Annotated in this window: 107 protein-coding genes (1 of these 107 only partly in view); 82 read left to right on the top strand and 25 right to left on the bottom strand. The window is 68.6% G+C overall.

Going from position 1 to position 114099, the window contains the following annotated elements; genetic code table 11:
* The first annotated feature begins 38 nt into the window (after positions 1–38).
* Together HWD99_RS16065 and HWD99_RS16060 are read left to right on the top strand one after the other, a co-directional pair.
* Positions 39–1289 carry a multidrug effflux MFS transporter gene (locus tag HWD99_RS16065; protein WP_241797188.1) on the top strand — a complete coding sequence of 417 codons (1251 nt, stop codon included), beginning with the start codon at positions 39–41 and terminating at the stop codon, positions 1287–1289.
* A gap of 66 nt (positions 1290–1355) precedes the next feature.
* Positions 1356–2390, top strand: coding sequence for a zinc-binding dehydrogenase (locus HWD99_RS16060; RefSeq protein WP_241797187.1), 1035 nt, complete (start codon positions 1356–1358; stop codon positions 2388–2390).
* A gap of 66 nt (positions 2391–2456) precedes the next feature.
* On the opposite strand, the gene HWD99_RS16055 is transcribed toward HWD99_RS16060, so the two are convergent.
* A complete protein-coding gene (locus HWD99_RS16055) occupies positions 2457–3278 on the bottom strand; it encodes a hypothetical protein (RefSeq protein WP_241797186.1) in 822 nt (273 codons plus the stop codon).
* A gap of 236 nt (positions 3279–3514) precedes the next feature.
* On the opposite strand from HWD99_RS16055, the gene HWD99_RS16050 reads away from it, so the two are divergent.
* Positions 3515–3691: a hypothetical protein gene (locus HWD99_RS16050; RefSeq protein ID WP_241797185.1), complete on the top strand. Its 177-nt coding sequence runs from the start codon at positions 3515–3517 to the stop codon at positions 3689–3691.
* Positions 3692–3813: 122 nt separating this feature from the next.
* On the opposite strand, the gene HWD99_RS16045 is transcribed toward HWD99_RS16050, so the two are convergent.
* The gene (locus HWD99_RS16045) at positions 3814–5403 is read right to left on the bottom strand and encodes an amidohydrolase (protein ID WP_241797184.1); all 1590 of its coding nucleotides are present in this window, start codon (positions 5401–5403) and stop codon (positions 3814–3816) included.
* Complete coding sequence (locus HWD99_RS16040; protein ID WP_241797183.1) at positions 5400–6638, bottom strand: MFS transporter; 1239 nt, start codon at positions 6636–6638, stop codon at positions 5400–5402. Before HWD99_RS16040 ends, HWD99_RS16045 begins: the two co-directional genes overlap by 4 nt.
* 181 nt (positions 6639–6819) lie before the next feature.
* On the opposite strand from HWD99_RS16040, the gene HWD99_RS16035 reads away from it, so the two are divergent.
* The 6 genes from HWD99_RS16035 to HWD99_RS16010 all read left to right on the top strand — a co-directional run bounded on the left by HWD99_RS16035 (position 6820) and on the right by HWD99_RS16010 (position 11887).
* Entirely contained in the window at positions 6820–7422 is a 603-nt protein-coding gene (locus HWD99_RS16035; protein WP_241797182.1) for a TetR/AcrR family transcriptional regulator C-terminal domain-containing protein, read from the top strand.
* Between the two features lie 186 nt (positions 7423–7608).
* The gene (locus tag HWD99_RS16030) at positions 7609–8751 is read left to right on the top strand and encodes a glycosyltransferase (RefSeq protein ID WP_241797181.1); all 1143 of its coding nucleotides are present in this window, start codon (positions 7609–7611) and stop codon (positions 8749–8751) included.
* Positions 8748–9584, top strand: coding sequence for a glycosyltransferase (locus HWD99_RS16025; protein ID WP_241797180.1), 837 nt, complete (start codon positions 8748–8750; stop codon positions 9582–9584). The genes HWD99_RS16030 and HWD99_RS16025 overlap by 4 nt, the downstream gene beginning before the upstream one ends.
* Before the next feature lie 60 nt (positions 9585–9644).
* Positions 9645–9782, top strand: coding sequence for a hypothetical protein (locus HWD99_RS16020; RefSeq protein WP_241797179.1), 138 nt, complete (start codon positions 9645–9647; stop codon positions 9780–9782).
* Entirely contained in the window at positions 9779–11230 is a 1452-nt protein-coding gene (locus HWD99_RS16015; protein WP_241797178.1) for a glycosylase, read from the top strand. The genes HWD99_RS16020 and HWD99_RS16015 overlap by 4 nt, the downstream gene beginning before the upstream one ends.
* Before the next feature lie 267 nt (positions 11231–11497).
* Positions 11498–11887 (top strand): hypothetical protein, encoded by a 390-nt coding sequence (locus HWD99_RS16010; RefSeq protein WP_241797177.1) that lies wholly within the window; start codon positions 11498–11500, stop codon positions 11885–11887.
* Between the two features lie 7 nt (positions 11888–11894).
* Here the strand turns inward: HWD99_RS16010 and HWD99_RS16005 are convergent, their stop codons facing one another.
* The 3 genes from HWD99_RS16005 to HWD99_RS15995 are packed head-to-tail and all read right to left on the bottom strand — an operon-like array spanning position 11895 to position 17691.
* A complete protein-coding gene (locus HWD99_RS16005; protein ID WP_241797176.1) occupies positions 11895–15359 on the bottom strand; it encodes an error-prone DNA polymerase in 3465 nt (1154 codons plus the stop codon).
* Positions 15359–16897 (bottom strand): DNA polymerase Y family protein, encoded by a 1539-nt coding sequence (locus HWD99_RS16000; protein WP_241797175.1) that lies wholly within the window; start codon positions 16895–16897, stop codon positions 15359–15361. The genes HWD99_RS16005 and HWD99_RS16000 overlap by 1 nt, the downstream gene beginning before the upstream one ends.
* A complete protein-coding gene (locus HWD99_RS15995) occupies positions 16894–17691 on the bottom strand; it encodes a hypothetical protein (protein WP_241797174.1) in 798 nt (265 codons plus the stop codon). The genes HWD99_RS16000 and HWD99_RS15995 overlap by 4 nt, the downstream gene beginning before the upstream one ends.
* 165 nt (positions 17692–17856) lie before the next feature.
* On the opposite strand from HWD99_RS15995, the gene HWD99_RS15990 reads away from it, so the two are divergent.
* From HWD99_RS15990 to HWD99_RS15970, 5 genes are all read left to right on the top strand, one after another.
* The gene (locus HWD99_RS15990) at positions 17857–18327 is read left to right on the top strand and encodes an A24 family peptidase (protein ID WP_241797173.1); all 471 of its coding nucleotides are present in this window, start codon (positions 17857–17859) and stop codon (positions 18325–18327) included.
* Between the two features lie 35 nt (positions 18328–18362).
* Positions 18363–18575, top strand: a complete 213-nt coding sequence (locus tag HWD99_RS15985) for a response regulator (RefSeq protein ID WP_241797172.1) — start codon at positions 18363–18365, stop codon at positions 18573–18575.
* Positions 18568–19200 (top strand): CYTH domain-containing protein, encoded by a 633-nt coding sequence (locus HWD99_RS15980; protein WP_241797171.1) that lies wholly within the window; start codon positions 18568–18570, stop codon positions 19198–19200. The genes HWD99_RS15985 and HWD99_RS15980 overlap by 8 nt, the downstream gene beginning before the upstream one ends.
* Before the next feature lie 75 nt (positions 19201–19275).
* Entirely contained in the window at positions 19276–20430 is a 1155-nt protein-coding gene (locus HWD99_RS15975) for a type III polyketide synthase (RefSeq protein ID WP_241797170.1), read from the top strand.
* Complete coding sequence (locus tag HWD99_RS15970; protein ID WP_241797169.1) at positions 20427–21146, top strand: methyltransferase domain-containing protein; 720 nt, start codon at positions 20427–20429, stop codon at positions 21144–21146. Before HWD99_RS15975 ends, HWD99_RS15970 begins: the two co-directional genes overlap by 4 nt.
* A gap of 82 nt (positions 21147–21228) precedes the next feature.
* On the opposite strand, the gene lpdA is transcribed toward HWD99_RS15970, so the two are convergent.
* Positions 21229–22626: a dihydrolipoyl dehydrogenase gene (gene lpdA, locus HWD99_RS15965; protein WP_241797168.1), complete on the bottom strand. Its 1398-nt coding sequence runs from the start codon at positions 22624–22626 to the stop codon at positions 21229–21231.
* Between the two features lie 9 nt (positions 22627–22635).
* Positions 22636–23325 (bottom strand): copper resistance CopC family protein, encoded by a 690-nt coding sequence (locus HWD99_RS15960; RefSeq protein ID WP_241797167.1) that lies wholly within the window; start codon positions 23323–23325, stop codon positions 22636–22638.
* A gap of 100 nt (positions 23326–23425) precedes the next feature.
* Here HWD99_RS15960 and HWD99_RS15955 point away from each other — a divergent pair, with 100 nt between their 5' ends.
* The 3 genes from HWD99_RS15955 (at position 23426) to HWD99_RS15945 (ending at position 25243) form a co-directional block, all read left to right on the top strand.
* On the top strand, positions 23426–23911 hold the full coding sequence (locus HWD99_RS15955) for an FHA domain-containing protein (RefSeq protein ID WP_241797166.1): 486 nt from the start codon (positions 23426–23428) through the stop codon (positions 23909–23911).
* A complete protein-coding gene (locus HWD99_RS15950; protein ID WP_241797165.1) occupies positions 23911–24597 on the top strand; it encodes a MerR family transcriptional regulator in 687 nt (228 codons plus the stop codon). The genes HWD99_RS15955 and HWD99_RS15950 overlap by 1 nt, the downstream gene beginning before the upstream one ends.
* A gap of 100 nt (positions 24598–24697) precedes the next feature.
* Complete coding sequence (locus HWD99_RS15945; RefSeq protein WP_274618321.1) at positions 24698–25243, top strand: MerR family transcriptional regulator; 546 nt, start codon at positions 24698–24700, stop codon at positions 25241–25243.
* Positions 25244–25324: 81 nt separating this feature from the next.
* Here the strand turns inward: HWD99_RS15945 and HWD99_RS15940 are convergent, their stop codons facing one another.
* Positions 25325–26137 (bottom strand): ParA family protein, encoded by an 813-nt coding sequence (locus HWD99_RS15940; RefSeq protein ID WP_241797164.1) that lies wholly within the window; start codon positions 26135–26137, stop codon positions 25325–25327.
* A 93-nt stretch (positions 26138–26230) separates the two neighbouring features.
* Here HWD99_RS15940 and HWD99_RS15935 point away from each other — a divergent pair, with 93 nt between their 5' ends.
* From HWD99_RS15935 to def, 3 genes are all read left to right on the top strand, one after another.
* A complete protein-coding gene (locus HWD99_RS15935; protein ID WP_241797163.1) occupies positions 26231–29638 on the top strand; it encodes a pyruvate carboxylase in 3408 nt (1135 codons plus the stop codon).
* A 117-nt stretch (positions 29639–29755) separates the two neighbouring features.
* Entirely contained in the window at positions 29756–31507 is a 1752-nt protein-coding gene (locus HWD99_RS15930) for a MinD/ParA family protein (RefSeq protein ID WP_274618346.1), read from the top strand.
* Complete coding sequence (def, locus tag HWD99_RS15925) at positions 31507–31998, top strand: peptide deformylase (protein WP_241797161.1); 492 nt, start codon at positions 31507–31509, stop codon at positions 31996–31998. The genes HWD99_RS15930 and def overlap by 1 nt, the downstream gene beginning before the upstream one ends.
* A 59-nt stretch (positions 31999–32057) precedes the next feature.
* On the opposite strand, the gene HWD99_RS15920 is transcribed toward def, so the two are convergent.
* A complete protein-coding gene (locus tag HWD99_RS15920) occupies positions 32058–33890 on the bottom strand; it encodes a long-chain fatty acid--CoA ligase (protein WP_241797160.1) in 1833 nt (610 codons plus the stop codon).
* A 151-nt stretch (positions 33891–34041) separates the two neighbouring features.
* On the opposite strand from HWD99_RS15920, the gene HWD99_RS15915 reads away from it, so the two are divergent.
* A complete protein-coding gene (locus HWD99_RS15915) occupies positions 34042–34740 on the top strand; it encodes a 1-acyl-sn-glycerol-3-phosphate acyltransferase (RefSeq protein WP_241797224.1) in 699 nt (232 codons plus the stop codon).
* 37 nt (positions 34741–34777) lie between these two features.
* On the top strand, positions 34778–36118 hold the full coding sequence (locus HWD99_RS15910; RefSeq protein WP_241797159.1) for a class II 3-deoxy-7-phosphoheptulonate synthase: 1341 nt from the start codon (positions 34778–34780) through the stop codon (positions 36116–36118).
* A gap of 109 nt (positions 36119–36227) precedes the next feature.
* Here the strand turns inward: HWD99_RS15910 and pknB are convergent, their stop codons facing one another.
* A complete protein-coding gene (gene pknB / locus HWD99_RS15905; RefSeq protein WP_241797158.1) occupies positions 36228–38177 on the bottom strand; it encodes a Stk1 family PASTA domain-containing Ser/Thr kinase in 1950 nt (649 codons plus the stop codon).
* 79 nt (positions 38178–38256) lie between these two features.
* Positions 38257–39474 carry a LysM peptidoglycan-binding domain-containing protein gene (locus HWD99_RS15900; RefSeq protein ID WP_241797157.1) on the bottom strand — a complete coding sequence of 406 codons (1218 nt, stop codon included), beginning with the start codon at positions 39472–39474 and terminating at the stop codon, positions 38257–38259.
* Between the two features lie 188 nt (positions 39475–39662).
* On the opposite strand from HWD99_RS15900, the gene HWD99_RS15895 reads away from it, so the two are divergent.
* Positions 39663–40007: an Rv2175c family DNA-binding protein gene (locus HWD99_RS15895; RefSeq protein ID WP_374205480.1), complete on the top strand. Its 345-nt coding sequence runs from the start codon at positions 39663–39665 to the stop codon at positions 40005–40007.
* A gap of 72 nt (positions 40008–40079) precedes the next feature.
* Here the strand turns inward: HWD99_RS15895 and HWD99_RS15890 are convergent, their stop codons facing one another.
* Positions 40080–41180, bottom strand: coding sequence for a polyprenyl synthetase family protein (locus HWD99_RS15890; protein WP_241797156.1), 1101 nt, complete (start codon positions 41178–41180; stop codon positions 40080–40082).
* A gap of 85 nt (positions 41181–41265) precedes the next feature.
* On the opposite strand from HWD99_RS15890, the gene HWD99_RS15885 reads away from it, so the two are divergent.
* From HWD99_RS15885 to HWD99_RS15765, 25 genes are all read left to right on the top strand, one after another.
* The gene (locus tag HWD99_RS15885; RefSeq protein WP_241797155.1) at positions 41266–41637 is read left to right on the top strand and encodes a DUF3040 domain-containing protein; all 372 of its coding nucleotides are present in this window, start codon (positions 41266–41268) and stop codon (positions 41635–41637) included.
* 295 nt (positions 41638–41932) lie between these two features.
* A complete protein-coding gene (mraZ, locus tag HWD99_RS15880; protein WP_194763448.1) occupies positions 41933–42364 on the top strand; it encodes a division/cell wall cluster transcriptional repressor MraZ in 432 nt (143 codons plus the stop codon).
* 117 nt (positions 42365–42481) lie between these two features.
* The gene (rsmH, locus tag HWD99_RS15875) at positions 42482–43420 is read left to right on the top strand and encodes a 16S rRNA (cytosine(1402)-N(4))-methyltransferase RsmH (protein ID WP_241797154.1); all 939 of its coding nucleotides are present in this window, start codon (positions 42482–42484) and stop codon (positions 43418–43420) included.
* On the top strand, positions 43417–44004 hold the full coding sequence (locus tag HWD99_RS15870; protein ID WP_241797153.1) for a hypothetical protein: 588 nt from the start codon (positions 43417–43419) through the stop codon (positions 44002–44004). The genes rsmH and HWD99_RS15870 overlap by 4 nt, the downstream gene beginning before the upstream one ends.
* Positions 44005–44042: 38 nt before the next feature.
* Positions 44043–45830 (top strand): penicillin-binding protein 2, encoded by a 1788-nt coding sequence (locus HWD99_RS15865; protein ID WP_241797152.1) that lies wholly within the window; start codon positions 44043–44045, stop codon positions 45828–45830.
* A 26-nt stretch (positions 45831–45856) separates the two neighbouring features.
* Positions 45857–47269, top strand: a complete 1413-nt coding sequence (gene murF, locus HWD99_RS15860; protein ID WP_241797151.1) for a UDP-N-acetylmuramoyl-tripeptide--D-alanyl-D-alanine ligase — start codon at positions 45857–45859, stop codon at positions 47267–47269.
* Complete coding sequence (gene mraY, locus HWD99_RS15855; RefSeq protein ID WP_241797150.1) at positions 47266–48378, top strand: phospho-N-acetylmuramoyl-pentapeptide-transferase; 1113 nt, start codon at positions 47266–47268, stop codon at positions 48376–48378. Before murF ends, mraY begins: the two co-directional genes overlap by 4 nt.
* Positions 48368–49906, top strand: coding sequence for a UDP-N-acetylmuramoyl-L-alanine--D-glutamate ligase (gene murD / locus HWD99_RS15850; RefSeq protein WP_241797149.1), 1539 nt, complete (start codon positions 48368–48370; stop codon positions 49904–49906). The genes mraY and murD overlap by 11 nt, the downstream gene beginning before the upstream one ends.
* Entirely contained in the window at positions 49875–51110 is a 1236-nt protein-coding gene (gene ftsW, locus HWD99_RS15845) for a putative lipid II flippase FtsW (protein ID WP_241797148.1), read from the top strand. Before murD ends, ftsW begins: the two co-directional genes overlap by 32 nt.
* A complete protein-coding gene (locus HWD99_RS15840; RefSeq protein WP_241797147.1) occupies positions 51107–52183 on the top strand; it encodes a glycosyltransferase in 1077 nt (358 codons plus the stop codon). The genes ftsW and HWD99_RS15840 overlap by 4 nt, the downstream gene beginning before the upstream one ends.
* Positions 52184–52246: 63 nt before the next feature.
* On the top strand, positions 52247–53644 hold the full coding sequence (murC, locus tag HWD99_RS15835) for a UDP-N-acetylmuramate--L-alanine ligase (protein WP_241797146.1): 1398 nt from the start codon (positions 52247–52249) through the stop codon (positions 53642–53644).
* Between the two features lie 3 nt (positions 53645–53647).
* A complete protein-coding gene (locus tag HWD99_RS15830) occupies positions 53648–54580 on the top strand; it encodes an FtsQ-type POTRA domain-containing protein (protein ID WP_241797145.1) in 933 nt (310 codons plus the stop codon).
* 181 nt (positions 54581–54761) lie between these two features.
* Positions 54762–55910, top strand: a complete 1149-nt coding sequence (gene ftsZ, locus HWD99_RS15825) for a cell division protein FtsZ (protein WP_241797144.1) — start codon at positions 54762–54764, stop codon at positions 55908–55910.
* Positions 55907–56590, top strand: a complete 684-nt coding sequence (locus tag HWD99_RS15820) for a YggS family pyridoxal phosphate-dependent enzyme (RefSeq protein WP_241797143.1) — start codon at positions 55907–55909, stop codon at positions 56588–56590. Before ftsZ ends, HWD99_RS15820 begins: the two co-directional genes overlap by 4 nt.
* 43 nt (positions 56591–56633) lie before the next feature.
* A complete protein-coding gene (locus HWD99_RS15815; RefSeq protein WP_241797142.1) occupies positions 56634–57110 on the top strand; it encodes a cell division protein SepF in 477 nt (158 codons plus the stop codon).
* 3 nt (positions 57111–57113) lie between these two features.
* Positions 57114–57410, top strand: a complete 297-nt coding sequence (locus tag HWD99_RS15810; protein ID WP_241797141.1) for a YggT family protein — start codon at positions 57114–57116, stop codon at positions 57408–57410.
* 154 nt (positions 57411–57564) lie between these two features.
* Positions 57565–58161 (top strand): DivIVA domain-containing protein, encoded by a 597-nt coding sequence (locus HWD99_RS15805; protein ID WP_241797140.1) that lies wholly within the window; start codon positions 57565–57567, stop codon positions 58159–58161.
* 75 nt (positions 58162–58236) lie between these two features.
* A complete protein-coding gene (lspA, locus tag HWD99_RS15800; RefSeq protein WP_374205478.1) occupies positions 58237–58809 on the top strand; it encodes a signal peptidase II in 573 nt (190 codons plus the stop codon).
* 2 nt (positions 58810–58811) lie between these two features.
* Positions 58812–59732, top strand: coding sequence for an RluA family pseudouridine synthase (locus HWD99_RS15795; RefSeq protein WP_241797139.1), 921 nt, complete (start codon positions 58812–58814; stop codon positions 59730–59732).
* A 41-nt stretch (positions 59733–59773) separates the two neighbouring features.
* The gene (locus HWD99_RS15790; RefSeq protein WP_241797138.1) at positions 59774–60349 is read left to right on the top strand and encodes a GNAT family N-acetyltransferase; all 576 of its coding nucleotides are present in this window, start codon (positions 59774–59776) and stop codon (positions 60347–60349) included.
* 74 nt (positions 60350–60423) lie between these two features.
* The gene (gene dnaE, locus HWD99_RS15785; RefSeq protein WP_241797137.1) at positions 60424–63942 is read left to right on the top strand and encodes a DNA polymerase III subunit alpha; all 3519 of its coding nucleotides are present in this window, start codon (positions 60424–60426) and stop codon (positions 63940–63942) included.
* Positions 63943–64058: 116 nt separating this feature from the next.
* Positions 64059–65486 (top strand): hypothetical protein, encoded by a 1428-nt coding sequence (locus HWD99_RS15780; protein ID WP_241797136.1) that lies wholly within the window; start codon positions 64059–64061, stop codon positions 65484–65486.
* On the top strand, positions 65486–66793 hold the full coding sequence (gene hisD, locus HWD99_RS15775) for a histidinol dehydrogenase (RefSeq protein ID WP_241797221.1): 1308 nt from the start codon (positions 65486–65488) through the stop codon (positions 66791–66793). The genes HWD99_RS15780 and hisD overlap by 1 nt, the downstream gene beginning before the upstream one ends.
* A 10-nt stretch (positions 66794–66803) precedes the next feature.
* Positions 66804–67274 (top strand): transcriptional regulator NrdR, encoded by a 471-nt coding sequence (gene nrdR / locus HWD99_RS15770; protein ID WP_241797135.1) that lies wholly within the window; start codon positions 66804–66806, stop codon positions 67272–67274.
* A gap of 10 nt (positions 67275–67284) precedes the next feature.
* Positions 67285–68307 (top strand): quinone-dependent dihydroorotate dehydrogenase, encoded by a 1023-nt coding sequence (locus tag HWD99_RS15765; protein ID WP_241797134.1) that lies wholly within the window; start codon positions 67285–67287, stop codon positions 68305–68307.
* Positions 68308–68380: 73 nt separating this feature from the next.
* On the opposite strand, the gene HWD99_RS15760 is transcribed toward HWD99_RS15765, so the two are convergent.
* Complete coding sequence (locus HWD99_RS15760; protein WP_241797133.1) at positions 68381–68968, bottom strand: DUF3043 domain-containing protein; 588 nt, start codon at positions 68966–68968, stop codon at positions 68381–68383.
* A gap of 47 nt (positions 68969–69015) precedes the next feature.
* Between HWD99_RS15760 and HWD99_RS15755 the strand changes: the two genes are divergently transcribed.
* From HWD99_RS15755 to HWD99_RS15735, 5 genes are all read left to right on the top strand, one after another.
* Positions 69016–70437, top strand: coding sequence for a dipeptidase (locus HWD99_RS15755; RefSeq protein ID WP_241797132.1), 1422 nt, complete (start codon positions 69016–69018; stop codon positions 70435–70437).
* 103 nt (positions 70438–70540) lie between these two features.
* Positions 70541–70906, top strand: a complete 366-nt coding sequence (erpA, locus tag HWD99_RS15750) for an iron-sulfur cluster insertion protein ErpA (protein ID WP_194763425.1) — start codon at positions 70541–70543, stop codon at positions 70904–70906.
* 96 nt (positions 70907–71002) lie between these two features.
* Positions 71003–71905, top strand: coding sequence for a cytochrome c oxidase subunit II (gene coxB / locus HWD99_RS15745; protein ID WP_241797131.1), 903 nt, complete (start codon positions 71003–71005; stop codon positions 71903–71905).
* Positions 71906–71908: 3 nt separating this feature from the next.
* Positions 71909–73642, top strand: coding sequence for a cytochrome c oxidase subunit I (ctaD, locus tag HWD99_RS15740; protein ID WP_194763423.1), 1734 nt, complete (start codon positions 71909–71911; stop codon positions 73640–73642).
* A 3-nt stretch (positions 73643–73645) separates the two neighbouring features.
* A complete protein-coding gene (locus HWD99_RS15735) occupies positions 73646–74080 on the top strand; it encodes a cytochrome c oxidase subunit 4 (RefSeq protein WP_241797130.1) in 435 nt (144 codons plus the stop codon).
* Positions 74081–74145: 65 nt separating this feature from the next.
* Here the strand turns inward: HWD99_RS15735 and HWD99_RS15730 are convergent, their stop codons facing one another.
* From HWD99_RS15730 to HWD99_RS15700, 7 genes are all read right to left on the bottom strand, one after another.
* The gene (locus HWD99_RS15730) at positions 74146–74565 is read right to left on the bottom strand and encodes a rhodanese-like domain-containing protein (protein ID WP_241797129.1); all 420 of its coding nucleotides are present in this window, start codon (positions 74563–74565) and stop codon (positions 74146–74148) included.
* Positions 74566–74651: 86 nt separating this feature from the next.
* Complete coding sequence (locus HWD99_RS15725) at positions 74652–75155, bottom strand: GNAT family N-acetyltransferase (protein ID WP_241797128.1); 504 nt, start codon at positions 75153–75155, stop codon at positions 74652–74654.
* A complete protein-coding gene (locus HWD99_RS15720; RefSeq protein ID WP_241797127.1) occupies positions 75152–75565 on the bottom strand; it encodes a RidA family protein in 414 nt (137 codons plus the stop codon). The genes HWD99_RS15725 and HWD99_RS15720 overlap by 4 nt, the downstream gene beginning before the upstream one ends.
* 94 nt (positions 75566–75659) lie before the next feature.
* Positions 75660–77474: a cytochrome bc complex cytochrome b subunit gene (locus tag HWD99_RS15715; protein ID WP_241797126.1), complete on the bottom strand. Its 1815-nt coding sequence runs from the start codon at positions 77472–77474 to the stop codon at positions 75660–75662.
* On the bottom strand, positions 77471–78547 hold the full coding sequence (locus HWD99_RS15710; protein WP_241797125.1) for a ubiquinol-cytochrome c reductase iron-sulfur subunit: 1077 nt from the start codon (positions 78545–78547) through the stop codon (positions 77471–77473). Before HWD99_RS15710 ends, HWD99_RS15715 begins: the two co-directional genes overlap by 4 nt.
* A gap of 36 nt (positions 78548–78583) precedes the next feature.
* Positions 78584–79387: a c-type cytochrome gene (locus HWD99_RS15705; protein WP_241797124.1), complete on the bottom strand. Its 804-nt coding sequence runs from the start codon at positions 79385–79387 to the stop codon at positions 78584–78586.
* 20 nt (positions 79388–79407) lie between these two features.
* Entirely contained in the window at positions 79408–80061 is a 654-nt protein-coding gene (locus HWD99_RS15700; RefSeq protein ID WP_308220742.1) for a heme-copper oxidase subunit III, read from the bottom strand.
* A 192-nt stretch (positions 80062–80253) separates the two neighbouring features.
* On the opposite strand from HWD99_RS15700, the gene trpD reads away from it, so the two are divergent.
* Both trpD and HWD99_RS15690 read left to right on the top strand, forming a co-directional pair.
* A complete protein-coding gene (gene trpD / locus HWD99_RS15695) occupies positions 80254–81318 on the top strand; it encodes an anthranilate phosphoribosyltransferase (RefSeq protein ID WP_241797123.1) in 1065 nt (354 codons plus the stop codon).
* Between the two features lie 8 nt (positions 81319–81326).
* A complete protein-coding gene (locus HWD99_RS15690; RefSeq protein WP_241797122.1) occupies positions 81327–82313 on the top strand; it encodes a PHP domain-containing protein in 987 nt (328 codons plus the stop codon).
* Positions 82314–82327: 14 nt separating this feature from the next.
* On the opposite strand, the gene HWD99_RS15685 is transcribed toward HWD99_RS15690, so the two are convergent.
* Entirely contained in the window at positions 82328–83263 is a 936-nt protein-coding gene (locus HWD99_RS15685; RefSeq protein ID WP_241797121.1) for a 5'-3' exonuclease, read from the bottom strand.
* Between the two features lie 209 nt (positions 83264–83472).
* Here HWD99_RS15685 and rpsA point away from each other — a divergent pair, with 209 nt between their 5' ends.
* The 9 genes from rpsA (at position 83473) to HWD99_RS15640 (ending at position 93562) form a co-directional block, all read left to right on the top strand.
* Positions 83473–84927, top strand: coding sequence for a 30S ribosomal protein S1 (rpsA, locus tag HWD99_RS15680; RefSeq protein WP_241797120.1), 1455 nt, complete (start codon positions 83473–83475; stop codon positions 84925–84927).
* A 155-nt stretch (positions 84928–85082) separates the two neighbouring features.
* A complete protein-coding gene (locus tag HWD99_RS15675) occupies positions 85083–85937 on the top strand; it encodes an ABC transporter ATP-binding protein (protein ID WP_241797119.1) in 855 nt (284 codons plus the stop codon).
* Positions 85934–86980: an aliphatic sulfonate ABC transporter substrate-binding protein gene (locus HWD99_RS15670; RefSeq protein WP_241797118.1), complete on the top strand. Its 1047-nt coding sequence runs from the start codon at positions 85934–85936 to the stop codon at positions 86978–86980. The genes HWD99_RS15675 and HWD99_RS15670 overlap by 4 nt, the downstream gene beginning before the upstream one ends.
* Positions 86977–87837, top strand: a complete 861-nt coding sequence (locus HWD99_RS15665; protein WP_241797117.1) for an ABC transporter permease — start codon at positions 86977–86979, stop codon at positions 87835–87837. The genes HWD99_RS15670 and HWD99_RS15665 overlap by 4 nt, the downstream gene beginning before the upstream one ends.
* Positions 87828–89840: an acetate--CoA ligase gene (gene acs / locus HWD99_RS15660; RefSeq protein WP_241797116.1), complete on the top strand. Its 2013-nt coding sequence runs from the start codon at positions 87828–87830 to the stop codon at positions 89838–89840. Before HWD99_RS15665 ends, acs begins: the two co-directional genes overlap by 10 nt.
* A complete protein-coding gene (locus tag HWD99_RS15655; protein WP_241797115.1) occupies positions 89837–91141 on the top strand; it encodes an O-acetylhomoserine aminocarboxypropyltransferase/cysteine synthase family protein in 1305 nt (434 codons plus the stop codon). The genes acs and HWD99_RS15655 overlap by 4 nt, the downstream gene beginning before the upstream one ends.
* On the top strand, positions 91138–91722 hold the full coding sequence (locus HWD99_RS15650; protein WP_241797114.1) for a CoA-binding protein: 585 nt from the start codon (positions 91138–91140) through the stop codon (positions 91720–91722). The genes HWD99_RS15655 and HWD99_RS15650 overlap by 4 nt, the downstream gene beginning before the upstream one ends.
* A 32-nt stretch (positions 91723–91754) precedes the next feature.
* Positions 91755–92354, top strand: a complete 600-nt coding sequence (coaE, locus tag HWD99_RS15645; protein ID WP_241797113.1) for a dephospho-CoA kinase — start codon at positions 91755–91757, stop codon at positions 92352–92354.
* A complete protein-coding gene (locus tag HWD99_RS15640; protein WP_241797112.1) occupies positions 92351–93562 on the top strand; it encodes an MFS transporter in 1212 nt (403 codons plus the stop codon). Before coaE ends, HWD99_RS15640 begins: the two co-directional genes overlap by 4 nt.
* Before the next feature lie 30 nt (positions 93563–93592).
* On the opposite strand, the gene HWD99_RS15635 is transcribed toward HWD99_RS15640, so the two are convergent.
* Positions 93593–94201: a DUF4126 domain-containing protein gene (locus HWD99_RS15635; RefSeq protein ID WP_241797111.1), complete on the bottom strand. Its 609-nt coding sequence runs from the start codon at positions 94199–94201 to the stop codon at positions 93593–93595.
* Positions 94202–94266: 65 nt separating this feature from the next.
* Here HWD99_RS15635 and uvrB point away from each other — a divergent pair, with 65 nt between their 5' ends.
* Positions 94267–96339 carry an excinuclease ABC subunit UvrB gene (gene uvrB, locus HWD99_RS15630; protein ID WP_241797110.1) on the top strand — a complete coding sequence of 691 codons (2073 nt, stop codon included), beginning with the start codon at positions 94267–94269 and terminating at the stop codon, positions 96337–96339.
* A gap of 36 nt (positions 96340–96375) precedes the next feature.
* Positions 96376–96708: a TfoX/Sxy family protein gene (locus tag HWD99_RS15625; protein ID WP_241797109.1), complete on the top strand. Its 333-nt coding sequence runs from the start codon at positions 96376–96378 to the stop codon at positions 96706–96708.
* 33 nt (positions 96709–96741) lie between these two features.
* Here HWD99_RS15625 and HWD99_RS15620 read toward each other — a convergent pair whose 3' ends face one another.
* Positions 96742–96984, bottom strand: coding sequence for a hypothetical protein (locus HWD99_RS15620; protein WP_241797108.1), 243 nt, complete (start codon positions 96982–96984; stop codon positions 96742–96744).
* Positions 96985–97029: 45 nt separating this feature from the next.
* Between HWD99_RS15620 and HWD99_RS15615 the strand changes: the two genes are divergently transcribed.
* The 16 genes from HWD99_RS15615 to HWD99_RS15540 all read left to right on the top strand — a co-directional run bounded on the left by HWD99_RS15615 (position 97030) and on the right by HWD99_RS15540 (position 112894).
* Positions 97030–97473, top strand: a complete 444-nt coding sequence (locus tag HWD99_RS15615) for a MarR family winged helix-turn-helix transcriptional regulator (protein ID WP_241797107.1) — start codon at positions 97030–97032, stop codon at positions 97471–97473.
* A gap of 21 nt (positions 97474–97494) precedes the next feature.
* The gene (locus tag HWD99_RS15610; protein WP_241797106.1) at positions 97495–98226 is read left to right on the top strand and encodes a DUF4129 domain-containing protein; all 732 of its coding nucleotides are present in this window, start codon (positions 97495–97497) and stop codon (positions 98224–98226) included.
* Positions 98223–98708, top strand: a complete 486-nt coding sequence (locus HWD99_RS15605; RefSeq protein WP_241797105.1) for a hypothetical protein — start codon at positions 98223–98225, stop codon at positions 98706–98708. Before HWD99_RS15610 ends, HWD99_RS15605 begins: the two co-directional genes overlap by 4 nt.
* A gap of 1 nt (position 98709) precedes the next feature.
* On the top strand, positions 98710–99675 hold the full coding sequence (locus tag HWD99_RS15600) for a MoxR family ATPase (RefSeq protein WP_241797104.1): 966 nt from the start codon (positions 98710–98712) through the stop codon (positions 99673–99675).
* The gene (locus tag HWD99_RS15595; protein ID WP_241797103.1) at positions 99672–100931 is read left to right on the top strand and encodes a DUF58 domain-containing protein; all 1260 of its coding nucleotides are present in this window, start codon (positions 99672–99674) and stop codon (positions 100929–100931) included. Before HWD99_RS15600 ends, HWD99_RS15595 begins: the two co-directional genes overlap by 4 nt.
* A complete protein-coding gene (locus HWD99_RS15590; protein WP_241797102.1) occupies positions 100928–101443 on the top strand; it encodes a hypothetical protein in 516 nt (171 codons plus the stop codon). The genes HWD99_RS15595 and HWD99_RS15590 overlap by 4 nt, the downstream gene beginning before the upstream one ends.
* A 64-nt stretch (positions 101444–101507) precedes the next feature.
* Positions 101508–104396, top strand: coding sequence for an excinuclease ABC subunit UvrA (uvrA, locus tag HWD99_RS15585; RefSeq protein WP_241797101.1), 2889 nt, complete (start codon positions 101508–101510; stop codon positions 104394–104396).
* Positions 104396–106297, top strand: coding sequence for an excinuclease ABC subunit UvrC (gene uvrC, locus HWD99_RS15580; RefSeq protein ID WP_241797100.1), 1902 nt, complete (start codon positions 104396–104398; stop codon positions 106295–106297). Before uvrA ends, uvrC begins: the two co-directional genes overlap by 1 nt.
* A 45-nt stretch (positions 106298–106342) precedes the next feature.
* The gene (gene rapZ, locus HWD99_RS15575; protein ID WP_241797099.1) at positions 106343–107215 is read left to right on the top strand and encodes an RNase adapter RapZ; all 873 of its coding nucleotides are present in this window, start codon (positions 106343–106345) and stop codon (positions 107213–107215) included.
* A 68-nt stretch (positions 107216–107283) separates the two neighbouring features.
* Complete coding sequence (whiA, locus tag HWD99_RS15570) at positions 107284–108261, top strand: DNA-binding protein WhiA (protein ID WP_241797098.1); 978 nt, start codon at positions 107284–107286, stop codon at positions 108259–108261.
* Positions 108262–108447: 186 nt separating this feature from the next.
* The gene (locus HWD99_RS15565; protein WP_194763390.1) at positions 108448–109074 is read left to right on the top strand and encodes a superoxide dismutase; all 627 of its coding nucleotides are present in this window, start codon (positions 108448–108450) and stop codon (positions 109072–109074) included.
* Positions 109075–109189: 115 nt separating this feature from the next.
* The gene (gene gap / locus HWD99_RS15560) at positions 109190–110200 is read left to right on the top strand and encodes a type I glyceraldehyde-3-phosphate dehydrogenase (RefSeq protein ID WP_241797097.1); all 1011 of its coding nucleotides are present in this window, start codon (positions 109190–109192) and stop codon (positions 110198–110200) included.
* Positions 110201–110210: 10 nt separating this feature from the next.
* The gene (gene pgk, locus HWD99_RS15555; RefSeq protein WP_241797096.1) at positions 110211–111425 is read left to right on the top strand and encodes a phosphoglycerate kinase; all 1215 of its coding nucleotides are present in this window, start codon (positions 110211–110213) and stop codon (positions 111423–111425) included.
* Entirely contained in the window at positions 111416–112207 is a 792-nt protein-coding gene (gene tpiA / locus HWD99_RS15550; protein ID WP_241797095.1) for a triose-phosphate isomerase, read from the top strand. Before pgk ends, tpiA begins: the two co-directional genes overlap by 10 nt.
* Before the next feature lie 85 nt (positions 112208–112292).
* A complete protein-coding gene (secG, locus tag HWD99_RS15545; protein WP_194763386.1) occupies positions 112293–112541 on the top strand; it encodes a preprotein translocase subunit SecG in 249 nt (82 codons plus the stop codon).
* A complete protein-coding gene (locus HWD99_RS15540) occupies positions 112541–112894 on the top strand; it encodes an RNA polymerase-binding protein RbpA (protein ID WP_194763385.1) in 354 nt (117 codons plus the stop codon). Before secG ends, HWD99_RS15540 begins: the two co-directional genes overlap by 1 nt.
* 84 nt (positions 112895–112978) lie before the next feature.
* Here HWD99_RS15540 and HWD99_RS15535 read toward each other — a convergent pair whose 3' ends face one another.
* Positions 112979–114099: the 3' portion of a hypothetical protein gene (locus HWD99_RS15535; RefSeq protein ID WP_241797094.1), read on the bottom strand. 85 nt of this gene lie beyond the right edge of the window; only the last 1121 of its 1206 coding nucleotides appear in the window; its start codon lies beyond the right edge, outside the window; it ends in the stop codon at positions 112979–112981.

The raw sequence follows: 114099 nt of genomic DNA, 5'->3' as shown, positions 1-114099 counted from the left end.
ACTCCCACGCGAACCGGCGAGCGCGGAGCATGGAACCCATGCCCTCCACGACTTCACCGAGCGCGACCCGACGCCTGCTGCCTTCCGTGCTCCTGCTGTTGACGGTGTTCGGTCCGATCTCGATGGACCTCTACCTTCCCGCGCTGCCGGCCTTGACCGCGGAGCTCGGAGCCGTCACGTCGGTGGCACAGCTGACGGTGACGGCGTGCCTCATCGGTCTCGCGGCGGGGCAGCTGGTCGCGGGCCCTGTGTCCGACCGGTTCGGACGTCGAGGGATTCTGCTCGGCGGGATTGCGGCATACATTCTCACGTCGATGCTGTGTGCGCTGAGCCCGTCCATCGAGCTGCTGATCCTCGCCCGCCTCGTGCAGGGTCTCGCCGGCGGCGTCGGCATCGTCATCGCCACCGCGGCCGGCCGCGACGTCTTCGAGGGCAAGGCTCTGATCCGCTTCTACGGGCGGCTCACCGTCATCGGAGGGTTCGCTGCCGTCGTCGGACCGCTCCTGGGCGGCCTGCTGAACACCGTCACCGATTGGCGCGGACTGTTCGTCTTCCTCGAAGTCATCGGCGTGCTGATCCTCATCATCACGCTGCTCGTGTTCGACGAGACCCTTCCGGTCGAGCAGCGCGCCCGTGGCGGTTTCGAGCAGACTCTCCAGGCATACCGCACCCTTCTCCGCGACCGTCTGTTCCTCGGCGCGGTGCTGAACCAGGGATTCCTCTACGCGGCGCTGTTCGCCTATCTCGCGGGCTCGACGTTCGTGCTGCAGGACATCTACGGACTCACCCCGCAGTGGTACGCGGCGGCGTTCGGTCTCAACTCCGCCGGTCACATGATCTTCGGATACATCGCCGGCCGCACGGCGGAGCGGTGGAGCATTCCCGGCACCCTCGCGGCCGGCGTGGTCGTCACCGGGCTGGGAGCCGTGGGGCTCCTCGTCGCCGGGATGACGCCGATGCCGCTGTGGACCGTCATCGTCTCCCTGTTCGCGCTGTCGAGCGGCGTCGCGATCACCGCACCCCCGGCGACGACCCTCGCGCTGTCCGACTACCCCCAGATAGCCGGAACCGCGTCGTCCCTGCTCGGCATGGTCCGGTTCGGATTCGGCGGGATCGCCGCGCCGTTCGTCGGTGTCGCCGGCGCGCTCAGCATCCTGCCCCTCGGCATCACCACCGTCGTCACCGTGCTCCTCGCAGCGGCGGCCTGTCTCCTGCTGATGCGGCGGCGCACTCTCGCAGCCTCCTCGCCGCACACGGATGCCGCGCCGCACTCCACCCCCGTCGCATGAACGGACGGACGAGCACCTCTCCGGCATCCCTCACCCGCAGACACCCCCACAGAAAGAAGCATCATCATGCGCGCAACACTCATGTACTCGGCCGGCGACGTCCGCGTCGTCGACGTTCCCGAACCCACCATCGAGGAGGCGACCGACGCGATCATCCGCGTGACGTACGCCTGCGTCTGCGGGTCGGATCTGCACCCGTACCACGATCTCGGTGAGACTCCTGAAGGCCGCCACATGGGACACGAAGCCATCGGCGTGGTCGAGCAGATCGGTGAAGACGTCGCCACTCTCGCCATCGGCGACACTGTCATCGTTCCCTTCGCCTGGTCGGACGGCACCTGCGCCTACTGCCGTGACGGCATCACGACCTCGTGCGTGCACGGCGGGTTCTTCGACGCCGCCCCGTCTGCCACCCAGGCCGAGAAGCTCCGCATCCCGTACGCCGACGGAACCGCCGTCACGATCCCCGCGGGCACCGATGAAGCTCTCATGCCCTCGCTGCTCACCCTGTCGGACGTCTACCTCACCGGGTATCACGCAGCCGTCTGCGGCGGTGTCGAGGCCGGAAAGACCGTCGCCGTCATCGGCGACGGAGCCGTCGGGCTCTCGGCGGTCCTCGCGGCGAAGCAGCTCGGTGCCGAGAAGATCATCCTGATGGGACGCCACACCGCGCGCACTGATCTGGGTCTCGAGTTCGGTGCCACCGATGTCGTCGCCGAGCGCGGCGACGACGGCGTCGCGAAGGTCCTGGCCCTGACGGACGGAGAGGGTGCGCACGTCGTGCTCGAAGCCGTCGGACACATGCCCGCCTACGAACAGGCGTACGGCATCGTCCGCCCCGGCGGAGTGATCTCCCGCGTCGGCGTTCCGCAGTACGAGGACGCCGCCATCGGTTTCGCCTCGCTCTTCGGCAAGAACGCCACGCTCACGGGCGGACCGGCGACCGTCCGCGCGTACCTCGAGGCGGCCATCCCGCAGGTCATCGACGGCACCATCGATCCCGGCAGGGTGTTCGACCGCGAGCTGCCCCTCGAGGACATCGCGGAGGCCTACCGCCTCATGGATTCGCGTGAAGCGCTGAAAGTGCTGATTCGCCCCTGAGCGGCTCCGGGCTCCGAGCGGCCTGCTCGGGCAGATGGTCACGCGCAGGCCGCCCCGAGCCGACGGTCACGTGGTCGCGCCGGTGTTGACCCATTCCAGTGTCGACATCTTCGCCTCGATCGTCGTGAGGCCGACGTTCCCGCAGCCGACGAGGGTGAGCCTGCGCAGTCGGGGGAGGTCGTTGATGGCGGCGATGCCGGTGATCTTCTTGCAGTACTGGATGTCCACGATCTCGAGTCGCTGGAGAGCAGCCAGTTCCGAGATGTCACCCAGGGCGGTGAGGTTCTTCAGCCGCAATGACTCCAACCGGGGGAGCGCACTGATCCCGGCGAGGGTCGGCAGCGTGCGTCCGCCGATCAGGCCGAGTCGGCGGAGCCCGACCGGTTCGAGGAGGCGGAAGATCTCCTCGTCGGTGGGCACGTTCAGCAGGTTCAGTTCTTCGAGCGGCAGTTCGAGCGCCTGCCGCACGTTGTTCAGAGATCTCTGCGGGTAGAGGGAGAGCGTTCGGAGTGCGGGGAAGCTCTCCTTCTCGAATCGGAAGGGTTCGCCGACGTAGAGGGTCTTCAGGTTCGGCACCACCACATCCGGCCACACCAGGGTCCGACCCCCGATGTGCACCGAGAGCTTCTCCACACTCTCGGGGAGGTCGCCCTGCCGCAGGTGGGTGACGACGGTGGGCAGCACCCGGCCCGGCCCGATGCTGAGCGCTTTCAACCCCGTCATCGCGGTGATGATCTCCGGGAGACGATCGATCGGCCCGTCCAGGGGAGACCACAGGTGCACATCGGTGATGTGCGCGAGCTGCTCGGCGTCGTAGGCCTGGTCGTAGAACACGAGATCTCTGTCCGGCGCGTCGAACTGATCCCTGTGCGCACTGTGCAGCACCATCGTCGGCTTATTCGGTGACGCCTTCATCGATTCCCCCGTGACTCCGTCGGCTGTCGTCCACGTCGCGCTTCAGACTAGCCGTGCGTGCTGTCGCCGCTTCTGTCGTACCGCGCCGGTCCGCCGTGCCCGCACCGCCGGTCTCGGCGCGACGTGCGCCGGCATCCGCTCCGCGTCAACCCCCTCCGTCGATGGGCCGCGCACGCGTAGCGTCGCCGGTCCGACCGAAGGAGATGGCTATGAGCGATTTGCAGAACACGCAGGGAACCCCCGGCGCCGACGAGGAGGCGGACACCGCATCCGGCGGCGCCCCGGAGGAATCGTCGACGAGCTCCGACAAGAGCACTGACGAGATCCTCGAGGATGAGACGACGGACGAGAACGGCAAGCCGCTGGAGAACCCCTCCGGCGGCTGATCCGGCTCCGTGCGGGCTCGCGCGATCGCCGCTCACCGGGGAACCGGCGAGCGGTGATCTCCGTCGGCGAGGCGGTCGGCGATCACTCCGCTCCCACCCGCAGGGCGCGCCGCGCGACGGCGTCAGATCTCGTAGGCCGTTCGCCCGGCGATCACGGTCCGAACCACTCTCGTCGTGAGCAGCGACTCCGGTCCTGCGGCGAACGGGTCGGTGTCGAGCACGATGAAGTCGGCCGCCTGCCCTACCGCGATGCGACCCCGCCATTCGCCGTCGCCGATCGATGCGGCCGCATCGCGCGTCGCATGGGCGATCGCCCGGTCGAGCGGCAGGGCGAAGTGCGGATGCACCGCCGGTACGTCGGGGTCGAGGGCGGATGCCCGTGTCGTGGCCACGAACATGTTCGCGAGCGCGGCGTGCGGGGCCGTCGGCGCATCGGTCGAGAAGGCGAGCAGGGTGCCGGCATCCTCGTACTCGGGCCAGGCGAAGGCACGGTCGACCCGATGGTCGCCCAGCTGCGCGGCCCAGTTGGTGAAGATCGCCGGGTCGGCGTGCACGGGCTGCATGGATGCCGTCACTCCGAGACGCTTCATCCGCTCGGCCGTCCCGGGCGCCGCATACTCGAGGTGCTCGATGCGGTGGCGCCGCGGGCGCTCGCCGTTGGCCGCGATCGCCTCTTCCACCGCGTCCAGCGCCAGGGTGCTCGCCTCATCGCCGATGGCGTGCATCGCGACCTGGAGCCCCGCGGCATCCGCCGCCGCCACGACCGCTGCCAGGCGCTCCGCGGGCCAGATGGGGGCGGCGTTCGAGCCGTCCGCATACGGTGCTCGCATCGCCGCCGTGCACGCGTCGATCGTGCCGTCGAGGACGAGCTTGATGCCGATCACCCTGACGCCGTTCGTGTCCGTGCGGGCACGCCGCGCGGCCTCGGCCACCTGCGCCAGGTTCTCCTCGTCGTCGCCCGTGTTCGCCACGAACCAGTGGGCGGCGATCCGCAGCGGAAGAGCTCCGCGATCAGCCGCTCGGCCGAGCGCCGCCAGAGCCAGGTCGTCGAACGCCATGTCGACGGCGCCCGTGACACCGGCGGCGAGATAGGACTCGACCACGCGGGTCACCGCGGCATCCCGCTGCTCGTCCGTCGTCATCGCGTCCCTGTGCGCCCAGGCGTACTGCTGCGCGGCGGTCTCGTACAGCATCCCGGTCGCCTCGCCGTCGGCGTCGCGCTCGATGCGTCCGCCGATCGGATCGGGGGTGTCGCGGGTGATCCCGAGCTCGGTGAGCGCCGCGGAGTTCACCCAGCAGGAGTGATAGTCGTTCGCGTCGAGATAGACCGGGATGTCGGACACGACGGCGTCGATCATGTCCGCCGTGGGCGCACCGCCCGGGATCGCATCGAAGAGCCAGCCGCGCCCGCGCAGCACGGCTGCGGCGGTCGCACGCGCTCGCCGCAGCCGTTCCTGGATCTCGTCGAGCGACCGGGCGTCGGTGAGTCCCACCTGGCCGAGCGCCTCGCCCATCATGAGCAGATGGGTGTGCGCATCCGTGAACCCGGGGAGCACCGCGCGCCCGCCGAGATCCACCACGGCATCGGTCGCGGGAGCGTCGCCCTCGGCACCGACGAAGGCGAAGGAGTCGCCGTCGACGATCACGGCGTCCGCCCACCCGCCCTCATCCGCGGTGAAGAAGCGGGCGTTGCGGTACAGCGTGCGGGTCATCGGGGCATCTCCTGAGTGGTGGTCGCGCGTTCGAGGCGCGTCGAGAGCAGCGCGATCGCGCTCGCGGGCACGGCGAGCACGAAGCTCGCGATGCCCAGTGCGACCGCGAAGCCCTGGAAGCCGAGCGCGCCGACGAGGGCCGCTCCGATCACGGGCGTGAGGGCCGAGCCGACCAGGTAGACGGCGAGCAGCGGTCCTGACCAGCGCCCGTCGGAGTCGAGGGCCGCCGAGGTCGAGACGAAGTACATGAACGCGATCGCGTACACGGTGTTCCAGGCGACGAACACGACGATGAACGCGGTCGGATCCGTCGTGAACCCCTCGACGATCTTGAGTGCCCCTCCGGCGATCAGGAGCACGGCCAGCGGGACGGCGCGTCCGAGGCGGGATCCGACGATCATCAGCAGCACGGACCCGATCAGGCCGCCCGCCGTCGCGCCGCTGAGCGCGATGCCGAGGCCTTCGGGCGTCAGGCCCGTCTGCTCCGCACCCATGACCCCGGCCATGGCCCACAGCGAGTCCTCGCTCACGGCCCACAGGGCGAACACGACGAGGAGGCCGAAGCCGGCGACGGTGACGGCGCGTGATCGTGCGGGAGAGACGCGGACAGCTCCGGTCGGCGGGATCTCGATCGGCATCGCCTCGGCCACTGCTGCGGCGGCCTGCGGATCGACCACGGGCGCGGCGGGAAGCCAGGCAGAGACGACGAGTCCGAGGATGCTGAACAGGGCGAGGGCGCCGAAGACGTCGATGGGTGCGAGTCCGATGAGGGGGATCACTGCCAGCACGATCGTGATGACGCCGCGGTTCGCGAGTCCGTTGAACCCGGCGACGCGGTCGGGATTGCGGAACGCGGCGAGCGCTGCACCGGATGCGGCGACAGCGCCTCCGGCTCCGACACCACCGACCAGGAGGGCGGGGATCATGAGCGACGGCAGGAGCGCCGCGGTCAGGAAGCCGAGCGTCGCGATCCCCAGGCCCGTCCTGGCGACGGTGCGGCGATGCGCTCCTGCGCACAGCGGGGCGATGGTGAGGCCGGTCACCGCGGTGAGCAGCAGGGTAGCGGTGACGAGCCAGCTCGCGGCGAGCACGTCGATGCCGAGACCGGTCTGGGCCGCGGTGATCATGTACGGCGACAGGTTGACGCCGAGGTAGCCCGCGATGCCTATCGCGAAGGTGGCGGTGGCGGTGGGTGGTCGGAGGGGGACTCGGGTGGTGAGGTCTGTGGCGGTCATGGGGCTCCCACGGAGAGGGCACGGCGATGTGCGCGGAGGTGATGCCGGCGTGCGTCTGATGGGGCACGGTTCCGTAAACGAATGGTGTTCGTCAACGAATGGTGTTCACTATTATGCACAGGAGGGGTGCCGCGGGGAAGACTTTTTCTCGCCCGTCCCGCCGACCGAGAGTGAGTGTGCGATGCCCAGGCCCTCGAGCCCCCTGCTGTCACCGGAGATCATCGGCGCCGCAGGCCTCGAGCTGTCGCGCGCGGGCGAGCCGTTCGGGGTGAACGCCATCGCCCGTCGGCTGGGGGTGCGGCCCTCATCGCTGTACAACCACGTGGACGGCATGGACGGGATCATCGAGCTCATGCGCGGAAGGCTCATCGAGGAGTACCGGGTGGAGCCCCGCGGCGAACCCTGGGACCGGTTCCTGCTCGAGCTGCTCCGGCGTCAGCGTCGCATGTACGCCGATCACCCGCAGCTCGTGCCGCATCTGATCGGCAAGACCATCACGCACCCGGCGGTGATCACCGCGTACGACGACCTCGCGACCGTACTCATCGAGGGCGGTTTCCCCGAAGACGAGGTGCTCACGGTGATCGCGATCATCGACGCGTTCGCGATCGGATTCGGGCTCGATCTGGCCTCGCCTGACGAGGTGTGGGAGCCGGGGGAGGGCACGCGCACCCTCGGCCGGATCCTCGATGGGGCCGAACGCGGCACGGCGCGGGCCGATCGCACGTTCGAACTCGGGGTCGGGCTCCTTCTCGACTCCCTGCGCGCGCGTCTGGCCCGCTGAACCGACGACCGGCCCCGGCAGAGGGGAGAGGGCGTACGCTGGGCACAACAGCGTCGGTCGTCCGCAGTGCGGATCGACCGACGATGACCGGACCTCCCTCGGGCGGTTCCGCGGGAGGTGCCGATCGGCAGACGTCTCGTCGTCGGATCGGGCCCGTGCCCGATCCATCGCGGATGGATGCGCATCATGACGCTTTTCGGATTCCTCAGTACCTATCCGCCCACGCGCTGCGGTCTCGCGACGTTCACGGCCGCTCTCGCGTCGGCGATCGCCACGGACGACCGTGATCGGTGCATCGTGGTCCGCGTCGACGACGGCGTCCCCGCAGACGTGGCCGTATCGTCGGAGCGCCTGCGGGTCGTCGACCGGATGCTGCAACCGGGGTCCCCGGCGGGTCGGGAGGCCGCGGCGGAGGCGCTCGCCGACTGCGACGTCGTGATCGTCCAGCACGAGTACGGCATCTACGGCGGGGCCGACGGCGACGAGATCGTCGACCTGCTGCAGCGGCTGCGCGTACCGCGTGTGGTCGTGATGCACACGGTCCTGCCGACGCCGACCGCGCATCAGAGGAGTGTGACGGAGCAGATCATCGAGAACTCCGAGATCGTCGTCGCGATGACCTCCACCGCGGCGGACCTCCTCGCGGAGCAGTACGGAGTCCCCGACGAGCGACTGCGTCTCATCCCGCACGGGGTCGACGAGTGGACGACCCACATCGATGTCGTGCAGTCCGAACGTCCGGTGCTCCTCACCTGGGGGCTCCTCGGACCCGGCAAGGGCATCGAGTGGGTCATCAGGGCGCTCGCGGCGATGAAGGACCTGGATCCGCAGCCGGTGTACCGTGTGCTCGGCCAGACGCATCCGAAGGTGCTCCTCGAGAGCGGGGAGCAGTATCGGCGTTCTCTCTGGGCGCTCGCCGACGACCTGGGCGTCAGTGCGTCCGTCGAGATCGAGGCGCGCTACCAGCAGCCCGATGAGCTCGCCCGGGAGGTGGCCGGCGCGGACATCGTGATGCTGCCGTACGACTCTCATGACCAGGCGACATCGGGTGTCCTCGTCGAGGCGGTCGCCGCGGGCAGGCCGGTCATCGCGACGCGGTTCCCCCACGCCACCGAGCTCCTCGCGGACGGCGGCGGAGCGCTCGTCGCGCACCGGAGCCCCGGCGAGATCGCAGCCGCGGTGCGGATGCTGCTGGCCGACCCCGCGCACGTGCTGGCGGATGTGGAGCTCGCTCGCGCGCTCGGCTCCGTGACCAGCTGGGGCGGCGTCGCCGAGCGGTACCGTGACCTCGCGATCGAGCTGGCCATGGTCGGCGGGGCGCGCCCATGAGCGCCGTCGAGGCACCGGCGATCGCTCCGCTGTCGGTCGAGCACCTCGCGGCGCTGACGACGTCGAACGGCGTGCACGAGCACGCGCTCCTGCGCGAGCCGCGCCTCGAACACGGCTACTGCACCGACGATGCGGCGCGAGCGCTCACCGCCGTCGTGCGCGAGCCGGTGCACTCGCCCGGTCTCGCACTCCTGGCGTCGGCGTACCTCGACCTGCTGGAGTCCGCGGTCTCGGCGAGCGGCGCGGTGCGCAACCGGCGCACGGAGGCGGGCGAGTGGACGGACGAGCCGTCGACCGGAGACTGGTGGGGTCGCGCGATCGGAGGGCTCGGGGCGACGGCGAGATACTCACCCGATCCGGGTCACCGGTCGCGAGCGCTGCGTGCGTTCCTCCGCGCAGCGGCGCGGTCGTCGGCCGATGTCCGGGCCAGCGCCTTCGCGGCCGTCGGTGCGGCCGACGTCCTTGTGGCGCTGCCCGACGCGACGGCTGCCCGCATGCTGTTGATCGACTGCCTGGCACGGATCCCTCGCGTCGCCGACGGCGGATCCGGCTGGCCCGAGACGACCCTGCGATACGCCAACGGCGCTCTCTGCGAGGCGCTGATCGCGGGAGGGGATGCGCTCGGTCGCCACGAGACCCGGGATGAAGGGCTCCGCATGCTCGCGGGCCTCATCGCCGTGGAGACCTCTCCGCACGGGCACCTCTCGGTGACCGGTTCGTCAGGACGGTCGGCGGGCGAGGCCGGGCCCCTCTGGGACCAGCAGCCGATCGAGCCGGCGGCGATCGCGGATGCCTGCGCGCGTGCGCTCGACGTCACCGGGGACAGGCGGTGAGCGCACGAGGCGCTGCGGGCCTGGGCGTGGTTCGAGGGCGACAACGACAACGGCATCCGCATGTTCGATGAGGCGACCGGAGCAGGCTTCGACGGACTCGTGCCCGGTGGACGCAACGAGAACTGCGGAGCGGAATCGACGATCGCGGCGCTCAGGACGAATCAGAACGCCCGCGTCGCGGCCCGGTGGGTGTCGTGAGCGCCCTCGCCGTCGACGCGGGCGTCGAGATCGCGGCCCAGGGAGAGCGCGTCGTGCTCCGACTGTTCCTGCCGGGGGAGAGCACTCCGGGTGGCGACACCAGGACCGAGGCCGTGCTGCGGCGCGTGACCGCGCTGCCGCCGGACGACATCGCCGCCGAGGCGAAGGTGATCCTGGAGCGGTTCGGCCCTCGTCATCCCGATCTGCTCGCGATGCTGCGCGCGAACGCCGAGGTCGTCCTGCCCGTCGACGCCCCGACGCTCGACGACGACAGTGCCGTCGTGATCGGCGCGGTCTTCTCGGCGGAGTATGCCGTCGAGGGAGCCGCGCTCTGCAATCCCAGCGTCGTCGAGCACCCCGATCAGACAGCCCTGGCTCCCGGAGAGCTCCGTGTGCTCCTGAGCGTGCGGTCGATCGGCGAAGGGCACATCTCGTCGATCCAGTTCTGCGAGGCGATCATCGGTCCGGAGCGCACCTGGCGCTTCCTGCCGCGGGACGGGTGGCTCCATACCGCGACGCTCGGTGAGGCGACCTGGACGAGAGCGCACCTCGTGCGGGCGATGGTGCACAGCGGCGGGTCGGGCGAGACCGCCCGAGCCGTCGTCCAGTCCCTGCCGCCGCGGTTCTCCGCCGCGACGTTCGAGGCGGCGGTGAACGGCCTCCGACCGGCGCTGCTGCAGCAGGAGGGTGCACGGGATGAGCTGAATCGCATGCGGATCGCGGTCGACTCGGCATACAGCGCGGAGTTCTCGCCCACTGAGCCGCTGAGCACGCGCGTGCTCCTCCCGGTCGCGGACGAGGAGCGCAAGGGCATGGAAGACGTCCGTCTCGTGAAGATCGACGACTCCGACGGTCCGCGGTATCGCGGCACGTTCACCGCGTACGACGGGCATTCCATCGCGTCGCGCGTGTTCACGACCGACGACTTCCGGCTGTTCGAGATCCACCGGCTGACGGGCGAGCCGGCCCGCACCAAGGGCATGGCGCTGTTCCCGCGGCGATTCGACGGCGAATGGCTGGCGCTGAGCCGTGCAGACGGAGAGTCGACAGGGGTGGCGCGTTCTGCGAACGGACTCGACTGGTCGCGGGAGACGGCGATCCACACTCCTTCAGGGCTGTGGGAGGTGGTGCAGTCCGGGAACTGCGGATCCCCTCTGGAGACCCCGGCGGGCTGGCTGGTGCTCACGCACGGAGTCGGGCCGATGCGGTCGTACGGCATCGGCGCGATCCTGCTCGATCTCGATGATCCGACACGCGTCATCGGGGTGCTGGATCGGCCGCTCATCGAGCCACCCGACGCGATCGGCGGGTATGTGCCGAATGTGGTCTACACCTGTGGCGGGATCATCCACGAAGGCGTCCTCTGGATACCGCACGGCGTCGCGGACCAGAGGATCCGGGTCGCGTCGGTGATGCTCGCGCCCCTGCTCGCCGAGATGACCGGATAGTCGTTCGGGATTGGTTGCCCTCCCGAGACCCCCACCCCAGATGGATCGCTCGAGAGGGCTCACCGTCCATCCCGGACGGTAGGGGAGGCGGCGAAAAACTCGCTGCTCTCATCGGCTGATTCCCCATTCCCCAGCCGGTAGCCCCCGCTACTGAATGCAGAATATCGCTAAATCGTCTTGTCCGCCATTTGGGGGACAAAGAAATCTACGAATGTTTCTTCCAGATTCTGGGGTTGTCCTGAGAGCGCCGACTCATAGAGTGGGGGCATGGACAGAAAGCTCGTGCTGGATGCGCAGCTCGCCATCGCGATCGGTCACCGCATCGAGGTGACCGAGCACATCGTCGAGGCGACGGGTGAGCCGGCGGTGCTCCTGGTCGTCGACCTCGAGACCGGCATCCGGTATCGCCGCGAGGGAGCCCCACGAGGAGAACTCGTGCGCTGGTTCGGGCGGGTCGTCGACTGCACCGTGACGATCGGCGGGCGCACCACCTACACTGCGCTCGCGGTCGACACCGACGGTGACGGCAGTGGAGCGGCCGGTGCCGAGGCGGCGCTGCTGGGCGCGGATGCCGCGGTCGAGTCCGCCAAGGCGCAGGCTGCACGCTGGGGTGGCAGCGACCGCGTACCGGCTCCGGAGCCCGAGCGCTTCTGGTGACGTCCGGTCACCGGAAGTCGCGCGAACGGTGCGTGACCCCGGTGCGGAGGTCTTCGAAAGCGTCGGCCAGCACGTTCACGACGCCCTCTGCCGAACGCTCAAGGATGCCGCGGATGATGAGCGCCGGCGAATCGCGGGCGACCCGACGATAGCGCGCCCACACCCCGGTCGAGCAGATCACATTGACCAGACCGCTCTCGTCTTCGAGGTTGAGGAATGTGACGCCCGCTGCCGTCGCCGGACGCTGCCGATGCGTGACGAGCCCCGCCACCTCCACCCGTCGACCGACCTCATGGTTCTGCAGGTCGGCCGAGGACAGGACTCCGCGCTCGCGCAGCGGACCGCGGAAGTGGGACATCGGGTGGTCATCGGTCGAGACCCCGGTCGACCAGAGATCGGCGGAGAGGCGCTCGTAGCTGGACTGGTCGCTGAACAACGGAGGCTGCACGGCCACGGTCGTCCCCGGGAGGTACTGCGCGCGGTCTTCTGCTGCCGCGCCGGACAGCCAGATCGCCTCTCGGCGCTGGAGCCCGAGACAGTCGAAGGCGCCGGCCGTCGCCAGAGCCTCCAGCTGTGCGGCGGTCGCGTCGGTCCTTCGCACCAGGTCGTGCAGGTCGCGGTACGGACCCTCGGCTTCGCGCTCGGACACGATTCTCCTCGCCAGCGGCATGCCGATCCCGCGCACGCCGCTGAGGCCGAGACGCACCGCGTAGGCGCCGTCTCTGCGGTGCTGCGCCGACTCGTCGGGGCGGGAGCGATCGAATCGCAGGACGGGCGGCTGCGCCGGATCGGCACAGGAGTCGAGCCCCGTCGGCATCCGCAGCGGAGCCCCGCCGTCGAGAGGCTCGAGGGTCTCCGTCGCACCCGAGGCGTGCAGGTCGGGTCGCCGCACCTCGACACCGTGCCGTCGAGCATCCGCGGTCAGGGTCGAGGCGGAGTAGAAGCCCATGGGCTGCGAGCGCAGGAGACCGGCGAGGAAGGCTGCGGGATAGTGCAGCTTGAGCCAGGAGCTCGCATAGACGAGCAGGGCGAAGGACAGCGAGTGCGATTCGGCGAAACCGAAGTTCGAGAACGCCTGGATCTGCGCGTAGATGCGGTCGGACTGCTCGGCGGTCAGGCCGCGCCGTGACATGCCCGCGTAGAGCTTGTCACGCACCTTCTCGATCTTCTCGAGCCCGCGCTTGGAGCCCATGGCGCGTCGCAGCAGATCGGCCTCATCGGCGGTGCAGTCGCCGATGGCCGTCGCCATTTGGATCAGCTGCTCCTGGAAGATCGGGATGCCCAGGGTCCGCTTCAGGATCGGCTCGAGGTCGCTGTGGGGATAGGGGATCTCGAGCACCACCGGCTCTTCGCCGCGTGCGGCTCGCGCACGGTTCTCCTCGTCCAGAGCATCCTTCGCGATCTTGCGGCGGACGAACGGATGCACGGCTCCGCCCTGGATGGGACCCGGTCTGATCAGGGCGATCTGGATCGCGAGGTCGTAGAACGCGCGGGGCTGCAGTCGGGGGAGCAGGCCGATCTGTGCACGGGACTCGACCTGGAACACCCCGATCGAGTCGGCCCTGCAGAGCATGTCGTAGACGGCGGGCTCTTCCTTCGGAAGGGTCTCCAGCGTCCACTCCTCGCCTGTGGCCTCGTGGATGAGATCGAAGCAGTGCTGCAGCGCCGCCAGCATCCCGAGTCCGAGGAGGTCGAACTTCACCAGACCCATCCAGGCCGCGTCGTCCTTGTCCCACTGGATCACCGTGCGGTTCTCCATGCGGGCATGCTCGACGGGTACGACCTCGCCGACGGGTCGCGCCGTGAGGACCATGCCGCCCGAGTGGATGCCGAGGTGCCGAGGGGCCTTCAGCAGCTCGCCCGCATACTCGATCACGTTCTGCGGGATGTCGTGCTCCTCGGCCATCTCCAGACCCGAGCTCCAGCCGTCGACCTGCCGCGACCAGGCGTCCTGCTGCCCCGGCGAGTAGCCGAGGGCCCGTGCCATGTCGCGCACGGCGTTCTTCGGGCGGTACTGGATGACGTTCGCGACCTGCGCCGCGCGCTCTCGCCCGTACTCGCGATACACCCACTGGATGATCTCCTCGCGACGGTCGGAATCGAAGTCGACATCGATGTCGGGCTCCTCCTGCCGGGTGGTGGCGAGGAACCGCTCGAACGGCAGCCGGTACAGGATGGGATCGACCGCGGTGATCCCGAGCAGGTAGCAGACCGCGCTCGCCGCAGCCGATCCCCGTCCCTGGCAGAGGATGCGACGGCGCTTCGCCTCGGCGACGATGCCGTGCACGATGAGGAAATAGCCGGGGAAGTCCTTCTCCTCGATCACGTCGAGCTCGCGCTCGATCCGACGATGGCCGTCGGCATCCAGGTCCGGGTACTTCGTGGGGACGGCCTGCCACACGAGCTGCCGCAGCCAGCTCATCGGAGTGTGCCCCTCGGGGACCTCCTGCTTCGGCAGCGCGGGACGTGCGCGGCGAAGGGGGAAGGCGGATGCCGCCGCGAGGTCGAGTCCGTGGGAGATCGCCCCGGGATACCGGCGGAAGCGCGCCGCCATCTCCGCTCCGCTGCGCAGATGCGCGCCGCCGTGTGAAGGGAGCCAGCCGTCGAGATCGTCCATGCTCCGCACGGCTCGAACCGCGGACACCGCTTCGGCCAGCGATGCGCGCTCGGGGGTCGCGTAGTGCACGTTGTTGGTCGCCACCACGGGAAGCCGCAGCCGTCGAGCGAGATCCGCCAGCGCGTCATTGCGCCGGGTGTCCAGGGGATCGCCGTGGTCGAACAGCTCGACGGCGACATGGTCCTGACCGAACAGGTCGACGAGCCGGCGCAGGGGCGTGAGGGCGTCCCCCGACTCGAGGCCGCGACGGACGCCGCCCTTGCGGCAGCCCGTGAGGACCGTCCACTGTCCGTCGGCCGTCGCCGCCAGCTCATCGAGGTCGTAGACGGGGCGACCCTTCTCTCCTCCCCGCAGGTGCGCGGCGGTCATGGCGCCCGAGAGCCGGTGATAGCCCTCCAGTCCATCGGCGATCACGAGCAGATGATCTCCGATCGGGTCGGCGGACCCGCGCTGGGGGGCATCGAGTCCGAGGGACAGCTCGGCGCCGTACACCGTCTGCACCTCGACCTCCATGAGCTCGGCGACCTCGGCGAAGCGCGCCGCCCCATAGAAGCCGTCGTGGTCGGTGAGCGCCAGGGCGGTGAGCCCCAGCCGTTCGGCCTCGGCCAGCAGATCCTCGGGAGAGGAGGCGCCGTCGAGGAAGGAGTAGGAGGAGTGGGCGTGCAGCTCGGCATAGGGCACGGCGTCATCGGGCCGCGTCGCCGCGGTCGGCGGTCTGCGCGTGCGGCGGGTACTGATCGGCCCGGGATCAGGGCGGATGGTCGGAGGCTCCCCGCCGATCGGGTGGGGTGATTCCTCGCCGCTCAGAGCGCGTTCCAGCTCGTTCCACGTCATCGGAGGGTTGTGCCAGCCCATCAGCGGTACCTCCCTTCCGCCCACCAGCGGCCTCCGGCGCAGAAGACCAGCCAGGCGCGATCGTGACCGTCGACGATCTGAAGGCGATGCCCCTTCTTGCCGCCCGACGACTCCCAGCGTCGCTCATGGATCGGCCAGGGGCCTGCCCAGGCCCGCACCTCATCGCCGTCGATGTGCGCCGGGGCCGCGGACAGTGCCCCCCGTTCGTCGACACCCACCGTCTCGCCTCCCTCTGATCGGACTCCGATCGGTCGAGGAGGCAGGAACACCTCTGCGGGCAGCGGGTCGGGGAGGCTGCCCGGCCAGGGCTGCGCCGGATCGCGGGGAGCGACAGCGCGTTCTCCCCACGGGGTGAGGACCTGGCGATCGGCGAGCCAGCGACCGCCCGAGACGGCTGCGGTGACCACGCCCTGGTGGCCGAGCATGGTCTGCACACGGGACACGGCATGGTGCAGACGCTCGTCGGTGCCCGAGCCGAAGAGCCCCGGCTGATGGTGGGCCGCATCGTCCACCGCCACGGGGACGATGCGCACCAGGGTGATGCCTCCGAACGCCCTCGCCTCGTCGACCGGGCCCTTCGCGGACTCGGCGGCCAGCGCCTCCAGCTGCCAGCGGACCCTGTCGACGAGGTCGGCGGCGTCGAAGCAGGTGGGGTGCAGCCAGGGGCGGGAGAACACCGTGCCATTGTCGTCGGTCAGGTCGATGCGCACCTCGGTGCACACGACGGAGGCCTCGCCGAGAGCGAGCATCACCGAATCGGCTGTCTGACGCACCGCGAACGCGACCTGATCGGCTCCCGCGAGTGGAGACTCGAACTCGATCGAGCGCACCAGCTCAGGGTCGGGTGGGCGCGGAACCACTCCTCGGGAGTCGGCGCCGGCGGCGAGGGAGTGCAGGCGAGCACCGCGTTCGCCGAAGCGATCGCGCACCTCGATCTCGTCGAGTGCTGCGAACTCGCCGAGTGTGCGGACGCCGAGACGCACCAGCAGGCCGGCGAGCTGTTCGTCGCGCAGCACCCGCACGGGAAGGGGGCGCAGGAAGTCGTCGGCGCGGCCTGCCGGCACCACGGTGCAGGCCGTGGGCCCCCTGGCGGCGAGTTCGGCGGTGAACGGTCCGTCGGCGATGCCGACGCGCACCTCGGGGAAGCCTGCCTCGGTCAGCATCCGGATGAGGCTCTCGCCGGCGGCGCTCTCGCCGTCGTGATATCGGGAGATGCCGCGGGCGCGCACGGCGGCGAGTCCCGGCCGCAGCAGCGCCGCACCGGGTGCGTGCTTCTCGATGAGCTGGAGCACCGGCAGGAACGCCCTCTCGTCACGGGCCGGGTCATGGGGTAGCACCCGCAGCGACGAGAGGTGCCCCTGGGCCACTCTGCGACGCTGCCCCGCACGCACCCCCTGCTCACGGGCCGAGGCCGTGCAGGCAACGACGGTGTTCGCGTGCATCAGGGCGGTCGGCGCATGGGGTGGGGGTCCTCCCAGGGCGGCGCGCAACGGCCAATCCGGGAACCACAGCACGAGGACGCGCAGGGGAGCGGTCATCCTGCCACCGCCAGAGGTCGATGGTCTCGGGCGGTGCCCCCCTGATCGCGCAGACCGGGCAGCGCGGTCAGCTCGGCCATCTTCTCGGCGGCCGGGCTCTCTGCCGGCAGCTCTTCGATCGCGCCCAGAGGGCCGGGCAGGCGCACGCGCACACTCGCAGGCAGAGGGCTGTGCCGCGTCGTCGCGGTCACCGTGGCCGTGGAGCCCTCGATCAGCCCCCATCCTTCGCCGATGCCCTCCCAGCGCTGGTCGTGGAGGCGGATCGTCCCCTCGCTCTGCGGCCAGACCCCCGCTGAGGCCGACTCGGTGACGAGAAGCGTGCCGCCACGATCCCGCAGGCGGGCGCTCAGACGGGACACATCCGCATCGCGTGCCCGGCTGCCCGGCTGCACGGCGATGAGTGGGACCACCTCGGCCAGTGCGGAGGTCGCGGCGAGCCAGCGGTCTCCCGGTTCGGGCACGAGGATCAGCCGGGGCAGTGCGATGCCGAACGCCGCGGCCGCTTCGACGCCCAGCGTGGGCATGCCGACCACCGCGCACCACAGTCCTCGGCGAGAGGCGGCGCTGAGGAGCGCGAGAACGAGACTCGGCGAGGGGGAGACGGTGTACGAGGTGCCGGTCTGGAGCCCCTGCTCGGGGAGCAGGGAGGAGAACGCGGGGTCGAGGGGGAGCATCGGAAGCTCGCTGCGACGTCGCTGCATGCGGCTGATCTCCCGGCGCAGCCGCAGAACCTCTCCGGCGCGGGAGTCGCCGACCGGAGAGAGCGCGGTCACCGCTTCGAGCCCGATCCCCATGCATCCATCCTCGAATATATGTACGAATAAATCAACTGGAGATGATGACTCTATTTCGAACGTCCGACATCCGCGGAACGGTGCGGATGTCGGACGCTCGCTCTCGGATCCGTCGTTATCCACACCGCTCTCCGCGAGCGACCCCGCATCTTCTACCCTTCCCGCATGGATCCCCGCGCCCTGGCACTGATCGTCGTCCACCTCGCCCTGTTCGCGGTGGGCTGCGCGCTCCTGGTCATCGACATCCGCACACATCGACTGCCCGACCGCATCGTGCTGCCCACCCTCGCGACGCTCCTCGTGCTCGTGATCCTCGACGCTCTTCTGTCCGGCGACGGCGTCCGGTCGGCGAGAGCCGGCGCAGGGCTGCTGATCCTGGGCGGGTTCTATGCGCTGCTGCGTCTGATCAGTCGTGAGGGCATGGGCGGAGGAGATGTGAAACTCGCCGCCGTGGTCGGACTCGTGCTCGGCTGGCACGGGTGGCAGGCGCTCGCGGTGGGGGCCGCCTCGGCGTTCGTGCTCGGGGCGCTGCACGCCACGGTGCTCCTGTCGCTGCGCAGGGCGGATCCGTCGACGCGCATCGCCTTCGGACCGTGGATGATCATCGGGGCGATGCTCGGCATCCTCGTGGCATGAGCCCCGTTCAGCCGGACGGGGCTAGGGTGAAGCACATGGCACTCGCACGACTCCACGGAGGCCCGCTGGACGGGCAGATCATTCCCCTCGACGACGCGGACGACAAGCTGATCGTCCCCTACAGCGAGACGCAGGTGGTGTACAACCGCCGCGGCGACGAGCAGAACACCGGTGACGACGACGGTCCCACCGAGATCGACTACTGGTTCGACGAGTCCCTCGAGGATCTCACCTCGTCGGATGACTGAGGCCCCGCACGGATCCGAGCCCTCGCGGGTCGTCGAGGTCGAGCGCAAGTACGACGTCGACGACTCCACCCCCCTGCCCGATTGGAGGGGTGTGCCCGGCGTGGACGCCGTCTCCGAGGGAGAGCTGCGTGAACTCGACGCTCGCTATCTCGACACGTCCGACGCGACCCTGTCTCAGGCAGGCGTCGCGCTGCGCCGCCGCACCGGCGGCCCCGACGCTGGCTGGCACATCAAGGGCCCGCGAGAGGGCGATGGCCGACTGGAGATCGGATGGCCGCTCGATGACGGTGACGGCGTCCCCGCCGCGATCGTCGAGACCCTGTCCCGCTGGACGACGGATGAGCTCACGCCGCTTGCGCGCATCGAGAACACCCGTGTCGCGTACCTGCTCAGCGGGTCCGACGGCGTGATCGCCGAGTTCGTCGACGATCGGGTCCGTGCGACGGATCTGCGTCAGGGCGTGGAACGGGAGTGGCGGGAGTGGGAGTTCGAACTCGGCCCGGCTGCACCCGCCGATGCCGAGGGTCGGGATGCTCTCTTCGCAGCCGCCGAGCTCGCGATCTTCGCGGCCGGCGGCCGCGAGGCGGCTTCCGGGTCGAAGCTCGCCCGTGCTCTCGGCTTCTGACACCGTGTTCTCGGTTTCCCACACCGTGCGCAAGCCCCTTCCGCGCGGATGCGCGCTCATGCTTGAGTGACAGACATGAGCCGCTCCGTCGTCCTCCGCTCGTTGCGGACGATCGTTCCCGACACAGTTCTCGCGCAGGCGGAGGTACGCGACCTCTTCGCCGCGCAGCCCGACGTCGGCAGGCTCGGGCAGCGGATCATCGGCGCCTCGTTCAACGGCTCGGGCATCGACACCCGCCACACGGTCATCGAGGAGCTGTCGTCCACGGCCCGCACCGATGAGCCGGTCTTCTACGATCGCGAGACCGGGCTTCTCCGATCGCCGGGGACGAAGGTCAGGAACGACCTCTACACGAGCGAGGCCTCTCGCCTCTTCGTGGACGTGGCACGACGCGCCCTCGACGCCGACCCCGATCTCGATGCCGCCGACGTCACGCACGTCATCACGGTGTCGTGCACCGGTTTCCATGCCCCGGGTCCTGACTACGAGATCGTGCGGGCGCTGGGCCTCTCGGATTCCGTGCAGCGCTACCACCTCGGTTTCATGGGGTGCTACGCCTCGATGCCCGCGCTCCGTGCCGCGAGTCAGTTCTGCGCGGCCGATCCCGACGCCGTGGTCCTGGTCGTCAGCGTCGAGCTGTGCACACTCCATCTGAGATCGTCGGAGGATCCTGATCTCATCGTCGCCAACTCGCTCTTCGCCGATGGGGCCGCTGCCGGCGTCGTCACCGCCCGCGATCTTCCGACCACGACCCCCTCCGTCCGCCTCGACGGGTTCCACACCGCGATCGCCGCCGAGGGTGAGAAGGACATGGCGTGGACGATCGGAGACAACGGGTTCGAGATGATCCTCTCGACGGCCGTGCCTCAGATCATCGGCGAGACGATCATCGGCGCCCTCCGTCCGCTCTACGCCGGCGAGGGCGAACTCGCGGCGGCCTTCGACGAAGGCCGCGTGGGGGAGGCGGTGGAGCACTGGGCGATCCATCCCGGTGGTCGCAGCATCCTCGACCGGATCCAGGAGCGCCTGCACCTCACCGACGCCCAGCTCCGTCCCGCACGGGAGACGCTGCGCGAGAACGGCAACATGTCGAGTGCGACGATCCTCTTCGTCATCAAGCGGATCCTCGATGAGGGGGCCGCTGCGGGGTCACGCGTCGCCGCCATGGCCTTCGGTCCCGGGCTGACGGCCGAGAGTGCGCTGATGACCGTCGTCTCCGGCGTCGAATGAGGCACGATCTCTCTGTCCGCGCGGTCGATGCGCGCGAGCTCATGGACGATCCGGATGCGGACATCGCGATGCTCGAGCGCACCTACGAGCGCTTCCGACTCGTGAACGCGCTCGTCTCACGTCCGGGTCTGCTCTATCGTCGCGAGATCCGCCCGCGCGCCCGCCTCGGCCACATCCGCATCCTCGATGTCGGAGCCGGAGGGGGCGATGTCTGTCGGATGCTCGCGGCGAGGCTGCGGCGCGACGGGCTCTCCGCCGAGATCACGGCGCTCGACGCCGACGAACGCGCCATCGGCTGGGCGACGCGGCACGACGGCGGATCCGGCGTGCGGTACCGCTGCGCGTTCGCGGAGGAGCTCCTCGCGGAGGGCGAGCAGTACGACGTGGTGTACTCCAACCACGTCCTGCATCACCTCGAGCCGCAGGAGCTTCAGGGCCTGCTCCGCGACTCCGTCGGTCTCGTCGGGGACCGCGGTGTCGTCGTGCACCGGGACATCGCTCGCAGCAGAGCGGCGTATGCACTGTACGGCGCCATGACGGGGGTCGGGGCCTCGACCGTGTTCCGTGGCTCGTTCATCCGCGAAGACGGTCTCATCAGCATCCGGCGCTCGTACACGACCGACGAACTGGCGTCCGTCGCGCCGCCCGGGTGGAGCGTGCGGTTCGGGCTCCCCTCACGGCTCGAACTCCGGTGGGAACCGAGTTCCACGTCCTGAGGCGAGTGTCCTCATCCCCGTGCCCTGGTGCACGAAGGCCCGGCCACGCGTGAGCGTGCCGGGCCTCCGTCCTGAGCTGAGATCAGAAGTTGATCATGTGGCCGGCGAGGCCGTGGAAGCCCTCCTGCAGAGCCTCCGACAGCGTCGGGTGGGTGTGCACGTTGCGGGCCAGCTCCAGAGCGGTGAGGTCCCACTTCTGCGCGAGCGTGAGCTCGGGCAGAAGCTCCGAGACGTCGGGGCCGATCATGTGGGCGCCGATGAGCTCGAGGTGCTCGGCATCGGCGATCAGCTTGACGAAGCCGACGGGCTCGCCGAGTCCGTGTGCCTTGCCGTTGGCCATGAACGGGAAGGTCGCGACCTTGATCTCGCGTCCCTCGTCCTTGGCCTGCTGCTCGGTGAGGCCGAACGAGGCGACCTGCGGCGAGCAGAACGTCGCGCGGGGCATCATGCGGTAGTCGCCGAGCGTCTGCGTCTCGGCGCCGCCGATGGTCTCGGCCGCGACGACACCCTGCGCCTCGGCCACATGGGCGAGCTGCAGCTTGGCGGTGACGTCGCCGATGGCGTAGATGCCCTCGACGTTGGTGCGCATGTGGTCGTCGATGTCGATCGCGCCGCGCTCGGTGAGCTTCACGCCGGTGGCCTCGAGTCCGAAGCCCTCGATGTTGGGGGCGAAGCCCACCGACATGAGCACCTTGTCGGCCTCGATGGAGCTCTGCTGGCCGTCCTTGCCGGTGTACGACACGGTGACCGACGAGCCGTTGTCGACGACGGACTCGACCTTGGTGGAGGTGAGGATGTCGACGCCGTAGTTCTTGTACTGCTTCGCGATCTCCTTCGACACGTCGGCATCCTCGTTGGGGAGGGCCCGGTCGAGGAACTCGATGATCGTGACCTTGACGCCGTAGTTCGTCATCACGTACGCGAACTCCATGCCGATGGCGCCGGCGCCGACGATGACGATCGACTTCGGGAGCTCGCGGGAGAGGATCTGCTCCTCGTAGGTCACGACGTTGTCGCTGAGCTGCACGCCCGGCAGCAGGCGGACCTTCGAGCCGGTCGCGATGATCGCGTTGTCGAAGGTGACCTCTTCGGTCGACCCGTCGGACTTGGCGACCGAGATCGCCTTCGGTCCGGTGAAGGTGCCGCGACCGTCGTACTCGGTCACCTTGTTCTTCTTCATGAGGAAGTGGATGCCCTTGACGCGGCCGTCCGCGACGACGCGGCTGCGATCGAACGCCTTGCCGTAGTCGATCGTGAACTCGCCCGAGATGCCGAAGAAGTCGGCCTTGTGGTTGAGCGTGTGTGCGAGCTCCGCGTTCTTCAGAAGCGCCTTGGAGGGGATGCAGCCCACGTTCAGGCAGACACCGCCCCAGTACTTCTCTTCGATGATGGCGGTGGACAGACCGAGCTGTGCGCTGCGGACGGCGGCGACGTATCCACCAGGACCGGCACCGAGGACGACGACATCGTAGTGTGGCATGGCTCCAGCCTATCGCTCCGACGAAGCGTCGGAGTCTCCGGCGGACGGGTCGGCGGAGCGCTCGGACGGGCTCGAACCGCGCCCCTTCAGGGCGAACGCGACGACCACGGCGACGATGACGATGAGGATGCCGGCGATCGCCAGGATCCAGATCCAGGCGGTCGACGCCGACGAGTCCTCGACGGCGACCGGCTCGTCGGTCGCCGCGGTCGCGGACGGGGGAGCGGGGGCGGCCGTCTGCGCGGGCTGCGTCGGCTCTGTCGTGGGGGTCTCCTCCGGAGCGGTGGGTGCCACGAGGGACGAGTTTGTCACGGTGAAGGTGAATTCCCCCGAGATCGGGTGGCCATCACTGGAGACGACCCTCCAAACGACCTTGTAGGCACCGGCCGCGGCCTCGGCGACGAGCGGCTGCGTCACGATGGCGCCGTTCACCGTCGGCGGTCCGTCGGTCACGGATGCGCCGGAGGCATCGGTGACGGTGACCTCGGTGGCCCCCTCGCCGTCGATCAGCTTCGCGCTGAACGTGAGCGTCAGCTCCGACGGCAGCGTGTCGACCGTGCTGTCCGCCTCGGGGGAGGACGCGGTGAGGCTGTCGTGCGCCGACGCCGACAGCGGGGCGACCAGCACGAGGAAGGCCGCGAGCAGGGCGGCGGCGAGGGCGATCGGAGCTGTGGGGAGGCGTCGTGCGTCTGTCTTCACCCCTCCAGCTTAGGAACTCCCGGTGTGCGAGGACTGAGTGAGAACCCGCACACCGCGAGCCGGTCCGGATCCGTTAGTCTGGAGGACTAGGAGGGCAGAAGTGACAGACAGCGAAGGCCGACAGGCCGGTGATGCCGCGATCCACCGTTCCGGCGAGCAGCGACACGATGTGACGCAGACGTTCGGACACGATTCGGATCTTTCCTTCGTGCCCTTCGGGGTCGAGTTGACGGATGTCGAGCAGAGCGCCATCGCGGCGCTTCCCTCGGGATCGGCTCTTCTGCTGATGCGCTCCGGCGCACTCGCAGGTGCCCGTTACCTCCTCGACACCGATGTGACCACGGTCGGACGCCACCCCGAAGCCGACATCTTCTTCGATGACGTCACGGTGTCTCGTCGTCACGCCGAGATCACCCGCTCGGGCACGGCGTTCGAGATCATCGACCAGCGCTCCCTCAACGGCACCTACGTGAACGGTGAGCGTGTCGATCGCAGCGCCCTCGTCGACGGCTCCGAGCTGCGGGTGGGGAAGTTCCGTCTGAACTTCTTCGCGTCGCCCGCCGATCGTGCCGCGGCGAACGCCTGATGGCGGCATCCTCCGCCCGTGAACGCTCCGCGTCAGCGGGCCTTCTGAGCATCGGCCAGGTCCTGGCCAGGCTCACTCCCGAGTTCCCCGAGCTCACCTCGAGCAAGCTGCGCTTCCTCGAGGTCCAGGGCATCGTGTCGCCCTCGCGCACCGAGTCGGGCTACCGCAAGTTCTCGCAGGCCGACATCGAGCGCCTCCGCCTCGGGCTCACACTGCAGCGCGACCACTACCTGCCGCTCAGCGTCATCCGCGAGCAGCTCGACGAAGCAGAGGCGAACGGCGATTCGGCCGCGTTGGCCCCTCCGCCGTCGATCGCGCCGACGCCGCGCCGCTACCGCCGTGGGGAGCTCCTCTCCGCGGCCGGTGCAGGCCCGCAGCTTCTCAACGATGCGATCAGCACCGGGGTGATCACGGCCCAGGAGACGTACTCCGAGTCGACCGTCACCCTGCTGCGTGGGCTGGTCGCGCTCGACCGCCACGGCATCGAACCGCGGCACCTGCGTTCCCTGCGCCAGGGGGCGGAACGAGAGGTCGCCCTCATCGAGTCGGCGATGTCCGCACTGCTGCGACGGACGGATGCTCCGTCGCGGGCGAAGGCCAGCGAGATGGCCCCCACACTCGCCACGAAGATCGACGAGGTCCGCTCGCTCTTCGTCACGGAAGCGCTCTCGCGTCTGCTTTCGTAACGAACTGATTGCGACACACCTTCGGCGTCGCACGGATGTCATTGCCGGTGCCCGGGGGCTGCTCTAGCGTGGAGGTAACAGCTCCAGGGAGGATTTCCAGATGAATGCGGATGAGCGTGAAGGCGACCCGCGGTTCGTACCCGAACTCCTCTTCACCGACGGTCTGCCGGCCATGGATGACGAGGTCGGGTACCGCGGTGCGGTAGCCGCTCGCGCCGCCGGGATCACCTACCGCCAGCTGGACTACTGGGCGCGCACCGAACTCGTCGTCCCGACGGTTCGCGGAGCGAGCGGTTCCGGATCGCAGCGCCTCTACGGATTCCGTGACATCCTCGTGCTCAAGCTCGTGAAGAGCCTTCTCGACACGGGGATCTCGCTGCAGCAGATCCGCACTGCCGTCGAGGAGCTGCGCCGCGCCGGCATCCGCGATCTGGCGGGAACCACGCTCATGAGCGACGGCGCCTCGGTGTACCTGTGCACCTCGAACGACGAGGTCATCGACCTCGTCAGCCGTGGTCAGGGCGTCTTCGGCATCGCGGTTGGCAAGGTGCTGCGCGAGGTCGAGTCCACTCTCGTGGCGTTCGACTCCGCGGCGCCCGATCCCGTCGACGAGCTCTCGGCACGTCGCTCCCAGCGCTCCGCCTGAGTCGTCCGACTCCGCACCCTTCGCACCGACGAAGAACGGCCACCCTCTCGCGAGGATGGCCGTTTCTGTGTCCGCTGCGGATCAGGCCTGCGGCCCCGTCTCCGGGAGCGGGATGCGTCCGGTGCGGATGATCCGGTCGAGCAGCGAGTCGAAGTCGGCGGCGAGTTCCTGAGCCGAGTCGCCGGGCCAGATGTGCAGCGGCTTCGCAGCGCCCTGCGCCTGCTGCAGCGACGTACGCTCCGGCAGCTGAGGGGACAGCACGAGGGGACCGAACATGTCTCGTAGCTCTTTGATGCGGAACTGGTGCTCGATCGACTGGGGACGCACGCGGTTCACGACGATGCCCAGCGGCTGCAGGCGAGGGGAGAGTCCTCGACGGATCTCCTCGATCGCGCGCAGCGCGCGATCCGCGGCCGCCACGGAGAAGAGCCCGGGCTCGGTGACGACCATCACCCGGTCACTCGCCGCCCAGGCGGTGCGGGTGAGGGCGTTGAGCGAGGGGGCGCAGTCGATGAGGACGAGGTCGTAGTCGGCCTCGACGGCGGCGAGCGCCTCTTCGAGCTTCCACACGTCGCGCACGCTCGGGTGCGGCCCGTCGAAGTTGATGGCTGACGGGCTCCCGATCAGCACGTCGATGGTTCCGGGGTGCACCTTCGCCCAACCGCTGGCGGTGATCGCCTGACGGACGACCTTCTCCTTGGGGTTGGCCAGGACGTCGGCGACATTGAGTCGACCGGCCACCTGGATGTCCATCCCGGTGGACACATCGGACTGCGGGTCGAGGTCGACGACGAGCGTTCGGACACCACGGGCGAAGGCCGCTGAGGCCAGGCCGAGGGTCACGGTCGTCTTGCCGACGCCTCCCTTGAGAGAGCTGACGCTGAGTACGTGCACGAACACCACGTTACCTTCCCCTAGGCTGGGTGCACACTCAGCCCCGCCCCATGCACGCCGATTACGTCGTGCATCGAGCTTTCAGAGGTGTGCATGTTCCAGAAGATCCTTGTGGCGAACCGCGGCGAGATCGCGATCCGTGCCTTCCGAGCGGCCTACGAGGTCGGAGCGAGAACCGTCGCGGTGTTCCCGCATGAGGACCGCGGATCCGTCCACCGGCTGAAGGCCGATGAGGCCTACGAGATCGGCGAGCGCGGGCATCCGGTGCGGGCCTACCTCAACGTCGACGAGATCATCCGTGTGGCGAAGCAGGCGGGCGCCGACGCGATCTACCCGGGCTACGGCTTCCTCTCCGAGAACCCCGAGCTCGCGGAGAAGGCGGCCGCCAACGGCATCGTCTTCATCGGCCCGCCCGCGAACGTGCTCGAGATGGCGGGCAACAAGGTCGAGGCCAAGCGGCATGCGATCGAGGCGGGGGTCCCCGTGCTCCGCTCCACCGAGGCGTCCGCTGACGTCGACGAGCTCGTCGCCCAGGCGGATGACATCGGCTTCCCGCTGTTCGCGAAGGCCGTGGCCGGCGGCGGCGGACGGGGGATGCGTCGTGTGGAGCGGGCGGAGGAGCTCGCTCCCGCTCTCGCCGAGGCGATGCGCGAGGCCGCGAGCGCGTTCGGGGACCCGAGGATGTTCCTCGAGCAGGCCGTGGTCCGGCCCCGGCACATCGAGGTGCAGATCCTCGCCGACAAGACCGGTGAGACCGTGCACCTGTTCGAGCGCGACTGCTCGGTGCAGCGCCGCCATCAGAAGGTCGTCGAGATCGCTCCTGCGCCCAACCTCGACGACGGCATCCGCACCGCGCTGCACGGATACGCGGTGGCCTTCGCCCGGTCCATCGGGTACGAGAACGCCGGCACCGTCGAGTTCCTGCTCGAGACCGCGGGGGAGCGCACGGGCGAGGTCGTCTTCATCGAGATGAACCCGCGCATCCAGGTCGAGCACACGGTGACGGAGGAGGTCACCGACGTCGATCTCGTGCAGAGCCAGATGCGGATCGCCTCGGGGCAGACCCTCTCCGACCTCGGCCTGCAGCAGGAGAACCTGCATGTCCGCGGCGCGGCGCTGCAGTGCCGCATCACCACCGAGGACCCGACGCAGGGCTTCCGTCCGGACACCGGGAAGATCACCACGTATCGCTCGCCGGGAGGCGCGGGGATCCGTCTCGACGGCGGCACCGTGCATCAGGGCGCACAGATCAGTCCGCACTTCGACTCCATGCTCGCCAAGCTGACGTGTCGCGGGCGCGACTACCCGGCCGCTGTCGCCCGCGCCCGTCGCGCGCTGGCGGAGTTCCGCATCCGCGGAGTCTCGACCAACATCCCGTTCCTGCAGGCGCTGCTCGACGACGAGGCGTTCGTCGCCGGTGACGTGAGCACGTCGTTCATCGACGAGCGACCGGAGCTGCTCAAGGGTCGCGCGTCGAAGGATCGCGGTACGAGGATCCTCAACTGGCTCGTTGACGTCACCGTCAACAAGCCGCACGGATCCCACCCCGGGGTGATCGATCCCCGCACCAAGCTGCCGACGATCGACCTGGATGCGGAGCCGGCCCCCGGTTCGCGTCAGCGACTGCTCGAGCACGGACCAGAGGCATTCGCCCGGAGTCTTCGCGAGCAGGCGGCTCTCGCGATCACCGACACCACGTTCCGCGACGCCCATCAGTCACTGCTGGCGACGCGCGTGCGCACCAAGGATCTGGTCGCCGTCGCTCCGTACATCTCCCGGCTCACGCCGGGCCTGCTCTCGGTCGAGGCATGGGGCGGTGCGACCTACGACGTCGCACTGCGCTTCCTCGGCGAGGACCCCTGGGAGCGTCTCGACAAGCTGCGCGCCGCGCTCCCGAACGTCGCTATCCAGATGCTGCTGCGCGGTCGCAACACCGTCGGCTACACGCCGTACCCGACCGCGGTGACCGAGGCGTTCGTCCGCGAGGCGGCGTCGAGCGGTGTGGACATCTTCCGCATCTTCGACGCGCTCAACGACGTCGAGCAGATGCGCCCGGCCATCGACGCCGTGCGCGCGACGGGAACAGCCGTCGCCGAGGTCGCGCTCTGCTACACCGGCGACCTGCTGGATCCCGCGGAGGATCTCTACACGCTCGACTACTACCTGCACCTCGCCGATCAGATCGTCGCGGCGGGCGCCCACATCATCGCGATCAAGGACATGGCGGGTCTGCTGCGCCCTGCGGCGGCGGCGAAGCTCGTCAGCGCCCTTCGTGAGCGCTTCGATCTGCCCGTGCACCTCCACACGCACGACACTCCGGGCGGTCAGCTCGCCACGCTGCTCGCGGCGAGTGCGGTCGGTGTCGACGCGGTGGATGCCGCATCGGCGCCCCTGTCGGGGACCACCAGCCAGCCCTCGCTCTCGTCGCTCGTCGCCGCACTCGCGCACACCGACCGCGACAGCGGCATCGATCTGGGCGGCGTCTCCGATCTCGAGCCCTACTGGGAGGCAGTGCGGCGTCAGTACGCCCCATTCGAGTCGGGGCTGCCCGGACCCACGGGACGCGTCTACCACCACGAGATCCCCGGGGGTCAGCTGTCGAACCTGCGGCAGCAGGCCAAGGCGCTGGGGCTCGCGGACGACTTCGAGCTGATCGAGGACATGTACGCCGCGGCGGATCGCATCCTCGGACGTGTGCCGAAGGTGACCCCGTCGTCGAAGGTGGTGGGTGACCTCGCCCTGCACCTCGCCGCGGTCAAGGCGGATCCCGCGGATTTCGAAGCGCACCCGGAGAAGTACGACGTGCCCGACTCCGTCGTCGGCTTCATGGCCGGCGAACTCGGAGACCTGCCGGGAGGATGGCCGGAGCCGTTCCGCTCGAAGGTCCTCGCCGGGCGCACTGTGCGCACCGGCCTCACCGAGATCTCGGCCGACGACGAAGCAGCACTCGCGGGCGACAGCGCGAGCCGTCGAGCGCGACTGAACGCGCTGCTGTTCCCGGGGCCGACACGGGAGTTCACGCAGGCGCGGGAACAGTACGGCGACCTGTCGGTGCTGGACACGAACGACTACCTGTACGGACTCGTGCAGGGGCAGGAGCATCTCGTCGAGATCGACCGCGGCGTGCAGCTGTACGTCGGTCTCGAAGCCATCGGCGATGCGGATGACAAGGGCATCCGCACGGTCATGACCACCCTCAACGGCCAGTTGCGCCCCGTGTTCGTCCGCGATCGTTCCGTCGCCGTCGATGCCCACGAGGTCGAGAAGGCCGACACCTCTGTGCCGGGACAGGTCGCCGCGCCGTTCTCCGGCGTGGTGACGCTCAAGGTCGAGGTCGGATCCGCCGTCAGAGCGGGGGAGCCGGTCGCGTCGATCGAGGCGATGAAGATGGAGGCGGCCATCACCGCTTCCGTCGACGGAGTCGTCGAGAGGCTCGCGATCGGCGCCACTCAGCAGGTCGACGCAGGAGACCTTTTGGTCGTCATCCGCCCGGCACACTAATCTTGTGCGGGCGCGGGCCGTGCATTCTTCGATGCACACCCGAGGCTCGCGCAGGCTTGGAGCGACAACGTGACCCCGAAGAAGAGAGCAGAATCGCCGGACGAGGAGTCCCGCGGAATGCTCGATGACGCCGCGTCCATGGACACGGCGGTCATCGGCATCCTCAGCGGCACCGCGCAGGTCAGCGTGCAGCTGCCGAAGGATGACGACGACGACGATCTCGCTGACGACGTCGTCGAGGGCGAGGTCGTCGCCGACCTCATCGTCGACGAGCCGGTCTCAGCCGCGAAGGCGGCTGAGACGGTCAGTGCGGCAGACCTCCCGAGCATCCCGATGGCGCCGATCATCATCGAGCTGCCGCCGGAGCCGGCTGCCGCAGCCGTCGACGCTGAGGCGGAGCCGGAGCCGGAGCCGGAGCGTGAGCCTGAGCCTGAGCGTGAGCCTGAGCCTGAGCCTGAGCCTGAGCCGGAGCCGGAGCGTGAGCCGGAGCCGGAGCCGGAGTCGGAGCCGGAGCCGGAGCCGGAGCCGGAGCCGGAGCCGGAGCCGGAGCCGGAGCCTGAGCCTGAGCCTGAGCCTGAGCCTGAGCCTGAGCCCGAGCCCGAGCCCGAGCCCGAGCCCGAGCCTGAGCCCGAGGTCGTCACCCCCGCCCCCACCGCATTGATCCAGGCGGATGCGATCGCCGAGGAAGCGGCTGCCGCGGAGGCATTCGTCGCCCGGGCGAAGGCCGATGTCAGGACACGCGCGTCCATTCGCACGGGGGCGATCCCCACGGTGCCCCCTGCCCGTTCCGTGCCCGAGAAGACGGAGGTCCCGGTCGTGGACACCCCGAAGCCCACCGATTCGGCCGGCACCCGGCCGACTCGCTCCGCCCGCACCGAGGTGAAGCTGTCGTCCAAGCGATTCGACGATCTCGGCGACTCCTCGCGCGAGACCGCCGACCTGCTCACGGCTGATCGCCTGCTCGACCCGCACCGGGTGACGAAGCCGGAACCCGAGGGCGCGTGGAGTCACTTCCTCTACACGATCTCCGGTCGTCGGATCAACATCGGCGACGGCAAGCGCGCCCGCGAGCGCAAGGCGCTCTCCGCGCGCATCTCCGCACCGCTCGTGGGCGGCGCGCGATTCGTGCCCGTGCTGTCGCGCAAGGGCGGCGTGGGGAAGACGACGATCACCGCACTGCTGGGCATGGCGCTGGCCGACGCCCGGGATGATCGCGTGATCGCGGTGGACGCCAACCCCGACCGCGGGACCCTCGCCGATCGTGTGGAGCGCCCGCAGCATTCCCGGTCGGTACGCGACCTCGTGCGCATCCACGACGAGGTGCGGGGCTACCACGACATCTCCGCGATCGTCGCTCGCGACGCGACCCGGCTCGACGTGCTCGCGTCCGACTCGGACCCGCGCATCGCCGAGGCGTTCAGCGACAGCGATTACCGCGATGTCGCCGGTGTCGCGGCGCACTACTACTCGCTCGTGCTCACCGATACGGGCACGGGGATCGTTCACTCGGTGATGTCGGCCACGCTCGATCTCGCCGATCAGATCGTGATCGTGTCGGGGCTCAGCGTGGACGAGGCGCGACTCGCATCCGAGACGCTGACCTGGCTGGAGACGAACGGGTACGCCGAGCAGGCGCGCGAGGCGGTCGTCGTGCTCAACCAGTCGACACCCGGTGCTCCGCTGGTGCGGTTGAACGAGCTCGAAGCGCATTTCCGGACGCGTGCCGCACACGTCGTGCGGATGCCGTACGACTCCCAGATCGCCGGAGGCGGCACGATCGTGTTCGCGAACCTCCAGCCCGAGACGCGGGTGGCGGCACGCGAGCTCGCCGCGTTGCTCGTCGAGGGCCTGCGGGCGAAGGGCGCCTGATGTCGGTCCGCGAGATCCGTGTCTTCGGCGACCCGGTGCTGCGCACCGTGTGCGCCCCGATCGAGACCATTGATGAGGGTGTCCGCGCCCTCGTCGCCGATCTCGTCGACACCGTCGAGCTGCCCGGTCGTGCCGGCGTCGCGGCGCCGCAGATCGGTGTGGCGCTGCGAGCGTTCAGCTACAACATCGACGGCGACATCGGCTACATCATCAACCCCGTGCTGACCGAGGTCCGTGGCGAAGCCGTGCCGACCGGCGAGGGATGCCTCTCGGTGCCGGGCCTGTGGCACGATGCCCTCCGCCACCCCTGGGCACGCGTCGAAGGCATCGATCTCGACGGGGAGCCTGTGGTCCTGGAGGGCGACGGACTCCTCGCGCAGGCGCTGCAGCACGAGACCGATCACCTCGACGGGAAGCTCTACCTCACCCGCCTCGATGCGGAGACCCGCAAGCGGGCGATGCGCGAGGTGCGCGAGAGCGCCTGGTTCTGAGCGTCGTCACAGCAGAAGGGCCCCGCCGAGGCGGGGCCCTTCTGCTGTCGGTCGGCCGGTCAGCCGCCGATCGCGACGTTCGTGGTCGACACCGGCTCGTCGTAGATCGCGGCGATCTCGTCGGCGAAGTCGCTCATGATCACGTTCCGCTTGATCGACAGCTTCGGAGTCAGGTGACCTGAGGCCTCGGTCCACTCGGTTTCGAGGATCGTGAACTTGCGGATCGACTCGGCACGCGAGACGCGGGTGTTGGCGGCATCCACCGCCTTCTGGATCTCCGCGCGGACCGCGTCGCTCTTCGCCGCCTGCGCCAGCGACATGCCCTTGTCGAGACCGTTGTTCCCGAGCCAGGTCGGCAGCATCTCGGGATCGAGCGTGATCAGTGCCGAGATGAACGGGCGCTGGTCGCCGACGACGACGACCTGACCGATGATCGGGTTGGCGCGGATCGGGTCCTCGAGAGCGGCGGGGGCGACGTTCTTGCCGCCCGCCGTCACGATGATCTCCTTCTTGCGGCCGGTGATCGTGAGGAACCCCTCGGAGTCGAAGCTGCCGATGTCACCGGTGTGGAACCAGCCGCCGTCGCTGAAGGCCTCGGCCGTGGCCTCAGGGTTGTTCCAGTACTCCTTGAAGACGTTGATGCCGCGCACCTCGATCTCGCCGTCGTCGGCGAGCCGGACGCCGACACCGGGAAGCGCCGGCCCGACGGTGCCGATCTTGGACTTGTCGGCGAGGTTCACCGTGGCCGGTGCTGTCGTCTCGGTGAGGCCGTAGCCCTCGAGGATCACCACGCCGAGACTGTGGAAGAAGTGGCCCAGTCGTGCGCCGAGCGGGGCCGACCCCGACACGGCGTAGACGATCCGGCCGCCCATCGCCTCGCGCAGCTTGCCGTAGACGAGCTTGTTGAACAGGGCGAACTTGAGCTTCATCCCGACGGGGATGCTCTTGCCCTCTTCGCGGAGCTTCGAGTGCTGGATCGCCACGTCGGCGGCGGCGCGGAAGATCTTGCCCTTGCCGCCTGCCTCGGCCTTCTGCTCGGCGGAGTTGTAGACCTTCTCGAAGACCCGCGGCACAGCCAGCAGGAAGGTCGGCTTGAACGACCCGAGCGCGGGCAGGAGCTGACGGGTGTCGGGCTGATGGCCGGTGCGCACGCCCGCGTGCACGTTGAGGATCGAGATGAAGCGGGCGAACACGTGTGCGGTCGTGATGAAGAGCAGCGTCGACGCGCCGGGCGTCTGCACCACCGCGTCGAGGGCCTTCGCCGAGTTGCGCGACAGTTCGACGAAGTTGCTGTGCGTCAGCACGCAGCCCTTGGGGCGCCCGGTGGAGCCGGATGTGTAGATGAGGGTCGCGATGTCGGACCCCACGGCGATGCTGCGAAGCCGCTCGATCTCGGAGTCGGGGATCGACGCGCCCTGCGCGGTCAGCGCACTGATCGCGCCGAGGTGGAGCTGCCAGATCTCGCGGATGAGCGGCAGATCGCCGCGCACCTCGTCGACGCGCGCGAAGTGCTCGGGCGATTCGACGAGCAGGGCGATCGCACCCGAGTCCTCGAGGATCCACTGGATCTGCGAGGGGGAGCTGGTCTCGTAGATCGGCACCATGACCGCGCCCGCATAGAAGAGCGCGAAGTCGACGAGCGTCCACTCGTAGGTGGTGCGGGCGAGGAAACCGACCTTCTCGCCGGGCTGGATGCCGGCGGCGACGAAGCCCTTGGCCAGGGCGATCACGGCGGTCTGGAAGTCGGCGGCGGAGATGTCGCGCCACCCCTCGCCCTCCGGAATGGAGAACAGAGCGCGGTCGGGGGTCGCCTCCACGCGCTTCACGAGCAGATCGGCGATGTTGCCTTCGGGATCGGCGGGGACGACGGCGGGGACTTCAAACTGGACCACGGCAGCTCCTTCGGTACCGGTCGGGCACTGGGTTGGACACGAGTCTAGGGCATGACACCGGGTCGCAATGAAGATGAAACTCAGTCGCGCTCCGGAGGGGTTGCCCGAGCGGCGCTGGCGGATGCCGATGGCGGCGATAGACTTCACCTCGATGTTCTACTGGCTGATGAAGTACGTCGTGATCGGCCCCGTGGTCAAGGCGATCTTCCGTCCCTGGGTCGTGGGGCGAGCGAACGTGCCCGCGAGCGGCGCGGCGATCCTCGCCAGCAACCATCTGTCGTTCGCCGACTCGATCTTCCTCCCGCTGATGATCGATCGGTCGATGTCCTTCCTCGCCAAGAGCGACTACTTCACCGGGCGCGGCATCAAAGGCTGGGCGACGAAGTTCTTCATGAAGGCGACGGGGCAGATCCCGATCGATCGGTCGGGCGGAAAGGCGTCCGAGGCGTCGCTCAACACCGGGCTGCAGGTTCTCGGGCGAGGCGACCTGCTCGGCATCTACCCCGAGGGCACACGCAGTCCCGACGGCAAGCTGTACCGCGGACGCACGGGACTCGCACGGATGGCGCTCGAGGCCAAGGTCCCGGTCATCCCGGTGATCATGGTCGACACCGACACGGCGATGCCGATCGGTCAGCGTCTTCCGCGCGTGGTGCGCGTGGGGATCGTCATCGGAGAGCCACTCGACTTCTCTCGATACGCGGGTATGGAGAACGACCGCTACATCCTCCGATCCGTCACCGACGAGATCATGGTCGCGCTGCAGCGACTCGGGGAGCAGCAGTACGACGACGTCTACGCGTCGACCGTCAAGGACCGCCTTCCGTCGCGCGTCACACGGCGTCCGTAGGGCGTCCCGCGCGATCCGCGAGCACTAGGCTGGAGTCATGCTCCAGCACCACATCGACGCGCTTGACGCGTGGCGCTCGCTCCCGATCAAGCAGCAGCCTCAGTGGGGCGACGCCGAGCGCGTCGCCGAGGTCTCCGCGCAGATCGCAGCGCTCCCGCCCCTGGTGTTCGCCGGCGAGGTCGACAACCTCCGCGATCGCCTGGCGCGCGCGGCATCCGGGCAGGCCTTCCTGCTTCAGGGTGGCGACTGCGCCGAGACGTTCGCCGGCGCCACCGCCGACCAGATCCGCAACCGGATCAAGACCGTCCTGCAGATGGCGGTCGTGCTGACCTATGGCGCCTCGATGCCCATCGTGAAGATGGGCCGTATGGCCGGGCAGTTCGCGAAGCCGCGATCGAGCGACACCGAGACGCGCGGCGACGTCACGCTGCCGGCGTACCGCGGCGACATCGTGAACGGCTACGACTTCACCGAGGGCTCGCGCCGCGCCGATCCCGGTCGCCTCCTGCAGGGGTACCACACGGCTGCCTCGACGCTGAACCTCATCCGGGCGTTCACGCAGGGAGGCTTCGCCGATCTCCGCGAAGTGCACTCCTGGAACAAGGGCTTCGCGCAGAACCCGGCGAACCAGCGCTACGAGCGCATGGCCGCCGAGATCGACCGCGCGATCAAGTTCATGGAGGCGGCCGGCGCCGACTTCGACGAACTCAAGCGCGTCGAGTTCTTCACCGGGCACGAGGGCCTGCTGATGGACTACGAGCGCCCGATGACCCGTATCGACTCGCGCACCGACACGCCGTTCAACACCTCGGCGCACTTCCTGTGGATCGGTGAGCGCACCCGCGAGCTCGACGGCGCCCACGTCGACTACTTCTCGAAGATCCGCAACCCGATCGGCGTCAAGCTCGGGCCCACCACGACTCCGGAGACGGCGCTCGAACTGATCGACAAGCTCGACCCGAACCGCGAGCCCGGACGTCTGACGTTCATCACCCGCATGGGCGCGGGCAAGATCCGCGACGCGCTCCCGCCGCTGCTCGAGGCCGTGCGCGACTCGGGTGCGCAGCCGCTCTGGGTCACCGACCCGATGCACGGAAACGGGATCACGACGCCGACCGGATACAAGACCCGTCGCTTCGACGACGTGGTCGACGAGGTCCGGGGCTTCTTCGAGGCGCACCGCGCGGCGGGCACCTTCCCCGGCGGCATCCACGTCGAGCTCACAGGAGACGACGTCACGGAGTGCCTCGGCGGTTCCGAGCACATCGACGAAGCCGCACTCGCCACCCGCTACGAGAGCCTGTGCGACCCGCGTCTGAACCACATGCAGTCGCTCGAACTGGCGTTCCTCGTGGCCGAGGAGCTCGAGAAGCGCTGACCGTCGCTCGCTGACGACACAGAAGAGCCGCCCTTCCCGATTGGGGAGGGCGGCTCTGTCGTCTACGGTGGTCCGTCGCCGGCCGGGCTGTCGGCTCGACGGACACGGGTCAGAAGGCGCTGCTCCGGATCTGCAGCGTGATCTCCGTGCCCTTGGCGCGTTGAGATCCACTTCCCGGGTCCGAACCGCTCACCTCTGTGAAGTCGTTCGGGAAGGCGTTCCAGATCCCGTTCCACGTCGGGGTGAACCCGGCATCGCGGATCTCCTGGGCAGCCTCGTCCCTGGTCATGCCCTTGACGTCCGGCACGGGGAACAGCTCCGGTCCCTTGGACACGATGAGCGTCACGGTGTCTCCCGGGCGGCGGTTGCCCTCTTCGGCGCGATCCTGCACGCCCATCACGATGTCCTTGGCGACATCGTCGCTGAAGCGGTAGTCGATCTCGCCGGACACGGTGACCTGCTTGTCGGCGAGGGTGCGCGTGGCCTCATCGACCGACATCCCCGAGACGTCGGGGAAGGCGCCGGCCGACACGTAGAGCTCGACGGAGTCGTCTTCGAGCAGCTCGCAGCCGTCGCCGCACCCGTAGACCTCCGCGCCGTCGCGAGGCGTCACGAACGCGTTGATCACACGTCCGGCCTCGGCATCGGAGAAGAGGATCAGCGGAGTCTCCGCCACGTTGACCTCGATGTCGGCGAGATAGTCCCTCGCCTCCTGCTCCGTCTTGCCGTTCAGCGCCTCGACGGCGTGTGACGCCGGGCCGACCGAGACGAACACCGTGATCTCGGTGCCCTTGTCGAGTCGGGCACCCTCGTCGGGATCGGTTCGGATCGTCACGTCGCGTGCGACGTCGATGGAGTTCTCCTCGCCCCGCACGGGCACGAAGCCTTCGGCGGTCAGCGCGGCGGCCGCTTCGTCGTAGGTCTGTCCGGCGACCCCCGGCACAGCGATCAGCGATCCCGGTCCGGAGCCGAACCACCAGCCGACTCCGCCGGCGACCATGGCCAGCAGGAGAACGAGAGTCAGCAGGAAGGCTCCGCGAGCACGCCGTTTCGCGGACCGTCGCCGGAGCAGCGTCGCGTTGTCGACCGTCTCTGAGGCGGGCGCCTCGGACGAGCTCGGCAGCACCATCGTGTTCGGCATGACCTTCGTGAGGTCGGCCGAATCGGACTGCGCGCGCTGAGACGCCGTGGCAGCGGCGACCGCGGGGGCGATCCCGAGACCGCGCTCGATCTCGCGCAGCCGCTCGAGCATCTGCTGGGCGTCGTCCGGACGCTCGTCGGGGGACTTCTCGGTCGCCCAGAGCACGAGCTCGTCGAGCTGCTCGGGGACTCCCGGGTTGCGGACGCTGGGGCGGGGGACCGACTCGGTCGCGTGCTGGAAGGCGATCTGCATCGGCTGCTCGCCCTTGTAGGGCTGCTCGCCGACGAGCATCTCGTAGAGCATGATGCCGAGAGCGTAGATGTCGCTGCGCGCATCCGCCGTTCCTCGCGTGACGAGCTCGGGAGCGAGATAGGCGATGGTGCCGAGCAGCTGCTGCCCGGTCGCGGTGTTCGCCGTCGTCGCGCGGGCGAGACCGAAGTCGCCGATCTTGATGCGGCCGTCTTCGGCGAGCAGCACGTTCTCGGGCTTCACATCCCGATGGACGATCCCTGCGCGGTGCGCGGCCGAGAGCCCGGCGAGCACGGCGTCCATGATCGTGATCGTCTGCGGCACGGTGAGCCGCTTCTGCTCGCGCAGGAGCTCGCGCAGCGTGATCCCGGGCAGGTACTCCATGACCAGGTAGGCCAGCTCGCCGTCCTGGCCCTGGTCGAAGACGTTGACGACGTGCGGGTCCGCCAGGCGCGCGGCTGCTCGAGCCTCCTGGATGAACCTGCTCTGGAACGCCGAATCGTCGCTGAGGTGCGCGTGCATCACCTTGAGCGCGATGCGCCGCTCGAGGCGGAGGTCGGTCGCCACGTAGACCGTGGCCATCCCTCCGCGTGCGATGCGGGCGCGGACCCGGTACCGACCGTCGACGAGCCGCCCGATGAGGGGGTCGGCCTGCTGATTGGTCGTCACGTCAAGATTCTATTGATGACTGCCTGAAAGCACCGGGAACGGCTCGCCCCTCGACCCTGCACGTTTACCCGGAAGCGGGTCACCCGTGCTGAGCGAGCCACTGATACGCCTGGGTCTCCCACTGGCCGTAGCGGTCGGGATACGCCGAGATCTGCACGGCCTGCGCGGCGTCGGTGAACGGCATGTCCTGCCATCCGCCGATGTCGAGCAGGCCTCGGGTGCGCTGTCCGTTCGGATCTCCGGCGCCGCCGAAGAACACCCGCGTGCTCCGGTCGGCGTCGACGGCCTGCTCGGGCGTGCCCCATCCGGTGCTGGGTCGCTGCTGGAACAGGCCGAGCGAATCCCGGTCGCCGTAGTTCACATTGCGCAGGCTGGACTCGACCATCGCGGTCGCGAGCGCGATGGCTATCGCGCGATCCGACACGCCGAGGTCCCGGCCCACCGCGATGATCAACCGTGCGTTGGCGGCCTGCTCCCCGTCGAGGCCCGCGGACAGCTGGGGCGGGGGACCGGCGGGCTCCGCCGCAGCGGGGGCGGGGGCGGGAGCGGGGGGCCCAGCGGGAGCGGCGGCGACGAGGATGCTCTGACCCGGGTAGATGATCGCGTCGCGGCCCAGGCCGTTGAGCGCGAGGAGGATCGCGGTCGTGGTCCCGTACCTCTGTGCGATGCCGAAGAGAGTGTCGCCTGCGGCGACGGCGTGCGTCGTTCCGCCGGTCGCTGTCGCTGCGGGTGCCGGAGCGGCGACCGGCGCGGGGGCCGGTGGGGCGACCGGTGCAGAAGCCGCAGGGCCGGAGACCGCGAGAGTCTGACCCGGGTAGATCACCGACGACCGGTCGAGGCCGTTGGCTGCGAGCACGCTGTCGACCGTCGTGCCGTACTTCTGCGCGATTCCGAACACCGTGTCTCCGGAGACGACTGTGTGCGAGGCGGCAGCGACCGGTGCCGGTGTGGCAGCCGGTGCGGGCGCCGAGGCTCCGGTGAGGGCGAGCGTCTGACCCGGGTGGATGACGGACCTCCAGCTCAGGCCGTTCCATGCGAGCACGTCGGCGGTGCGGAGCGCGAACCTGGTGGCGATCGTGTAGACGCTGTCGCCGGGCTGCACGGTGTACGACGCAGGAGCCGCCTCGGTGGAGACCACGCGGGTGGGAAGCGCGTCGAGCCGCTGAACCGTGGGCGTGCTGGCGGCGGCTGCCGGGGCCGGCGCTGCGGCCAGGGCTCCGGAGAGGGTTCCGAGAACCGCTGCGGGGACTCCCAGCCGGAGGTAGCGCGTTCGACGCGCGGCGGTGTGCGTTGTCAAGGTGGGTCTCCCTTGGTCGGCGTCCGCCCACGCTGTCACGTCTGTATACGGAAGTCAACAGAAGTGACGCATGTTAAGGACGTGGCAGGAGTGAAGAAAATGCGGTGAGCGTCAAGAGGTGAGATAGTGGCAGGGTGTCTGCGCAGTCTGAGAATCACCCCGCCGAGAACCCGTCGACCGCCGAGCAGATCGGCGACGCGGGAGTGACCCCCACCGAGTGGCTCACGATGCCCGATCTCGTCGAGGTGCTGGACGAACCCCTCGGTCGCGTCCGCAGGCTCATCGACGAGCACTACCTCGTGGGCTCCCGCCGTTCCGGGGTGTTCGCCGTGCCGTCCGTCTTCATCGTCGACGGCCACCCGCTGCCGTCGCTGCGCGGCACCATCATCGTTCTCCAGGACGCGGGGTTCAGCGACGACGAGGTCGTCGACTGGCTGCTCGCCGACGAGGAGACGCTCGGCCGCTCGCCGATCGCCGCGCTGCTCGCCGGGCACAAGAGCGCGGTCCGTCGCCTCGCCCGCACTCTCGCCTGATACGCCGCAGGCCGCGATTCACGCAGCGGGCCGCGCGCCCCAGGGCGGGATGCCGCTCGCGGCGAGCCTGGTTCAGGCCGTTCGCACCGTCGCTGCACGGGCGAGATCCCGAAGGCCGCCCACGGCGGCGTTGTCGAGTCGTGCCCCGGAGAGAGCGCGGTCGGCCTCCACCGCGTAGTCCGAGATCATCGTCTCCACCCGCTCGAGGGCGCCCGACGCCGAGATCGTCGCCTGCAGGAAGGCGATCTGTTCGGCGGTGAGCTCCGGGTCGCCGAGCATCTCGTCGAAGAGAGTCCGGGTCGAGGTCTCGAGCGTCTGCCGCGTGAGCGCGACCAGCACGGTGCGCTTGCCCTCTCGCAGGTCGTCGCCGGCGGGCTTGCCGGTGACGGACGCGTCTCCGAAGACGCCGAGCACGTCATCGCGCAGCTGGAACGCCATGCCGACGGGGTGGCCGAACCGGCGCAGGGCGAGGAGCTGGTCTTCGTCGGCATCGGCGATCGCGGCTCCGAGCACGAGCGGCTGCTCGATGCTGTATCGGGCGGACTTGAGCGAGACGACCCGGAGCGCGCGCTCGACGTGCGAGTCCGTGGCGTTCACGCTCCACGCGGATTCCTCGGCGATGTCCAGGAACTGGCCCACGGTGACGTCGCGTCGCATCCGGGCGTACTCACGGCGGACGGACGGCGCATGGGGGAGTGCGGCGACGGCGTCCTCGAACAGGTCGTCGCTCCAGGCGACGAGCAGGTCTCCGAGCAGGATCGCCGAGGAGCGGCCGAAAGCCGCGGCGTCACCCCACCAGCCGGAGTCGCGGTGCGATCGTTCCAGAGCGCGATGTGCGGCCGGCCGGCCTCGACGCGTGTCGGAGTTGTCGATGAGGTCGTCATGCACCAGCGCCGCCGACTGGAAGATCTCGAGCGACGCGCAGACGTCCCAGAGTGCGGAGGGTTCGACGGCCGTGCGGTCGCCGAATCGGGCGACGCCCTGCCATCCGGCATGGCAGAAGCGGGCCCGCAGTCGCTTGCCGCCCACCAGCGTGTCGGCGGCCGAGTCGATCAGCGCGGAGGCATCAGGGCCGTACTCTGCGGACTCGACGCGCATCCTCTCGAGGAAGGAGTGCAGGCGTTCGGCGACGGCGTCGGGGACGAGTGTGGGGGACGGCACGACTCCCAGCATACGTAAAGCCAATCAGGGCTCCGACAGCTAGCCTCAGGCGACATACCGCGCGTAGAATGGACGGACGATACCCGAGGGGGATGAAATGCCACTCTCCGAACAGGAGCAGCGTCTGCTCGACGAGATGGAGCGCCATCTCCTGCACAACGACGCCGATGTCGTGAGCGCGCCGTCAGGCGACCGAGCTCTCAGCTACCGAAATCTCGTGTACGGAGCACTTCTGCTCCTCGCCGGCGTCGGCGGACTGATCGTGGGCGTCGTCCTCGGTGACGTCTGGGGTGTCGTGGTGGGCGTCGTCGGGTTCGCGGCGATGCTGGGTGGCGTCATGCTGGCGGTGACTCCCGTGCGCAAGCCCGTCTCGGCGGCTCCTCGCGAGCGTGCCGCCAAGCAGCACAGTTCCGCATCCTTCATGGATCGCATGAACGACCGATGGGATCGGCGGCAGGACGGTCACTGACCCTCCTCCACTACTTCTTCTGAAGGCCCGGATGCTCTGAGCATCCGGGCCTTCGTCGTTCTCGGATGCGTCGCACGTCGTCTTCGACGGGCGAGAGGGCCCAACTCGCTCCACTCGTCCTCCACTCGCCCTCCACTGACGCTCCACTCCTCTCCACCGCGTGATCTCGCGGTTCCCCTGCGCGCTCTCGGCGCCCAGGGGTGCTTTTCTGCCAATTGACCGTAGGTTTGTGGAGGAAAGTGGAGTAAAGTGGGGCGCACCTCGAGTTGGCCGGACGTAGAGGGGGTGATGGCTGATGTTGCTGGGAACGCATTCTCCGAAGCTGGACGACAAGGGCAGGGTCATCCTCCCCGCGAAGTTCCGCGAGGACCTCGGTGGCGGCATCGTCGTCACACGAGGGCAGGAACGCTGCCTGTACGTCTTCAGCACGGCCGAGTTCGAGGCGATGCACGAGCGGATCCGTCAGGCGCCGCTCGCGAACAAACAGGCGCGTGACTTCATGCGCCTGTTCCTCTCCGGAGCGAGTGCGGAGATGCCCGACAGCCAGAACCGCATCACCATTCCCGCGCACCTCCGTCAGTACGCGGGTCTGCAGAAGGAGCTCATCGTCACCGGAGTCGGCGCGCACGCCGAGATCTGGGATGCCGAGAGCTGGAACACCTACCTCGCGGCCGGCGAGGAGTCGTACTCCGAACTCGAGCAGGAGGTGATCCCGGGACTGTTCTGACCACGGCTGTGATGCCCCGCCGCTCCCGCCCCGACACACTTCCCCGGTGCCGGGTCGAGAAGCGGAGGGGGATCAGGGCCCTGGTCACCGAGATACAGAGATCACCCGAGAGAGATCATGAGCCTCCGCGACATCCACACCCCCGTACTGCTCGAGCGCTGCATCGAGCTGCTCGCTCCCGCCCTCCAGCACGACGGAGCGGTGCTGGTCGATGCCACGCTCGGCATGGGCGGGCATTCCGAGGCTCTGCTCGAGCGCTTCCCGAACATCCGTCTGGTGGGTCTCGACCGAGACACCGACGCGCTGCGGATCGCGGGGGAGCGCCTCGCGCGCTTCGCCGACCGGATCACTCTCGTGCACACCGTGTATGACGAGATCGGCCTGCACGCCCAGGGCGCTGCGGGCATCCTCTTCGATCTCGGAGTGTCCTCCCTGCAGCTCGACGAGGCGGAGCGCGGGTTCGCGTACTCGAAGGATGCCCCGCTCGACATGCGCATGGATCAGACGAAGGGCGTCACCGCCGCCGAGGTCGTCGCCACGTACAGCGAGGGCAACCTCCGTCGCATCTTCGAGCGCTACGGCGAGGAGAAGCTCGCAGGGCGCTACGCACGATTCATCATCGCCGCCCGTGAGAAGCAGCCGATCACGCGCTCGGGCGAGCTCGTCGAGATCCTCATCGCCGCCACGCCGGCCGCGGCACAGCGCGCAGGTCACCCCGCCAAGCGTGTCTTCCAGGCGCTGCGCATCGAGGTCAACGCCGAGCTCAACGTCCTGGCCGATGCGATCCCCTCGGCCATGGATGCCCTCTCCGTCGGCGGACGGATCGTCGTGATGTCGTACCAGTCGCTCGAGGACAGACTCGTCAAGCAGGCCTTCGCCGCCGGTGCCGCCTCCACCACGCCCCCGGGGCTCCCGGTCGAGCTCCCCGAGCACGCACCGCGGTTCAGAATCATCACGCGCGGCGCCGAACTCGCCGATGACGAGGAACGGGCCCGCAACCCGCGGGCCATCCCCGTGCGCCTGCGCGCCGCCGAGAAGATCAGGGAGAGCGCATGAGCCTCAACGCCGCCGTCCGCAAGCCGCGCGCCCTGCCTGCGCCGCCGGACCGCTCGAGCGACCGCGCCCCGAGTCGTCGCCTGCAGCCCGTCACCGGCACGCCCGTGCGCCGCAAGCCGAAGCTCGCCTATGCGCTCGTCGCCCTGGCGGGAGCGATGGCGATCGGCGCCGCGCAGATCGGTCTCTCGCTGGCGATCACCCAGGACTCCTTCGTGCTCGCCGGGCTCTCGTCGCAGCAGCACGAACTCGATCTCCGCACAGATGCGCTGCAGGAGGACCTGACCGGCATGAGCTCGCCGCAGTCGCTCGCGACCAGCGCCGCGAATCTCGGCATGATCGTCGCCGGCTCGCCCTCCTATCTCCGACTCAGCGACGGCGCCGTGTTCGGAGCCGTCACCGGAGCGGGGGGCGTGTCCACGATCAACCCCAACGGCGCCGGCGCGGTGAGCAACGCGCTGCTGCAGAATCCGGCGGTCGCTCCGACCACGGCAGAGGAGCCCGCTGCGCCGGATGCCGCGCAGCCGCCGGCTCAGGAGCTGCCGCCCGCGATCACCGACGGGCTCCCGAGCCCCACGACCCGCTGACCGATCCCACGACCATCACGAACTGACGGAGACAGTCCATGACGACACGAGCCACCCGGAGTCCCCGGCGACGCACGGTCGTCGCGCTGGCCGTCATCCTCGCGATCCTGGCCGCGTTCGTCGTGCGTCTGATCGACATCCAGGTGGTGAAGGCCGATGAGCACGTCAGCGAGTCGCTCAAGTACATCTCGGTGGGGACACCGCTGCCCGGACAGCGCGGATCGATCGTCGACGCCGACGGCACCGTGCTCGCCGAGAGCGTGACGGTCTACGACTGGAACATCGATCCGCAGGTCGTCTTCCTCCTCGAGGACGACGAGAAGAACCCCCCTGAGATCCCCTGGGCCGAGGCGGCGCAGCGCATCGCCGAGATCACCGGTCTCGACGCCGAGACCCTGCGCACCGAGGTCGAGTCGCAGCATGCCGCCGATCCCGACTCGCGCTGGTATCAGGTGAAGAAGGGGCTCACCACCGAGCAGCACATCGAGCTCAAGGACCTCAAGGCGCAGGGCCTGCCCTACATGCACTTCACCGCGCGGGAGACGCGCGTGTACCCGAACGGCGCCGTGGCAGGCAACGTGATCGGGTACCTGAACGGCGAGGGGGAGGCGCAGGCGGGCATCGAGAAGATGGACAGTCAGTGCCTCGCACCCACCGACGGCGAGGAGAGCTACCGCACGGGCAAGGACGGCGTGATCATCCCCGGCAGCGAGACCAGGGTCGATGCGGTCGACGGCGGCGCCGTGCAGCTGACGATCAACAGCGACCTGCAGTGGTACATGCAGCAGATGATCGCGGAAGAGGCCCAGGCGCAGGGCGCCAAGGGCGGCACCGTCACGGTCGTCGAGGTGAAGACGGGCAAGATCCGCGCCGCGGCGGAATGGCCGACGATGGATCCCAACGACCTGGACGCCTCCGGATCGAGCACGTGGGGGAGCATGCTGTTCTCCCGCACCTTCGAACCGGGGTCGACGTTCAAAGCCGTCACCGCCGCAGCAGTCATGGAGAACGCCGGCGTGACGATGACCAGTCCGACCGTCACCGCCTCGTCGCACGAGAAGTTCGAGAACGGCGCCGTCATCAACGACGCGTTCGTGCACCCCGCGTTCCAGTACACGCTCGCCGGCGCGCTGATCGACTCGTCCAACGTGGCGCTGTCGAAGTTCGGCACGATGGTGAGCCCCGACGTGCGCTACGACTACCTGCAGCGGTTCGGGGTCGGGGAGCCGACCGTCGGATTCCCGAACGAGCAGGGCGGCGAACTGCATCCGACCGCGGACTGGGACAACCAGTCGCTGTACACGACGACGTTCGGCCAGTACTTCACCGTCACCGCCCCGCAGGTGGCCGGCGCCTACCAGGCGATCGCGAACGGCGGGGAGAAGATCGACCTCTCGCTGATCGAGTCGTGCACGGCTGCCGATGGCACGGTCGTCACGCCGGACGCACCGGAGCACGATCAGATCATCGCGCCGCAGACCGCCGCCGACCTGACCCGGATGCTCGAGAACGTTGCCGTGCAGGGCGGCAACGCCGAGCGCATCGAGGTCCCGGGCTACCGGGTCACCAGCAAGACCGGTACGGCGCAGGTGCCTGACGGCAACGGCGGCTACAAGCAGGGCATCTACTACACCAGCATGGTGGGCTTCGCGCCGGTCGACGACCCGCAGTACGTCGTCGTGGTGACGCTCGACGAGCCGACTAGAATTACATCGTCTGCTGCTACCGCCCCGGCCTTCCAGAAGGCGATGACCCAGACCATGAAGACCTACCGCGTGATGCCATCCTCCACTCCGATGGACGCGCTTCTTCCCAAGTTCGAATAGTCGGCGCTTCCGCGCCTGGAGACGTCATGATCGCCCTGTCGCTTGCTGAGATCGCCGCCGTCCTCGGGGGTGAGCTCAGGCTTGCCGGACCCGCCACCGCGGACACCGTCGTGGACGGTGTCGTCGACACCGACTCGCGCACGATGGCTCCCGGATCGATCTTCGTCGCCAAGCCGGGCGCCGAGACCGACGGGCACCGTTTCGTCGGCGCTGCGCTCGAGGCGGGTGCGGCGCTCGCGATCGTGGAGCACCCCGTCGACGACGAGATCTCGCAGATCGTCGTCGCGGATGCCGTCGCGGCCCTCGCCGATCTCGCCCGCGAGGTCGCCGCGCGCGTGCGCGCGGGCGGCGGGCTCAAGATCGTGGGCATCACCGGTTCCAACGGCAAGACGACCACCAAGAACTTCCTGGCGCGCATCCTGTCGGACGAAGGGGAGACGGTCTCGCCGATCGCGTCGTACAACAACGAGGTCGGCGCACCGGTCACGATGCTCCGCGTCACGCACGACACACGCTTCCTCGTCAGCGAGTTCGGTGCGGATGCGCCGGGCAGCATCGCGCGCCTCGCCGGGCTCGTCGAGCCCGACGTCGTCGTCGTGCTGATGGTGGGCATGGCGCACGCCGGCGGTTTCGGCGGCATCGAGGCGACCGCGAAGGCGAAGTCCGAACTCGTCTCCGCTGCGATCCCGAGCGGGACAGCCGTGCTCAACGTCGACGACCCGCGCGTCTCCGCGATGCGCGGTCTGGCCGAATCCCGCGGCATGACCGTGGTCGGCTTCGGTCAGAGCGACGCCGCCGATGTGCGGGCGCAGGATCTCGAGGTCACCGCCGCCGGCACGACCTGCCTGATCGAGGCCGCGGGGGAGCGGCTTCCGCTGCGACTGCGGGTGCTCGGGGCACACCACGTGAACAACGCTCTGGCCGCGATCGCGGCAGCGGGCGTGCTCGGCGTGTCCGCTGCCGATGCCGTCGCGCGGCTGGAGACGGTCGAGATCGCCGAGCGCTGGCGCATGCAGCCGCTGGGCAGCGATCGCGTGCGCATCATCAACGACGCATACAACGCGAGCCCAGACTCCATGGCCGCCGCCCTGCGCACCCTCGCCCAGATCACCGGTCCCGAGGAGCGCACCGTCGCCGTGCTCGGCGCGATGAGCGAGCTGGGCGAGACGGCGGGCGAGGAGCACGACCGCATCGGTCTTCTCGCGGTGCGGCTGAACATCCAGCGCATCGTGGTGGTGGGTCCGGAGGCGCGCAGGCTCTTCATCTCCGCCATCGGGGAGGGGTCATGGGACAGCGAAGCGGTCTTCTTCCCTGACCAGGACGCGGCATTCGAGTACCTCCGCACCGAGCTCCGCGACGGCGACCGCGTGCTCGTGAAGTCCTCCAACTCCGTGGGCCTCCGGCATCTCGGCGATCGTCTGGGAGAATTGTTCTCGTGAGGTCACTCATCATGGCGGCGGCCATCTCGCTCGCCTTCACTCTCTTCCTGACTCCCGTCTTCCTGCGGCTCTTCCGCAAGTGGGGCTGGGGGCAGGTCATCCGCACGCCCGAGGCCGTCGAGAACCCGAACCACGAGGCCAAACGCGGCACCCCGACCATGGGCGGCGTGATCTTCATCGTCGGCACGATGGTCGGGTACTTCACCGGCGTCTACGTCGGCGGGGGGACTCCCGCGCTCTCCGCGCTGCTGGTGATGTGGCTGATGGTGGGATTCGGCGTGGTCGGCTTCATCGACGACTACATGAAGGTCCGCAGTCAGCGCAGCCTCGGGCTCTCCGGCTGGCGGAAGATCATCGGCCAGCTGCTCGTCATGATCCCCTTCGGCATCGTCGCGCTGAACTTCCCCAACCAGTTCGACCAGACACCGGCATCCGGGTCGATCTCGCTCTTCCGCGACATCCCCTGGCTCAACCTGTTCGCGTTCACCGCGATCGTCGGCTGGGCGCTCTACCTCCTCTGGATCTCCGTGATCGGCGTCGCGACGTCGAACAGCGTGAACCTCACCGACGGTCTCGACGGCCTCGCGGCCGGAGCAGGCGTGCTGGTCGTGAGCGCCTACAGCCTCATCGCCTTCTGGCAGTTCAAGCAGTCGTGCGTCGGCGAGGGTGTCGAGAAGGCCGCGATCAGCGGATGCTACGAGGTGCGCGACCCCTTCAGCCTGGCGATCGTCGCGGCATCGTTCGGGGCCAGCCTCATAGGATTCCTCTGGTGGAATGCGCCGAAGGCCAAGGTCTTCATGGGCGACGTGGGCTCGATGGCCATCGGCGGCGTGATCACCGCGATGGCCATCCTCACCCGCACCGAGCTGCTCCTCTTCGTGATCGCCGGCGTCTTCGTGCTCGCCTCGGGCTCGGTGATCCTGCAGCGTGCGTACTTCAAGATCACGCGCGGCAAGCGCCTCTTCCTGATGAGTCCCTTCCACCACCACCTCGAGATGCGCGGCTGGTCGGAGGTCACGATCGTCGTGCGCATGTGGATCATCGCCGGTCTGCTCGCGGTGTCGGCCGTCGGTCTCTTCTACGTCGAATGGCTGACCCGTGTCGGCTGAGTCGAGGCTGTCGACGCTCACCAGCTGGAATGCCGACTGGACCGGCCTGCGGGTCGCGGTTCTGGGACTGTCGATGACGGGGTTCTCCGTCGCAGACACGCTGGCGGAGCTGGGTGCGGACGTGCTCGTGCTCAGCGAATCGGCCGAAGAGGAGTACGCGCGCCTTCTCCCGGTCATCGGCGCGCGCCTCGAGCTCGGTTCGCTCCAGACCGTTCCGGCGGTGCTCAGCGACTTCGCGCCCGAGGTGATCGTCGCCTCTCCCGGCTTCTCGCCCTCGCATCCGGTGATCCGGTGGGCGCAGGACGAGGGGATCGCGGTCTGGGGCGACGTCGAGCTCGCCTGGCGGGTTCGCGACAAGGTCGTCCGTCCGGACGGCACGCCCGCGGACTGGGTGCTCATCACCGGCACGAACGGCAAGACGACGACGACCCAGCTCACGGCCTCGCTTCTCGTCGCCGGCGGCCTGCGCGCGGCGCCCTGCGGGAACATCGGGGTCCCGGTTCTCGACGCGGTCCGCGACCCGGCGGGCTTCGACGTCTTCGTGGTCGAGCTGTCCAGCCATCAGCTCTGGTATCTGGGGCTCTCCGAGCCGGAGGGGGAGCTCTATCCGTACTCCTCCGTCTGCCTCAACCTCGCAGACGATCATCTGGTCTGGCACGGCAGTGCCGCCGCGTACCGCGACGCCAAGGCGCTCGTCTATCGCAACACCCGTGTCGCGTGCGTCTACAACAAGGCAGACCTCGCCACGCGCCGCATGGTCGAGGAGGCCGAGGTGGTCGACGGCGCGCGCGCCATCGGCTTCGACCTGGGCACTCCCGGTCCGAGCGATCTCGGCGTCGTCGAGGGTCTGCTCGTCGATCGGGCCTTCCTCGACGACCGGGCGCGCAGCGCGCTGGAGCTCACCACCGTCGCCGACCTGCAGGAGGCCGGTCTCGCGGCGCCGCACATCGTCCAGAACATCCTCGCGGCCAGCGCTCTCGCCCGTTCTCTCGACGTCGCGCCCGAGGCGATCCAGTCCGCGCTGCAGGATTTCCGCCTCGACGCGCATCGCATCCAGGTGATCGCGCGTCATCGCGGCATCACCTGGGTCGACGACTCCAAAGCCACGAACCCGCATGCGGCGGCCTCATCGCTGCGCGCGTACCCCGGCGCGGTCTGGGTCGTGGGCGGTGACCTCAAGGGTGTCGACATCGCCGATCTCATCGCCACGGTCGGAACGACCGCGCGCGCCGCGGTCGTGATCGGCGTCGTGCGCGACGACGTCGTCGCGGCATTCGAGCGACACGCGCCGACGGTGCCGGTGTTCGAGGTGGATGCTGGTGAGACTGGACAGGTCATGAACCGTGTCGTGGAGATCGCGGCAGGGATCGTCGAGGGCGAGGGCACAGTTCTTCTGGCTCCCGCAGCGGCATCCTTCGATCAGTTCTCCAGCTACGCGGATCGAGGACACCGCTTCGCCGAAGCGGTGCGGGACTGGATAGACCGGGGGAGCGCCGATGACGCAGGTCGCACGCCCCCCGCGCTCTGAGTCCGACGGCTCAGGTCGCGGCCTCGCCGCCCGGGTCTCGCTCGGGCGCCGGTTCACCCCGGTGTCCACCGAGTTCCTGATGATCGCCTCGGCAGCACTGATGCTGACGATCTTCGGCCTCGTCATGGTCCTGTCCGCGACCAGCGCGACCGCCGTCTCCCGCGGGGAGAACCCGATGGACGGTGCGCTGCGTCAGGGGATCTTCGCCGTTCTCGGCATCCCGCTCATGTTCGTGATCTCGCGGGCGCCCATCGCCTTCCTCAAGAAGATGGCCTGGCCGGCCCTGTTCGGCGCGATCGCACTCCAGCTGCTCGTCTTCACGCCGCTCGGCATCGAGGACGGCGGCAACAGGAACTGGATCAAGATCGCCGGGTTCACGCTCCAGCCCTCCGAGTTCCTGAAGCTCGCCCTGGCCGTGTGGATCGGCTATGTGCTCATGCGCAAGCGCACGATGCTCGGCACCTGGCATCAGGTCTTCATCCCGGTCGTCCCGGTCGGGGCGCTGGCGATCGGAACCGTGCTCGCCGGAAAGGACCTCGGCACGGCGATGGTCCTCGTCCTCGTGCTGCTCGGATGCCTGTTCTTCTCGGGCGTGAAGCTCCGACTCTTCATCCTCCCCGTCCTCCTCGGCGTCGTCGCGGTCATCGCTCTGGCTGTCACGAGCCCGGACCGCATGCGTCGCATCACGGCCACCTGCTCCGACATGTCGGCGTACACCGGCGACTGCTACCAGTCGATCCACGGCGTCTGGGGCATGGCCTCCGGCGGGATCTTCGGCGTGGGTCTCGGCAACTCGCAGGAGAAGTACGGCTGGCTTCCGGCCGCGGGAAACGACTTCATCTTCGCGATCGTGGGCGAGGAGCTCGGTCTGATCGGCTGCATCGTCGTGCTCGCGCTGTTCACGCTGTTCACGGTCGGTGCGTTCCATGTCATCCGCAAGACCGCCGACCCGTTCATCCGGGTCGCGGCCGGCGGCATCACCGTCTGGATCACCGGGCAGGCGGTGCTCAACATCGGCGTCGTGATCGGCGTGTTCCCGGTCATGGGCGTTCCGCTGCCGTTCATGTCGCAGGGCGGCACCGCGCTCCTCGCCGTCCTCATCGCCTGCGGCGTGCTCCTCGCTTTCGCGCGCACGCTTCCCGTGCCCGAGGCGCGTGCGGCTGCGCGGTCGACCTCGGCGGGGCGGGGTAAGGTCACACGGTGACCACGTACCTTCTCGCCGGCGGGGGAACCGCCGGACACGTCAACCCCCTGCTCGCCGTCGCCGACGGACTCCGCGCCCGCGACCCCGAGGCCGAGGTCCTGGTCCTCGGGACCGCCGAGGGACTCGAATCCCGGCTCGTCCCGGAACGCGGCTACGAGCTGCTCATCGTCGACAAGGTCCCTTTTCCGCGTCGACCGAACGCCCAGGCCGCGGCGTTCCCCGCGCGGTTCCGTCGAGCGATCGCCCAGGTGCGCGACCACATCCGTGCGCACGGCGTCGAGGTGGTGGTCGGCTTCGGCGGATACGCCTCCGCGCCCGCCTACATCGCCGCACGACGCGAGGGCGTGCCTTTCGTCGTGCACGAGGCGAACGCGAAGCCCGGACTCGCGAACGTGCTCGGCGCGCGACGCGCGGCAGCCACCGGCGTCGCCTTCGAGGGGACCCGGCTGCGCGGCGGCGAGGTCGTCGGCATGCCGCTGCGACGTGAGGTCATCGAACTCGACCGGGCCGCCGCGCGACACGAGGCGGCGGCGTACTTCGGCCTCGATCCGGCGCGCCCCGTGCTTCTCGTCTTCGGCGGATCACTGGGAGCCCAGCGACTGAACGAGGCCCTCGCCGATTCGTGGGGCGATGTGCTCGCCGCGGGGTGGCAGCTGCTGCACGTCACGGGCGAGCGGAGCCAGCTCGAGGATCCCGAGGTCCCGGGCTATGCCCTGCGACGCTACGTCGACCGCATGGACCTCGCCTTCGCGGTCGCCGACCTCATCGTCTCGCGCTCGGGCGCGGCGACTGTCAGCGAGATCAGCGCACTGGGCCTGCCCGCCCTGTACGTGCCGTACTCGGTGGGCAACGGCGAGCAGCGACTCAATGCGGCATCCGCCGTCGCTGCCGGAGCGGCGCGGCTGCTCGACGACGCGACGTTCGACGGCGACGCGGTGCGACGCCACGTGATCCCGCTCCTGAAGGATCCGCAGCGCATCGCCTCGATGGCGAAGGCGGCCGAGACGGTCGGCACCCGCAGCGGTACCGACAACGTCATCGCGCTCGTCGATCGAGCCCTCGCATCCTCCTGACACCGCCGTCGTCCCTCATCGCGACGACGCAACGTTCCCAGCGAAAAGTAGACTGAACCCGACATGATCAGACCTGACCTCTCCCTCCCGATCCCCGAGTCGATCACCGCCGCGCACTTCATCGGAATCGGCGGATCCGGCATGAGCGGGCTCGCGAAGATGTTCCTCGACGCCGGTATCCGCGTCTCCGGAAGCGACCGCGCCGACAGCGACAACCTCCGTGCTCTCGCCGCCGCCGGTGCCACGGTGCACGTCGGTCACGACGCCGCGCATCTCGGCGATGCCGACACCGTCGTCCACACGGGTGCCATCTGGCCGGAGAACCCCGAGTTCCTCCTCGCCAAGGAGCGCGGTCTGCACGTCATCCACCGTTCGCAGGCCCTGCATTGGCTGATCGGCTCGCGCAGGCTGGTGTCTGTCGCGGGTGCGCACGGCAAGACGACGTCGACCGGGATGATCGTGACGGCGCTGCAGGCGCTGGACGCGGATCCGAACTTCGTCAACGGCGGTGTGATCGAGCAGCTGGGAGTGTCGAGCGCCACCGGCACGGGCGACCTGTTCGTGATCGAGGCCGACGAGTCGGACGGCACGTTCCTGCTCTACGACACCGCCGTCGCCCTGATCACGAACGTCGACCCGGATCACCTCGACCACTACGGGTCGGACGAGGCCTTCCACGACGCGTTCGTGCGCTTCGCCGACGCGGCGACAGAGGCGGTCGTGATCTCGAGCGACGACCCCGGTGCGCTGCGTGTCGGCGCGGGCCTGTCGCATCCGAACGTCATCACCTTCGGTCAGGCCGAGGGAGCCGACGTCCGGGTGTCGGACGTCGTGGCCGCCGGCCCGGTCGCCGCGACGATCGCCCACGGTGCCGACAGCGTGCGACTGCAGCTCGCGGTGCCCGGTGTGCACAACGCGATCAACGCGGCAGGTGCCATCACGGTGCTCCTCGCACTCGGCTACGGTCTCGAGGAGTCCGCGCGCGCCGTGGCGGGCTTCGCCGGCACCGTCCGCCGCCTCGAGCAGCACGGGGTCGAACGAGGCGTCACCGTCTACGACGACTACTCGCACCACCCGACCGAGGTCCGTGCGGCCCTCGAGGCCATGCGCTCGATCGCCGGCTCCGGCCGCATCATCGCCATCCAGCAGCCTCACACCTACTCGCGTACGCAGCACATGTACCAGGAGTTCGCCGACGTCCTCGAGACGTTCGCCGATCACACCGTGATGCTCGACGTGTACGGCGCCCGGGAGGACCCGGTGCCCGGCGTCACCGGCGAGCTCGTCAGCGGGGCGTTCCATGATCCGGACAACGTGCACTTCGTGGCCGACTGGCAGCAGGCCGCCGACTACACGGCCACCGTCGCTCGAGACGGCGATTTCGTCATCACGCTCGGCTGCGGCAACGTCTACCAGATCATCCCGCAGGTGCTCGAGTCGCTGCGGACCACCGGGGTATAGCCGATGCGTCGTCCGCCTCCGCTGCCCGTCGCGCCCGAGGGCGCGGCCGGGGGAGAAGCGCGCGACGCCCCGCGCAGGCGTGGGCGGGCGCGCGGCACGTACGACGAATCGGAATCGGCTCCCAACGCCGCGGACGCTCGTCCGATTCTCGAGGACTCCGACACGGATGCCGGTGAGCGCCCGACGTCGAACATGGATGTGTGGCGCGCCGCACGGGCGCGACGCAAGGCGCTGCGCGCCGAGATCCGTCGGTTCACCCAGCGATCGCGCCGACGCCGCATCGTCTGGCTGAGTGCGATCGGTGCCGTCGTGCTGCTCGTCGGCGGCAGCGCCGCAGCGGCGTACAGTCCGCTCTTCGCGGTCGATCGCGTCACTGTGGTGGGTGCGACGACTCTCGATGCCGCAGCGGTCGAGAGCGCCCTCGCGGGGCAGATCGGCACTCCGCTGGCACTGGTCGATGCGAGCGAGATCAAGGCCGCGCTGCTCGCCTTCCCGCTGATCGAGACGTACTCCCTCGAAGCGAAGCCGCCCCACGATCTCACGGTGCGCATCGTGGAGCGGACGCCCGTGGGGGTGATCCGGTCGGATGCCGGATACACCCTCGTCGACGCGGCCGGTGTGGCACTGTCGACGACGGCTGACCAACCCGCGGGGCAGCCGCTGCTCGAGATCGAGGGAGGCACGGATTCGGATGCCTTCGAGAGTGCGGGCCTCGTCATCCGGTCGCTTCCCGCCGATGTGCGCGCCGGGCTCACGGGCGTGCGGGCTTCCACGCGCGACGATGTCACATTGACCGTGAGCTCCGGGCTCGTCGTCGTCTGGGGCAGCTCCGAGAACTCGCCTCTGAAGAGCGAGGCGCTCGCGAAGGCCCTCATCGCGAAGCCGGATGCGTCGTCGATCGACGTGACATCGCCGCACGCGGTCGTCATCGGCTGACGTTTCGACGGCAAACGGGCGACACGCCCGTGTCGCTGCGTGCGCGCGCAGGCGCGGCGCTTACCTTCGAACAAGAGAAACCAATACCGGGAAATACTTTACACCTCTAGTTGAGGTTTAAGGTTCAAGCCCACAGGTTTCCCGCACACATACAACAGGCTCGATTATTCGGAGGCCGGCCATGAGCCAGAACCAGAACTACCTCGCCGTGATCAAGGTCGTCGGCGTCGGCGGTGGCGGCGTCAACGCCGTCAACCGCATGATCGAGCTCGGTCTCCGCGGAGTCGAGTTCATCGCTGTCAACACCGACGCCCAGGCGCTGCTCATGAGTGACGCCGACGTCAAGCTCGACGTCGGACGCGAGCTCACCCGCGGCCTCGGCGCCGGCGCCGACCCCGAGGTGGGTCGCCGCGCCGCAGAGGACCACGCAGAGGAGATCGAACAGGCTCTCACCGGTGCCGACATGGTCTTCGTCACCGCCGGAGAGGGTGGCGGCACGGGAACCGGCGGCGCTCCCGTCGTGGCACGGATCGCCAAGTCGATCGGCGCGCTGACCATCGGTGTCGTCACGAAGCCGTTCTCCTTCGAGGGACGCCGCCGCCAGAGCCAGGCCGAAGCCGGCGTCTCGAAGCTGAAGGAAGAGGTCGACACCCTCATCGTGGTGCCGAACGACCGTCTTCTCGAGATCAGCGACCGCGGCATCTCGATGATCGAGGCCTTCGCCACCGCCGACCAGGTGCTCCTCGCGGGTGTCCAGGGCATCACGGACCTCATCACGACCCCCGGTCTCATCAACCTCGACTTCGCCGATGTGAAGTCGGTCATGCAGGGTGCGGGCTCCGCGCTCATGGGCATCGGCTCCGCGCGCGGTGCCGATCGGGCCATCAAGGCCGCCGAGCTCGCGGTCGAGTCCCCGCTGCTCGAAGCCAGCATCGAGGGTGCGCACGGCGTGCTCCTCTCGATCCAGGGTGGCTCCAACCTCGGGATCTTCGAGATCCACGACGCCGCCGACCTCGTCAAGGAGGCCGCGCACCCCGAGGCGAACATCATCTTCGGTACGGTCATCGACGACACGCTCGGCGACGAGGTGCGCGTGACCGTGATCGCGGCGGGCTTCGACAGCGGCGAGCCGACGCTCCGTCTCGACCCGATGGTCGTCAGCCGGCCCGCGGCGGCGACGCTGCCCGAGGTCGCTCTGCCCAGCGACGAGGAAGCCGCACCCGCGGCCGAGAAGCGCGAGCCCGAGCCCGTGCAGCAGCGCACGACGCAGACGAGCATCGAGCCTGCTTTCGCCGACGACGACATCGACATCCCCGAATTCCTCAAGTGAGTGACCTGGCAGCGCGGCTGTCGGCGATCGATCTTCGCATCGCCGACGCCGCGCGAGCCGCGGGGCGTGACCCCGATGAGCTGACCAGGATCGTGGTGACGAAGTTCCACCCCGCGCCGCTAGTGACGGAGCTGCGCGCTCTGGGGGTCCGCGAGGTGGGGGAGAACCGCCAGCAGGAGCTCTCGGCGAAGCGCGAGGAGCTCGCGGGGCTCGAGGATGTGCGCTGGCACTTCATCGGGCAGGCGCAGACCAACAAGGCCTCCGCGATCCGCCGCAGTGCGGACGCCGTCCACTCGGTGGACCGCTCGCGTCTTGCGGATGCCCTGCACCGTGCGGCGGAGGGCGACGACGTCCTCGACGTCCTCGTGCAGGTGAACCTCACCGACGACCCCGGTCGCGGAGGGGTCGAACCCGCTGAGGCGGCTCGGCTCGCCGAGCACATCGGCGGCCTGCCGTCGCTCCGCCTGCGTGGCGTCATGGCCGTGGCGCCGCTCGATGAGGAACCCGCGTCGGCCTTCGCCCGCCTTCGCGCGGTCGCAGACGACGTGCGCGCCGTCGAGCCCGCCGCGGACTGGATCTCCGCAGGGATGACCGGAGACTTCGCCGAGGCGATCGCCGCCGGTGCGACACACCTGCGGATCGGCTCCGCAATCACAGGCCCCCGCCCCGACCGGGGTTAACCTGTGAACAGACCCGCCCGAAACGTTCGAACCGGAGGACACGATGGGTAACCCACTGAAGAAGACCATGGTGTATCTCGGCCTCGCAGACGAGGAAGAGGTCTACGAGGAGGAGACGCAGGCCCCGGCCCGCTCTCAGCAGCGTGACCGTGACCGAGACCGCGAAGAGCCGGCTCCGGCTCCCGTCACCCCGCTGCGTCGTCCCGTCGCCGTGCGTCAGCCCGCAGGAGGGGCAGTGAACGAGATCCTCACCGTGCACCCGAAGCAGTACCGCGATGCTCAGCTCATCGCCGAGAGCTTCCGCGAGGGTGTGCCGGTCATCATCAACCTGTCCCAGATGAGCGACGCCGACGCGCGTCGGCTGATCGACTTCGCGAGCGGCCTCTCGCTCGGCCTGTACGGCCGTATCGAGCGCGTCACCTCGAAGGTCTTCCTGCTCTCGCCGGAGAACATCGCGGTGTCCGGTCACGGGGGCATCGCGCACGCAGACGCCGAGTCTGCGGGCTTCGACCACTCGTAACCCGTGGGGGTCGTCTCCGTCTTCGCGAGCATCATCCACCTGATGCTCCTGCTGTACCTTCTGGTGCTCTTCGCGCGGCTCATCCTGGACTACATCCCGATGTTCAATCGGGAGTGGCGTCCGAAGGGTGCAGGGCTCGTCGCCGCCGAGGTCGTGTACACGATCACCGATCCGCCGGTCCGGTTCTTCCGGCGGATCATCCCGCCGCTGCGCATCGGTTCGATCTCCCTGGATTTCGGATTCTCCATCACGATCCTGATCGTGCTGATCCTGATGAACATCGTGGGGATCTTCTTCTGACATCGCTGTGACTTCGGCGCGCTCGAGTGTCGCGTCGTCGCAACGGTCAGACTCGGGGGCTATGCTTGGCTCCCAGGTGCGCGCCCCGGGTTCGCGCCACATCTCGACCACGCCATTCTCGAAACTGGCAACCGAACTCATCGAAGGAGCCACCATGGCACTTACCCCGGATGACGTCGTCACCAAGCAGTTCCAGCACGTCCGCTTCAAGGACGGCTTCGACCCCGACGAGGTCGACGACTTCCTCGACGAGATCGTCATCGAGTGGCGCAAGGCCCTCGAAGAGAACGCCGAGCTGAAGGCCAAGCTGGCCGCATTCGAGTCCGGCGCGACGCCGGTCCCCGCTGCCGCCGAGGCTCCGGCCCCCGCAGCCGAGGCGACTCCGGCTCCCGCGGCGCAGGCCGAGCCCGCTCCGTCGGGTTCTGCGACCGCCACCGCAGGCATCATCGAGCTGGCTCAGCGCCTGCACGACGAGCACGTCGCCGAGGGTGAGGCCAAGCGTGCCCAGCTCATCGCCGACGCGGAGGGCGAGGTCAACCGCATCCGCACCGAGGCCGAGGCCAAGCAGCGCGAGGAGTCGGCACGGCTCGAGCGCGAGCGCAACACGCTCGAGGCACGCATCACCGAGCTCCGCAACTTCGAGCGCGACTACCGCTCGCAGCTGCGCGGCTACATCGAGGGTCAGCTCCGCGACCTCGACGAGAAGTCGACGTCGACGGACTCGACTCCGGTTTCCGCGATCGGACTGTAGGTCGTCCTTTTGCCAGGACGATCCCCCCTTCGTCGGTCGGCGGCCGGCACGATCGTTGCGATTCTCGCAGCGCTCGTGCTGGCCGCCGATCAGTTCGTGAAGTACCTCACGGTCGAGAACCTGCCCCTGCAGGAGCCCGTTCCGGTTCTCGGTGAGTTCCTTCAGCTGTACTACGTGCGCAACCCCGGTGCCGCCTTCTCGCTCGGCTCGGATGTCACGTGGATCTTCACCATCGCGCTCGCTGTCGTCGCCGCGGTGATCGTGTGGAAGGCCTTCGGTCTGAGGTCGCGCCTCTGGGCCGTCGTGCTCGGATGCCTGCTCGGCGGGGTGCTGGGAAACCTCACCGACCGCCTCCTGCGTGAGCCCGGCTTCCCCATGGGGCATGTCGTCGACATGATCTCGATGCCGTGGATGATGCCGGCGATCTTCAACATCGCCGACATCTTCATCGTCACCGGAATGATCTCGGTGGCGCTCCTGGTCGTCGTGGGCCTCCGTTTCGACGGGACTCGCGAGCGCGACCACGCGCCCGTCGAGAACGACGAGCAGGCCGAAGCCGCCGCCGTCGCCGATGAGACGCCGCACGTCAGGGGTGAGCGCGGCGACTCCGACGCCGCGGCCGGCGCGACCGCATCGGACGGTCGCTGACCGTGGAGTCGCGCTCGCTCCCCGTCCCGGACGGGCTCGACGGAACGCGCGTCGATGCCGCCCTCGCGAAGATGCTCGGATTCTCGCGCACCTTCGCCGCCGAGGTCGCCGCTGCCGGCGGTGTGCGCCTCGACGGGGCCGTGCTCGACAAGTCCGATCGCCTCCGCGGCGGCGGATGGCTCGACGTGGAGTGGAAGCCGAAGGAGGAGCCGCGGATCGTGCCGATCGCGGTTCCCGAGCTCGGCATCGTGTACGACGATGATGACATCGTCGTGGTCGACAAGCCGACGGGAGTCGCGGCTCATCCCTCCCTGGGGTGGGAGGGGCCGACCGTGGTCGGCGCTCTCGCCGCAGCGGGCTTCCGCATCTCGACGAGCGGGGCACCCGAGCGCAAGGGAGTCGTGCACCGCCTCGACGTGGGCACCAGCGGATTGATGGTGGTCGCGAAGAGCGAGACCGCGTACACGGCGCTCAAGCATGCGTTCAAGGAACGGACCGTCGAGAAGATCTACCACGCGGTCGTCCAGGGACACCCCGACCCGCTGGCCGGGACCATCGACGCCCCGATCGGACGCCACCCGAACCACTCGTGGAAGTTCGCGGTGACGCCCGACGGCAAGCCTTCGGTGACGCACTACGAGACCCTCGAGGCGTTCCCGGGAGCGTCACTGCTCGAGATCCATCTCGAGACCGGGCGCACGCATCAGATCCGCGTGCACATGGCCGCTCACCGGCATCCGTGCGTGGGCGATCCGCTCTACGGTGCGGACCCGACACTGTCGGCACGGCTCGGTCTCTCGCGGCAGTGGCTCCACGCGCACCGGCTGGGCTTCGCCCATCCGACCACGGGTGACTGGGTGCAGTTCGAGTCCGGATACCCGGCGGATTTCCAGCACGCCCTGGACGTCCTGCGCGGCGACTGAAGGCCCTGGCGTCCCGCCGGTCGCCGAGGCACACTGGTCGCATGAGTGCGATCGAGGTGGTGCCCGCGACCGGATTCGATGACGTCGCGACGCTGGTCGGACCCAAGAAGCCGACGTCGAACGTGTGCTTCTGTCTCAGCTACCGCATCGGCAGCAAGGAGAACGTCGCGCTCCGAGGGCCGGCACGTGCCGACCGGATGCGGGAACTGTGCCGACTGGACCCTCCTCCCGGCGTCATCGCGCGCCTCGACGATGAGCCTGTCGGATGGGCGGCGCTGCATCCGCGTCGCGAGACGAGCTTCGCTCGGAACAGACTCATCCCGCATGTCGACGATCTCGACGTCTGGTCGCTGTGGTGCATCCGCGTTCGTCCCGGCCATCGGAGGCAGGGCATCTCCCATGCCCTGGTCTCCGGCGCCGTCGCGTACGCGAAGAAACGGGGAGCTCCCGCCGTCGAGGCATATCCCGTCGACAACGACGGTGCCACGGTGAATCTGACGATGGCGTACGTGGGCACCCGGAAGCTGTTCGAGGACGCGGGCTTCGAGAAGGCCGCGGACACGGGCTCTGTTCTGGACGGCTTTCCGAGGGTGCTGATGCGCCTCGATCTGCGGTGAGCGAGCCGCTCCGCATCGGGCCGGAGGGTGACCTGCGGGCCTCGGGTGTCCGACGTCGAAAGTAGACTCGAACCATGGCATCAGACTCCTTCGTCCACCTGCATGTCCACAGCGAGTACTCGATGCTGGACGGCGCGGCGAAGATCGGCGCGATGACGCAGGCGGCCGCCGACTACGGCATGCCGGCCATCGCGGTGACCGATCACGGCAACACGTTCGCGGCCTTCGAGTTCTACAAGGCGGCGAACGCCGCAGGCGTCAAGCCCATCGTCGGACTCGAGGCGTACGTCACCCCCGGTACACACCGCAGCGACAAGTCGCGCGTGCAGTGGGGATCGCCCGATCAGAAGAGTGATGACGTCTCGGGTTCCGGTGCGTACACCCACATGACGATGTGGAGCCAGAGCACCGAGGGCATGCACAACCTCTTCCGACTCAGCTCGCTGTCGAGCATGGAGGGGTACTACTTCAAGCCGCGCATGGACCGCGAGCTGCTGCAGACCTACGGCAAGGGGCTGATCGCGACGACCGGCTGCCCCTCGGGCGAGGTGCAGACACGCCTGAGGCTGGGGCAGTACGACGCGGCCAGGGCCGCCGCCGCGGAGTTCCAGGACATCTTCGGCAAGGAGAACTACTTCGCCGAGATCATGGACCACGGCCTCTCCATCGAGCGGCGGGTCATGACCGATCTTCTGAGGCTGTCGAAAGACCTCGGCATCCCGCTGGTCGCGACGAACGACTCGCACTACACGCATCAGCACGAAGCCGATGCGCATGCGGCGCTACTCTGCGTGCAGTCCGGCTCGACGCTCGACGACCCGAATCGGTTCAAGTTCGACGGCGACGGGTATTACATCAAGACCGCCGCCGAGATGCGGCAGATGTTCCGCGACCACCCCGAGGCGTGCGACAACACGCTGCTCATCGCCGAGCGCTGCGAGGTCGAGTTCAACACGGCGGCGAACTTCATGCCGCGCTTCCCCGTGCCCGACGGCGAGACCGAGGACAGCTGGCTCATCAAGGAGGTCGAGGCGGGCCTGCACTACCGGTATCCCGCGGGCATCCCCGACAAGGTCCGCAAGCAGGCGGAGTACGAGACCGGCATCATCCTGCAGATGGGCTTCCCCGGTTACTTCCTCGTGGTCGCCGACTTCATCAACTGGGCCAAGGACAACGGCATCCGGGTGGGTCCCGGACGTGGTTCCGGTGCAGGATCCATGGTCGCCTACGCGATGAAGATCACCGACCTCGATCCCCTCGAGCACGGTCTCATCTTCGAGCGGTTCCTCAACCCCGATCGCGTCTCCATGCCCGACTTCGACGTCGACTTCGACGACCGTCGCCGTGGCGAGGTCATCGACTACGTCACCGCGAAGTACGGCTCGGAGCGCGTCGCCCAAATCGTCACCTACGGAACCATCAAGTCGAAGCAGGCGCTCAAGGACGCCGGTCGCGTGCTCGGATTCCCGTTCAGCATGGGCGAGCGTCTGACCAAGGCGATGCCGCCCCCCGTGATGGGTAAGGACATGCCGCTCGACGGCATGTTCGACTCGGCTCATCCCCGCTACAAGGAGGCGAGCGAGTTCCGGGCGCTGATCGACACCGACCCCGAGGCGAAGACGGTCTTCGACCGCGCGCTGGGACTCGAGGGGCTGAAGCGGCAGTGGGGCGTCCACGCCGCCGGTGTGATCATGTCGTCCGAGCCGCTGCTGGACATCATCCCGATCATGCGGCGCGAGCAGGACGGCCAGATCGTCACGCAGTTCGACTATCCGTCGTGCGAGACGCTCGGCCTCATCAAGATGGACTTCCTGGGGCTCCGCAACCTCACGATCATCTCCGACGCCCTCGACAACATCCGCACGAACCGGGGGGAGGAGCTCGACCTCGAGCACCTCGAACTCGACGACCGCGGGGCATACGACCTCCTCGGCAGGGGCGAGTCGCTCGGTGTCTTCCAGCTCGACGGCGGGCCGATGCGATCGCTGATGCGGTTGATGAAGCCCGACAACTTCGGTGACATCTCGGCGCTCATCGCCCTGTATCGCCCGGGCCCCATGGGAGCGAACTCGCACACGAACTACGCGCTGCGCAAGAACGGCATGCAGCCGATCACGCCTATCCATCCCGAGTTCACGGAGTCGCTCGCCGACATCCTCGACGAGTCCTACGGCCTGATCATCTATCAGGAGCAGGTCATGGCGATCGCCCAGCGCGTGGCCGGGTTCTCACTCGGACAGGCCGACATCCTCCGGCGCGCCATGGGCAAGAAGAAGAAGTCCGAGCTGGACAAGCAGTTCGAGGGCTTCCAGGCGGGAATGCACGCGAACGGGTATTCCGACGGGGCCGTCAACGCGCTCTGGGAGATCCTGCTCCCGTTCTCCGACTACGCCTTCAACAAAGCGCACTCCGCCGCCTACGGGCTCGTGTCCTACTGGACCGCCTACCTCAAGTCGCATTACCCCGCCGAGTACATGGCGGCGCTCCTCACGAGCGTCGGCGACTCGAAGGACAAGATGGCGCTCTACCTCAACGAGTGCCGTCGAATGGGCATCAAGGTCCTGCCGCCCGACGTGTCCGAATCCATCAACTACTTCGCGGCCGTCGGCGACGACATCCGATTCGGCCTCGGTGCGGTCCGCAACGTCGGCAGCAACGTGGTCGACGGAATCGTCAAGGCGCGCAAGGACCAGCGGTTCACCTCGTTCCATCACTTCCTCGACACGGTGCCGTTGCACGTCTCCAACAAGCGCACCGTCGAGTCGCTGATCAAGGCAGGTGCCTTCGACTCCATGGGCGACACGCGTCGCGCGCTCATCGAGGTGCACGAGGATGCCGTCGAGGCGGCGGTGGACCGCAAGCGCAATGAGGCCCAGGGCGCGATCGGCTTCGACTTCGACAGCCTGTACGACGGCATGGACGAAGTCGCGCCGGCGAAGGTCCCCGCGCGACCGGAGTGGATCAAGAAGGACAAGCTCGCGTTCGAGCGGGAGATGCTCGGCCTCTACGTCTCTGATCACCCGCTCGCGGGGCTCGAGGTGCCGCTCGCGAAGCACGCGTCCATCTCGATCCACGTCCTCAACAACTCGGAGGACATACAGGACGGCGATCAGGTGACGGTCGCCGGTCTCGTCACGAGTGTGCAGCACCGTGTGGCGAAGGCGAGCGGGAACCCGTACGGCATGATCACCGTCGAGGACTTCAACGGCGAGGTCACCGTGATGTTCATGGGCAAGACCTACACCGAGTTCCAGCACATCCTGCAGCAGGACTCGATCCTCGCGGTCCGCGGACGGGTCTCCCGCCGGGACGACGGGCTCAACCTCCACGCGCAGTCGGCGTTCGCGCCGGACGTCGGTTCGTTCGACGCCGCAGGTCCACTGGCGCTCGTGCTGGCCGAACAGCGGGCGACGGAGCGGGTGATGCACGACCTCGCCGAGGTGCTCCGCCGCCATGCCGGCGACACAGAGGTGATGTTGCGGGTGCACCGTGGCGGCACCGCCAAGGTGTTCGAAGTGCCGATGCCGGTGAAGGTCTCGGCCGACCTGTTCGGAGATCTGAAATCGCTTCTCGGCCCGAACTGCCTGGGGTGAATGCTGACGCCGGGTGACGCTCCTCGGAGCTGTCGCTCGGACTCCCCGGGTAATATCAGGACGCGTTGGGTGCAGGGCCCTCCAGGCGACGCACCGTGACGAAAGGATCATCCCTCATGAGCGCGGAATCCCCCTTCCCGAATGCCGATCCGTCGGGGTCCGACGACGACACCGTCGTCGACGAGGCGTCCGTCGACGAGGTCTTCTCCGACGACGACGGTGTGCTCTACGACGACGAGGTGACGCCGGAGTACGGCATCCTCGGGTTCACTCTGCGTGAGCTCCTCATCGTCGGCGGCTGGCTGGTCGCGTTCATCGCCTCGTTCTTCCCCTACTTCGGTGAATCCTCCATCTGGGGGAGCGGTCTGCATTGGATCCTTCCGATCGGTCTTCCCACGGTCGCGGTGTTCCTCATCGTCCTCCGCCGCTTCTCGCCCGACGGCATCCGCCGCGTCGGATCCCTGGGCATCGACCAGTTCGCGTCTGTCGCGTTCTCGGTGTCCGCGGTCTTCTGGCTCGCCGAGCTCTGGAACTCCGTCGCGGTCAGCATCGACCTCGGCGTGGTCGTGCTCAGCTGGAACGGCATCGTGCAGTTGATCGCCGCGCTCGCGCTCGTCGTGTTCACGGTCTTCGCCCCGCTCGTGCCCGGCCTCAAGGAGGACTTCCACGGCCGACTCGTGACCCTCGCGCACCGCAACGCGAATCCCGTGCGTCCCGTCATCGCGCGTCCGCGCCCTGTAATCGAACCCGAGGCCGTGCGAGACGAGGACGCTGATCCGGCGGCCGCTCCCGTCGTCGAACCCGACCAGGATGCGACCGCGGCTCCTGTCGTCCACGACGAGTCCGTTCTGACCGCTGCCGACGCGTCTGCGTCTGCGGTGACCGCCGCCCCCGAGCCTCCGGTCGCGGGCGCCCTGCGGTCGAATCGACTCGACCCCGAGCTGTCGGGGGAGCAGGCGACCGACGAGGTCGCCCGTCTCGACCTGGCGGAACAGGTCCCGCTGGCCTCGCACGCCTCCGGCGGAGACACGGGCACCGAGAACGCCACGTCGGACGAGGCATACGTTCCCACCTACTCCCGGCGATCCTGGAACCAGGAGCCCGAGATCGTGTCGGACACGGGCAGCATCGAGTCTCTGATGGGAGCGACGGCGCAAGAGGTCGGCGCCCCGCACTCGGTGGACAGCGCCCAGCACGACACACTCGACCAGCACGAGACACTCGATCAGCGTGGCACTGCCGATCGACACGACGCGTTCGATCAGCACGACGCCGACGCAGCCGAGACGACGGTGCTTCCGACGATCGACGACTCCCGCTCCTCCGACGGCGACGCGTGGCGCGAGACCGAGGCGGCGCAGCCGTTCTGGATCCTCGCCCCGACCGACCGCGACGTGCACGACGAGCGCGGCGACGCCCTCTTCCGCATCGGGCCGAGCGCGTGGGTCCTCGTGATCGAGGACCGCGGCGGCGCCTACGTCGTTCGCGACGACCACGGCCGCATCGGCTATCTGCACGACATCGAAGACATCACGAAGGGCTGATTGTGCGCACCATCGATCTGCGGGGGCGCGAGCTCTCGCCGGCTGACATGCTCGCGGCCGTGCCGCGTGCGACCCAGGCCCGCGCCGAGGCGCTCGACACCGCCGCACGCATCGTCGACGACGTGCAGCAGCGCGGGGCGACGGCGCTGCGTGAGCAGGCCGAGCGATTCGACCGCGTCACCGGGCATGACCTGCGTGTGCCGGCCGAGCACATCGCCGAGGCGATCGAGTCGTTGCAGCCGGAGATCCGCGCGGCCCTCGAAGAGGCCATCCGCCGCGTGCGGCTCGCCTCCGCCGCGCAGGTACCGGATCCCCGGGTCACCGAGATCGGCGCGGGAGCCGTCATCACTCAGCGCTGGCAGCCGGTGCACCGGGTCGGTGTCTACATTCCCGGTGGAAAGGCCGTCTATCCGTCGAGCGTGGTCATGAACGTCGTGCCCGCGCAGGTCGCCGGCGTCGAACAGATCGCCCTCGCCTCACCGCCTCAGCACGACCAGGGCGGGCGCGTGCACCCGGCGATCCTGGCGGCCGCAGGTCTGCTCGGCGTCACCGAGGTCTATGCGATGGGCGGCGCCGGTGCCATCGGCGCCTTCGCGCACGGCGTCGAGAGCATCGGCCTCGACCCCGTCGACGTCGTCTCCGGGCCGGGGAACAACTACGTCGCCTCGGCGAAGCGCGCTGTCGCGGGCGTCGTCGGCACGGATTCCGAAGCCGGCGCCACCGAGATCCTCGTGGTGGCGGACGCGGCGGCGGATGCCCGGCTGGTCGCGGCCGACCTCGTGAGCCAGGCCGAACACGACGAGCAGGCCTCGGCGGTGCTCGTCACCGACTCGGAAGAGCTTGCAGAGCGTGTCGCCCGCGAAGTCGACCGTCAGACCGCAGCGACGCGCCACGCATCCCGGGTCGCGGCCGCGATCGACGGTCCGCAGTCGGCGATCGTCCTCGTCGACGACCGCGCCGGAGCGACCGCCTTCAGCAATGCCTACGCGCCGGAGCACCTCGAACTCCACCTCGTCGACGCCGAGCAGGCCGCCGCCTCGTTCACGAGCGCGGGAGCGGTCTTCGTGGGGGAGAACACCCCGGTGAGCCTCGGTGACTACATGGCCGGGAGCAACCACGTGCTGCCGACCGGCGGCCAAGCACGGTATGCACCGGGTCTGGGCGCGTACACGTTCCTGCGGCCGCAGCAGGTGATCTCGTACGACCGAGCCGCCCTCGCCGCAGTCCGTGACGGCGTCGTCGCGCTCGCGAACACCGAGGTGCTGCCTGCGCACGGTGAGGCGATCGAGGCGCGGTTCACCGCGTAGGATCGGTCAGATGCACTGCCCCTTCTGCCGTCACTCGGACTCTCGGGTCATCGATTCCCGCACCAGCGACGACGGTCTGTCGATCCGCCGACGACGCCAGTGTCCGGAATGCGGTGGTCGTTTCACGACGACGGAGACCGCGAGCCTGAACGTGATCAAGCGCTCGGGGGTCATGGAGCCGTTCAGTCGCGAGAAGGTCATCTCCGGGGTGCGCAAGGCCTGCCAGGGGCGACCCGTCACGGAAGCCGACCTCGCGATCCTCGCCCAGCGCGTCGAAGAGGCGGTCCGGCAGACCGGGGTCTCGCAGCTCGACACGAATGAGATCGGGCTGGCGATCCTCGGCCCGCTCCGCGATCTCGACGAGGTCGCCTACCTGCGGTTCGCGAGCGTCTATCAGGCGTTCGACTCGCTCGAGGACTTCGAGAGCGCCATCACCGACCTCCGTGCGGATCACGTGAAGCGGGAGCCGGTCGAGCGGTAATCTGGCAGGGATGTATCCGCTGCTCTTCCGCGCTGTCCTGTCGCGCTTCGATCCCGAGTTCGCCCATCACGCCGGCATGGCGGTGATTCGTGTTCTCGGTACGCCGCCCTTCTCCTGGGCGACCCGTGCCGTCACGAAGCCGGATCCGTCGCTGCGGGTCGAGACGCTCGGACTCACCTTCCCGTCGCCGTTCGGTGTCGCTGCGGGCTTCGACAAGAACGCGGTCGGCGTGCGCGGGCTCGCCGCGCTCGGCTTCGGCCACGTCGAGGTCGGTACCCTCACCGCGATCCCGCAGGAGGGCAACCCCCGACCTCGTCTCTTCCGGCTGGTCGCGGATCGCGCCGTGATCAACCGGATGGGGTTCAACAACCGCGGGGCCCATGCCGCGGCACGACGCCTCGCGAAGCTCCGCCGTGGCGCTCCCGACACGGTGGTCGGCGTGAACATCGGCAAGAGCCGGGTGGTCGACGTCGAGCACGCGACCGACGACTACGTCGCCTCGGCCACCGCGCTCGCACCGCTCGCGGACTACCTCGCGGTCAACGTCTCGTCGCCGAACACGCCCGGACTCCGCGGGCTCCAGGCGGTCGAGACCCTGGCGCCGCTTCTGCGGGCCGTGCGCGAAGCCTCGGGGGAAACCCCGCTCCTCGTCAAGATCGCTCCCGACCTCTCCGATGACGAGATCGTCGCCATCGCGCAGCTCGCGGTCGCCGAAGGACTCGCCGGGATCATCGCGCACAACACCACCATCAGTCGCGAGGGTCTGATCACCGACGCATCGGTCGTCGAGGCGGCCGGCGCCGGTGGACTCTCGGGAGCTCCGCTGAAGAAGCGCTCCCTCGAGGTGCTCCGCCTCGTCCGAGGCGCGGTGCCCTCCGAATTCTGCGTGATCGCGGTCGGCGGCGTCGAGACGCCCTCCGACGTGCAGGAGCGGCTCGATGCGGGCGCCACGCTCGTCCAGGGCTACACCGCGTTCCTCTATCGGGGACCGTTCTGGGGGCGCGAGATCAACCGCGGCCTCGTCCGTCGCTGAGACGGCGTCGACGCATGAGAAAGGCGTCCGACGCTCCACGGAGCATCGGACGCCTTTCGTCGTGTCATGCGGATCAGTCGGGGTACTGACCGCGCTTGACCTGAGGCTTGGGCAGACGCATGAACCGCATCTGCAGCGAACGCATCGCCGCGTACCAGCCGAGGCCGCGCTCCATGCGCTCCTTGCCGAACTTCGCCGAGATCTTGCGCTTCACCCGCATGCCGAGCAGGATCATGCCGCCGATCGCGAGGATCAGGTAGGCCATCATCACGAGGTACGCCCAACCCGCAACGGCGAATCCGGCGATGGCGAGGCTCGGCGGCAGGAGGGAGATGAGGATCACGAGCACCATGACGCCCATCACGAACTCGGCGGGCTGCCACGACGCATCCACGTAGTCGCGGACCCAGCGACGCTGCGGTCCCTTGTCGCGCGCCGGGAGGTACTTCTCCTCGCCGGCCGCGAGACCGGCCTGAGCACGGTTGCGTCGCTCGTTCAGTTCGGCGCGCGCGGCGGCCTTGGCCTCTTTGGTGTTGGCCACGAGGGGACGGCGGCGTGCCGCCTCCTGCTCCGCGCGGGTCGGCGTCGCGCGTCCCTTGCCCGCGGTGGGCGTCTCGGGGGCGTCGTCGTTCGTCGAAGGAGTGGAGGGGGAAGTGGCCACGAGGTTCCTCGGTTCGGGTGAAGGCGGATCACCTTAAGATTACTCGCATGACTTCTCCTGCTCAGCCCGGTGCCCAGAATCTCTCCAGCGATCGCGAGCCCGCCGTCCTCGAAGCCGTGGCGACCGGTCACCCCGCGGCACTGAGCGATCTGGGACAGCTCGTGCGCATTCCGGGCATGGCATGGCCCGCGTTCGATCAGACGCAGCTCGAGCGCAGCTCCGAGGCCGTCGCGGCACTCGCCGAGGGGACGGGCGTCTTCGACGACGTCCGCATCCTGCGCGCGGCGATCCCCGGCACCGACGAGGTGGGGCAGCCCGCCGTGCTCGCGACCCGCGCCGCACGCAACGGCAAGCCGACGATCCTCCTCTACGCCCACCACGACGTGCAGCCTCCCGGAGACGACGCCCTCTGGGAGACCCCGCCGTTCGAGCCGACCGTCCGTGACGGTCGGCTGTACGGTCGCGGCGCGGCCGACGACAAGGCGGGGATCATGGCGCACATCGCGTCGATCCGGGCCGTCGCCGAGGCGATCGGCGACGATCTCGAACTCGGCATCGCGATGTTCATCGAGGGGGAAGAGGAGTACGGCTCCCGTTCGTTCGCCCAGTTCCTCGCCGACAACAAGGACGCGCTGCGTGCGGATGCGATCGTGGTCGCGGACTCGGGGAACTGGGATTCCGTGACGCCGGGGCTCACGGTCTCGCTGCGCGGAAATGCGCGGTTCACGGTGCGTGTGCGGACCCTCGATCACGCATCGCACTCCGGGATGTTCGGTGGGGCGGTGCCCGACGCGATGATGGCGACGGTGCGGATGCTCTCCACGCTGTGGAACGAGGACGGCTCCGTGGCGGTCGAGGGATTGGTCGAGCGCGACGCGGCGACTCCGGACTACACCGAAGACACGCTTCGCGATGAGGCCGGGCTCCTCGCGGGGGTGTCGCCGATCGGCGACGGGACGATCCTGAGCCGCATCTGGAACAAGCCGTCCGTCACCGTGATCGGCATCGACGCCACGAGCGTCGCGGCGGCGTCGAACACGCTCCTGCCCGAGGTGAGCGTGGTCATCAGCGCGCGCGTCGCGCCGGGACAGTCCGGAGAGGACGCGTACGCCGCTCTGGAGGCGCACCTTCGCGCGAACGCCCCGTTCGGTGCGGAGCTCACCTTCTCCGATGTGGACCTCGGCAACGGGTTCCTCGTCGACACCAGCGGCTGGGCCGTGGCCCTCACGCGCGACGCGATGCGCGACGGGTACGGGGTGGCCCCGGTCGATCTCGGCGTCGGGGGATCCATCCCGTTCATCGCCGACCTCGTCCGCGAGTTCCCCGACGCGCAGATCCTGGTCACGGGGGTGGAGGATCCGCACTCCCGCGCGCACAGCCCGAACGAGTCGCTGCACCTCGACACCTTCCGACACGCCGTGACGACCGAGGCCCTGCTGCTCTCCCGGATGAACGACATCGTCATCTGATCCGAGCGGATCGGGTCCACACCGACCCCACCCGCCCCGCAGTCGACGACGCGGGGTAAAATCGAGCTACCTGCCGTGCGAGCGGCCCGTCACAAGGAGCGACATGAGCGACACCACACTGACTTCCGCAGAGACCACTCAGGCGCACGGCGTGAAGCTGACCGACGCCGCCGCCGTCAAGGTCAAGAACCTCCTCGAGCAGGAAGGCCGCGACGACCTCCGTCTGCGCGTCGCCGTCCAGCCCGGCGGATGCTCCGGCCTGATCTACCAGCTCTACTTCGACGAGCGTTTCCTCGAGGGTGACGAGACCGTCGACTTCGACGGTGTCGAGGTCATCATCGACAACATGAGCGTGCCGTACCTCGACGGCGCATCGATCGACTTCAAGGACACGATCTCGGAGCAGGGCTTCACGATCGACAACCCGAACGCCGCGGGCAGCTGCGCCTGCGGAGACAGCTTCCACTGATCCGTTCGACCTCGCCAACCTGCGTGGTTGGCATGAATCAGGTGTGAGGTTGCCCTAGACTTGGGTTTGCCCTGTCCGCAATCTGAAAGGTGCATCGTGCCCTCGAAACGCCGCCTTCGTTGGGCCGCCCTCCCTGTGGGAGTCGCGGCAGCCGTGGCCCTGGCGGGATGTACTCCCACCGAGCTCCATGGCTACCTCCCGGGGTTCGTAGAGGACGGTACCGCCGCTACAAACCAGACCGACCGTGTCGCGTCGCTCTGGGTGAACTCCTGGATCGTCCTCCTCGCTGTGGGCGTCATCACCTGGGGTCTGATGGCCTGGGCCGCGATCGCGTACCGACGCCGCAAGGGCCAGACCGGCCTTCCGGTGCAGATGCGGTACAACATGCCGATCGAGATCTTCTACACGATCGTGCCGCTGATCCTCGTCCTCGGGATGTTCTTCTTCACGGCGCGGGATCAGACCGCGATCGAGGCGAAGTGGGACGACCCCGACGTCGAGATCACCGCCATCGCGAAGCAGTGGGCATGGGACTTCCAGTACGACGGCGAAGAGGACGACAACGCCGACGCCGTGTGGACCATGGGCATCCAGGCTCAGCCCGATGCCGACGGCAACATCGACCAGGAGCAGCTGCCGACGCTGGTGCTCCCCGTCGACAAGAAGGTCACGATCGACCTCCAGTCGCGTGACGTCATCCACTCCTTCTGGATCATCGACTTCCTGTACAAGAAGGACATGTACATCGGCAAGGACAACTCCTGGTCCTTCATCCCGACCCGTGTCGGCGAGTACGCCGGTAAGTGCGCCGAGCTCTGCGGCGAGTACCACTCGATGATGCTCTTCAACGTGAAGGTCGTCGAACAGGACGAATACGACGCCTACCTCGAGTCGCTCGAGCAGGCCGGAAACACGGGCGACATCACCGACGCGTACGACCGTCTGGCGAACTACCCCGGCACCACCGCGCAGAACGACTCCGAAGAAGGAGAGGAGTAAGCCATGTCGACGACTGAAGCACCCCGCACCGACGAGGCCCCTCGCTCCCGTCCGTCCGCACTGCCCGCCCGCCAGGCCGCTCTGATGAGCTCCTCGCGTGTCGAGCAGAAGGGCAACATCGTCGTCAAGTGGATCACCTCCACCGACCACAAGACGATCGGGTACATGTATCTGATCGCGTCGGTGCTGTTCTTCCTCCTCGGCGGCGTGATGGCCCTCGTGATCCGCGCAGAGCTGTTCGCTCCCGGGATGCAGATCATCCCGACCAAGGAGCAGTACAACCAGCTGTTCACGATGCACGGCACGATCATGCTCCTCATGTTCGCGACGCCGCTCTTCGCGGGGTTCGCGAACGCGATCCTGCCCCTCCAGATCGGCGCGCCCGACGTGGCGTTCCCGCGTCTGAACGCTTTCGCCTTCTGGCTCTTCCTCTTCGGCTCGACGATCGCCGTCGCCGGGTTCCTCACGCCGCAGGGCGCTGCCTCGTTCGGCTGGTTCGCCTATCAGCCGCTCGCGAGCGCGTCCTTCTCGCCGGGAGCCGGTGGAAACCTCTGGATGCTGGGTCTCGGCATCTCCGGTTTCGGAACGATCCTCGGTGCCGTGAACTTCATCACGACGATCATCACGATGCGCGCTCCGGGCATGACGATGTGGCGCATGCCGATCTTCACGTGGAACACGCTCATCACGAGCCTCCTGATCCTCATGGCCTTCCCGGTCCTGGCCGCCGCGATCTTCGCCGCCGGTGCCGACCGCGTCCTCGGCGCACACATCTACGACCCCGCGAACGGCGGCGTGCTCCTCTGGCAGCACCTGTTCTGGTTCTTCGGTCACCCTGAGGTGTACATCATCGCGCTGCCGTTCTTCGGAATCGTCTCGGAGATCTTCCCGGTCTTCAGCCGCAAGCCGATCTTCGGTTACAAGACCCTGGTCTACGCGACGATCGCGATCGCCGCTCTCTCCGTGGCCGTGTGGGCACACCACATGTACGTCACCGGATCCGTGCTGCTGCCGTTCTTCGCCCTGATGACGATGCTGATCGCGGTGCCGACGGGCGTGAAGATCTTCAACTGGATCGGAACGCTCTGGCGAGGTTCCGTGACCTTCGAGACCCCGATGGTCTTCGCCCTCGGCTTCCTCGTGTCGTTCGTCTTCGGTGGTCTGACGGGTGTCATCCTCGCGGCTCCTCCGCTCGACTTCGCGCTGTCGGACTCCTACTTCGTCGTGGCGCACTTCCACTACGTCGTCTTCGGAACCGTCGTGTTCGCGATGTTCGCTGGCTTCTACTTCTGGTGGCCCAAGTGGACCGGACGCATGCTCAACGAGCGTCTCGGCTACGTGCACTTCTGGATGCTCTTCATCGGCTTCCACATGACCTTCCTCATCCAGCACTGGCTGGGCGTCGACGGCATGGTGCGTCGCTACGCGGACTACTCCGCGGCCGACGGCTGGACCTGGGGCAACCAGGTGTCGACGATCGGAGCGATCATCCTCGGTGCGTCGATGCTGCCGTTCTTCCTGAACGTCTGGATCACGTCCCGCAAGGCGCCGAAGGTCACCGTCAACGACCCGTGGGGTTACGGCGCATCGCTCGAGTGGGCGACGTCCTGCCCGCCCCCGCGTCACAACTTCACGTCGATCCCGCGCATCCGCAGCGAGCGTCCGGCATTCGACCTGAACCACCCGGAGGCGGCGGAGTTCACCACCACCGTCCCCGGCGAGCGAGAGGGCCACTGAGCCATGCGCGACAACGTCATCCTCTGGTGGGTCCTGACCGCCTTCTTCGCCCTGGTCGGTGTCGTCTACACCGGCTGGCACATCCTCGCGACGCCGGCGGACAACTTCGCCGCGCGGATCGAGTGGGTGGGAACCGTGGCGCTGTTCTTCGCAGCGTTCATGGGCGCGATGATCGCGTTCTACCTGGACCGCACGCACAAGGCGCAGAACGGTGAGCTGCCGGAAGACATCCTCACCAGCGACATCGACGACGGCGACCCCGAGCTGGGCGAGTTCAGCCCGTGGTCCTGGTGGCCGCTCGTGCTCGCGGGCTCGGCTGCGGTCTTCGTGGTCGGTCTGGCCGTCGGTCACTTCCTGCTCCCGATCGGTCTCGCGATCTTCGTCGTGGCGATCGTCGGCTGGGTGTACGAGTACTACCGCGGCAACTTCGCCCGCTGAGACACCGACGCACGAGAGAGGCCCCCGGGATTCGTCCCGGGGGCCTCTCTCGTGCGTCGTGTCCGTCAGGCGCGGGTGCGGATGCGAGCGATCCCGGTGAGCGGATCCACGGGGCGTCGGTGGATGCCGTCGGCATCCGCGACCGGATAGCCCTCGCGGACCCAGTACTCGAACCCGCCGATCATCTCGCGGACGTCGTAGCCGAGCTTCGCGAACTCCAGGGCCCCCTTGGCTCCGGCGTTGCATCCGGGGCTCCAGCAGTAGACGACGACGGAGGCGCCGACGGGGATCTCCTGGGGCGCGCGTGCGGCGATCTCGCTGTAGTGCATGTGCACCGCTCCTGCGATGCGGCCCTGGGCCCAGGCGGCCTCGGAGCGCACGTCGACGATGACGGGGCTGTCATCGGACGACAGCGCGGCGTAGGCGTCGCTGGCGTCGGTCTCGTACGCGAGTCTGGCGGCGAAGTAGTCAGCACGATCGATCATGACGCCAGCCTAGGAGAGACGATGCGCGGTGCGCCGTCGTCATCCGGACGTCGGCGCACCGGTTCCTGCCAGTCTGCGTGGGGGCCTCACAGCTCCGCTGTCATCTGCACGCGGCGTCCGTAGCGATCGAGTCCCAGTCCGGCCTCCGTCTCGACGAGTCCGCGCTGGAAGGCCGTCTCGGGCAGGCTCTCGAGAAACCCGCAGGACGCGTAGAACGGCGCGTTCCAGGGCACCTCCGCATAGGTCCGCAGGGTGATGCGCGTATAGCCGCGCTCGCGCGCCTCGCGGAGCGCGGCGTCGACGAGGAGGCGTCCGAATCCCTGACGCCCCGAGGAGGGGAGCACCGAGAGCTGCTCGAGATGGGCATGTCCGTCCGCATCGAGGACATGGACGAAGCCGACGGGGGAGGAGTCGTCGGGATCCTCGAGGATCAGCACGAAGCCGGGCGCTCCCAATCGTTCGAGCGCATCTCCGGCCGGCGGCCACTCCGGCGCGCCGAGACTGTCGGTCAGGAGCGCATCGGCTTGTGTCTCGATCATCCGGATGATCTGCGCATCATCGGCTGCGGCTGAGCGGATCACGGCGGTCATCGGGGATCCTCCGCGATCGCGGCGACAGCTTCGATCTCGACGAGCTGGTGATCGTAGCCCAGCACCGTCACGCCCAGGAGGGTGCTCGGGACGTCGTGCGAGCCGAAGCCCTCGTGAATCACATCCCAGGCGGTCACGAGGTCGGCCTGGCTCGTCGACGCGACGAGCACACGCGTGCTGATGACGTCGGTCAGTGCGGCGCCGCTGGCCCGAAGCGCCTCCTGCAGCGTCTCCATGCATCGTGCGGCCTGCGCGGCGTAGTCACCCGGGGCGGTGGTGGTGCCGTCGTCTTCGAGTGGGCAGGAGCCGGCGAGGAAGATCAGCCGCGAGCCGGCGGGTGCGGTCGCCGCGTAGGCATAGGGGGCGGCGGCGAGGTCGGTCGAACGGATGAGTTGGACTGCGGAGCTCATGATCCGATCCTTCCATGCCGACATGAGAGGCGCCCGGACACGCGAAAGGCCCTGTCCGAGACGGACAGGGCCTTTCGACGGGGGAGCGGCGTGCTTACTCGCCCTCCTCCGACTTCTTCTTGCGGGGCTTCTTCACCGGCTCGGTCGAGATGACCGTGCTGGGGGTGTTCGGCGTCTCGTCGACGTGCGTCTCATCCACGGTCAGAGGCGCATCCGGGAACCCTGCACGCTCGTGCGCGCCCTGGATCTCCGCGGCCTCTGTCTCGTCGTTGTGCGCGGTGACGTGGTGCTGGTGCGCATCCGCGGCCTCGACCTCTGCCTGCGTGAGCGGAGCGAGACGGTCTTCGAAGAACCACCGAGACACGGAGGACCGCAGGTTCTCGGTCCACGAGATGCGTCCCTTCGCGTTGGGGCGCACGACGAGCGGCTCGTAGCCGTCGACATCGATGAGCTTCCAGCGGTCGTACTTGTCGACCGGCTGGTGCACCTCGATGAACTCGCCGCCGGGAAGGCGGACGATGCGTCCGGACTCGTACCCGTGGAGCACGATCTCGCGGTCCTTCTTCTGCAGCGCGATCGCGATGCGCTTCGTGACGAAGTAGCCGAGGATCGGTCCGACGAAGAGCAGCGCCTGGAGCGTGTGGATGACACCCTCCATCGTCAGCATGAAGTGCGTCGCGATGAGGTCGGAGGATGCTGCAGCCCACAGCACGGCGTAGAAGATGACGCCGGCCACGCCGATGGCGGTGCGGGTCGCGGCGTTGCGGGGACGCTGTGCGATGTGGTGCTCGCGCTTGTCGCCCGTGACCCACGCCTCGATGAAGGGGTAGATCGCGACGAGCACGATGAACAGGCCCAGCACGGCGACGGGCAGCAGGATCCCGAACGACCAGGTGTGGTTGAGGAACACGACGTCGAGGTTCGACGGGGCGAGTCGCAGCGCACCGTCGGCGAATCCGATGTACCAGTCAGGCTGGGTACCGGCGGACACGGGAGACGGGTCGTAGGGGCCGTAGTTCCAGATCGGGTTGATCTGGAAGAACGTCGCGATCAGCACGATCGTGCCGAACACGATGAACAGGTAGCCGCCCATCTTCGACATGTAGACCGGCATCATCGGGTAGCCCACGACGTTGTCGTTCGTGCGGCCGGGGCCGGCGAACTGCGTGTGCTTGTTGACGATCATCAGCATCAGGTGCACGACGATCAGGCCGATGACCAGCAGCGGCAGCAGCAGGATGTGCAGCGTGTAGAGGCGACCGACGATGTCGGTACCGGGGAACTCGCCGCCGAAGAGGAGGAACGAGATCCAGGTGCCGACGACCGGGAAGCCCTTGATCATGCCGTCGATGATGCGGAGGCCGTTGCCCGAGAGCAGGTCGTCGGGGAGCGAGTAGCCCGTGAAGCCCTCGGCCATCGCGAGGATGAACAGCACGAAGCCGATGACCCAGTTGAGCTCGCGCGGCTTGCGGAAGGCGCCCGTGAAGAAGACGCGCAGCATGTGCACGCCGATGCCGGCGACGAAGACCAGAGCGGCCCAGTGGTGGATCTGGCGGACCAGGAGACCACCGCGGAGGTCGAACGAGATGTGCAGGGACGACTCGAGGGCCGCCGACATCTCGATGCCGCGCATCGGGGCGTAGGCGCCGGTGTAGTGCGTCTCGACCATCGACGCCTGGAAGAAGAACGTCAGGAAGGTTCCGGAGAGGAACACGACGACGAAGCTCCACAGCGCGATCTCGCCGAGCATGAACGACCAGTGGTCGGGGAAGATCTTGCGTCCGAGCTCCTTGACGAAGCCGGAGATGCTGGTGCGCTCATCGATGTAGTTCGACGCGGCGCCGACGAATCGGCCGCCGAGAGGCGCCTTGTTGTCCTTGTCCTCTTTGGACAGCGTTGCGGTGCTCAATGGCGCTCCCAGAAGCTCGGGCCGACGGGCTCGGTGAAGTCACTGCGTGCGATGAGGTAGCCCTCGTCGTCGACGGTGATGGGCAGCTGCGGCAGCGGACGTGCGGCAGGTCCGAAGATGACCTTGGCGTGATCCGTGACGTCGAACTGCGACTGGTGGCAGGGGCAGAGGAGGTGGTGGGTCTGCTGCTCGTACAGTGCCACCGGGCAGCCGACGTGCGTGCAGACCTTCGAGTACGCGACGATGCCGTCGTACGACCAGTCCTTGCGGTCCTCGGCCTCGACGAGCTGCTCGGGGCGCAGGCGCATCATCAGCACGATGGCCTTCGCCTTCTCCTCGAGGTAGCCGTCGTGGTGGCTGAGGTCGGCGAGGTCCTCCGGGATGACGTGGAAGGCCGAGCCGAGCGTGACGTCCGCAGCGCGGATCGGAGTGCCGTCGGGGTCGCGCACCAGGCGCGCGCCCTTCTCCCACATCGTGTGCTTGAGCAGAGCGACAGGGTCACCGGCAGTCGGGTCGTCGGGGGTGCTGTGCGGAGCGAGCCCGCGGAAGAGGGTCACGCCGGGGATGATCGAGGCCACGATCGCCGCGAACAGCGAGTTGCGGATCATCGTGCGACGTCCGAAGCCGGACTCCTCGTTCGCCGTGGCGAAGGCCTCGACGACGGCTTCGCGGGTCGAGTCCTTGCCGCGCGTGGGGTGGCGGTGCTCGATGTGCTCCTTGTCGCTCATCAGCGCCTTGGACCAGTGGATCGCACCGATACCGATCGCAAGGAGCGCGAGCGAGATGCCGAGACCGATGAAGAGGTTGTTCTGACGGATGTCGATGAGCGCGCCGCTCTCGATGGGGAAGAGCATGTAGGCGGCGACCGCCCAGATGCTTCCTGCCAGCGAGAGATAGAACAGGGTGTAGACCGTGCGCTCCGCAGCCTTCTCAGCGCGCGGGTCCTTGTCGGTCATCCGCTCGCGGTGCGGCGGCAGCCCGGGGTTCTGCACGGGATCGCTGACTGCGACACCCAGCCCCGGAGAGGGCTGGTAGGCCCTGTCAAGAGCCTGCGAGTCGTCGTCGTGTGCCATGGTGCTCCTCGTACGTTCCTCTTCGATGAATAAGCGTCAGTTGGACTTCGCCGTGATCCACACGGTGATGGCGACGAGCGCGCCGATCCCGAAGATCCAGACGAACAGGCCCTCGGACACGGGGCCCAGCGAACCGAGCGAGAATCCGCCGATCTGCACCGACTGCTGCTGGTAGAGCAGCGCCGAGATGATGTCGCGCTTGTCCTCGTCGGACAGGTTCATGTCGCCGAAGACGGGCATGTTCTGGGGGCCGGTGACCATCGCGGCGTACATGTGCAGCGCGCTGGTCTCGGTCAGGGCCGGGGCGTACTTGCCCTCGGTGAGCGCACCACCCGCGGCGGCCACGTTGTGGCACATGGCGCAGTTGACGCGGAACAGCTCTGCGCCGTTCGCGACGTCGCCCTCGCCGTCGAGGATGTGCTCGTCGGGGAAGGTCGGGCCGGGAGCGGACTCCTGCACGAACGACGAGATCGCGAGGATCTGGTCTTCCGTGAACTGCGGCTCCTTCTGCGGTGCCTGCGGTCCCTGCATCTGCAGCGGCATGCGACCCGTGGAGAGCTGGAACTCCGTCGCGAGCTCGCCGACGCCGTAGAGGCTGGGGCCGTTGGCGGTGCCCTGCAGGTCGAGACCGTGACAGGTGGCGCAGTTCGCCTGGAACAGCTTCTCGCCGTCCTCGACGGTGAGCGTGCTCTCCGCAGCGGTCGTGGTGTCGGTCGCGGCGAACGCGGCCGATGCGCCAGCGTACACGGCGCCGGTGATCATGAGTCCTGCTCCGATGAGGGCGACCGCTGCCAGGGGGCTGCGGCGACCGTTCGAACGGCGCTTCTTCTCTCGTGCCATCTCGGGGATCAGCTCCGCTCTTATTTCAGGAAGTAGATAACGACGAACAGCACGATCCAGACGACGTCGACGAAGTGCCAGTAGTAGGACACCACGATCGAGGAGGTCGCCTCCTTGTGCCGGAAATTCTTGACGGCGTATGCGCGTCCGATGACGAGCAGGAACGCGATGAGACCGCCGGTGACGTGGAGGGCGTGGAAGCCGGTCGTCAGGTAGAACGCGGATGCGTAGGAGTCGGCGCTGATCGGCATGCCCTCAGCCACCAGAGTGGCGTACTCCCAGACCTGGCCTGCGACGAAGATCGAGCCGAGCGCGAAGGTGAGGAAGAACCACTCGACCATTCCCCAGCCGAAGAGGCGACGGCGTCCTGCGCCGTTCTTCTGTCCCTTGGCGAGGCGGTAGGGCTGCAGGTCCTCGGCCGCGAACACGCCCATCTGGCACGTGAACGAGGAGAGCACCAGGATGGCCGTGTTGACGAACGCGAACGGAACGTTCAGCAGTTCGGTGCGGTCGGCCCAGAGCTCGGGGGAGGTGCTGCGGAGCGTGAAGTAGATCGCGAAGAGTCCCGCGAAGAACATCACCTCGCTGCCGAGCCACACAATGGTGCCGACAGCTACCGGGTTGGGGCGCTTGATCGTTCTTGCCGCCGGGGCATACGTCGCTGAGGTCGTCACCCTTCCATTATGGCCGATCCTCGGGCGTGATTCTCGCACCGACGGCCCTCGAATGGCGGTGATTCGACTTAGGCAACCCTAAGAAAACACTGCGAATCCTCGGTGAATCCGCGGGAAACGGGGGATGCTGCGCTCAGGACCACTCGTGCGGAAGAGTCTGCACGTTTTCCCTGCGCCGATAGGATCGCACACATGGCTGATTCCCTGACCTGGTCCGATGTGCTCACCACTCTTCTGGAGCGTCGTGACCTCAGCGTCTGGGAGTCCACGTGGGCGATGCGCCGGATCATGCGCGGCGACGTGACGGAGGCGCAGCTCGCGGGGTTCCTCGTGGCGCTGCGCGCCAAGGGGGAGACCATCGACGAGATCGTCGGCTTCCGCGACGCGATCCTCGAAGCGGCCGTCCCCCTTCCCGTCTCTCCCGACGTGCTCGACATCGTCGGCACCGGGGGCGACCGCGTGGGGACCGTGAACGTCTCGACCACCGCAGCGGTCATCATCGGTGCGACGGGCGTGCCTGTGGTCAAGCACGGCAACCGCGCGGCGAGCTCGTCGTCCGGCTCGTCCGACGTGCTCAGCGCGCTGGGGCTCGAGCTGACGCTCGACCCCGCATCGGTCGCATCCATCCTCGACCGCACGGGCATCACGTTCGCATGGGCAGGCGCGTTCCACCCCGGGTTCAAGCACGCGGGCGCCGTGCGCGCCGAGCTCGGCGTGCCGACGGTCTTCAACATGCTCGGTCCGCTGTGCAACCCCGCGCGCGCCGAGGCCAACGCGGTCGGCGTCGCGCAGCTCGAGCGGGTGCCGCTGATCACCGGGGTGTTCCGCACTCGGGGGGCGACAGCCCTGGTCTTCCGCGGCGACGACGGTCTCGACGAGCTGACGACGACCGGGCACAGCCGCATCTGGGAGGTCACCCGCGGTGACATCCACGAGCATGATCTCGACCCGCGCGACCTCGGCATCCCTCTCGCGGACCTCAGTGACCTCATCGGAGGATCCCCGGAGCACAATGCGGAGGTGCTGCGTCGAACCCTCTCGGGCGAGATGGGTCCGGTGCGGGACATCGTCCTGCTGAACGCCGCGGCGGGCATCGTCGCGTACGAGCTCTCGCAGGATGCGAATCAGGTGCAGCGCCCCATCCTCGAGCGGCTGCGCGAGGGATATGCCCGCGCTGCCGCCGCGGTCGACGACGGGCGCGCGGCCGCGAAGCTCGACGAATGGATCGGCGTGAGCCGGGAACTCGCCACCGCGTAGGCGCAGACATGGACCCGGTCGCCGCGCTGCTCGAGATCGCCTCGCTGCTCGAACGTGAGCGGGCATCGAGATATCGGGCGAAGGCGTTCCGTCAGGCGGCAGCCGCTCTGCAGCAGCTGCCGGACGACACGCGCACGGACCCGGCGGCCCTCCGCGCGGCCAAAGGCATCGGAGAGTCGACGTTCGCCGTCATCCGGCAGGCGCAGGGCGGCGAGATCCCCGACTACCTCGTGGAGCTCCGCGGCGAGGTCGAGCCGGAGATCGTGTCGGACCTGAGGGGGAAGCTCCGCGGCGACCTGCACGCGCACACGGACTGGTCGGACGGCACGACGCCGATCCCGGTGATGGCTGCCGCGGCGCGAGCGCTCGGGCACGAATATCAAGCGATCACGGACCACTCGCCGCGGCTGAGGGTCGCGCGAGGGCTGTCCGCCGAGAGGCTGCGGGAGCAGATGCCGCTCGTGAGGGCCGAGTCGGGGGAGGGCTTCACCCTTCTCGCCGGCATCGAGGTCGACATCCTGGAGGACGGAGCCCTCGATCAGGAGGACGCGCTGCTCGGCGAGCTCGACATCGTGGTGGCATCCGTGCATTCGAAGCTGCGCATGGACGCGCGGCCGATGACCGCCCGCATGATCGCGGCGGTCTCGCACCCCCGGGTGAACGTGCTCGGGCACTGCACAGGGCGGCTCGTCCAGGGCGATCGGGGCACGCGTCCGGCGTCTGCCTTCGATCCGCACGCGGTGTTCGCCGCGTGCGCGGAGAACGGCGTGGCCGTCGAGATCAACTCGCGACCCGAACGGCAGGATCCGCCGGACGAGCTCATCGCGATCGCACTCGAGGCGGGATGCCTGTTCTCCATCGACTCCGACGCGCATGCGCCGGGCCAGCTGTCGCTGCTGGATCACGGGGCCGCCCGCGCGGAGCGCGCCGGAGTGCCGGCCTCCCGGATCATCACGACCTGGGGGTTGGAGCGCCTTCTCGCCTGGGCCGGGTGACGCGCGCGGAGCGGTCAGTCGCCCGTCGTCGCCACCGCGGCGATCGCGCGGGTCATCGAGGTGCCGAGGTTCCAGGTCTCCGCGACCGCCGTCGCCGCATCGACCTCGGCCGGATCGAGCGGACGGAGCGGGGTGTCGGGGGCCGCGATGTCGAGATCGGTCGCGACGGCCACGACGGTCGGCGCCACATCGAGGTAGTCCGTCGCCGCGAGGACCTTGGCGCGTACGCCGGCGCTCATACCCTCGCCGGCCTCTGCGGCCGCGCGGATGCCCGCGAGATCGCCGTGCGTCTGCAGCAGGGTGGCCGCGGTCTTCTCGCCGACCCCCGCGACGCCGGGCAGACCGTCCGATGCGTCGCCGCGCAGGGTGGCGAAGTCGGCGTACTGGCTCGGCAGCACCCCGTATTTGGCCACGACGACCGCATCCGTGACGATCTCGAGGTTGCTCATGCCGCGGGCCGTGTAGACGACGCGCACGTCTCTCGCGTCGTCGACGAGCTGGAACAGGTCGCGGTCGCCCGTGACGATGTCGACGGGCATCGTCGCGTGGGTGGCGAGGGTGCCGATGACGTCGTCGGCCTCGTGCTCCGCGACGCCGATGATCGGGATGCCGAGCAGTCCCAGTGTCTCGCGGATCAGGGGGATCTGCGCCTCGAGCGGATCCGGCACCTCCTCGACGTCGGGCCCGGACGACACGACCTCCACCACGCGATGCGACTTGTAGCTCGGGATCAGATCGACTCTCCACTGCGGGCGCCAGTCGTCGTCCCAACACGCCACGACGTGGGTCGGCTCGTACAGCGTGACGAGCTTCGCGACGATGTCGAGGAGCCCGCGTGCGGCGTTGATCGGGGATCCGTCCGGAGCCGTCACCTTGTCCGGCACCCCGTAGAACGCTCGGAAGTAGAGGCTTGCGGTATCGAGCAGGAGCAGCTTGTCGGCGCGAGGCATGAGCTCAGTCTTGCAGTGCAGGCCCGGCGCCGTCATCATCGACCTCCACCACGGCGCGAGATCTGATAGCCTGAAGTGTCACTCGTGGCGTGCATGTGCATGCCCTCGTGGCATCGAACACCCCATCAATCGCTGTGAGGCATGCTGTCGGACGTGCGCGTCCGTTGCCCCGCAGCCCGAGACTCCATTCAACAAGGACAACCCACTACATGACTACCGCAACGACCGCCCCGGCCACCAAGCAGGTCGCCATCAACGACATCGGATCTGCTGAGGACTTCCTGGCCGCGGTCGAGAAGACCCTGAAGTTCTTCAACGACGGCGACATCATCGAAGGCACGATCGTCAAGATCGACCGCGACGAGGTCCTGCTCGACGTCGGCTACAAGACCGAGGGTGTCATCCCCTCGCGCGAGCTCTCCATCAAGCACGACGTCGACCCCAACGAGGTCGTCAAGGTCGGCGACGAGGTCGAGGCTCTCGTTCTCCAGAAGGAGGACAAGGAAGGCCGCCTGATCCTCTCCAAGAAGCGTGCTCAGTATGAGCGTGCCTGGGGAGACGTCGAGAAGATCAAGGAGAACGACGGCGTCGTCACCGGCACCGTCATCGAGGTCGTCAAGGGTGGCCTCATCGTCGACATCGGCCTCCGTGGCTTCCTCCCGGCCTCGCTCATCGAGCTGCGCCGCGTCCGCGACCTCACGCCGTACCTCGGCCAGGAGATCGAGGCGAAGATCCTCGAGCTCGACAAGAACCGCAACAACGTGGTCCTGTCGCGTCGCGCTCTGCTCGAGCAGACGCAGTCCGAGTCGCGCACGACGTTCCTCAACAACCTGCACAAGGGTCAGGTCCGCAAGGGTGTCGTCTCGTCGATCGTCAACTTCGGTGCGTTCGTCGACCTGGGCGGCGTGGACGGCCTCGTGCACGTCTCCGAGCTGTCCTGGAAGCACATCGAGCACGCCTCCGAGGTCGTCGAGGTGGGCCAGGAGGTCACCGTCGAGATCCTCGAGGTCGACCTCGACCGCGAGCGCGTCTCCCTGTCGCTGAAGGCGACGCAGGAGGACCCGTGGCAGGTCTTCGCCCGTACCCACGCGATCGGACAGGTCACGCCGGGTAAGGTCACCAAGCTCGTCCCGTTCGGTGCGTTCGTGCGCGTCGCAGACGGCATCGAGGGCCTCGTCCACATCTCCGAGCTCTCCAGCAAGCACGTCGAGCTCGCGGAGCAGGTCGTGTCGGTCGGCGAAGAGGTGTTCGTCAAGGTCATCGACATCGACCTCGAGCGTCGCCGCATCTCGCTCTCGCTGAAGCAGGCCAACGAGTCGGTCGACCCCAACGGCACCGAGTTCGACCCGGCTCTCTACGGCATGCTCGCCGAGTACGACGAGAACGGCGAGTACAAGTACCCGGAGGGCTTCGACGCCGAGACCGGTGCGTGGAAGGAAGGCTTCGACGCTCAGCGCGAGGCTTGGGAGCAGGAGTACGCTGCAGCCCAGGCTCGCTGGGAGGCCCACAAGGCTCAGGTCACCAAGGCGGCCGAGGCCGAGGCTGCGGCCGGTGAGGACTTCGGCGGCCAGACCTTCTCGAGCGACACCACCGGTGCGGGCACGCTCGCTGACGACGAGGCACTCGCGGCTCTGCGCGAGAAGCTCTCGGGCGGCAACGCGTAAGCATCACACTCAGGAACGGGCCGTCATCCTTCGGGATGGCGGCCCGTTCCGCTTTTCCCGGCGACATCGCGGGGGACCCGGCGCAGCCCCGTGCTTCGTGACCGAACATTACGACGCGGTTCGTCACGGTCCGCGCTCTCGGCCAGCATGAGAACATGACCTCCCTGCTGACTTCGCACGCGTCGACGCGCGTGCCGGCGACCTCAGGGGCAGCGCAGGCCGTGAGTCTGGCAGACGTCGAGCGCTCGTTCCCGCTTCCGAAGGGCACGCGTCGGGTGCTCCGCGGTGTCGATGTCGAGGTCACCGCGGGCGAGATCATCGCCATCGTCGGTCCGTCCGGCTGCGGCAAGTCGACCCTCCTCCGTCTCGTCGGCGGACTGGATGCTCCGACCCGCGGCAGCATCCGCCTCGACGGCGCCGCGGTCGCCGACGCCGATGAGCGCACCGCCATCGCGTTCCAGGAGCCGCGGCTGCTGCCCTGGCGATCCCTCGCCCAGAACGTCGCCCTGGGGCTGCCCCGGCGCACACCTCGCCGTGAGGGGATCGTGCGCGTCGAGGAGCTGCTCCACCTGGTCGGACTCGATCATGCCGCGGACCAGCGTCCGCGCGAGGTCTCGGGCGGTATGGCGCAGCGCGCCTCGCTCGCCCGTGCTCTCGCGCGCAACCCCGGCGTCCTCCTCCTCGACGAGCCGTTCGGTGCGCTCGACGCGCTCACGCGTCTGCGCATGCACGACCTGCTCCTCAAGATCCATGCGGCCGAGCCGACCACCATCCTCCTGGTCACGCACGACGTGGAGGAGGCGCTCTACCTCGCCGATCGCGTGCTGCTGCTGCGCACGCTCGGCGACGATTCCGCCGAGGAGCAGACGTCGATCGCGCAGACGATCGTCGTCCCCGGCATCCGTCCCCGCGACCGCGCCGATCGCGGCCTCGCCGAGCTTCGCGCCGACCTGCTCGAAGGTCTCGGCGTCGACACCCACCACCGCACGTCCCCCGAGGAGAACCGATGAGCACCATCACCCGCCGAATCATCCCCGCGATCGCCGTGGCCGGGACGATGATGCTCGTGGCGACCGGCTGTGTCGCGGGAGAGAACGCCCCGGCGTCGGACTCGTCCGCCGGTGATGCCGCCGCCACCGACGAGTGGTCGTCCGACTCGCTCTCGATCGACTTCGCCACCTACAACCCGCTCAGTCTCGTCGTGCGCGACCAGGGGATCCTCGAGGAGATCCTGGGCGATGACGTGGCCGTCGAATGGGTCCAGTCCGCGGGGTCGAACAAGGCGAACGAGCTGCTGCGCTCGGGTTCGATCGACGTCGGCTCGACGGCGGGGTCGGCTGCACTGCTCGCCCGCGCGAACGGATCCCCGATCCATGTGATCGACATCTACTCGCAGCCCGAGTGGGCGGCCATCGTCGTCGGACCCGACAGCGACATCGCCTCGGTGGAGGACCTCGCCGGCAAGTCGGTGGCCGCGACCAAGGGCACCGACCCGTACTTCTTCCTGCTCCAGGCGCTCGACGAGGCGGGTCTCTCGGTCGGCGACGTCGAGGTGCAGAACCTCCAGCACGCCGACGGTCGTGCGGCGCTCGACGGCGGTTCGGTCGACGCCTGGTCCGGACTCGACCCGATCATGGCGGCGGCTGAAGTGGAATCCGGCGACACCCTGATCTACCGCAACGTCGACTTCAACTCGTACGGCTTCCTGAACGCCACGGAGGAGTTCATCACCGATCACCCCGACCTCGCGCAGGCGGTCGTCGATGCGTATGAGCAGGCGCGGGAGTGGGCGCTGGAGAATCCCGACGAGACGGCCGCACTGCTCGCGGAGGTCGCCGGCATCGACATCGACGTGGCGACGACGGTGATCCAGGAACGTTCCAACCTCGATGTCAGCGGAGTTCCCGGCGACGATCAGATCGCGGTGCTCGAGAAGATCGCTCCCGTGCTGGTCGAGTCCGGAGATGTGCAGGGCGGTGCGGATGCCGTCGACGAGGCGCTCTCGACGATCGTCGACGACACGTTCGCGAAGAAGGCGGTCGGAGACGAGTGACCATCCCGGATCAGCGCGTCGTCGTTCCGGCCGACACCAGGGACGCTCTCGATTTCGCCAAGGGCGTCCGCCGGAGTGCCGAGGTCGGCGCCCGTCGCGTCTGGGATCGTCCGGCCGTGCGGATCATCGGCGGATTCCTCCTCCCCGTCATCATCCTGATCGCCTGGCAGGTCGTCACGACGACCGGCATGGTGCCGCCCTACCGTCTGCCGGCGCCGGGGGCGGTCTTCACCGCCGGGGTCGAGCTCGCTCAGCGCGGCGAACTCTGGACCCACATCGCGATCTCGGTGCAGCGCGTGCTGCTCGGATTCGCGATCGGATCCGTGATCGGTCTCGCCGCGGCAGGCATCGTCGGGCTCTCCCGCATCGGCGACGTGCTGCTCAGCCCCACGCTGGCAGCCGTGCGCGCCGTGCCCTCGCTCGCCTGGGTGCCGCTGCTCATCCTCTGGATGCAGATCGGTGAGGAATCCAAGGTCACACTGATCGCGATCGGGGCGTTCTTCCCCGTGTACACGACGGTCGCCTCGGCTCTCCGCCATGTCGACCCGCAGCTGGTCGAGGCCGGGCGGTCGTTCAGCCTGCGCGGATGGTCGCTGTTCCGCACGGTGCAGCTTCCCGCGGTCGTACCCTCCGTCGTTGCCGGTCTGCGCCTCGCTCTCGCGCAGGCATGGCTGTTCCTCGTCGCGGCCGAGCTGATCGCCTCGTCCATGGGGCTGGGATTCCTGCTGACCGACTCGCAGAACAGCGGTCGTGTGGACCGCATCCTGCTCTCGATCGTTCTGCTCGCCGTTCTCGGTACCGTCACGAACGGCATCCTGGCGCTGGTCGAGAAGTACCTGCTCCGTCGATGGGTGTGACCGTGTCCGAAGCCCGACTCCTCGAGAATCGCAGCTACCCGGCAGCTACCGCGTTCGCCGCGCAGGCCAACGTGACCGGCGAGGCTTACGCGCGTGCCGCCGCCGATCCGACCGCCTTCTGGGAACAGGCCGCTCGACGCCTCGACTGGGCGGAACCGTGGCACACGGCGCACGAATGGGAGCCGCCGACAGACGGTGCGGTGCCCGCCGCGCGCTGGTTCGTCGGGGGCCGCCTCAACGTCGCCGCCAACTGCGTCGACCGGCACGTCGCCGAGGGCCGCGGTGACAAGGTCGCGCTGCACTTCGAGGGAGAACCCGGCGACCGGATCTCGGTCAGTTACTCGGATCTCCAGCGCCGCGTGTCCCAGGCCGCGAACGCGCTGATCGCACTCGGCATCGAGCCGGGCGACCGCGTCGTGATCTACCTGCCGGTGCTCGTCGAGACCGTCGTGATCACGCTCGCCTGCGCCCGGATCGGTGCTGTGCACTCGCTGGTCTTCGGGGGTTTCTCCGCCGAAGCCGTGCGATTCCGTCTCTCCGACACGCGCGCGAAGCTCCTCGTCACGAGCGACGGACAGTTCCGACGCGGCACCGCGACCGAGGTCAAGTCCACGGCCGACGTCGCGGCCGCCGACCTGCCCGATCTCGAGCACGTCCTGGTGCTCCGCCGCACCGGGCAGCCGGTGCCGTGGACGGAGGGGCGGGACGTCTGGTGGCACGATGTCGTCGACACCGCCGACACCGAGCACGAGGCGCAGTCCTTCGACGCCGAGCATCCGCTCTTCATCATCTACACCTCGGGCACGACGGGGAAGCCGAAGGGGCTCGTCCACACGTCCGGCGGCTACCTGACGCACGCGAGCTGGGCGCACTGGGCGCACTTCGATGCGAAGAACGACGATGTGCACTGGTGCACCGCTGATCTCGCGTGGGTCACGGCGCACACCTACGAGATCTACGGCCCGCTCTCGAACGGCCTCACACAGGTCATCTACGAGGGGACGCCGGACACGCCGGATCGTGAACGCCACCTCGAGATCATCGAGCGCTACGGGGTCACCGTGTACTACACGGCTCCCACTCTCATCCGCACCTTCATGACGTGGTTCGGCGACGACCTGCCCGCAGGACACGACCTCTCGACCCTCCGCCTTCTCGGCACCGTGGGCGAGGCGATCAACCCTGAGGCGTGGATCTGGTTCCGCAGGAACTTCGGCGGCGACCGACTTCCCGTGATCGACACCTGGTGGCAGTCCGAGACGGGGGCGGCGATGATCGCGCCGCTGCCCGGTGTGACCACGCTCAAGCCCGGCTCGGCATCGGTACCGCTGCCCGGCATCGACGCGGCCGTCGTCGACGACAACGGCGACGAGGTGGCGGCGGGACGGTCGGGCACGCTCGTGATCCGTCGGCCCTGGCCGGGGATGGCGAGGACCGTCTGGGGCGACCCGCAGCGCTACCGCGACGCCTACTGGTCGGCCTATGCGGGGCACGGCGAGTTCGGCGGCTTCTACGTCGCGGGCGACGGCGCCACCCGTGACGCCGACGGCTACGTCTGGATCCTCGGGCGCCTCGACGACGTCGTCAACGTGTCGGGTCACCGACTCTCGACGATCGAGATCGAATCCGCTCTCGTCGCGCACGACACCGTCGGCGAAGCGGGCACGGCCGGTGTATCGGACCCGGTGACGGGACAGGCCGTCGTCGCCTTCGTCACCCCGTCAGGGCGATCCGACGTCTCGGTGCAGGACCTGCGAGGACAGGTCGCGACCGCGATCGGTCCCGTCGCCAAGCCGAAGCACATCGTCGTCGTGCCCGACCTGCCGAAGACCCGTTCGGGCAAGATCATGCGGCGACTGCTCGCGCAGCTCTGGGAAGCCGAACAGGACCGACGGGCAGGACGCGCGCCCGTGCCGCTCGGGGACACCACATCTCTGCAGAACCCGTGGGCCGTCGACGACATCGCCGCCGTGCTCGAGAACGCTGAACTGAGGACATCATGACGGAAGAACATCGCTTCGGATTCCGGACGAGGGCGCTGCATGCCGGCGGCACCCCCGATGCCGCCACCGGCGCCCGCGCGGTGCCGATCTACCAGACCACGTCGTTCGTCTTCGAGGACGCGGCGGATGCGGGCAACCTCTTCGCTCTGCAGAAGTACGGCAACATCTACTCCCGCATCGGCAACCCTACGGTGGCGGCGCTCGAGGAGCGTCTGGCCTCGCTCGAGGGCGGGATCGGTGCCGTCGCCACCGCGTCGGGCATGAGCGCCGAGTTCATCACGTTCGCGGCCCTCGTCGGAGCGGGTGACCATGTCGTGGCCTCTGCCCAGCTCTACGGCGGCACGGTGACACAGCTCGATGTGACGCTTCGCCGCTTCGGCGTGGAGACGACGTTCGTCCCCTCCACCGACCCGGCCGACTTCGCCGCCGCGATCCGCCCCGAGACCAAGGTCGTCTACGTCGAGATGATCGGCAACCCGTCGGGCGAGATCGCTGACATCGAGGGGCTCGCCGAGGTCGCGCACGCGGCGGGGGTTCCGCTCGTCGTCGACGCGACGCTCGCCACGCCGTACCTCGCGCGTCCGCTCGAGCACGGCGCCGACATCGTCATCCACTCGGTGACCAAGTTCCTCGGTGGTCACGGAACGACGCTCGGGGGAGTGGTGATCGAGAAGGGGACGTTCGACTGGGGAAGCGGCCGATTCCCGCAGATGACCGAGCCTGTCGAGTCGTACGGCGGCATCAAATGGTGGGACAACTTCGGCGAGTACGGGTTCCTCACCAAGCTCCGCACGGAGCAGCTGCGTGACATCGGACCCGCACTGAGCCCCCAGTCCGCGTTCAACCTGCTGCAGGGGATCGAGACGCTGCCGCAGCGGATCGATGCGCATCTCGCCAACGCCAGGATCGTCGCGGACTGGTTGGACTCCGATCCTCGCGTCGAATATGTGACGTGGGCGGGCCTCGCGGGGCATCCGCACCATGAGCGAGCCGCGAAGTACCTGCCGCTCGGGCCGGGCTCGGTGTTCGCCTTCGGGGTCAGGGCCGACGACGGACGCGCGGCGGGAGAGGCGCTCATCGAGAACCTTCAGCTCGCCTCGCATCTGGCGAACATCGGAGACGCGCGGACGCTCGTCATCCACCCGGCATCCACGACGCACCGCCAGCTCACCGAGGCGCAGCTCGCGGCAGCCGGCGTGCGCCCCGATCTGATCCGCATCTCGGTCGGACTCGAAGACGCCGATGACATCATCTGGGACCTCGATCAGGCCCTCACGACCGCGACAGGAGCGAACCGATGAGCGCCACCGACACCGGATCCGCGTCATCCTGCGCGCTTCCTGCGCCCGCCGACACCGTGGCGTGCGAGCTGCCCGGCGCGGCGACGACGGTGCCAGGGCGCACGTGGGTCGGCCCCGGCCAGCAGTCGCGGTTCGCGCTGCTTCGGCGATCCGCCTCGGTCGCGATCGTCGGCGCCTCGAACAACCCCGCGCGTGCGTCGTACTTCGTCGGCACGTACCTGCTGTCGAGCTCGTCGTACGACGTCTACTTCGTCAATCCGCGTGAGACCGAGATCCTCGGGCAGCCGGTCTACGCCTCCCTCGCCGACCTCCCGGTGGTTCCCGACATCGTCGACGTCTTCCGTCGGCACGACGACCTGCCGGGCGTCGCGCAGGAGGCTGTCGACGTCGGCGCGCGGGCGCTGTGGCTGCAGCTCGGGTCGTGGAACGAGGATGCCGCTGCGATCGCGGAGGACGCGGGGCTGTCCGTCGTCATGGATCGGTGCATCAAAATCGAGCACGCGCGATTCCACGGAGGACTTCATCTCGCCGGGTTCGACACCGGGGTGATCAGCTCGCGTCGGCAGCTGCTCGGCCGCTGAGCCTGCGGAGCGCGGAAGCCTAGACTGACGGGATGCCACTCATCGCGCTCACCGGCGGCATCGCGTCGGGGAAGTCGACCATCGCACGCCGGCTCGCCGAGCACGGAGCGGTCGTGGTCGACGCCGATCAGATCGTCCGTGACGTGCAGGCCCCGGGATCGCCCGTTCTCGCTGCCATCGCCGAGACGTTCGGCGCAGAGGTGATCGCCGAGGACGGCTCGCTCGATCGCGCGGCGCTCGGGGCCATCGTGTTCGGGGACAGGGAGCGGCTGGGACAGCTCAATGCGATCGTCCATCCCGCCGTCCGCGCCGAATCGCAGCGACGCTTCGACGAGGCCTCGCGCCGCGACCCTCAGAGCGTGGTCGTGTACGACGTGCCGCTCCTCGTCGAGGCGCGGGTGGACGACCCGTGGGATCTGATCGTCGTCGCCCATGCCCCTGCCGCGGTCCGGCGGCGACGTCTCGTCGACCTGCGCGGGATGAACGACTCGGAGGCTGCGGCTCGGATCGACGCCCAGGTGTCTGATGAGCGGCGGCTGGCCATCGCCGACGAGATCATCGACACCGCGGGTTCGCTCGACGAGACGATCGCGCAGACGGATGCCCTCTGGGAGCGGATCACGTCGAGGTGACGTTCTCCGGTCACGCGCCCGGTTCCCCCGAGTACCGACGGCTGATCGTCGGACTCTTCTTCGCCGGCATCGCGACCTTCGCGCAGCTCTACTCGCCCCAGGCGGTCCTCCCAGCGCTGTCGGTCGACCTGGGCATCGCACCGGCGGCGGCCGCGCTCACCGTGTCGGCGGCCACGCTCGGGCTGGCCGCGGCCGTCATCCCCTGGTCGATGGTCGCGGATCGTCTGGGCCGGGTTCAGGCCATGGCGATCGGCGTGCTCGCGGCGACCGCGCTGGGGCTGCTGGCGCCGTTCAGCACAGGGCTGGAGATGCTGCTGGCTCTGCGTCTCCTCGAGGGCATGGCGCTCGGGGCGGTGCCCGCCGTGGCACTCGCGTATCTCAGCGAAGAGGTGCGGGCGCGTCACGCGGCGGCGGCGGCGGGGAGCTACATCGCAGGCACGACGGTGGGGGGACTGGTCGGGCGCATCGTGTCGGGGATCGTCGCCGAGCAGGTCGGGTGGCGTGCCGGGATGTGGACGGTCGCCGGCGTGTGCGCTCTCGCCGCCGTGCTGTTCCTGTGGCTCACGCCCCGGGCTCGAGGCTTCGTTCCCGGGAGACATCGCGGACACGCCTCGTCGGGGATGTCTAACCGGTTGCTGACCCCGCTGCGCTCGGCGCCGCAGCTCGCTCTCTACGCCCAGGGGTTTCTCCTCATGGGGGCGTTCGTGGCGGTGTACAACTACCTGGGGTTCCACCTCGCGGCGCCCCCGTTCGCTCTTCCGGTCTGGATCGTCACCCTGCTCTTCCTGGCCTATCTCGCCGGCACCGTCTCGTCGCCCTGGGCGGGCACGCTGGCCTCTCGGGTGGGGCGGTACCCGGTGCTCCTGGCGTCGATCGCCGTGATGGCAGCGGGAGCCGTGGCGATGCTCGCCCCCGTCACCCTCGTGGTGCTCGCCGGCCTCCTGCTCTTCACCGGAGGCTTCTTCGGGGCTCACGCGGTCGCCTCGGGGTGGGCGCCGGCGGCGGCGGATTCCGATCACCGGGCACAGGCATCGTCGCTGTACTACTTCGGCTACTACGCCGGGTCGAGTCTGTTCGGCTGGGCGCTGGGCATCGTGTTCGGTGCAGCCGACTGGATGTGGTTCATTGTCGCGATCCTCGCGATGTGCGCGATCGCCGCCGCGATCGCCTCCTCCGCACTGCGTAAGACGCCCGACGGTCGGGGCTGAGTCCTCAGCCTCGACGTCGCCTCGGCGAGCTCACGTCGCCCGGCCCACGCGATGACGCTCACGTCGCAGGCGGGCCCGCCGACGGACGACGACGATCACGGCGACGACGAGACCGACGAGCAGCGCAGCCGCGAGGATCGGCACGACGATCGCGGCCGCCGCGAGAGCGAATGACGTGCCGTCTTCGGCCGCGCTGAGGACGGGGGCGGCGAGGCCGCCCGTCGCCGCGTTGGCGGTGACACGCGCCGTCGCCTTGACGATGTGGACCACGAGCGCGACGGCGATGCCGACGACCACGGGAACCCACTGGTGGTCGGCGAAGAACGCGGCAGGATCGTCGATGGCGACGGTCTGCGCGCCCGATCCCGCCCCGAACGCGATGCCCCCGGCCGCCGGACGCAGGATGCTCTGGACGATGTCGTTCATCGAGTCGAGGGCGGGGATCTTGTCGGCGATGATCTCGAGGAGCAGCAGGGCCCCCACGATCCACAGGGCGAGATCGCTCGACAGCCATGCCCACGCGGGCGGCAGCTCGACAGCGGGCAGCAGACGATCGGCGAGACCGAGCAGGAACAGCGGCATCCACGCGTTGAGGCCCGCCGACGCTGCGAGGCTGGTGCCGATGATGAGCTCGATCACGCCCCCACTCTAGGCGGGGCCTCCGACACGGCCCGGATGTCGGTGGCCCCGCCTACGCTGGAGGTATGCAACCCACGCGCAGTGTCCGTCCGTTCGAGGTCATCAGCGAGTACGCGCCGGCCGGCGACCAGCCGAAGGCCATCGCCGAGCTCGCATCGCGCATCAACGCCGGCGAGACCGACGTCGTGCTCCTCGGTGCGACGGGTACCGGAAAGTCGGCGACGACCGCCTGGCTCGTCGAGCAGGTGCAGCGCCCGACCCTCGTGCTGGCGCACAACAAGACCCTGGCCGCCCAGCTCGCCAACGAGTTCCGCGAGCTCATGCCCAACAACGCGGTCGAGTACTTCGTGTCGTACTACGACTACTACCAGCCCGAGGCGTACGTGCCGCAGACCGACACCTTCATCGAGAAGGACTCGTCGATCAACGCCGAGGTCGAGCGTCTCCGCCACTCGACCACGAACTCGCTGCTCAGCCGCCGCGACGTGATCGTGGTCTCCACCGTGTCGTGCATCTACGGTCTCGGCGCACCGGAAGAATATCTTCGCGCCATGGTCGCCCTGCAGGTGGGGGAGCGGTACGACCGTGACGCGCTCATCCGGCAGTTCATCGCCATGCAGTACAACCGCAACGACGTCGACTTCTCGCGCGGCAACTTCCGCGTGCGCGGCGACACGATCGAGATCATCCCGGTGTACGAAGAGCACGCGATCCGCATCGAGCTGTTCGGCGATGAGATCGAGGCGCTCTACTCCCTGCACCCTCTCACCGGCGAGGTCATCGAGAAGCTCGATGCGGTTCCGATCTTCCCCGCATCGCACTACGTCGCGGGAACCGACGTGATCCAGCGGTCCATCGGCACGATCGAGCATGAGCTCGAGGAGCGGCTCACGGAGTTCGAGCGTCAGGGCAAGCTGCTCGAAGCCCAGCGCCTGCGGATGCGCACGACCTTCGACCTCGAGATGCTGCAGCAGCTCGGCTTCTGCTCCGGGATCGAGAACTACTCGCGGCACATGGACGGTCGTCAGCCCGGCGAGCCGCCTCACACGCTGCTCGACTTCTTCCCCGACGACTTCCTGCTCGTGATCGACGAGTCGCACGTGACCGTGCCGCAGATCGGAGCGATGTACGAGGGCGACGCGTCGCGCAAGCGCACACTGGTCGACCACGGGTTCCGCCTGCCGAGCGCGATGGACAACCGGCCGCTGCGCTGGGACGAGTTCAAGAACCGCATCGGGCAGACCGTGTACCTGTCGGCGACGCCCGGCAAATACGAGATGGGCATCGCCGACGGCGTGGTCGAGCAGATCATCCGTCCGACGGGCCTGGTCGATCCGCACATCATCGTGAAGCCCTCCAAGGGACAGATCGACGACCTGCTCGAGGAGATCAGGGTGCGCGTCGAGCGCGATGAGCGTGTGCTCGTCACCACTCTCACCAAGAAGATGTCCGAGGAGCTCACGGACTTCCTGGGGGAGCACGGAGTGCGGGTGCGGTACCTGCACTCCGATGTCGACACCCTCCGTCGTGTCGAGCTGCTCAGCGAGCTGAGGGCCGGCGTGTACGACGTGCTCGTCGGAATCAACCTCCTCCGTGAGGGACTCGATCTGCCGGAGGTGTCGCTCGTCGCGATCCTCGACGCCGACAAGGAGGGCTTCCTGCGCTCCGGCACGTCTCTCATCCAGACGATCGGACGCGCGGCCCGAAACGTGTCGGGCGAGGTGCACATGTACGCCGACAAGATCACCGACTCGATGGCCAAGGCGATCGAAGAGACCGACCGTCGTCGCGAGAAGCAGATCGCCTACAACACGGAGAACGGGATCGATCCGCAGCCTCTGCGCAAACGGATCGCCGACATCACCGAGGTGCTGGCGCGTGAGGGCGCGGACACGGCCGACATGATGGCGAACCGCGGTCGCGCGACGGGAAAGGGCAAGTCGCCGACGCCGAACCTTCGACGCACGGGCATCGCGGCCGAGGGCGCTCAGCAGCTGGAGGCGGTGATCCAGGACCTGTCCGACCAGATGCTCGCCGCCGCGGCCGAGCTCAAATTCGAGCTCGCCGGTCGACTGCGCGACGAGGTGCAGGACATGAAGAAGGAGCTGCGGGCGATGGAGCGGGCCGGGCACGCCTGAGGCTGACACCGAGCGTCAGAGAGCGGAAGGAACGAGATGGACGCGGCAGGAGAAGAACTCGCCGACCGCGTGCGCGCGCTGCTGACCATCGACTCCGATGTCGAGGAGAAGCGGATGTTCGGCACGCGCGCGTTCCTGCTCGGCGGGCACATCCTCGTCGGAGCGCGGAACGGCGGAGTGCTCCTCGTGCGGGTGGACGAGGAGCACGGTGCCACGCTGATCACGCGGTCCGGCGTCGCCACCGCGGTGATGGGGCCGCGGACGATGGGAACGGGCTGGCTGGATGTGTCGCCCGCCGCTCTCGCGACCGACGATGACCTCGCCTTCTGGCTCGATGTCGCGCGAGAAGACGCTCCGCATCCGAGCTGACACCACGGGGGTCGCGCGGGTCGCATCGGCGGGTCAGGGGCAGTGCACCAGTGTCTTCGGGCCCGAGCGGTCGATCTCGTGTGCACTCATCGCGGCGCCGCACAGCGGGCACGCGCGCTCGGCGCGTTCGGTGGCGGTCGGCGGGGGAGTCTTCTCATACGGACCGACCGACGCGGGTCCCGCGAACCGGATGAGGTTCGAGTTGATCCACGCGTACAGGCCGCCGGCCTCCCGGATCCGGGAGCGGAGAGGAGCGCGATCCTTCGGGTGTGCCATGTTGCTTAGTGTACTAACCATTAGTGCCGTTGTATAGTCGATGCCGTGACGGCATCCGACGATCTGCTCCAGCTGGACAATCAGCTCTGCTTCGCCCTGGTCACGGCTGCCCGGAACGTCGTGGCGATCTATCGGCCCATCCTGGAGCCGCTGGGTCTCACGCATCCGCAGTACCTGGTCATGCTGGCCCTGTGGGAACGCTCGCCGCGCCCGCTCCATGACCTCGCCGCCGACCTCGCGCTCGAGCCGGCGACGGCCTCGCCCCTCGTGAAACGGCTCGAGGCCGATGGACTGGTGGCCAGACAGCGCAGCGCGCAGGATGAACGGCGCCTCGAGATCACGCTGACCGACGCCGGGCGAGCGCTGCGCGATCGTGCGCTCGACGTCCCGCGGCAGGTCATGGCCGCGGTCGGCATGGACCTGCAGCAGATCGCCGCCCTCCGCGACGGGTTGTCGGCTTTCGCGGGTCGCCGTCCGATCCAGGGATGACTGCGACATAGGGTGTTGGGCATGCCGCGCCCCCACTCGACACGTCGCACGGGCGGGGGTGTCCGAGCGGTCGGGCTGGTGGGTGCGGTCGTCGTGCTCTTCACCGTCGCCATGATCGCCGCGACCGTGCAGGGAGCGCCGACCTTCCGTCCCGACTCGCTGTTCACCCCGGCCCCTGCCGAGCCGATGCCGACGACGGATCCTGCGGGCACCGGGCTGCCGGAGGACGTCGAGATGGACCCGACCGGAGCCGCGATCGCGCAGACCCTCGGGATCATCCTGATGGTCCTCGTGGGCGCCGCGCTGATCGCCCTGCTCGCGCTGATCGTCCGGACTCTGATCCGAGCGTGGCGCGACAGACCGCTCCGACGTCGAGATGCCGCCGAAGTGTCCTCCGCGCTCGCGGGGATCGATGCGACCCCGGAGTCGGATGTCGCCATCCCGGTGATCCGGCGCGGCATCGTCGGCGCACTGCGGGCGATCGAAGACACGGCCGCCCCGTCCGATGCGATCGTGGCGGCATGGGTCGGTCTCGAGGAGTCGGCAGCGGATGCCGGGGTTCGGCGCGCGACGAGCGAGACGCCCGGCGAGTTCGTGCTCCGCATCATCACCCTGCGGGCAGGAGTCGCCGACGAAGCCGCTCAGCTGCTGGACCTGTACGAGCGCGTGCGGTTCGGAACGCATGTCGCGTCCGAGCACGACCGCGACACCGCGCGGCATGCCCTCCGGCGGATCGAGGGGGTGTGGCGATGACGCTCCGGGGGAGCCTCGTCGCGACAGGCCTCGTGATCGCGGTCGCGCTCGCTCTGATCGCCTTCGGATTCACGTGGCCCTTCGTCATCGGGTGGAGCATGCTCGCGGGAGCGGCCGCGCTTCTGGCGCAGCTCGCGATTCCCGTCGAGCCCGGCTCCGACGCCCCGCACATCGCCGCCGAGCGCGAACGTCGTCCGACGGAGATCTCACGGATGTCGTGGGCGCTGAACACGCACACGGGCCTCGCCGGCCAGCAGATCACGAAGCGGGTCCGCGACATCCTGCGCCATCGCCTCCTGCGGCGGGGAGTAGACCCCGACGACGCCGCCCACCGCGAGGCGGCCGCAGCGCTGCTCGGTCCCGACCTCTGGGCTCGGCTGACCGGCCCGAGGACCACCATCGCCGACATCGAGCATGCGCTCGACGCGATCGATCGCCTTGCGCCCGATCGCACCCCGCCGCCCCCTCGATCAAGGAGCTGACATGACCACCGCCAGAGAGATCGCCGACACCGGAGCACAGATTCTGACGGCCGTCCGCACCGTCGTGGTCGGCATGGACGATCCCCTCGAGATCGCCCTGGCCTCGATCCTGGCCGGCGGGCACGTCCTGTTCGAGGATGTTCCGGGCCTGGGGAAGACCCTGGCCGCCCGAAGCCTCGCCTCCGCGCTCGGCCTCTTCTTCCGGCGGCTCCAGTGCACCCCCGACATGCTCCCGGGCGATGTGACGGGGTCCTACGTCTACGCACCGGATTCCGGCGAGTTCGTCTTCCGCCCCGGTCCGATCTTCACCGGCCTGCTGCTCGCCGACGAGATCAACCGCACCACTCCCAAGACGCAGTCGGCGATGCTCGAGGCGATGGCCGAGCGGCAGGTCACCGTCGAGGGGAACAGTTTCCCGCTGCCTGCGCCGTTCCACGTCATCGCGACCTCGAATCCGATCGAGTTCGAGGGCACGTACGCCCTCCCCGAGGCGCAGCTCGACAGGTTCATGGTCCGTCTCTCGATCGGCTACCCCGAGGCGGAGGGCGAGGCGCAGATCCTGCAGAATCGCGTGCTCCGGCAGGAGGAGGCCACGCATGTACCGTCCGTCGTCGATGCGCCCCGCCTCGCCGAGCTCCAGGCGGCGGTGGAGGCCATCCACGTCGACCAGGACATCACCCGATACTGCGTAGAGATCGTACGCGCGACGCGGGGAGCGCCCCAGGTCGAGGTCGGGGCGTCGCCGCGCGGCTCGCTCGGTCTCGTGCTGCTGGGTCGCGCACTGGCGGCGCTGGACGGCCGGGACTTCGTCCGTCCCGACGACATCAAGCGGATCGCCGTGCCCGTCCTGGCGCACCGTCTCACGCTCACCCCGCAGGCATGGTCGCAGGGAGCATCCGCCGCTGACGTGGTGCGATCGGTCATCGGCCAGGTCGCTGTCCCGCCGACCGTGCGGGCGCTCGGATGACAGACCGGAGCACGGATGCCCGCTGGAGCCCGTCGCTGGCTGTCGCGGTCGGCGGCGCCGTGCTCCTCGCGGTGATCGGGCTGCTGTTCTCCCGTCCGGACATCGTCGCGATGGGGCTTCCACCGGCGCTCTGGAGTGCGTTCGCCCTGGCACGGGGGACCACGGGAGTCGGCGCCCGGCCGACGGTGGAATCGCTGCCGGCGGGCGACGGAGAGCTGCGCACGTCGATCACCGTCGCCAGCGATGCGGATGCGGTCGAGGTCGTCATCGTCCAGTCGGAGCGTCGGACCCGTCGCGTGTTCGTGCCGGGGCGGGGGAGCCCGATCGTCGCGCGCAGCCGAGTGCCGCATTCGGGACCGGGCGTGCCCGTGCAGGCGGCGACCCGCGGGCTCGCGTTCGACGGGGCGGTGCTGGGGGCAGCTTCCGAGACGGTGGCAGACCGGCGGCAGGTGTCGCCGTCGCTCATCCCCATCGACGACGTGCCTCTTCCGCGACGGCTGACCGGGCTGCACGGCGCTCACGAGGGGCGCAGACCGGGGCAGGGCGGAGACTTCCGAGACATCCACGCCTTCGCGCCCGGCGACGAGCTGAGGCGGGTCGATTGGCGGGCGACGGCGAGGATGGCGCGGCGGCCGGGCGATCTCCTCGTGCGCCGGACGCACACTCTGAGCGATGGCTCCGTCGTGATCGCCATGGACACCTCGGAGGACCTCGGCGAGGTGGTCTCGATGTGGGGAAGCGGCGACTTCGAGCGCAGTGGCGTGACGTCTCTCGACAATGCTCGTCAGGCGGCCAGGGCGATCGCCGTCGCGACGGTCGCCGACGGCGATCGCGTCGCCCTGCACGTGCTCGTGAACGGGGGACGCTCGCTGCGGAGCGGGAGCGGATCGCGGCATCTCGCGCGCGTGGAGGCCGCGATCGCCGCGACGGGACAGGCGCGCGAAGACGCGAGCTTCCGCAGGACCCCGCACGTGCCTCACGGCTCCGTCGTCTTCGTGCTCTCGGCGTTCTTCGAGGGCGCCGCCGCGCAGACGGCCCTGCTGTGGCGCGCGAGCGGTCATCGGGTGATCGCCGTCGATGTGCTGCCCCGTCTGGACCGCACGCGGCTGAACCGTCAGCAGACGATCGGCCTGCGCACCGTGCTGGCAGAGAGGGAGAACGTCTTCTCGGATCTCGAGGGTGCGGGGGTCGAGTTGGTGACCTGGGCGGACGATCCGGCCGCTGTGCTGGCGAGTATCGCGGGGGTCCGACGATGAGAACGGCGAACGACTCGCTCGAGACGGCGCCCGCGGTGTCGTGGCTGGTCCTGCGGATGGCACTCGTCGCCGTCGCGGCCGCCGGTGCGTTCCTGCTGTGCCCGCTGGTCGGCTGGCAGTGGACGGCGGTGATCCTCGCGCTGCTCGGCGCGGTGCTTCCGCCCACGTTCGGCGCATGGGGCGCGATCGCGTGCATCGTGATCGGGATGCTCACCTCCGAACCCGATCTCGGTCGGGCGATGCTGGCCGTGCTCGTGGTGCACCTCCTGCACGTGCTCACCTCGCTCGCCCTGGTCGTTCCGCGGGGGTCGCGCATCGTGCTCGGTGCCCTGCGGCGCAGCGCGGTGCGTGTTCTCGTCGTGCAGGCGATCGCGCAGCCGGTGACCGTCGCCGTCATGCTCGGCACGGCGGGCGCGACGCCGGCGCTGCCGTGGGCCGTCGCCGCATCCGCGGGAGCCGTCGTAGCGGCTGCGGTGCTGCTGATCGTCGGCGCCAATCGCGGCACCCGCTGAACACGGACCTCTTCCTGTGAGGCCTCACGGAGCCAATGTCCGTGGCCCCTCGTAGACTTGATCGGTGCCTATCGTCCCGGTTGCAACCCCAGGAAAACTCAGTGTTCGCGGTGCCCGCGTCCACAATCTCAAGAACGTCGACATCGACATCCCACGCGACTCGCTCGTCGTGTTCACCGGCCTGTCCGGTTCCGGAAAGTCCAGTCTCGCGTTCGACACGATCTTCGCCGAAGGGCAGCGTCGCTACGTCGAGTCGCTGAGCGCGTACGCGCGGCAGTTCCTGGGCCAGGTCGACCGACCGGACGTCGACTTCATCGAGGGGCTGAGCCCGGCGGTGTCGATCGATCAGAAGTCGACCAACCGCAACCCGCGCTCGACGGTCGGCACGATCACCGAGATCTACGACTACATGCGCCTGCTCTGGGCGCGAATCGGCATCCCGCACTGCCCGGAGTGCGGTGAGCGCATCCAGCGGCAGACCGTGCAGCAGATCGCCGATCAGCTCATGGGGCTTCCCGACCGCACGCGCTATCAGATCGTCGCGCCGATCGTCTCCCAGAAGAAGGGCGAGTTCGTCGACCTGTTCCGCGAGCTCGGCGCCAAGGGATACTCGCGTGCCATCGTCGACGGCGACCTGATCCAGCTCGCCGAGCCGCCCACGCTGAAGAAGAGCTACAAGCACGACATCGCGGTCGTCGTCGATCGCCTCGTGGCGGCCGACGACATCCTCGGCCGTGTCACCGACTCGGTCGAGACGGCGCTCGGACTCGCCGGCGGCGTCGTGCAGGTGAACTTCGTCGATGAAGAGGGCGACGACGCCTGGCAGTCGTTCTCCGAGAAGCTCGCGTGCCCGAACGGCCACGCGCTCACGCTCACCGAGATCGAGCCCCGCACCTTCTCGTTCAACGCACCGTTCGGCGCCTGCCCGGCCTGCTCCGGACTCGGCACGCGCATGTCGGTCGACGTCGACCTGATGCTCGGCGACGAAGAGCTCTCGATCCGCGAAGGCGCGATCATCCCCTGGACCACCCAGGGCAAGGGCCTCTTCCAGTACTACGAGCGCCTGCTCGAGGGGCTGGCCGCCGACCTCAACTTCTCGCTCGACACCCCGTGGCAGGATCTGCGGGTCGATGTGCAGGACGCGATCCTCCGCGGCGACAACTACAAGGTGACGGTCAAGTTCAAGAACCGGTACGGCCGGGAGATGCGCTACGCGTCGGGGTTCGAGGGCGTCGTGCCCTACATCGAGCGCCAGTACGCGCAGGCCGAGTCCGACACCCAGCGGGCGCGCTGGGGTGAGTACCTGCGCGAGGTGCCGTGCCCCGTGTGCGACGGCAACAGGCTGAAGCCCGAGGTGCTCGCGGTGCAGGTGCACGGGCACTCGATCGCCGAGGTCTCGCACCTCAGCCTCGTCGACGCCCGCGCATTCATGGAGACCCTGGTCCTCACCGACCGCGAGGCGAAGATCGCCGCTCAGGTGCTCCGCGAGATCCGTCTTCGGCTCGACTTCCTGCTGCAGGTCGGTCTGTCGTACCTCAACCTCAGCCGCTCCGCGGGCTCGCTGTCGGGAGGCGAGGCGCAGCGCATCCGCCTGGCCACGCAGATCGGCTCCGGCCTCACCGGCGTCCTGTACGTCCTCGACGAGCCGTCGATCGGCCTTCACCAGCGCGACAACCGACGCCTCATCGACACTCTGCTGAAGCTGCGCGATCTGGGCAACACCCTCATCGTGGTCGAGCACGACGAGGAGACGATCGAGGCGGCCGACTGGGTCGTCGACATCGGACCGGGGGCCGGTGTGAACGGCGGCGAGGTCGTGCACTCGGGGCCATACTCTGCTCTGCTGAACGAGCCGGCCTCGATGACGGGGGAGTACCTCTCGGGGGTCCGGGAGATCCCGACGCCGACGAAGCGCCGCAAGCTCGACAAGAAGCGCAAGATCAGCGTCGTCGGTGCGCGGGAGAACAACCTCAAGAACGTGAGCGTCGACTTCCCGCTCGGCGTCCTGACGGCCGTCACGGGTGTCAGCGGCTCGGGCAAGTCCTCCCTGGTCAACGACATCCTCTACCAGGTGCTCGCGTCGCGCCTCAACGGTGCACGCACGGTTCCCGGCAAGCACACCCGCGTGTCCGGCCTCGACAACCTCGACAAGGTCGTGCACGTCGACCAGGCGCCGATCGGTCGCACGCCGCGATCGAACCCCGCGACCTACACCGGAGTCTTCGACAGGATCCGCTCGCTGTTCAGCGAGACGCCCGAGGCGAAGGTCCGCGGCTACCAGCCGGGGCGGTTCAGCTTCAACGTCAAGGGCGGGCGCTGCGACGCCTGCTCGGGCGACGGCACGATCAAGATCGAGATGAACTTCCTGCCCGACGTGTACGTCGACTGCGAGGTCTGCCACGGAAAGCGCTACAACCGCGACACGCTCGCCGTGCACTACAAGGGCAAGAACATCGCCGAGGTCCTCGAGATGCCGATCGCCGAGGCTGCGGAGTTCTTCGAGCCCATCCAGGCGATCCACCGCTACATGAAGACGCTGGTCGACGTGGGTCTCGGATACGTGCGCCTCGGCCAGTCTGCGACGACCCTGTCGGGAGGCGAGGCGCAGCGCGTCAAGCTCGCGACCGAGCTCCAGCGCCGCAGCAACGGCCGCAGCATCTACGTGCTCGACGAGCCGACCACGGGCCTTCACTTCGAAGACGTCCGCAAGCTGCTCGAGGTGCTCAACGGACTCGTCGACAAGGGCAACTCGGTCATCGTGATCGAGCACAACCTCGACGTGATCAAGTCGGCGGACTGGGTCATCGATCTCGGTCCCGAGGGCGGTTCGGGCGGAGGCGAGATCCTCGCCACCGGCACACCCGAGCAGATCGCCCGGGTCGAGGAGAGTCACACCGGCCAGTTCCTCGCCGAGATCCTGGATGAGGGGCGCTCCGCGCGGAAGGCCAGCTGATGGCCGACGTGCTCCCGTACAAGCCGCGGGCGGGTGAGATACCGACCAACCCGGGCGTGTATCGGTTCAGGGACGCCGACGGGCGTGTGCTCTACGTGGGCAAGGCGAAGAACCTCCGTCAGCGTCTGTCGAACTACTTCGCCCCGCTGCGCACCCTGCACGAGCGCACCCGTCGGATGGTGACGACGGCATCGTCCGTCGAGTGGACCGTCGTGCCGACCGACGTCGACTCCCTGCAGCTGGAGTACATGTGGATCAAGGAGTTCGATCCGCCCTTCAACGTGCGATACAAGGACGATAAGTCCTATCCGTTCATGGCCGTCACCCTCGGCGACGAAGCGCCGAGGGTGATCGTGACCAGGAACCGCAAGATCCCCGGCGCACGGTACTTCGGCCCGTACCCCAAGGTGTGGGCGGTGCACGAGACGATCGACCTGATGGTCAAGGCGTTCCCCATCCGCACGTGCAGCGACTCGAGCTACAAGCGGGCGATGCAGACGGGACGGCCCTGCTTCCCCGGGCAGATCGGCAAGTGCGGCGGCCCCTGCTCGATGACCGTGACGATCGAGGAGCATCGCGCCATGGTCGACGACTTCGTCGCGTTCATGGCCGGGGGCGATGAGCGGTTCACGCGAGAGCTGACCCGACGGATGCTCGCGGCCTCGGCGGCGATGGACTACGAGGCGGCGGCCAAGTACCGCGACAAGCTCTCCGCGATCGAGGCCGTGCTCGGCAAGAGCGCGCTGGTGCTGGCGAGCGACGAGGATGCCGATCTGTTCGGGATCGCGGAGGACGAGCTCGCCGCCGCCGTGCAGCATTTCGTGATCCGCGGCGGACGCGTGCGCGGAGTCCGTGCGATGACGATCGAGAAGGAGATCGACATCTCCTCGGCCGATCTCGTCGATCAGGTGCTCCAGCGAGCGTACGGCGATGCGCAGGATGTGCCCCGGCGGATCATCGTGCCGACGCTGCCGGACGACGCTGCCGATCTCGAGGTCTGGTTGCGTGAACGACGCGGCAAGAAGGTCGAGATCGCGGTCGCCCAGCGCGGTCAGCGCGCCGATCTCATGCGCACCGCCACGCTCAACGCGCAGCAGGCGCTGATCCGCTACAAGACCCGTCGGACGAGCGACTACGTCGCGCGCACCCAGGCTCTGACCGACCTGCAGGATGCTCTCGGCATGAGTGAGGCGCCCCTGCGCATCGAGTGCTTCGACATCTCGCACCTCGGCGGCACGAACGTCGTCGCGTCGATGGTGGTGTTCGAAGACGGGCTGCCGCGAAAAGACCAGTACCGCTCGTTCAACATCGCGGAGACCACCGACGACACGGACTCGATGTATCAGGTTCTCCGGCGTCGTCTCGCCTATCTCGACCGCCCCGAGGAGCAGGATCCCGAGGAGCAGGCGGTCGAGGACGCACTCGCGGAGGGGGTCGTGGCCGAGGTCAAGCGCAAGCCGCGTTTCGCCTACCCGCCCCAGCTGCTGCTCGTCGACGGCGGTCAGCCGCAGGTCGAGGCCGCCGCACGGGCCCTCCGCGATGCGGGACACACCGAGATCGCCGTCTGCGGCATCGCGAAGCGGCTCGAGGAGATCTGGCTGCCCGGGGAGGACTTCCCCGTGATCCTGCCGCGCACCAGCGAATCCCTCTATCTCCTCCAGCGCCTGCGTGATGAGGCGCACCGATTCGCCATCACCCATCAGCGCAAGCGGCGCAAGGGTGACATCACCACGGTCCTCGCCGAGGTCCCGGGGCTCGGAGCCGCCCGCATCAAGGTCCTGCTCAAGCACTTCGGCTCGGTCACGGCTCTCAAGTCGGCCGCCCCGGCGGAGATCGAGGAGGTTCAGGGGATCGGTCCAGTCCTCGCGCGGAACATCCACTCGCATCTGTCCACGCGGTAGCGCGCAGTCGCTAGGCTTGGCGTAGCGGGGGAGAAGGAGTCAACCATGGCTGACGGGGACAAAGGCGAGTTCCTCATCGTCACGGGCATGTCGGGCGCAGGACGCACGACGGTCGCGAACGCGCTCGAGGACCTCGGGTGGTACGTCGTCGACAACCTGCCGCCGCAGATCCTCCGTCCTCTCCTCGACCTCACCGACATGGGCGGCACGTCGCTCCCGAAGATCGCCGCGGTGGTCGATGTCCGAGGGCGCAATCTCTTCGACGACTTCCCCGGCGTGACTCGTGCGCTGCGCTCGCGCGGGTCGATCCGGATCCTCTTCCTCGACGCGTCGGACGATGTGCTCGTGCGCCGTTTCGAGGCCGTCCGCCGACCACAGCCCCTCCAGGGAGACGGCACGCTTCTCGACGGCATCCGCACGGAGCGTTCGAAGCTCGCACCGATCCGCGAGGCGGCGGATCTCGTGATCGACACGTCGTCGCTCAACATCCACCAGCTCGCCACGCAGGTGTCGGAGCTGTTCTCCGAAGAGGGCGCCGCGCGTCATCGGGTGACGCTGATGAGCTTCGGCTTCAAGTACGGGCTCCCGACCGATGTGGATCTCGTGGCGGACATGAGATTCCTCCCCAACCCGTTCTGGAACGAGGAGCTGCGTGGGCTGACCGGTCAGGACGAGTCGGTGCGCGACTACGTGCTGTCTCGCGAGGGCGCGGCCGAGTTCCTCGACGCCTACGCCGCCGCTCTGACGCCCGTCCTCGAGGGATATCAGCGCGAGAACAAGAGTCATTCGACGGTGGCGATCGGCTGCACCGGCGGCAAGCATCGTTCGGTCGCGATGACCGAGGAGCTCGCGCGCCGCCTCGCAGCGGTGCCCGGAGTGGCCGTCAACGTGCGGCATCGGGACCTCGGCCGGGAGTAGCAACCGCCTCCATCCGAGTAAGCTGGAGGTTTGCGTCGCGATCCGGCGCGTGAGCGTAGAGGAGTGTCGTGGCACTAACCACCGACGTCAAGGCTGAGCTAGTCAGCATCCGCAATGCACCCCCCACGGTGCGCGTCGCGGAGGTCACATCGATCCTCCGGTTCGCCGGTGGGTTGCACTCGATCGCCGGCCGGGTCGCCGTCGAGGCCGAGGTGGATGCAGAAGTGCTCGCCCAGCGCGTCGCCCGCGACCTCGCTGAGATCTACGGCGTGCGCCCGGAGATCGCCCAGGTGCAGTCGAGCACCGCGAACGACGGCGCGCGGTGGGCGGTCCGCGTGATCGCCGCGGGCGAGACCCTCGCGCGCCAGACGGGGCTCCTCGACCAGCGTCGCCGTCCGGTGCGCGGCCTCCCCAACCGCCTGACGACCGGCTCTCGCGCCGAGATCGCCGGACTGTGGCGAGGTGCGTTCCTCGCCGCCGGAACCCTCAGTGAGCCCGGCCGCTCCGCGATGCTCGAGGTGTCGTGCCCATCCTCGGAGGCGGCGATGGCCCTCGTGGGTGCCGCGCATCGTCTGGGCGTCGCCGCCAAGGCCCGTGAGGTGCGCGGCATGCCGCGCGTCGTGGTGCGCGAGGGCGAGGCGATCCGCACGATCCTCAGCGAGATGGGCGCGCAGAAGACCGCTGTCGCCTGGGAGGAGATGCGCCAGCGTCGCGAGGTGCGCGCCGGTGTGAACCGCCTGGTCAACTTCGACGACGCCAACCTGCGCCGTTCCGCGCAGGCGGCGGTCGCCGCGTGCGCCCGCGTCGAGCGCGCCCTCGAGATCCTCGCAGACGACGTGCCCGACCACCTCAAGGTCGCAGGCGAGCTGCGCCTCGCACACCGAGACGCCAGCCTCGACGAGCTCGGCCACCACGCCGAACCGCCGATGACCAAGGATGCAGTGGCCGGTCGCATCCGTCGCCTTCTGGCGATGGCCGACAAGCGTGCGCAGCAGGAGGGCATCCCCGGTACGGAGGCCGCCGTCCCCGCCGGACTCGACGTCTGAGACGTCCGCAGACACCAGCGAGGCGATCCCTGTCAAGGGGTCGCCTCGCTTCGTCATATCGGGGAAGGATCAGGGTCGACGACGCGTTGTCGTCACTAGGATGAGTTAAGTCCGCTCCGCACCGCACTTCGGTGGCGCGGAGGATCGGCAAGCGCCGCGGCGCGGCGCGGATTGGATGAAAGCGATATGGCGACCTACACGCTCCCCGACCTCCCGTACGACTTCGCAGCACTGGAGCCGCACATCAGCGGCAAGATCATGGAGCTGCACCACGACAAGCACCACGCGACCTACGTCGCGGGCGCGAACACGGCACTCGAGCAGCTCGCCGAGGCTCGTGAGACCGGCAACCTGGCCAACGTGAACAAGCTCGAGAAGGACCTCGCGTTCAACCTCGGCGGCCACGTCAACCACTCCATCTTCTGGACCAACCTGTCGCCGACCGGCGGCGGACAGCCCGAGGGCGAGCTCAAGGCCGCCATCGACGAGTTCTTCGGCTCGTTCGAGAAGTTCCAGGCGCACTTCACCGCCAACGCGCTCGGCATCCAAGGCTCCGGCTGGTCGGTGCTCAGCTGGGACTCGATCGGTCAGCGACTGATCATCCAGCAGCTGTTCGACCAGCAGTCGAACACGGCTCAGGGAACCGTGCCGCTGTTCCAGCTCGACATGTGGGAGCACGCCTTCTACCTCGACTACCTGAACGTCAAGGCCGACTACGTCAAGGCCGCCTGGAACATCGCCAACTGGGAGAACGTCGCCCAGCGGTTCGAGGTCGCCCGCGAGAAGACGAACGGCCTGCTGGTACTGTCGTAATCGGGTCGCGTCCCGACGGGCTCAGTCTCGTCGGGACGCCATCTCAGCCAAAAACCCCCGCGCATCGCGTATGCACTTTTGCTGCGCACCGCGCACGAGAAACAGGGAGACCTGAGTGTCTGTCAAGATCGGTATCAACGGCTTCGGCCGCATCGGACGCAACTACTTCCGCGCGGCTCTCGCGCAGGGAGCGGACATCGAGATCGTCGCGGTCAACGACCTCACCGACAACAAGACCCTTGCCCACCTTCTGAAGTACGACTCCGTGGGCGGCGTCCTCGACGCTGACATCAGCTACGACGACGAGAGCATCACGGTCAACGGCAAGACGATCAAGGCTTTCGCGGAGCGCGACCCCGCCGGCCTTCCGTGGGGCGAGCTGGGTGTCGACATCGTCATCGAGTCGACCGGCTTCTTCACCAAGGCCGACCTCGCCAAGAAGCACATCGAGGCAGGCGCCAAGAAGGTCCTCATCTCGGCTCCGGGCACCGGCGTCGACGGCACCTTCGTCATGGGCGTGAACGAGGACACGTACAACCCGGAGACGGATCACATCATCTCCAACGCGTCCTGCACGACCAACTGCCTCGCACCGCTGGCACAGGTCTTCAACGACGCCTTCGGCATCGACCGCGGCTTCATGATGACGGCCCACGCCTACACCGCGGACCAGAACCTGCAGGACGGCCCGCACAGCGACCTGCGCCGTGCCCGTGCCGCCGCGATCAACATCACCCCGGCCTCCACCGGTGCCGCCAAGGCGATCGGTGAGGTCCTGCCCGAGCTGCAGGGCAAGCTCAGCGGCTCGTCGTACCGCGTTCCGGTCCCGACCGGCTCGATCGTCGACCTCACGCTGATCACCGACCGCGAGAACCTCACGGTCGACGAGGTCAACGAGGCGTACAAGAAGGCCGCCGCCGAGGGTCGCCTCGCCGGCTTCCTGCAGTACAACGAAGACCAGATCGTCTCGAGCGACATCGTGCACAACCCGCACTCGTCGATCTTCGACGCCACCCTGACCAACGTCAGCGGCAACCTGGTCAAGGTCTCCAGCTGGTACGACAACGAGTGGGGCTACTCCAACCGTCTCGTCGACCTGACCGAGTACGTGGCAGAGCGTCTCTGAGACACCTCCCATGACTCTGCGCACCCTGGATTCACTGGGGTCGCTCGAGGGCAAGCGCGTCATCGTCCGTTGTGATCTCAACGTCCCCCTGCGGGATGGGATCATCACGGACGATGGCCGTGTCCGCGCCTCGCTGCCGACCCTCAACGCACTGATCAACGCGGGCGCCCGCGTCGTCGTGTGCTCGCACCTCGGACGCCCCGACGGTGCGCCCGACCCGCAGTACAGCCTCGAGCCGGTCGCGCAGCGACTGTCGGAGCTGCTCGGCAAGCCGGTCGCGTTCGCTCGCGACACGGTCGGCGAGTCGGCTCAGGAGGCCGTGGCTTCGCTGGAGGACGGCGGCATCGTCGTCATCGAGAACCTGCGGTTCAACCCGGGGGAGACCTCGAAGGATGACGCCGAGCGCGGCGCCTTCGCGGCTCAGCTCGCAGAACTCGGCGACGTGCTCGTCTCCGACGGCTTCGGCGTCGTGCATCGCAAGCAGGCGAGCGTCTACGACCTCGCCGAACTGCTGCCGTCCGCCGCGGGCCTGCTCATCGCCGCGGAGCTCGACGTGCTCGACCGTCTCACCGAGAACCCCGAGCGTCCGTACGCGGTCGTCCTCGGCGGATCCAAGGTGAGCGACAAGCTCGGTGTGATCTCGCACCTGCTCCCGCGCGTCGACCGCATCCTCGTCGGCGGCGGCATGCTGTTCACCTTCCTGAAGGCACAGGGTCACGCCGTGGCGTCCAGCCTTCTCGAAGAGGACCAGCTCGAGACCGTCCGCGGCTACATCGCCGAAGCCGAGAAGCGCGGCGTGGAGCTCGTGCTCCCGACCGATGTCGTGGTGGCATCGTCGTTCTCGGCGGATGCCGACCATGAGGTCACGTCCGCCGACGCGATCGAGAGCACCGCGTTCGGCGCATCCGGCATCGGGCTCGACATCGGCCCCGAGACCGCGGCCCGGTTCGCGGAGGTCATCCGCGGATCGAAGACGGTGTTCTGGAACGGCCCGATGGGTGTGTTCGAGTTCCCGGCGTTCGCGCACGGCACCAAGACCGTCGCACAGGCGCTCACCGAGGTCGACGGCCTGAGCGTCGTCGGCGGCGGGGACTCCGCCGCGGCGGTGCGTCAGCTCGGATTCGCCGACGATCGCTTCGGTCACATCTCGACCGGTGGCGGCGCCAGCCTCGAGTTCCTCGAGGGCAAGAAACTACCCGGCCTGGAGGTGCTCGGATGGGCATGAACGCCCGTACCCCGCTGATCGCGGGAAACTGGAAGATGAACCTCGACCACCTGCAGGCGGTCGCGTTCGTGCAGAAGCTGCACTGGACGCTGAAGGACGCCAAGCACGAGGACGGCTCCGTCGAGGTCGCGGTGTTCCCGCCGTTCACCGACATCCGCAGCGTGCAGACGCTGATCGACGCGGACAAGATCCCGTTCGCGCTGGGTGCGCAGGACATCTCGGCTCACGACTCCGGTGCCTACACCGGTGAGGTGTCGGGTGCGTTCCTCGCCAAGCTCGACGCGAAGTACGTCATCATCGGCCACTCCGAGCGTCGTGAGTACCACGCGGAGTCGGATGAGGTCGTCGCTGCCAAGACGAAGGCCGCGCTGAAGCACGGTCTGTCGCCGGTCATCTGCGTCGGCGAGACCGCAGAGGACCTCGAGAAGTTCGGCGCCAGCGCCGTGCCGGAGAGCCAGCTGGAGGCCGCCCTGCAGGGGCTGTCGAAGGATGCCGACATCGTCGTGGCGTACGAGCCCGTCTGGGCCATCGGCTCGGGTCAGGCCGCCACGCCCCAGCAGGCGCAGGACGTCTGCGCCGCGCTGCGCGGTGTGATCGCGAAGGTCCTCGGCGACGAGGCGGCGGCGCGCACCCGCGTCCTCTACGGCGGGTCGGTCAAGTCGGCGAACATCGCCAGCTTCATGCGTGAGCCCGATGTCGACGGTGCACTCGTCGGAGGCGCGAGCCTCGTGGTCGACGAGTTCGCGGCGATCATCCGCTTCGAGAAGCACGTCGGCGTGTGAGCGCGTGCGGCGGGGCTCCGGCCCCGCCGCACCGTATACTTGACCGTTACCGGGGCAATCCTGCCCCAGCGAAAGGCTCTTCCTCGTGGAAATTCTCGAGTTCGTCCTGCAGGTGGTGCTGGGTATCACCAGCGTCCTGCTGACTCTCCTCATCCTGCTCCACAAGGGTCGCGGTGGCGGCCTGTCCGACATGTTCGGCGGAGGCATGACATCGGCGGTCGGATCCTCCGGCCTCGCAGAGCGCAACCTCAATCGATTCACGGTCATCCTCGCCCTGGCGTGGTTCGTGGCGATCGTCGCGCTCGGTCTCATCACGAAGTTCGAGGTGATCTGATGGCTACCGGCGGCAATGCGATCCGAGGGACCCGTGTCGGTTCCGGCCCCATGGGCGAGCAGGACCACGGCTACCACGCCGACCGCATCGCGGTGTCCTACTGGGACGGTCTCGGCAACGAGACGGTCCGCTACTTCGCGGCGGGTCTTCCCGAAGAGGAGATCCCCGAGACCATCGATCACCCGCAGTCCGGGCTGCCGGCCGGTCGCGACAAGGAGAATCCTCCTGCACTCGCCAAGACCGAGCCGTACAAGACCCACCTCGCGTATGTGAAGGAGCGTCGTACCGACGAGGAAGCCGTCCAGCTCCTCGAGGACGCGCTCACCCAGCTGCGCGAGCGTCGGGGTCAGTGACCTCGATCTGAACGACGAAGAGGCCGCCGCGATCCGTTCGCGGCGGCCTCTTCCGTGCCCAGCACGCTGTTCTCACGGCCGCTGTCACCGGCAGCCGTAGGCGGCGTCGATGTAGGACTGCGGCGGGTATCCGTACGCCCACACGCCGTTCGCATCGTCGGTGAACCCCATGCTGATGGCCCACGCGGTCGCCCACTTCTCGATGCTGTCCTGCGTCGACGAGTCGTACATGTCCTCGCACTTCACGCTGATCGCGTGGCCGACCTCGTGGGCGACGAGCGCTCTGCTCCGCTCAGCCGGCCACTGCTCTGCAACCGAGTTCGACAGTTCGATCGTCGCGCGATCGGGGTCGTCCCACCACCAGCGGGTGAGACCGCCCATGCTGCCGTTGTATCCGGCGCCGTTCACGATCGGGTTCCAGTCGAACTCCAGCAGCACCCCGGGTGCCAGCGAGCGCGCGAAGGCCTCGATCTCGAGGCGGGCGCCCTGCAGCGGTCCCGCCTTCTCGGCGAGCTCCTGCTGCTCGGTCGACACGACCTGGACCGCGGCGTCCTGCATCGCCGCCAGGGAGCCGACGGCCGACTCGTCCAGGACCGTCGTACGGGAGGATACCGCTGCGGCGTCTCTCAGCGCGATCACCGCGTCGTTCCTCGCGGACGGGTGCGCTGCTTCGAAAGCAGGAGCCGCCGCGGCGGCGGAGGAGAGAAGTGCGATCCCCGCCTCGGTGAGGCGTGTCTGCGTCGCGGTGATCGCGGGCGACGCACCGTCGAGGTCGGCTGCCAGCTCGTCGAGATCGCGAGTCTGATCCGTGAGCTCGCCCGTCGCGGCGAAGAGCTGCCAGAAGGGGAGAGGCTTCGTCTCCGCGACAGGGAGATCTCGATCGATGAGGTCTGTCGCGGGAGCGATCGTCCCGCCGGCGTCCGCGGCCTCGCTGGCGAGTGTCTCTCGGGCGGCGGGGCTCGCGAGCGCGCCCGTGTCGGTCTGCACCAGCTGATCGGCGATCTCGACGGCGGATGCGAGCGCGTCGACCTCCTCCTGCACCAGCGTCTGCGTGCTCCCGGTCGAGGTCAGCGCGTCATCGAACCCGGCGCGCGCGTCGTCGTAGGCGAGGTTGGCGGTGATCTGAAGCGTTCCGATCGCGACAGCCGCGACGAGCACGGCGACCGCGCCTCGGATGAGCCCGGCGCGCGGACGCCGACGACGCC

This window comes from Microbacterium sp. C5A9, from assembly GCF_022627955.1.
Lineage (GTDB): Bacteria > Actinomycetota > Actinomycetes > Actinomycetales > Microbacteriaceae > Microbacterium.
Note: the sequence above shows the minus strand (reverse complement) of the source record. Positions and strands in the feature narration are given on the sequence as shown.

Coding starts and splice junctions, on each gene's coding strand:
- HWD99_RS15890 (WP_241797156.1), bottom strand. CDS start 41,180: ATGCTGGGAGTCGTGCCGTCCCCCACACTCGTCCCCGACGCCGTCGCC.
- acs (WP_241797116.1), top strand. CDS start 87,828: ATGGGTGTGACCGTGTCCGAAGCCCGACTCCTCGAGAATCGCAGCTAC.
- trpD (WP_241797123.1), top strand. CDS start 80,254: ATGGCTGATTCCCTGACCTGGTCCGATGTGCTCACCACTCTTCTGGAG.
- HWD99_RS15870 (WP_241797153.1), top strand. CDS start 43,417: ATGAGCCTCAACGCCGCCGTCCGCAAGCCGCGCGCCCTGCCTGCGCCG.
- HWD99_RS15830 (WP_241797145.1), top strand. CDS start 53,648: ATGCGTCGTCCGCCTCCGCTGCCCGTCGCGCCCGAGGGCGCGGCCGGG.
- HWD99_RS15565 (WP_194763390.1), top strand. CDS start 108,448: ATGGCGACCTACACGCTCCCCGACCTCCCGTACGACTTCGCAGCACTG.
- HWD99_RS15590 (WP_241797102.1), top strand. CDS start 100,928: ATGAGAACGGCGAACGACTCGCTCGAGACGGCGCCCGCGGTGTCGTGG.
- ftsZ (WP_241797144.1), top strand. CDS start 54,762: ATGAGCCAGAACCAGAACTACCTCGCCGTGATCAAGGTCGTCGGCGTC.
- HWD99_RS15735 (WP_241797130.1), top strand. CDS start 73,646: ATGCGCGACAACGTCATCCTCTGGTGGGTCCTGACCGCCTTCTTCGCC.
- HWD99_RS15985 (WP_241797172.1), top strand. CDS start 18,363: ATGGCACTCGCACGACTCCACGGAGGCCCGCTGGACGGGCAGATCATT.
- ftsW (WP_241797148.1), top strand. CDS start 49,875: ATGACGCAGGTCGCACGCCCCCCGCGCTCTGAGTCCGACGGCTCAGGT.
- HWD99_RS15610 (WP_241797106.1), top strand. CDS start 97,495: ATGCCGCGCCCCCACTCGACACGTCGCACGGGCGGGGGTGTCCGAGCG.
- HWD99_RS15950 (WP_241797165.1), top strand. CDS start 23,911: ATGGCGGCATCCTCCGCCCGTGAACGCTCCGCGTCAGCGGGCCTTCTG.
- HWD99_RS15625 (WP_241797109.1), top strand. CDS start 96,376: ATGGACGCGGCAGGAGAAGAACTCGCCGACCGCGTGCGCGCGCTGCTG.
- HWD99_RS16030 (WP_241797181.1), top strand. CDS start 7,609: ATGACGCTTTTCGGATTCCTCAGTACCTATCCGCCCACGCGCTGCGGT.
- HWD99_RS15730 (WP_241797129.1), bottom strand. CDS start 74,565: ATGATCGATCGTGCTGACTACTTCGCCGCCAGACTCGCGTACGAGACC.
- HWD99_RS16035 (WP_241797182.1), top strand. CDS start 6,820: ATGCCCAGGCCCTCGAGCCCCCTGCTGTCACCGGAGATCATCGGCGCC.
- uvrC (WP_241797100.1), top strand. CDS start 104,396: ATGGCCGACGTGCTCCCGTACAAGCCGCGGGCGGGTGAGATACCGACC.
- HWD99_RS15930 (WP_274618346.1), top strand. CDS start 29,756: ATGCTCGATGACGCCGCGTCCATGGACACGGCGGTCATCGGCATCCTC.
- HWD99_RS15970 (WP_241797169.1), top strand. CDS start 20,427: ATGAGGCACGATCTCTCTGTCCGCGCGGTCGATGCGCGCGAGCTCATG.
- HWD99_RS16040 (WP_241797183.1), bottom strand. CDS start 6,638: ATGACCGCCACAGACCTCACCACCCGAGTCCCCCTCCGACCACCCACC.
- HWD99_RS15685 (WP_241797121.1), bottom strand. CDS start 83,263: ATGCCTCGCGCCGACAAGCTGCTCCTGCTCGATACCGCAAGCCTCTAC.
- rpsA (WP_241797120.1), top strand. CDS start 83,473: ATGACTACCGCAACGACCGCCCCGGCCACCAAGCAGGTCGCCATCAAC.
- HWD99_RS16010 (WP_241797177.1), top strand. CDS start 11,498: ATGGACAGAAAGCTCGTGCTGGATGCGCAGCTCGCCATCGCGATCGGT.
- rapZ (WP_241797099.1), top strand. CDS start 106,343: ATGGCTGACGGGGACAAAGGCGAGTTCCTCATCGTCACGGGCATGTCG.
- HWD99_RS15780 (WP_241797136.1), top strand. CDS start 64,059: ATGAGCGCGGAATCCCCCTTCCCGAATGCCGATCCGTCGGGGTCCGAC.
- HWD99_RS15945 (WP_274618321.1), top strand. CDS start 24,698: ATGAATGCGGATGAGCGTGAAGGCGACCCGCGGTTCGTACCCGAACTC.
- HWD99_RS15885 (WP_241797155.1), top strand. CDS start 41,266: ATGCCACTCTCCGAACAGGAGCAGCGTCTGCTCGACGAGATGGAGCGC.
- HWD99_RS16045 (WP_241797184.1), bottom strand. CDS start 5,403: ATGACCCGCACGCTGTACCGCAACGCCCGCTTCTTCACCGCGGATGAG.
- HWD99_RS15815 (WP_241797142.1), top strand. CDS start 56,634: ATGGGTAACCCACTGAAGAAGACCATGGTGTATCTCGGCCTCGCAGAC.
- lpdA (WP_241797168.1), bottom strand. CDS start 22,626: ATGCCACACTACGATGTCGTCGTCCTCGGTGCCGGTCCTGGTGGATAC.
- HWD99_RS15675 (WP_241797119.1), top strand. CDS start 85,083: ATGACCTCCCTGCTGACTTCGCACGCGTCGACGCGCGTGCCGGCGACC.
- HWD99_RS15765 (WP_241797134.1), top strand. CDS start 67,285: ATGTATCCGCTGCTCTTCCGCGCTGTCCTGTCGCGCTTCGATCCCGAG.
- HWD99_RS15620 (WP_241797108.1), bottom strand. CDS start 96,984: ATGGCACACCCGAAGGATCGCGCTCCTCTCCGCTCCCGGATCCGGGAG.
- HWD99_RS15755 (WP_241797132.1), top strand. CDS start 69,016: ATGACTTCTCCTGCTCAGCCCGGTGCCCAGAATCTCTCCAGCGATCGC.
- HWD99_RS15790 (WP_241797138.1), top strand. CDS start 59,774: ATGAGTGCGATCGAGGTGGTGCCCGCGACCGGATTCGATGACGTCGCG.
- HWD99_RS15690 (WP_241797122.1), top strand. CDS start 81,327: ATGGACCCGGTCGCCGCGCTGCTCGAGATCGCCTCGCTGCTCGAACGT.
- HWD99_RS15980 (WP_241797171.1), top strand. CDS start 18,568: ATGACTGAGGCCCCGCACGGATCCGAGCCCTCGCGGGTCGTCGAGGTC.
- HWD99_RS16005 (WP_241797176.1), bottom strand. CDS start 15,359: ATGGGCTGGCACAACCCTCCGATGACGTGGAACGAGCTGGAACGCGCT.
- erpA (WP_194763425.1), top strand. CDS start 70,541: ATGAGCGACACCACACTGACTTCCGCAGAGACCACTCAGGCGCACGGC.
- HWD99_RS15705 (WP_241797124.1), bottom strand. CDS start 79,387: ATGGCACGAGAGAAGAAGCGCCGTTCGAACGGTCGCCGCAGCCCCCTG.
- HWD99_RS15650 (WP_241797114.1), top strand. CDS start 91,138: ATGAGCGCCACCGACACCGGATCCGCGTCATCCTGCGCGCTTCCTGCG.
- HWD99_RS15995 (WP_241797174.1), bottom strand. CDS start 17,691: ATGGGGATCGGGCTCGAAGCGGTGACCGCGCTCTCTCCGGTCGGCGAC.
- uvrB (WP_241797110.1), top strand. CDS start 94,267: ATGCAACCCACGCGCAGTGTCCGTCCGTTCGAGGTCATCAGCGAGTAC.
- tpiA (WP_241797095.1), top strand. CDS start 111,416: ATGGGCATGAACGCCCGTACCCCGCTGATCGCGGGAAACTGGAAGATG.
- HWD99_RS16020 (WP_241797179.1), top strand. CDS start 9,645: ATGTTCGATGAGGCGACCGGAGCAGGCTTCGACGGACTCGTGCCCGGT.
- HWD99_RS16060 (WP_241797187.1), top strand. CDS start 1,356: ATGCGCGCAACACTCATGTACTCGGCCGGCGACGTCCGCGTCGTCGAC.
- ctaD (WP_194763423.1), top strand. CDS start 71,909: ATGTCGACGACTGAAGCACCCCGCACCGACGAGGCCCCTCGCTCCCGT.
- HWD99_RS16050 (WP_241797185.1), top strand. CDS start 3,515: ATGAGCGATTTGCAGAACACGCAGGGAACCCCCGGCGCCGACGAGGAG.
- murC (WP_241797146.1), top strand. CDS start 52,247: ATGATCAGACCTGACCTCTCCCTCCCGATCCCCGAGTCGATCACCGCC.
- HWD99_RS15670 (WP_241797118.1), top strand. CDS start 85,934: ATGAGCACCATCACCCGCCGAATCATCCCCGCGATCGCCGTGGCCGGG.
- HWD99_RS15935 (WP_241797163.1), top strand. CDS start 26,231: ATGTTCCAGAAGATCCTTGTGGCGAACCGCGGCGAGATCGCGATCCGT.
- HWD99_RS15710 (WP_241797125.1), bottom strand. CDS start 78,547: ATGGCACACGACGACGACTCGCAGGCTCTTGACAGGGCCTACCAGCCC.
- HWD99_RS15865 (WP_241797152.1), top strand. CDS start 44,043: ATGACGACACGAGCCACCCGGAGTCCCCGGCGACGCACGGTCGTCGCG.
- HWD99_RS16025 (WP_241797180.1), top strand. CDS start 8,748: ATGAGCGCCGTCGAGGCACCGGCGATCGCTCCGCTGTCGGTCGAGCAC.
- HWD99_RS15540 (WP_194763385.1), top strand. CDS start 112,541: ATGGCTACCGGCGGCAATGCGATCCGAGGGACCCGTGTCGGTTCCGGC.
- HWD99_RS15600 (WP_241797104.1), top strand. CDS start 98,710: ATGACCACCGCCAGAGAGATCGCCGACACCGGAGCACAGATTCTGACG.
- murF (WP_241797151.1), top strand. CDS start 45,857: ATGATCGCCCTGTCGCTTGCTGAGATCGCCGCCGTCCTCGGGGGTGAG.
- def (WP_241797161.1), top strand. CDS start 31,507: ATGTCGGTCCGCGAGATCCGTGTCTTCGGCGACCCGGTGCTGCGCACC.
- pgk (WP_241797096.1), top strand. CDS start 110,211: ATGACTCTGCGCACCCTGGATTCACTGGGGTCGCTCGAGGGCAAGCGC.
- HWD99_RS15910 (WP_241797159.1), top strand. CDS start 34,778: ATGCTCCAGCACCACATCGACGCGCTTGACGCGTGGCGCTCGCTCCCG.
- mraZ (WP_194763448.1), top strand. CDS start 41,933: ATGTTGCTGGGAACGCATTCTCCGAAGCTGGACGACAAGGGCAGGGTC.
- HWD99_RS15655 (WP_241797115.1), top strand. CDS start 89,837: ATGACGGAAGAACATCGCTTCGGATTCCGGACGAGGGCGCTGCATGCC.
- HWD99_RS15720 (WP_241797127.1), bottom strand. CDS start 75,565: ATGAGCTCCGCAGTCCAACTCATCCGTTCGACCGACCTCGCCGCCGCC.
- HWD99_RS16055 (WP_241797186.1), bottom strand. CDS start 3,278: ATGGTGCTGCACAGTGCGCACAGGGATCAGTTCGACGCGCCGGACAGA.
- nrdR (WP_241797135.1), top strand. CDS start 66,804: ATGCACTGCCCCTTCTGCCGTCACTCGGACTCTCGGGTCATCGATTCC.
- HWD99_RS16000 (WP_241797175.1), bottom strand. CDS start 16,897: ATGACCGCTCCCCTGCGCGTCCTCGTGCTGTGGTTCCCGGATTGGCCG.
- HWD99_RS15915 (WP_241797224.1), top strand. CDS start 34,042: ATGTTCTACTGGCTGATGAAGTACGTCGTGATCGGCCCCGTGGTCAAG.
- HWD99_RS15605 (WP_241797105.1), top strand. CDS start 98,223: ATGACGCTCCGGGGGAGCCTCGTCGCGACAGGCCTCGTGATCGCGGTC.
- HWD99_RS15990 (WP_241797173.1), top strand. CDS start 17,857: ATGGATCCCCGCGCCCTGGCACTGATCGTCGTCCACCTCGCCCTGTTC.
- coaE (WP_241797113.1), top strand. CDS start 91,755: ATGCCACTCATCGCGCTCACCGGCGGCATCGCGTCGGGGAAGTCGACC.
- HWD99_RS15595 (WP_241797103.1), top strand. CDS start 99,672: ATGACAGACCGGAGCACGGATGCCCGCTGGAGCCCGTCGCTGGCTGTC.
- HWD99_RS15805 (WP_241797140.1), top strand. CDS start 57,565: ATGGCACTTACCCCGGATGACGTCGTCACCAAGCAGTTCCAGCACGTC.
- HWD99_RS15725 (WP_241797128.1), bottom strand. CDS start 75,155: ATGACCGCCGTGATCCGCTCAGCCGCAGCCGATGATGCGCAGATCATC.
- dnaE (WP_241797137.1), top strand. CDS start 60,424: ATGGCATCAGACTCCTTCGTCCACCTGCATGTCCACAGCGAGTACTCG.
- HWD99_RS15975 (WP_241797170.1), top strand. CDS start 19,276: ATGAGCCGCTCCGTCGTCCTCCGCTCGTTGCGGACGATCGTTCCCGAC.
- HWD99_RS16065 (WP_241797188.1), top strand. CDS start 39: ATGCCCTCCACGACTTCACCGAGCGCGACCCGACGCCTGCTGCCTTCC.
- rsmH (WP_241797154.1), top strand. CDS start 42,482: ATGAGCCTCCGCGACATCCACACCCCCGTACTGCTCGAGCGCTGCATC.